This is a genomic window from Flavobacterium reichenbachii (assembly GCF_002217435.1).
GTDB lineage: Bacteria > Bacteroidota > Bacteroidia > Flavobacteriales > Flavobacteriaceae > Flavobacterium > Flavobacterium reichenbachii.
The window spans coordinates 57,672-173,014 of record NZ_MUHF01000001.1 but is presented as its reverse complement, the minus strand read 5'-3'; the positions used below and the strand labels follow the sequence as shown (position 1 = coordinate 173,014).

Annotated in this window: 94 protein-coding genes, 2 tRNA genes and 1 riboswitch (2 of these 97 cut by a window edge); of the genes, 41 read left to right on the top strand and 55 right to left on the bottom strand. The window is 33.9% G+C overall.

Features of this window, described 5'->3' with window-relative positions; genetic code table 11:
• The 18 genes from sov to B0A68_RS00620 all read right to left on the bottom strand — a co-directional run.
• Positions 1-1,175: the start of a T9SS outer membrane translocon Sov/SprA gene (sov, locus tag B0A68_RS00705; RefSeq protein ID WP_035685710.1), read on the bottom strand. The gene continues 6,058 nt to the left of window position 1, outside the view; only the first 1,175 of its 7,233 coding nucleotides appear in the window; the start codon lies at positions 1,173-1,175; its stop codon lies beyond the left edge, outside the window.
• 25 nt (positions 1,176-1,200) lie between these two features.
• Positions 1,201-1,782, bottom strand: coding sequence for a Holliday junction branch migration protein RuvA (gene ruvA, locus B0A68_RS00700; RefSeq protein ID WP_035685712.1), 582 nt, complete (start codon positions 1,780-1,782; stop codon positions 1,201-1,203).
• 77 nt (positions 1,783-1,859) lie between these two features.
• Positions 1,860-4,151 carry an NADP-dependent malic enzyme gene (locus B0A68_RS00695; RefSeq protein WP_035685715.1) on the bottom strand — a complete coding sequence of 764 codons (2,292 nt, stop codon included), beginning with the start codon at positions 4,149-4,151 and terminating at the stop codon, positions 1,860-1,862.
• Positions 4,152-4,308: 157 nt separating this feature from the next.
• Positions 4,309-4,734 (bottom strand): CBS domain-containing protein, encoded by a 426-nt coding sequence (locus B0A68_RS00690; RefSeq protein WP_035685717.1) that lies wholly within the window; start codon positions 4,732-4,734, stop codon positions 4,309-4,311.
• A gap of 246 nt (positions 4,735-4,980) precedes the next feature.
• Positions 4,981-6,984: an OmpA family protein gene (locus B0A68_RS00685; RefSeq protein ID WP_035685720.1), complete on the bottom strand. Its 2,004-nt coding sequence runs from the start codon at positions 6,982-6,984 to the stop codon at positions 4,981-4,983.
• 10 nt (positions 6,985-6,994) lie between these two features.
• Positions 6,995-7,906: a PorP/SprF family type IX secretion system membrane protein gene (locus B0A68_RS00680; RefSeq protein ID WP_035685723.1), complete on the bottom strand. Its 912-nt coding sequence runs from the start codon at positions 7,904-7,906 to the stop codon at positions 6,995-6,997.
• 50 nt (positions 7,907-7,956) lie between these two features.
• Complete coding sequence (locus B0A68_RS00675; RefSeq protein WP_123947462.1) at positions 7,957-14,853, bottom strand: T9SS type B sorting domain-containing protein; 6,897 nt, start codon at positions 14,851-14,853, stop codon at positions 7,957-7,959.
• Positions 14,854-15,364: 511 nt separating this feature from the next.
• A complete protein-coding gene (gene queG, locus B0A68_RS00670; protein WP_035685732.1) occupies positions 15,365-16,288 on the bottom strand; it encodes a tRNA epoxyqueuosine(34) reductase QueG in 924 nt (307 codons plus the stop codon).
• Entirely contained in the window at positions 16,288-17,634 is a 1,347-nt protein-coding gene (locus tag B0A68_RS00665; protein ID WP_035685734.1) for a cytochrome P450, read from the bottom strand. Before B0A68_RS00665 ends, queG begins: the two co-directional genes overlap by 1 nt.
• Before the next feature lie 10 nt (positions 17,635-17,644).
• Positions 17,645-18,667 (bottom strand): Holliday junction branch migration DNA helicase RuvB, encoded by a 1,023-nt coding sequence (ruvB, locus tag B0A68_RS00660; RefSeq protein ID WP_035685737.1) that lies wholly within the window; start codon positions 18,665-18,667, stop codon positions 17,645-17,647.
• A gap of 108 nt (positions 18,668-18,775) precedes the next feature.
• Positions 18,776-20,578 (bottom strand): cytochrome c oxidase subunit I, encoded by a 1,803-nt coding sequence (locus B0A68_RS00655; protein WP_035685739.1) that lies wholly within the window; start codon positions 20,576-20,578, stop codon positions 18,776-18,778.
• Between the two features lie 31 nt (positions 20,579-20,609).
• The gene (locus B0A68_RS00650) at positions 20,610-21,794 is read right to left on the bottom strand and encodes a cytochrome c oxidase subunit II (RefSeq protein WP_035685741.1); all 1,185 of its coding nucleotides are present in this window, start codon (positions 21,792-21,794) and stop codon (positions 20,610-20,612) included.
• A 19-nt stretch (positions 21,795-21,813) separates the two neighbouring features.
• Entirely contained in the window at positions 21,814-23,349 is a 1,536-nt protein-coding gene (locus tag B0A68_RS00645) for a cation-translocating P-type ATPase (RefSeq protein WP_035685743.1), read from the bottom strand.
• A 27-nt stretch (positions 23,350-23,376) separates the two neighbouring features.
• On the bottom strand, positions 23,377-23,922 hold the full coding sequence (locus B0A68_RS00640) for a c-type cytochrome (RefSeq protein ID WP_035685745.1): 546 nt from the start codon (positions 23,920-23,922) through the stop codon (positions 23,377-23,379).
• An 8-nt stretch (positions 23,923-23,930) separates the two neighbouring features.
• Positions 23,931-24,455, bottom strand: coding sequence for a DUF3341 domain-containing protein (locus B0A68_RS00635; RefSeq protein WP_035685747.1), 525 nt, complete (start codon positions 24,453-24,455; stop codon positions 23,931-23,933).
• A complete protein-coding gene (gene nrfD / locus B0A68_RS00630) occupies positions 24,448-25,848 on the bottom strand; it encodes an NrfD/PsrC family molybdoenzyme membrane anchor subunit (protein ID WP_035685749.1) in 1,401 nt (466 codons plus the stop codon). The genes B0A68_RS00635 and nrfD overlap by 8 nt, the downstream gene beginning before the upstream one ends.
• A gap of 37 nt (positions 25,849-25,885) precedes the next feature.
• Positions 25,886-28,942, bottom strand: a complete 3,057-nt coding sequence (locus tag B0A68_RS00625; protein WP_035685751.1) for a TAT-variant-translocated molybdopterin oxidoreductase — start codon at positions 28,940-28,942, stop codon at positions 25,886-25,888.
• A gap of 32 nt (positions 28,943-28,974) precedes the next feature.
• Positions 28,975-30,306 carry a c-type cytochrome gene (locus B0A68_RS00620; protein ID WP_035685754.1) on the bottom strand — a complete coding sequence of 444 codons (1,332 nt, stop codon included), beginning with the start codon at positions 30,304-30,306 and terminating at the stop codon, positions 28,975-28,977.
• 219 nt (positions 30,307-30,525) lie between these two features.
• On the opposite strand from B0A68_RS00620, the gene B0A68_RS00615 reads away from it, so the two are divergent.
• Positions 30,526-30,915 (top strand): SPOR domain-containing protein, encoded by a 390-nt coding sequence (locus tag B0A68_RS00615; RefSeq protein ID WP_035685756.1) that lies wholly within the window; start codon positions 30,526-30,528, stop codon positions 30,913-30,915.
• Between the two features lie 257 nt (positions 30,916-31,172).
• Here the strand turns inward: B0A68_RS00615 and B0A68_RS00610 are convergent, their stop codons facing one another.
• The 4 genes from B0A68_RS00610 to rimP all read right to left on the bottom strand — a co-directional run bounded on the left by B0A68_RS00610 (position 31,173) and on the right by rimP (position 36,476).
• Positions 31,173-31,682 carry a DUF4920 domain-containing protein gene (locus B0A68_RS00610; RefSeq protein ID WP_035685758.1) on the bottom strand — a complete coding sequence of 170 codons (510 nt, stop codon included), beginning with the start codon at positions 31,680-31,682 and terminating at the stop codon, positions 31,173-31,175.
• Between the two features lie 123 nt (positions 31,683-31,805).
• A complete protein-coding gene (gene infB / locus B0A68_RS00605) occupies positions 31,806-34,685 on the bottom strand; it encodes a translation initiation factor IF-2 (RefSeq protein ID WP_035685761.1) in 2,880 nt (959 codons plus the stop codon).
• A gap of 59 nt (positions 34,686-34,744) precedes the next feature.
• The gene (gene nusA / locus B0A68_RS00600) at positions 34,745-35,998 is read right to left on the bottom strand and encodes a transcription termination factor NusA (protein ID WP_035685764.1); all 1,254 of its coding nucleotides are present in this window, start codon (positions 35,996-35,998) and stop codon (positions 34,745-34,747) included.
• A 13-nt stretch (positions 35,999-36,011) separates the two neighbouring features.
• Complete coding sequence (gene rimP, locus B0A68_RS00595; RefSeq protein ID WP_035688245.1) at positions 36,012-36,476, bottom strand: ribosome assembly cofactor RimP; 465 nt, start codon at positions 36,474-36,476, stop codon at positions 36,012-36,014.
• Positions 36,477-36,651: 175 nt separating this feature from the next.
• Here rimP and B0A68_RS00590 point away from each other — a divergent pair, with 175 nt between their 5' ends.
• The 3 genes from B0A68_RS00590 (at position 36,652) to B0A68_RS00580 (ending at position 39,951) form a co-directional block, all read left to right on the top strand.
• The gene (locus B0A68_RS00590) at positions 36,652-37,476 is read left to right on the top strand and encodes a universal stress protein (protein WP_035685766.1); all 825 of its coding nucleotides are present in this window, start codon (positions 36,652-36,654) and stop codon (positions 37,474-37,476) included.
• Between the two features lie 179 nt (positions 37,477-37,655).
• The gene (locus tag B0A68_RS00585; RefSeq protein ID WP_035685769.1) at positions 37,656-39,071 is read left to right on the top strand and encodes an aldehyde dehydrogenase family protein; all 1,416 of its coding nucleotides are present in this window, start codon (positions 37,656-37,658) and stop codon (positions 39,069-39,071) included.
• A 67-nt stretch (positions 39,072-39,138) separates the two neighbouring features.
• Entirely contained in the window at positions 39,139-39,951 is an 813-nt protein-coding gene (locus tag B0A68_RS00580) for a helix-turn-helix domain-containing protein (protein WP_035685771.1), read from the top strand.
• A gap of 74 nt (positions 39,952-40,025) precedes the next feature.
• Here B0A68_RS00580 and B0A68_RS00575 read toward each other — a convergent pair.
• Positions 40,026-40,096: transfer RNA gene (locus tag B0A68_RS00575), tRNA-Gln, on the bottom strand.
• A gap of 112 nt (positions 40,097-40,208) precedes the next feature.
• Positions 40,209-40,279, bottom strand: a tRNA-Gln gene (locus B0A68_RS00570).
• 245 nt (positions 40,280-40,524) lie between these two features.
• On the opposite strand from B0A68_RS00570, the gene B0A68_RS00565 reads away from it, so the two are divergent.
• Both B0A68_RS00565 and B0A68_RS00560 read left to right on the top strand, forming a co-directional pair.
• Positions 40,525-43,803, top strand: coding sequence for a glycosyltransferase family 117 protein (locus B0A68_RS00565; RefSeq protein WP_035685774.1), 3,279 nt, complete (start codon positions 40,525-40,527; stop codon positions 43,801-43,803).
• Between the two features lie 91 nt (positions 43,804-43,894).
• Entirely contained in the window at positions 43,895-44,539 is a 645-nt protein-coding gene (locus B0A68_RS00560; RefSeq protein WP_035685776.1) for a polysaccharide deacetylase family protein, read from the top strand.
• A gap of 23 nt (positions 44,540-44,562) precedes the next feature.
• Here B0A68_RS00560 and B0A68_RS00555 read toward each other — a convergent pair whose 3' ends face one another.
• The 6 genes from B0A68_RS00555 to B0A68_RS00530 form a co-directional block, all read right to left on the bottom strand.
• A complete protein-coding gene (locus B0A68_RS00555; protein WP_035685779.1) occupies positions 44,563-44,865 on the bottom strand; it encodes a thioredoxin family protein in 303 nt (100 codons plus the stop codon).
• A gap of 72 nt (positions 44,866-44,937) precedes the next feature.
• Positions 44,938-46,173, bottom strand: coding sequence for a metallophosphoesterase (locus B0A68_RS00550; RefSeq protein ID WP_035685782.1), 1,236 nt, complete (start codon positions 46,171-46,173; stop codon positions 44,938-44,940).
• Positions 46,174-46,364: 191 nt separating this feature from the next.
• A complete protein-coding gene (locus B0A68_RS00545) occupies positions 46,365-46,556 on the bottom strand; it encodes a hypothetical protein (protein WP_035685785.1) in 192 nt (63 codons plus the stop codon).
• Positions 46,557-46,665: 109 nt separating this feature from the next.
• Complete coding sequence (locus B0A68_RS00540; protein ID WP_240475257.1) at positions 46,666-47,997, bottom strand: sensor histidine kinase; 1,332 nt, start codon at positions 47,995-47,997, stop codon at positions 46,666-46,668.
• A 12-nt stretch (positions 47,998-48,009) separates the two neighbouring features.
• Positions 48,010-48,684 (bottom strand): response regulator transcription factor, encoded by a 675-nt coding sequence (locus B0A68_RS00535; RefSeq protein ID WP_035685791.1) that lies wholly within the window; start codon positions 48,682-48,684, stop codon positions 48,010-48,012.
• 189 nt (positions 48,685-48,873) lie between these two features.
• The gene (locus B0A68_RS00530) at positions 48,874-49,077 is read right to left on the bottom strand and encodes a hypothetical protein (RefSeq protein WP_035685794.1); all 204 of its coding nucleotides are present in this window, start codon (positions 49,075-49,077) and stop codon (positions 48,874-48,876) included.
• Between the two features lie 258 nt (positions 49,078-49,335).
• Here B0A68_RS00530 and polA point away from each other — a divergent pair, with 258 nt between their 5' ends.
• Both polA and B0A68_RS00515 read left to right on the top strand, forming a co-directional pair.
• Positions 49,336-52,176, top strand: a complete 2,841-nt coding sequence (gene polA / locus B0A68_RS00525) for a DNA polymerase I (RefSeq protein ID WP_035685797.1) — start codon at positions 49,336-49,338, stop codon at positions 52,174-52,176.
• Between the two features lie 830 nt (positions 52,177-53,006).
• Positions 53,007-54,143, top strand: coding sequence for a hypothetical protein (locus B0A68_RS00515; RefSeq protein WP_035685802.1), 1,137 nt, complete (start codon positions 53,007-53,009; stop codon positions 54,141-54,143).
• A gap of 56 nt (positions 54,144-54,199) precedes the next feature.
• Here the strand turns inward: B0A68_RS00515 and B0A68_RS00510 are convergent, their stop codons facing one another.
• Positions 54,200-55,225 (bottom strand): LacI family DNA-binding transcriptional regulator, encoded by a 1,026-nt coding sequence (locus B0A68_RS00510; protein WP_035685805.1) that lies wholly within the window; start codon positions 55,223-55,225, stop codon positions 54,200-54,202.
• 189 nt (positions 55,226-55,414) lie between these two features.
• Here B0A68_RS00510 and B0A68_RS00505 point away from each other — a divergent pair, with 189 nt between their 5' ends.
• The 6 genes from B0A68_RS00505 to tsf all read left to right on the top strand — a co-directional run bounded on the left by B0A68_RS00505 (position 55,415) and on the right by tsf (position 60,144).
• Positions 55,415-56,161 carry a ferritin-like domain-containing protein gene (locus B0A68_RS00505; protein WP_035685808.1) on the top strand — a complete coding sequence of 249 codons (747 nt, stop codon included), beginning with the start codon at positions 55,415-55,417 and terminating at the stop codon, positions 56,159-56,161.
• A 25-nt stretch (positions 56,162-56,186) separates the two neighbouring features.
• Positions 56,187-56,999, top strand: coding sequence for a ferritin-like domain-containing protein (locus tag B0A68_RS00500; protein WP_035685811.1), 813 nt, complete (start codon positions 56,187-56,189; stop codon positions 56,997-56,999).
• A 192-nt stretch (positions 57,000-57,191) separates the two neighbouring features.
• Positions 57,192-57,647, top strand: a complete 456-nt coding sequence (rplM, locus tag B0A68_RS00495; RefSeq protein WP_035685814.1) for a 50S ribosomal protein L13 — start codon at positions 57,192-57,194, stop codon at positions 57,645-57,647.
• Positions 57,647-58,033, top strand: a complete 387-nt coding sequence (gene rpsI / locus B0A68_RS00490; RefSeq protein ID WP_017497947.1) for a 30S ribosomal protein S9 — start codon at positions 57,647-57,649, stop codon at positions 58,031-58,033. Before rplM ends, rpsI begins: the two co-directional genes overlap by 1 nt.
• 226 nt (positions 58,034-58,259) lie before the next feature.
• A complete protein-coding gene (rpsB, locus tag B0A68_RS00485; RefSeq protein ID WP_035685818.1) occupies positions 58,260-59,042 on the top strand; it encodes a 30S ribosomal protein S2 in 783 nt (260 codons plus the stop codon).
• Positions 59,043-59,181: 139 nt separating this feature from the next.
• On the top strand, positions 59,182-60,144 hold the full coding sequence (tsf, locus tag B0A68_RS00480) for a translation elongation factor Ts (protein ID WP_035685821.1): 963 nt from the start codon (positions 59,182-59,184) through the stop codon (positions 60,142-60,144).
• Between the two features lie 74 nt (positions 60,145-60,218).
• Here the strand turns inward: tsf and B0A68_RS00475 are convergent, their stop codons facing one another.
• The gene (locus B0A68_RS00475; RefSeq protein ID WP_035685824.1) at positions 60,219-62,336 is read right to left on the bottom strand and encodes a M3 family metallopeptidase; all 2,118 of its coding nucleotides are present in this window, start codon (positions 62,334-62,336) and stop codon (positions 60,219-60,221) included.
• A gap of 166 nt (positions 62,337-62,502) precedes the next feature.
• Here B0A68_RS00475 and B0A68_RS00470 point away from each other — a divergent pair, with 166 nt between their 5' ends.
• From B0A68_RS00470 to B0A68_RS00420, 11 genes are all read left to right on the top strand, one after another.
• Complete coding sequence (locus tag B0A68_RS00470) at positions 62,503-63,165, top strand: queuosine precursor transporter (RefSeq protein WP_035685827.1); 663 nt, start codon at positions 62,503-62,505, stop codon at positions 63,163-63,165.
• Positions 63,166-63,180: 15 nt separating this feature from the next.
• A complete protein-coding gene (locus B0A68_RS00465) occupies positions 63,181-63,858 on the top strand; it encodes a hypothetical protein (protein ID WP_035685830.1) in 678 nt (225 codons plus the stop codon).
• Entirely contained in the window at positions 63,858-64,424 is a 567-nt protein-coding gene (locus B0A68_RS00460; RefSeq protein WP_035685834.1) for a DNA-3-methyladenine glycosylase I, read from the top strand. Before B0A68_RS00465 ends, B0A68_RS00460 begins: the two co-directional genes overlap by 1 nt.
• An 89-nt stretch (positions 64,425-64,513) precedes the next feature.
• Positions 64,514-64,611: riboswitch (TPP riboswitch) on the top strand.
• 66 nt (positions 64,612-64,677) lie between these two features.
• On the top strand, positions 64,678-64,884 hold the full coding sequence (thiS, locus tag B0A68_RS00455; RefSeq protein ID WP_035685836.1) for a sulfur carrier protein ThiS: 207 nt from the start codon (positions 64,678-64,680) through the stop codon (positions 64,882-64,884).
• A gap of 146 nt (positions 64,885-65,030) precedes the next feature.
• Entirely contained in the window at positions 65,031-66,854 is a 1,824-nt protein-coding gene (gene thiC / locus B0A68_RS00450; RefSeq protein WP_035685838.1) for a phosphomethylpyrimidine synthase ThiC, read from the top strand.
• A 59-nt stretch (positions 66,855-66,913) separates the two neighbouring features.
• Positions 66,914-67,525 (top strand): thiamine phosphate synthase, encoded by a 612-nt coding sequence (locus tag B0A68_RS00445; RefSeq protein ID WP_035685840.1) that lies wholly within the window; start codon positions 66,914-66,916, stop codon positions 67,523-67,525.
• Positions 67,483-68,235 (top strand): hydroxymethylpyrimidine/phosphomethylpyrimidine kinase, encoded by a 753-nt coding sequence (locus B0A68_RS00440; protein ID WP_035685842.1) that lies wholly within the window; start codon positions 67,483-67,485, stop codon positions 68,233-68,235. The genes B0A68_RS00445 and B0A68_RS00440 overlap by 43 nt, the downstream gene beginning before the upstream one ends.
• On the top strand, positions 68,228-68,866 hold the full coding sequence (locus B0A68_RS00435) for a thiamine phosphate synthase (RefSeq protein WP_035685844.1): 639 nt from the start codon (positions 68,228-68,230) through the stop codon (positions 68,864-68,866). The genes B0A68_RS00440 and B0A68_RS00435 overlap by 8 nt, the downstream gene beginning before the upstream one ends.
• Complete coding sequence (locus tag B0A68_RS00430) at positions 68,847-69,623, top strand: thiazole synthase (RefSeq protein ID WP_035685846.1); 777 nt, start codon at positions 68,847-68,849, stop codon at positions 69,621-69,623. The genes B0A68_RS00435 and B0A68_RS00430 overlap by 20 nt, the downstream gene beginning before the upstream one ends.
• 58 nt (positions 69,624-69,681) lie before the next feature.
• Positions 69,682-70,830, top strand: a complete 1,149-nt coding sequence (gene thiH, locus B0A68_RS00425; protein ID WP_035685847.1) for a 2-iminoacetate synthase ThiH — start codon at positions 69,682-69,684, stop codon at positions 70,828-70,830.
• A gap of 66 nt (positions 70,831-70,896) precedes the next feature.
• Positions 70,897-71,607 carry a HesA/MoeB/ThiF family protein gene (locus tag B0A68_RS00420; protein ID WP_035685849.1) on the top strand — a complete coding sequence of 237 codons (711 nt, stop codon included), beginning with the start codon at positions 70,897-70,899 and terminating at the stop codon, positions 71,605-71,607.
• Here B0A68_RS00420 and B0A68_RS00415 read toward each other — a convergent pair.
• The 4 genes from B0A68_RS00415 to B0A68_RS00400 all read right to left on the bottom strand — a co-directional run bounded on the left by B0A68_RS00415 (position 71,604) and on the right by B0A68_RS00400 (position 74,571).
• Positions 71,604-72,398, bottom strand: coding sequence for an MOSC domain-containing protein (locus B0A68_RS00415; RefSeq protein WP_035685851.1), 795 nt, complete (start codon positions 72,396-72,398; stop codon positions 71,604-71,606). The genes B0A68_RS00420 and B0A68_RS00415 overlap by 4 nt on opposite strands.
• Before the next feature lie 2 nt (positions 72,399-72,400).
• Positions 72,401-73,039 (bottom strand): leucyl/phenylalanyl-tRNA--protein transferase, encoded by a 639-nt coding sequence (gene aat / locus B0A68_RS00410; RefSeq protein ID WP_035685854.1) that lies wholly within the window; start codon positions 73,037-73,039, stop codon positions 72,401-72,403.
• A 254-nt stretch (positions 73,040-73,293) separates the two neighbouring features.
• Positions 73,294-73,665, bottom strand: coding sequence for a DUF3127 domain-containing protein (locus B0A68_RS00405; RefSeq protein ID WP_035685857.1), 372 nt, complete (start codon positions 73,663-73,665; stop codon positions 73,294-73,296).
• 30 nt (positions 73,666-73,695) lie between these two features.
• Complete coding sequence (locus B0A68_RS00400) at positions 73,696-74,571, bottom strand: flavin reductase family protein (protein WP_035685859.1); 876 nt, start codon at positions 74,569-74,571, stop codon at positions 73,696-73,698.
• 159 nt (positions 74,572-74,730) lie between these two features.
• Here B0A68_RS00400 and B0A68_RS00395 point away from each other — a divergent pair, with 159 nt between their 5' ends.
• Positions 74,731-75,882 (top strand): sensor histidine kinase, encoded by a 1,152-nt coding sequence (locus B0A68_RS00395; RefSeq protein WP_035685861.1) that lies wholly within the window; start codon positions 74,731-74,733, stop codon positions 75,880-75,882.
• A 41-nt stretch (positions 75,883-75,923) separates the two neighbouring features.
• Here the strand turns inward: B0A68_RS00395 and B0A68_RS00390 are convergent, their stop codons facing one another.
• Positions 75,924-76,310 carry an HIT family protein gene (locus tag B0A68_RS00390; protein ID WP_035685864.1) on the bottom strand — a complete coding sequence of 129 codons (387 nt, stop codon included), beginning with the start codon at positions 76,308-76,310 and terminating at the stop codon, positions 75,924-75,926.
• Between the two features lie 89 nt (positions 76,311-76,399).
• A complete protein-coding gene (gene greA, locus B0A68_RS00385; RefSeq protein WP_035685867.1) occupies positions 76,400-76,876 on the bottom strand; it encodes a transcription elongation factor GreA in 477 nt (158 codons plus the stop codon).
• Between the two features lie 156 nt (positions 76,877-77,032).
• Here greA and B0A68_RS00380 point away from each other — a divergent pair, with 156 nt between their 5' ends.
• Positions 77,033-77,449: a Rieske (2Fe-2S) protein gene (locus tag B0A68_RS00380; protein ID WP_035685869.1), complete on the top strand. Its 417-nt coding sequence runs from the start codon at positions 77,033-77,035 to the stop codon at positions 77,447-77,449.
• Between the two features lie 62 nt (positions 77,450-77,511).
• Here B0A68_RS00380 and B0A68_RS00375 read toward each other — a convergent pair whose 3' ends face one another.
• The 5 genes from B0A68_RS00375 to B0A68_RS00355 all read right to left on the bottom strand — a co-directional run bounded on the left by B0A68_RS00375 (position 77,512) and on the right by B0A68_RS00355 (position 83,757).
• Positions 77,512-79,662, bottom strand: coding sequence for a TonB-dependent receptor (locus tag B0A68_RS00375; RefSeq protein ID WP_035685872.1), 2,151 nt, complete (start codon positions 79,660-79,662; stop codon positions 77,512-77,514).
• A gap of 253 nt (positions 79,663-79,915) precedes the next feature.
• Positions 79,916-80,320, bottom strand: coding sequence for an alternative ribosome rescue aminoacyl-tRNA hydrolase ArfB (arfB, locus tag B0A68_RS00370; protein WP_035685875.1), 405 nt, complete (start codon positions 80,318-80,320; stop codon positions 79,916-79,918).
• Entirely contained in the window at positions 80,320-82,434 is a 2,115-nt protein-coding gene (locus B0A68_RS00365; RefSeq protein WP_035685877.1) for a DUF4301 family protein, read from the bottom strand. The genes arfB and B0A68_RS00365 overlap by 1 nt, the downstream gene beginning before the upstream one ends.
• The gene (pnuC, locus tag B0A68_RS00360) at positions 82,398-83,018 is read right to left on the bottom strand and encodes a nicotinamide riboside transporter PnuC (protein WP_035685880.1); all 621 of its coding nucleotides are present in this window, start codon (positions 83,016-83,018) and stop codon (positions 82,398-82,400) included. Before pnuC ends, B0A68_RS00365 begins: the two co-directional genes overlap by 37 nt.
• 22 nt (positions 83,019-83,040) lie before the next feature.
• A complete protein-coding gene (locus tag B0A68_RS00355) occupies positions 83,041-83,757 on the bottom strand; it encodes a phosphoglycerol geranylgeranyltransferase (RefSeq protein ID WP_240475258.1) in 717 nt (238 codons plus the stop codon).
• Positions 83,758-83,862: 105 nt separating this feature from the next.
• Between B0A68_RS00355 and B0A68_RS00350 the strand changes: the two genes are divergently transcribed.
• The 3 genes from B0A68_RS00350 (at position 83,863) to B0A68_RS00340 (ending at position 85,226) form a co-directional block, all read left to right on the top strand.
• The gene (locus B0A68_RS00350; RefSeq protein WP_035685885.1) at positions 83,863-84,459 is read left to right on the top strand and encodes a Crp/Fnr family transcriptional regulator; all 597 of its coding nucleotides are present in this window, start codon (positions 83,863-83,865) and stop codon (positions 84,457-84,459) included.
• A gap of 81 nt (positions 84,460-84,540) precedes the next feature.
• A complete protein-coding gene (locus B0A68_RS00345) occupies positions 84,541-84,828 on the top strand; it encodes a hypothetical protein (RefSeq protein ID WP_035685888.1) in 288 nt (95 codons plus the stop codon).
• Positions 84,825-85,226 carry a group III truncated hemoglobin gene (locus tag B0A68_RS00340; RefSeq protein WP_035685891.1) on the top strand — a complete coding sequence of 134 codons (402 nt, stop codon included), beginning with the start codon at positions 84,825-84,827 and terminating at the stop codon, positions 85,224-85,226. Before B0A68_RS00345 ends, B0A68_RS00340 begins: the two co-directional genes overlap by 4 nt.
• Before the next feature lie 135 nt (positions 85,227-85,361).
• On the opposite strand, the gene B0A68_RS00335 is transcribed toward B0A68_RS00340, so the two are convergent.
• Positions 85,362-86,012, bottom strand: a complete 651-nt coding sequence (locus B0A68_RS00335; protein ID WP_035685894.1) for a 4'-phosphopantetheinyl transferase family protein — start codon at positions 86,010-86,012, stop codon at positions 85,362-85,364.
• Positions 86,013-86,316: 304 nt separating this feature from the next.
• On the opposite strand from B0A68_RS00335, the gene ahcY reads away from it, so the two are divergent.
• From ahcY to B0A68_RS00295, 8 genes are all read left to right on the top strand, one after another.
• Positions 86,317-87,633, top strand: a complete 1,317-nt coding sequence (gene ahcY / locus B0A68_RS00330; RefSeq protein ID WP_035685897.1) for an adenosylhomocysteinase — start codon at positions 86,317-86,319, stop codon at positions 87,631-87,633.
• 383 nt (positions 87,634-88,016) lie between these two features.
• Positions 88,017-88,568 (top strand): hypothetical protein, encoded by a 552-nt coding sequence (locus B0A68_RS00325; protein ID WP_123947461.1) that lies wholly within the window; start codon positions 88,017-88,019, stop codon positions 88,566-88,568.
• Positions 88,569-88,627: 59 nt separating this feature from the next.
• The gene (locus B0A68_RS00320) at positions 88,628-88,960 is read left to right on the top strand and encodes a hypothetical protein (RefSeq protein ID WP_035685903.1); all 333 of its coding nucleotides are present in this window, start codon (positions 88,628-88,630) and stop codon (positions 88,958-88,960) included.
• A 115-nt stretch (positions 88,961-89,075) separates the two neighbouring features.
• Positions 89,076-89,408 (top strand): DMT family transporter, encoded by a 333-nt coding sequence (locus B0A68_RS00315; RefSeq protein WP_035685906.1) that lies wholly within the window; start codon positions 89,076-89,078, stop codon positions 89,406-89,408.
• Between the two features lie 144 nt (positions 89,409-89,552).
• Positions 89,553-90,395, top strand: a complete 843-nt coding sequence (locus tag B0A68_RS00310; protein WP_035685908.1) for a bifunctional helix-turn-helix domain-containing protein/methylated-DNA--[protein]-cysteine S-methyltransferase — start codon at positions 89,553-89,555, stop codon at positions 90,393-90,395.
• Between the two features lie 113 nt (positions 90,396-90,508).
• Positions 90,509-91,222: a 2OG-Fe(II) oxygenase gene (locus B0A68_RS00305; RefSeq protein WP_035688246.1), complete on the top strand. Its 714-nt coding sequence runs from the start codon at positions 90,509-90,511 to the stop codon at positions 91,220-91,222.
• Between the two features lie 263 nt (positions 91,223-91,485).
• Positions 91,486-91,731, top strand: coding sequence for an Ada metal-binding domain-containing protein (locus B0A68_RS00300; protein ID WP_035685910.1), 246 nt, complete (start codon positions 91,486-91,488; stop codon positions 91,729-91,731).
• On the top strand, positions 91,718-92,335 hold the full coding sequence (locus tag B0A68_RS00295; protein WP_035685912.1) for an alpha-ketoglutarate-dependent dioxygenase AlkB family protein: 618 nt from the start codon (positions 91,718-91,720) through the stop codon (positions 92,333-92,335). The genes B0A68_RS00300 and B0A68_RS00295 overlap by 14 nt, the downstream gene beginning before the upstream one ends.
• A 33-nt stretch (positions 92,336-92,368) precedes the next feature.
• Here B0A68_RS00295 and B0A68_RS00290 read toward each other — a convergent pair whose 3' ends face one another.
• Together B0A68_RS00290 and B0A68_RS00285 are read right to left on the bottom strand one after the other, a co-directional pair.
• Positions 92,369-92,689: an MmcQ/YjbR family DNA-binding protein gene (locus B0A68_RS00290; RefSeq protein ID WP_035685914.1), complete on the bottom strand. Its 321-nt coding sequence runs from the start codon at positions 92,687-92,689 to the stop codon at positions 92,369-92,371.
• 20 nt (positions 92,690-92,709) lie between these two features.
• Entirely contained in the window at positions 92,710-93,465 is a 756-nt protein-coding gene (locus tag B0A68_RS00285) for an NUDIX hydrolase (protein WP_035685916.1), read from the bottom strand.
• A gap of 286 nt (positions 93,466-93,751) precedes the next feature.
• Between B0A68_RS00285 and B0A68_RS00280 the strand changes: the two genes are divergently transcribed.
• Positions 93,752-94,009, top strand: coding sequence for a hypothetical protein (locus tag B0A68_RS00280; protein WP_035685918.1), 258 nt, complete (start codon positions 93,752-93,754; stop codon positions 94,007-94,009).
• A 265-nt stretch (positions 94,010-94,274) separates the two neighbouring features.
• Complete coding sequence (locus B0A68_RS00275; RefSeq protein ID WP_035685920.1) at positions 94,275-96,296, top strand: DUF3857 domain-containing protein; 2,022 nt, start codon at positions 94,275-94,277, stop codon at positions 96,294-96,296.
• Positions 96,297-96,368: 72 nt separating this feature from the next.
• Here B0A68_RS00275 and B0A68_RS00270 read toward each other — a convergent pair whose 3' ends face one another.
• The 9 genes from B0A68_RS00270 to B0A68_RS00230 all read right to left on the bottom strand — a co-directional run bounded on the left by B0A68_RS00270 (position 96,369) and on the right by B0A68_RS00230 (position 112,202).
• Complete coding sequence (locus B0A68_RS00270) at positions 96,369-98,594, bottom strand: glycoside hydrolase family 3 N-terminal domain-containing protein (protein WP_035685922.1); 2,226 nt, start codon at positions 98,592-98,594, stop codon at positions 96,369-96,371.
• A 14-nt stretch (positions 98,595-98,608) separates the two neighbouring features.
• The gene (locus B0A68_RS00265) at positions 98,609-100,027 is read right to left on the bottom strand and encodes a glycoside hydrolase family 30 protein (RefSeq protein WP_035685926.1); all 1,419 of its coding nucleotides are present in this window, start codon (positions 100,025-100,027) and stop codon (positions 98,609-98,611) included.
• Positions 100,028-100,867: an endonuclease/exonuclease/phosphatase family protein gene (locus tag B0A68_RS00260; protein WP_035685928.1), complete on the bottom strand. Its 840-nt coding sequence runs from the start codon at positions 100,865-100,867 to the stop codon at positions 100,028-100,030. It abuts the gene before it with no gap.
• A 122-nt stretch (positions 100,868-100,989) separates the two neighbouring features.
• Complete coding sequence (locus tag B0A68_RS00255) at positions 100,990-102,747, bottom strand: cellulase family glycosylhydrolase (protein ID WP_035685930.1); 1,758 nt, start codon at positions 102,745-102,747, stop codon at positions 100,990-100,992.
• Positions 102,748-102,774: 27 nt separating this feature from the next.
• Entirely contained in the window at positions 102,775-104,232 is a 1,458-nt protein-coding gene (locus B0A68_RS00250) for a glycoside hydrolase family 30 protein (RefSeq protein WP_035688249.1), read from the bottom strand.
• A gap of 25 nt (positions 104,233-104,257) precedes the next feature.
• Complete coding sequence (locus B0A68_RS00245; protein WP_035685933.1) at positions 104,258-105,727, bottom strand: glycoside hydrolase family 30 protein; 1,470 nt, start codon at positions 105,725-105,727, stop codon at positions 104,258-104,260.
• A gap of 87 nt (positions 105,728-105,814) precedes the next feature.
• Positions 105,815-107,269, bottom strand: a complete 1,455-nt coding sequence (locus B0A68_RS00240) for a glycoside hydrolase family 30 protein (protein WP_035685936.1) — start codon at positions 107,267-107,269, stop codon at positions 105,815-105,817.
• Positions 107,270-107,561: 292 nt separating this feature from the next.
• Positions 107,562-109,070, bottom strand: a complete 1,509-nt coding sequence (locus B0A68_RS00235; protein ID WP_035685938.1) for a RagB/SusD family nutrient uptake outer membrane protein — start codon at positions 109,068-109,070, stop codon at positions 107,562-107,564.
• Between the two features lie 15 nt (positions 109,071-109,085).
• Positions 109,086-112,202 (bottom strand): SusC/RagA family TonB-linked outer membrane protein, encoded by a 3,117-nt coding sequence (locus tag B0A68_RS00230; protein ID WP_035685940.1) that lies wholly within the window; start codon positions 112,200-112,202, stop codon positions 109,086-109,088.
• 345 nt (positions 112,203-112,547) lie between these two features.
• Between B0A68_RS00230 and B0A68_RS00225 the strand changes: the two genes are divergently transcribed.
• Positions 112,548-115,343 carry the 5' portion of a triple tyrosine motif-containing protein gene (locus B0A68_RS00225; protein WP_035685943.1) on the top strand. It continues 75 nt past the right edge of the window, so only the first 2,796 of its 2,871 coding nucleotides appear in the window; the start codon lies at positions 112,548-112,550; its stop codon lies beyond the right edge, outside the window.

The window sequence follows — 115,343 nt, the reverse complement described above, 5'->3', positions numbered from 1 at the left end:
CCTATTGTTGCGGGATTATATTTATTGTTCTCGTTATCTGTTGGCGTATCAATTGGTTTACTAAAAAAACCTGCTGTAGAACTTATTACTACAACCTGATTTTCTGGAACACCGGTAATCTGAGCCTCTCCTAAATCCTGAAGTGCAATAATATTTCTTAAGTTATTATTATTTGATGCTACCCTGTTTTGTTTATTGGTAACCCAGATTTCTAATCTCGTAATCTGAACACGACTTTGAATTAATGGGTAATTTTTTAAAGAAGCGTCGTATTTATTTCTAAAATACTGAGATAAAAAGAAATGTCGGTCATTATCGTAATCTAAGGCGTACAAATCAAAGTTTTGTACAGTGCCGCCACCTTCTGCAACTATACTTTTGGTTTGAGACTTCTGTTCTGAGAAAACTCCAGTAACAGTCGTTCTTCCAAATTGCAGCTGTGTTTTTACTCCAAATAAACTTTGTGCTCCACGAATAAGTGTGCTGTTAAGAGGCATACTAACGTTACCGACCTCAACTTTTTGAATAATATCGTCTTCAGTTGGCGTGTAAGCAAGCTTAAATAAATTTTGAAAAGCAAAAGTAGATTGTGTATCGTAATTGGCATTTACCTCCAATCGGGTTCCAACTTTCCCCATCAGACTCATACTGATTCTTTGATCAAAGTCAAAAGTAAGGCTGGATCTATTTCTGGGAGAAAAGGATGGATTGTCTTGTTTAGTATATCGTAAACCAAGGTCCATCTCAACAGATCCGGTAGGTTTTACGTCTATTGTATTACTTCCGAAAACACTTTCAAAAAGGCTGGAATTGATGTAATAACGAGGAAGCAGATCTTTTTTTGCTGCTTCACTTCCTTTTTTCTTACCATCAATTGCGTCGGCTTTTTTTCTAAAATAATCTCTTCTGGATTCTTTTAGAACTAAGTCTTCGTATTCTTGCGGTGTTAAAATAATAGGATAGTTAATTGAGAAACCATCAACAGTACTAGAGTAGATATAACGGTCTGTAATAGGATCGTATCGATAAGCCGAAAGTACACTCGGCGGATTTTCAACTTCTACTTTACCTACTGTAAAACTTGTTTTTGTGGTATCTTGAGGCGAGGGATTTACTTGCGCACGTAAAACATTACCGCAAAACAAAACCAGCAACAAAATACAAATTTTACGCATACAATTATTCTTATATAAAGTGAATTTATAAACTTTTTAAAGCCTTTTTGATGATTGTTTCAACAGTAGCTTCGGGATCTTCTTTGACAATCTTTTCCACTACTTTTTCTGAAGTTTTGCGAACAAATCCTAAAACTTCCAAAGCAGATAACGCTTCATCTCGATTTGTATTGTTTTGGACTACTGAAACTTCATCTAAATCGTATAACTTTAACACTTTCTCCTTTAAATCAAGTATAACTCTTTGAGCCGTTTTGTTTCCAATTCCTTTGATTGACTGAATTATACCTACATCTCCGGAGGCGATTGCATTAATAATTTGTCTGGGTTCAATAGAAGATAACATTGTTCTTGCAATGTTTGCACCAATGCCTGAAACAGACAGGAGCATTCTAAAAATTTCACGCTCTGATTTTTCTACAAAACCAAATAAAGTATGCGCATCTTCTTTGATTTGAAGATGCGTATACAATTTTATATGTTCTGCATTTGGAATTAGCGAAAAGGTATGTAAAGAAATATTTACATGATATCCAACACCGCCACAATCGATCACAACTTCTGTTGGATTTTTCTCAACTAATTTTCCTTGCAAATGTGCTATCATAATGTAATAAGTAAGTGCCAAATATAGTAAAAATGCAATAAAAATAAGACAATACTGCCGAATTCTTACCTTATATACTATTTAGCAGTTTTATTTTTTTTAAGCTCTTTTTCCTGAGCGTCAATAACTGCAATTGCGGCCATATTTACCATTTCTTCTACACTTGCTCCTAATTGAAAAATGTGAACAGGTTTACCCATTCCCATCATAATTGGGCCGATAGAATTTACTTTATATAATTCTTTTAGCAATTTATACGTAATATTTGCAGATTCTAAATTAGGGAATATCAAGGTGTTTACCTTTTTTCCTGCCAATTTAGAAAAAGGGAATTTTTCTTCCAGCATTTCTTGATTTAAAGCAAAATCTGCCTGAATTTCACCATCTACAACCATCTCAGGGTGATTTTTATGCAAATAAGCTACTGCTTCTCTTACTTTTGCAGCACTTTCGTTGCTCGATGATCCAAAGTTTGAATAGGAAACCATTGCTATTACAGGCTCAACTCCAAACATTTTGGCTGTTTTAGCAGTCATTATTGCAATATTAATTAAATCCTGAGCAGATGGATTAATATTTATAGCTGTATCTGATAAAAACATTGGTCCGCGAGAAGTAAGCATCATGTTTGCAGTGGCTACTAAAGACGCATTAGGTGCTTTTTCAATTAATTGAAGCATTGGTTTTACAACAGAAGGATAACTTCTTGAATATCCGGTAACAAGTGCATCTGCTTCTCCTTCATTTACCATCATTGCTGCGAAATAGTTTCTTTCACGCATGAATTTCTCAGCATCTAGTTTAGAAACACCTCTGCGTCCTCTTGTTTCCCAGAATGATTTTGCAAATCTGTTGCGTCTTTCTTCTTCTTGATCAGTTTTAGGATCAATGATTTCCAAATCAGCATCAAAACCTAGTTCTTGTTTTAATTCTAAAATTGCCTCTTTATTTCCTAATAAAACAGGAAAACCAATCCCATCCTCATAAACAATTTGTGCTGCTTTCAGCACATTTAATTGATCTGCTTCAGCAAAAACAATTTTCTTAGGTTCTAGTTTTGCGCGGTTAGTAATTAAACGAACCATTTTATTATCGTTCCCCATACGTTCGCGAAGCACATCTTCATAAGCTGCCCAGTCTGTAATAGGATTTTTTGCTACTCCAGATTCCATTGCTGCTTTTGCAACTGCGGGCGCTACAATGGTAATCAATCTAGGATCGAATGGTTTAGGAATAATATATTCTTGCCCAAAACCTAATTTTGTTGCACCATATGCTACGTTAACCTGCTCTGGAACTGGTTCTTTTGCCAAAATAGCTAAAGCTTTTACAGCTGCCATTTTCATTTCTTCGTTAATTTTTGTAGCTCTTACATCCAGTGCTCCTCTAAAAATATAAGGAAAACCTAATACATTATTTACCTGATTAGGAAAATCAGAACGTCCTGTAGCCATTATAACATCTTTGCGTGTTTCAACAGCCAGATTATAATCGATTTCCGGATTTGGATTTGCCATTGCAAAAACAATCGGATTAGCATTCATTGTCAATAACATTTCAGGTGACAAAATATTTCCTGATGATAATCCGATAAAAACGTCGGCACCATTTACGGCTTCTGCCAGACTTTGTGAAGGACCGTTTATTGCATATTTTAACTGCAAGTCTGATAATGCAGGATTGTCTTTTGTTAAAAGTCCTTTACTATTAAACATTAAAATATTTTCGACTTTTACGCCCAATAACACATATAAATCAGTACATGCAATTGCAGCAGATCCTGCGCCAGAAACTACCATTTTTATATCTCCGGCTTTTTTTCCAGCTAATTCAAGTGCATTAATTAAGGCTGCAGAAGAGATAATTGCAGTACCGTGCTGGTCATCGTGCATTACCGGAATGTCTAATTCTTCTACTAGTCTTCTTTCGATTTCAAAAGATTCCGGAGCTTTAATATCTTCTAAGTTTATTCCTCCAAAGGTTGGTGCAATATTTTTTACAGTCTGGATAAATTCTTCTACGTCTTTAGTTCCAATTTCAATATCAAAAACATCAATATCAGAGAAAATTTTAAACAATAAGCCTTTACCTTCCATAACTGGTTTAGAAGCTTCCGGACCAATGTCTCCAAGCCCTAAAACAGCAGTACCGTTTGATATTACGGCAACTAAATTTCCTTTTGCTGTATATTTGTATACGTCTTCAATGTTTTTTTCAATTTCTAAACACGGTTCGGCAACACCTGGTGAATATGCCAGAGATAAATCTCTTTGAGTTGCATATTTCTTTGTTGGAACTACTTGAATTTTTCCTGGAGTAGGCTTTGAATGATATAATAATGCCTCTTCTCTTTTACTGTCTTTATTCATTGTTATTAGCTTTTATTCTAGCTTACAAAGATATAAGTCTTGGTTTAAAAAGGTATGCTTTTACCGCTTTCTTTTCTTAAAATAACAATAAACAGCCTTCAGGAACAACTCAACTTACACTGAACCGCTTCTGAATAGTGATTTTTATGAATTTATATTACTGAGAAATATAAGAATTCAAATATTGGATAGTATCTTTTTGAATTTCAATTATAGCTTTAACGACATCACTGATAGAAATAATTCCTACTACAATTCCATCTTCTAAAACCGGAAGATGTCTAATTCTTTTAGTACTCATGAGCTCCATGCAGGCGTCTAAATTATCTGCCAAGGATACAGTAAAGACTGTACTTTCCATAATTTCATGTACTAAAGTTTCCTTTGATGATTTATCTTTCAGAACAATTTTTCGAGCATAATCTCTTTCAGATAAAATTCCTTTAAGAGCATGATCTTCTATAACCAGAATTGCACCTATATTCTTCTCTCCCATTTCTTTTAGCGCTTCATATACGGTATTGGAAGGAAGTACAGAATAAACATTTTTTCCTTTTGAATTTAAAATTTGATTTACTGTCATAGCTGAAAAATTTAGAACTATAAAGTTAAAAAAATAATGAATAAAACTTGCGGTGAATCTTACTTTTTAAAACATAACAAACTCATTTTAAACATAATATACCAAATTTCGCGTTTTAAGATTTTTCTGCTAAAGAAGTATACTTATTTTGATTCTTTTTTGTAGAAAAGACAGCGTTTTTAAAATACATCCTTTTATAAAATAAAAAATCCCTTNNAAGGGATTTTTTATTTTATATTATCTTCATTATAAACCGACAATAATAAATTCGCTTCGTCTGTTTTGCTGGTGTTGTTTTTCTGTACATTTTACACCGTCAGCGCATTTGTTTACTAATTGCGTTTCTCCATATCCTTTTGCTGTCAATCTGCTGCTGTTAATTCCTTTTTTTACCAGCCATTCTTTAGTAGAGATTGCTCTTTTATCAGACAAAATCATATTGTTTTCTGCTGATTGTCTGCTGTCTGTATGGGAGCGAATATCCAGCTGTACTGTTGGATATTGTTTTAATATTGCCACCGCTTTCATTAATTGTGGTTCTGATGTTTTTTTGATCGTTGCTTTTCCTAAATCAAAAAAGTTCATCGGAATGTTTAGTAATTTTGCTAAATCAGTACCAATGGCTATTGGTTTGATTGTTACTGCATTTATTTTTATTGACTTTATTACTGCGTTTTTTACCACAATGGGTTTCGCTTTCTTTTCTATCGAAACCATCAATGTTGTTTTTGCAGCTCCTCTTTTTATGATTACTGGAATTTCTTTTATTTCGTAATCGGTTTTTGATGTCTTTAAAGTATATTTTTTACCACATTTTACATTTGGGAAAATGTAGTTTCCATTTTGATCTGAAACGGCTTCAAAAACATTTTGTCGTGTTTCATCAAACAAAATCAAGCTTACTCCTGCAAGTGTTTCTTTTGTTTCTATATCTGTTATTGTTCCTGATAATTCTTGTTCGCAAATCAATTTTCGAATTTCAGTAAACCTGTAAACATCATCAAGTCCTTGTCCGTTTTCTCTGTTTGAAGAAAAGAAACCGTTTCTGTTTTTATTATTAATTATAAAAGCAAAATCATCCTGACGGCTGTTTATTGGCTCTCCAACGTTTTGTACTTCTTCAAAAGAACCGTCTTTGGCAATTTTTGAAACGTACACATCAAGACCACCTAAACCCGGGCGTCCGTCGCTGGAAAAATAAATTTCATTATCTTCTGATATAAAAGGAAATGTTTCTCTTCCTTCAGTATTTATTTCAGTGCCTAAATTTTCTGGTTTTCCATATGTTCCATCTGCATTTATACTTACTTTAAACAAATCAGACTGTCCTAAAGTTCCCGGCATATCTGATGCAAAATATAATGTTCTTTCGTCGGCACTTAATGCTGGATGCGCCACACTATATTCATCGCTGTTAAAAGGAAGTTCTTTTACTTCTTTCCATTCCTCATCAATCAATACCGCTTTATAAAGTTTTAAAAATGTAATTTTATTTTCATTCTGTTTTCTTTTACCATCTACAGAATTGTTTCTGGTAAAATACATAGTTTTTCCATCTTTGGTAAAAACAGGAGTTGACTGATTTAGGTTTACGGCCAAATTCTTTTTATGAAAAAACATTGGTTTTCCGATGCTTCCGTCTGGCATCATTTCAACAGCATACAGCGTCGAAATTGCCTTGTTTGTCCATCTAAAATTCTTCTTGATGATTGATCCGGTATCTCTTGCAGAAGTAAAAACTAATTTAGTACCTAAAATAGTACTTCCATAATCCGAATCTTTAGAATTAATTCCAGCATCTGCAATCTCAAATCTACCAGAATTTGATTTTATTTCTTCTAGATAATTTCTGTTTTTCTTAAATAAAACGGTTCTGTTATCTAAAACGGTTTTCTCGCTTAATTTTTCCAGAATTTCATCTGCTTTTTTATAGTTTCCGCTTGCTTTTAAGCATTCACAATATCTATAAAAATAATCTGCCTGTTGGTTATCATTCAACAAAAACAATTCTTCGTAATATTTTAAAGCTTGTTTTAACTCACCGATGAAGTAATATGAATTACCAAGCTTTTGGAATATTTTTTCTTCTTTGTATCCTTTTTCTACTAATTTTTCATACGATTTTACAGCATCCGCGTAAGCGTAACTATCATATTGTTTGTCAGCCTTTTTGACACTAGCGGTCTGGGCATTTACATTGAAAAAAAAGCAAATAAACAAAAAGGAATAAGCTAAATTTTTAATCTTCATATTTAATAAATTAAAAGAATCTTGGTGATGTAAGTTTATTGTAATTATTAAAAAAGTCGAAACGAAGGAAAATTTCGTGTGATCCTGAGTTGTATCTTCTTAAATTACTAGTTTCATGATCGTAACCGTATCCAACATACATTCCTTTTGTTACCTGAAAACCTGCCATTGCGCTTAAAGATGCACTCCATCGATACGCAACACCGACTACAAATTTGTCATTAAACATAAAATTTCCAGAAACATCAATTTGTAAAGGAGCTCCTTCGACCATTTTTGTTAATACTGCTGGTTTGAATTTTATGTATTCTAAATGATCCAGATTAAATACATAACCTGCAATAAAATAGTAGTTTATTTTTTCTTTGAAAATTGCAGTATCATTGTCGTCGTAGCGATTGGTTTCTACAAAATTCGGAACCGATAATCCTACGTATGCACGATCTGAATGCCAGTAAATACCTGCTCCAACATTTGGCGTGAATTTGTTGCTTAAATCTTGAAACTGCGGATCACCCTGATTTTCAAAACTCAACTTGTTTATATCTAAATTAAAAAGGTTAGCTGTTGCTTTTATTCCAAAAGACAGTTTAAACGATTCAGAAGTAGGAATACTATAAGACAAATCAGCCGAAAGTGTGTTCTCGTTTGTTGGCCCAATTTTATCGTTGACCAAAGAAACTCCTAAACCTAAATTACTGTTATTTAAAGGAGTATTTACTGAAAATGTACTTGTCTCAGGCGCTCCGTCAAGACCAACCCACTGCGTACGGTACAATCCTAAAACACTTAATACACCACGCGAACCTGCGTAAGCTGGATTAATCTCGATTGTATTGTACATATACTGCGTGTACTGAGAGTCTTGCTGCGCAGCACATACAAGTGGAAAGAAAACAAAAAATAAAATTATCTTTTTCATTTAATAAGTTTTAAAAAGAGCTTAGCAATTCTCTAAACTCTTTATTTTTTTTATTTATTGATGTATAAGTAACCCGTTAATTCGTGAGAATTTGAGTCGCTGTCTCTATATTTTAGAATGTAATAGTAAGTTCCTACTGGTAATCCGTCTGATTGTTTTACTGTTGTACGCCCTTCAGAAAAGCCTTTAAAAACTCTGTCTTCATTATTATAACGATCTATATTGAACACCAGAACACCCCAGCGATTGTAGATTTCTACAGTATTATCAGGATAACACTCTAATCCCTGAATATAAAATCTTGTGTTTTTATTGTCTCCATTTGGAGAGAATGCGTTGAAAACTTTAATTTGACAACCTTTTAGCGGCAATACTGTAGGTTTATCATCTGTGTTACTTAAATCGTCTGACTTATCTTCAACCAGAACTCCTCTTACACTATTTCCTTTTACAGTTGCCTGATTGCTTATACTTCCAGAATTAATATCTGCCTGTTTGATTACATATTGACCAACAAAATTGTTTTCATCAACTTCATTTACATCTAAATCAATTTGCTGTCCAGACATTACGATACCTGGTAAAAGATCTGTAACCATAATGTTTTTCAGCGATACATTTCCTGTATTTGTAATTTTGAACTTGTAGGTAATGGTTTCTCCGGCATTTGCAAATCCGCTTGCATTTTCATCATTAAAAATTGCTGTTTTGATGATTGCAATAGAAGGAACTTCTACAAAAACATTTAGTACAGCCGTTGCACAATTTGATGAATTTGCTTTTTCGCAAATCTGATAACTTAGTGCATAGCTTCCGCCCGGTGTATTTGGTTTCACATTAACAGTTCCGTCAATGTTAAATTCAAAATTAGAGTTGGCAGATGTATTAGAAATCACTACATCTGCAGCGTTAATTGGCGAACCGTTTAGCAAATCATTATCCAAAATGTTGACAAACTCAAGTGAACCATTTATTCCGTCAACACTTATAATTCCGTCATTTACTGCAGTAATTTGATTTGGAGTTATTACAACGCTGTTTGCAACAGTAACCTTCACTATCGCTTGGCTGCAATTTGCAGTATTTGCTGCATCACAAATTTGATATGTTAACTGATAAACTCCAGATGGTGTCTGTGATTTTACACTAACTGATCCGTCTGCATTTAATGTAAGATTTGCATTTGGAACTGTAACCGTTAAAATTAAATCAGCCGGATTTGGTTTAACTCCATTTAATAAGTCATTATCAAATATATTTAGATTTGCACTTGTATCTTTTTTAGTATCAACCGGACCTGCTTGATCGTCATTTGCTATGATGGTAAATATTGGTGATGTAACAGTTACCGTAACAGTATTTGAACTGCCGTTTGAAGGGTTTAACTTCTCACAGATGGTGTATGTTAATTCATAATCTCCAGCTGGTGCATTAGCGCCTAAAGTTATTGTCCCGTCTGGATTCAATACCAAATATCCTTTTGGATCTGGCGTTGAAGTCGTAAGCGTAACCTCTGAAGGAACTAATTTTACTCCGTTTTTAGTATCATTGTCAAAAACATTTACTCCTAAAGTCTGCGGAAGAGTGCTTGCTTTTACTGAAGCAACTGCATCTGCGTTGGCTGTAAGATTTCCTGCTGTAACTGGTACAATTATAGTAACTGAATCGCAGTTTGTCGGATTAGTATTTTCACAAATACGATATTCTACATTATAATTAGCTGCCGGAGTATTTTGTGCAACCGTAATTGTTCCGTCTGCATTTAGAGTTAATCCTGTCGGAAGAGTTCCAACAATACTCAGCGTAACTTCTCCAAGAGCTGTTCCAACAACTACAGGATTTCCGTTTAATTTATCATTTGCTGTTATCGATACTGTTTTGCCTCCATTATTTCCGTTGATTGAAGTTATAATGTCTTCAATTGCATCTATAACTTGAGCAGTCACCGTAACTTTTACAGTATTCGAACTGCAGTTTGAAGGGTTTAATTTCTCGCAGATGGTGTATATTAATTCATAATCTCCAGCTGGTGTATTAGCGCCTAAAGTTATTGTCCCGTCTGGATTCAATACCAAATATCCTTTTGGATCTGGTGTAGAAGTCGTAAGCGTAACATCTGAAGGAACTAATTTTACTCCGTTTTTAGTATCGTTATCAAAAACATTTACGCTCAAAGTCTGCGCAAGACTGCTTGCTTTTACTGAAGCAATTACGTCAGCATTGGCTGTAAGATTTCCTGCTGTAACTGGTACAATTATAGTAACTGAATCGCAGTTTGTCGGATTAGTATTTTCACAAATACGATATTCTACATTATAATTAGCTGCCGGAGTATTTGATGCAACCGTAATTGTTCCGTCTGCATTTAGGGTTAATCCTGTCGGAAGTGTTCCAACAATACTCAGCGTAACTTCTCCAAGAGCTGTTCCAACAACTACAGGATTTCCGTTTAATTTATCATTTGCAGTTATCGATACTGTTTTGCCTCCATTATTTCCGTTGATTGAAGTTATAACGTCTTCAACTGCATCGATAACTGGAGCGGTTACTGTAACTTTTACGGTATTTGAACTGCAGTTTGAAGGGTTTAATTTCTCACAGATGGTGTATGTTAATTCATAATCTCCCGCTGGTGCATTAGCGCCTAAAGTTATTGTACCGTCTGAATTCAATACCAAATATCCTTTTGGATCTGGCGTAGAAGTCGTAAGCGTAATATCTGAAGGAACTAATTTTACTCCGTTTTTAGTATCGTTATCAAAAACATTTACGCTCAAAGTCTGCGCAAGACTGCTTGATTTTACTGAAGCAACTGCATCTGCATTGGCAGTAAGATTTCCTGCTGTAACTGGTACAATTATAGTAACTGAATCGCAGTTTGTCGGATTAGTATTTTCACAAATACGATATTCTACATTATAATTAGCTGCCGGAGTATTTGGTGCAACCGTAATTGTTCCGTTTGCATTTAGAGTTAATCCTGTCGGAAGAGTTCCAACAATACTCAGCGTAACTTCTCCAAGGGCTGTTCCAACAACTACAGTATTTCCGTTTAATTTATCATTTGCTGTTATCGATACTGTTTTGCCTCCATTATTTCCGTTGATTGAAGTTATAACGTCTTCAATTGCATCTATAACTTGAGCAGTCACCGTAACTTTGACAGTATTCGAACTGCAGTTTGATGGGTTTAGCTTCTCGCAGATGGTGTATGTCAATTCGTAATCTCCCGCTGGTGCATTGGCGCCTAAAACAGCATTCCCGTTTGAATCTAAAGTCAAATATCCTTTTGGATCTGGCGTAGAAGTCGTAAGCGTAACCTCTGAAGGAACTAATTTTACTCCGTTTTTAGTATCATTGTCAAAAGCATTAATAAGTGTCTGAGCTGTGTTTGAGCCGACTACAGATCCTGCATCATCAAGATTTGCTACTAAAATTCCTGCCGTTACTGTAACTGTTGATGTAACCGTTGAGCAGTTTCCTGTATTATCGTTATCGCAAATTGTATAAGTTACGTCATAATCTCCTGCTTTTGTCCCTGCATTTACGGTGATTGTTCCGTTTGCATTTATGGTAAGTCCTGTTGGAGCTGTTCCGGTTAAAGTTACCTCTCCTGTCGCTGAACCAATTACAGCCTGAGCACCATTGAATGTATCACCCGCAATCAGCGAAGAAGTTGTTCCTCCAATACTGCCGTTTACAGGACCTAGATTTTCTTTGACAGCACAAATAACACTCCACAAAATAATATTTGAAGAATCTACAGAAGTACAGCTTCCTAAAGCAGCACTTACTTTATAACTTCCTGTTGAAGCTGTTATTTCGTCTCCGTTTTGAACTGCAGCTGGTGTTATAGTATAAGTATAAGATGGATTATAATTTGTAATAATAAATTTTCCGTTGGGATTCGCACATGTCGGCTGACTCATAACATTTAAAACAGGTTGCGACGGTGTTGAAGGCTGTGTATTAATAACTACAGTTTTTACCGGTGAATCACAACCGCCAGCTGACTTAATTATAACATTATAACTGCCTGCAATTAATCCGGATTTTGAGTTTCCTGTTTGAAAATCAACCCCATTAAAACTATATGTTTCTCCTGCATTCTGACTTGTAACTGTAATTGTACCTGTGCTAAGAGTACAAGTTGGCTGTATTACATTTACAACTGGTGTTACTGGTGTTGGTTTTGTTGACACATCAACTTTATTACTTTCTGCTGTACATACAGTTCCAGTAGTACTAGTTGAAATAACATAATATCCTGTTCCCGAGCTAAGACTGCTCCAAGTAATTGCTGCTCCTGTTCCTGATTTAGCTGCTTGTACAGCTGCATTACTTGAATTATATAATTGATAGTTAATTCCACTTACCGAAGTGCTGGAAACAATTGTTCCATTTGTTCCTGGAGAACTACAAATTGTACTCCCTATTAAAGAAAGGGCAGCAGGATTTGGTGTTGTAGAAACATTTACTTTACTACTAGTAGCGGTGCATGATGTTGTAGAATTAATCGAAATAACATAATATCCCGTTCCAGCACTAAGTCCTGTCCAATTTAATGCTGCTCCCGTACCTGATTTTGCAGATTGAACAGCAGTATTACTTGAATTATACAATTGGTAATTTATTCCGTTTACAGAAGTACTAGAACTTATTTGCCCATCTGTACCAGGAGAAACACAAATAGTGCTTCCGGTTAGAGAAAGCGCAATAGGATTTGGAGTTGTTGCAACATCTACTTTATTACTAGTTGCTGTACAAGATGTTGTCGGGTTAGCAGCAATTACATAATATCCTGTTCCCGCACTAAGACCAGACCAGATAAGCGCGGCTCCTGTTCCTGGTTTTGAAGCTAAAACGGCTGTATTACTTGAATTATACAATTGGTAATTTATACCACTTGCCGAAGCAGTAGACGAAATCGTTCCATTTGCTCCTGGCGAAACACAAATTACACTTCCTGTCAGAGATAAAGCAACTGGTGTATCTTTAGGCGTAATTGATAAGGCAACAGAATTATTAGCTGTATTATTATCAGCCATTGAAGCGGCTAGAGAAGCCGTATTTGTGTAAGATCCACTTGATTTTACTGTTGCTGTAATTTTTAAGGTAATAACAGCAGAAGCATCCAAATCTCCAATACTCCAAACTCCTGAAGCTGCATTATAAGTTCCCGTAGATGGTACCGAACTTAAATATGTAAAACCCGAAGGCAATAGATCATCTACAGATAAACCCGTGGCATTATTAACACCCAAATTACTTACTTTAATCGTAAACTCTACATTAGAATTTACACATGGCGAAGCAATATCAACAGTTTGTTTAATTTCTAAATCTGTGCATAATGTAACGGCAACTGGTTTTGACTGTGTTATAGAACCACAAACTAAAGTAGATCCTACAGAATAGGAACCTGATTTTGCTGCTACATAAGTATCCGAAGTTGCTCCCGTAATTGCAGTTCCGTTATAGTACCATTGGTAAGGCGCAAATCCAGAAGGTGTTGTCAGGGTAGCAGAACTATTAGTACATCCACCGCCTGAAACATAAGTTAAGGTTGGATCTGTTGGCTGAGCGGCAAAGTTAGAAAAGAAACCTGCCATAGAAAATCCACCGCCCTGCTGTACAATCGAAACTGTTAACTTCGCATCACTTGATATAGAAAGAATATCTGGACTTCCGATCTGAGTGTCTTCAAAATTAATTAGATACCAACCTGTTGTTCCCAATTGATGACGAGCTGCAACACCAGATTTTGTTTCAATATTTACTCCATTTACATAAACTTTTGCTGTTGCATCTTTTAGAAGCACATATCCAAAATAGGGCAGCGAACCTACACCATAATTTCTAAATTTGGCCGTTTCAATAAATTTAGAGCCACCGCATTCTGAAACTGGTGCAATGGTAGAAATATCAACTTCACAATCCTTTGCTGTACCTGAATATACTGCAACATTATTAGTTGCAAAAACCCTTGACGCTGAAAAATTAGTATTAGAAACACCATTTTTGAACGTGAAAAAATCACCTGCATTTACTAAAGTTTTATTTACAGTAGCTGTAAGTGCGCCTGTTGCCGAAAAGGTATCAACCGTAACTGTTGTATTTGCTTTTGTCGCTACTACAGTTGTCTGTTCTGCAGTATCGTTTCCTTTTCCTCTTTCTATAAAATATTCTGAACCCAATACAGCCTCTGGCGGAATTTGATTATAAGCTCCATCTCCACATCCATCAGGAGTATCAATCGCCGCTGAAGTATTCATCACAGTTATATTTGAAGACTCTACCAAAGAACCAATCGGAGCTTTAAACAAATAACTCTGACCAGCATTTAAAGTCGCTATAACAGTATTATTTAATTTAACAGACGTCCCATTAGAAATAGCCATAATGGTGTAAATAGGTCTTTGATCTCCATAATTATTAAAATTACCAAGTGATCCATCTCTGTAATATCCAATTCTGTAACGTATTCCCAATCCTGCATCACCAAAACTTGTTAATGCTGCATTTCCTTTAATATCCTTGTCACTTCCGTCTCCGCCTAAAGCATCAGATGCTACATTTCGTAAGTTTATGGATATAGCTTCGCTTCCTGTCACGATTAATCCTGCAGCATTCAAAACTTTATTTAATTCTAATGCAGGCGCGTCTTTAGGTAATCCGGCAAATCTATAAACTGCCGGCGCTCCTTTTGTCGCTGTTAAATTAGCAACCAAAGTACCGTCACTTTTAGAAACGACAACATTTACTGTAGCAGCAGAATTTGTAGCAATCACAATTTCATTTGCTTTACTAAAATACTGCCAAGGTGCAGGCGCGATGTAATGTTTAGTATAAAACTGCGCTGATGCACTAAAATTAGCTGCAAGAAAAAATAATAATAAAAAATTAAGTTTAAATAAATTAAACTTTAGAAAAGTAGAGTTACGCATAAACAACTTGAATTTGTGGAACAGAAATATCAGACGCAGCAAAACCAAATTTGATTTTATGCATTTGAGTGAAATACGAAAAAATAGAATGAGTGGATTTAAACTCTGTAAAAATCTTTTTAAGATTCTTATAAGGATTAAGCAGCGTGTGGACCATAGTCATGATAGGTTCTTACACTATTGTGTTTATAGATTAATAGTAGTTTGGAGCAACGAAAGTATGTAACACTCTAATTACTAGCTACTTTATCCGATAAACTACGCAGAAACTCGTTAAACAACATATTTTAACGACTGTTTAGCAATTTTTTAAAGACTTAAATATGAATATTTGATAATTAAATAGTTAAAATTACATCAATAATTATCAATATCTCAAATTCTTACAAATTAAACTAATAAAAATTCAATAAAAGGTAAGAAAAATACGTACGAAAAAACTCAGAAAAACAAACCTAAATAACTAAATAGCAACATGTTAATAAAAAGTAAATTTTTTGTAATTTAATATCTATTTCAAAAAATTAATATTACGTTTTAGCCCTTCAAATTTTGTTCTTTTAATTGGAGAATTTTTAAAGACAATTCGAAAAGTTTCTTCAGTTACTTCGACCCAGTCTTTTTTGGTAAAAGAAAGAATTTCTGGGTTTGCATTAAATAAAGGTTCTGAATGAGGCTTGGAAAAGCGATTCCAAGGACAAACATCTTGGCAGGTATCACATCCAAACATCCATTCATCAAATTTCCCTTTCATTTCATAGGGAATATTTTCCTTTAATTCTATAGTGTAATAAGAGATACACTTGCTGCCATCTACGACATAAGGAGCAACAATCGCCTGTGTTGGACAGGCATCAATACACGCGGTACAAGAACCGCAATGGTCTGTGGTCGCATGATCATATTCTAATTCTAAATCTAGAATAAGTTCGGCAATAAAATAAAATGAGCCCACTTTTTGCGTAAGCAGATTACTGTTTTTACCAATCCATCCTAAACCACTTTTGGCGGCCCATGCCTTGTCTAAAACCGGAGCAGAATCTACAAAAGCGCGGCCAGAAACTTCACCTATATTCTCTTGAATGGAATGGAGAAATTCCTTAAGTTTTTCTTTGATCACATAATGATAATCCTGCCCATAAGCATATTTTGAAATCTTAAAACTTTCATCATTTTGCGCTATATCAGGGTAATAATTTAGTAAAATTGACACTACACTTTTAGCATCATCTACTAACAAAGTCGGATCTAAACGTTTATCAAAATGGTTTTCCATGTACGCCATTTGACCATTTCTATTATTTTTGAGCCAATTTTCTAATCGTGGCGCTTCCTGTTCTAAAAATCCAGCTTTTGAGATCCCACAGGAAAGAAAGCCAAGTCTTTTGGCTTCTTCTTTTATAAATTTTGAGTATGTTTCTTTAGCATTAATCATCACCTCTTAGAAAAAACAACTTCAACATCAACGGGTTTTAATGTTATTAATGGATTAAACTGAATTTCTTTCCTAACAGAAGTAATCTTATATTTTTTTACAATATGAGAAACCGCCAGACACATTTCATAAATAGCAAATCCAGCTCCAATACACATTCTTGGGCCAGCTCCAAAAGGGTAAAAATACTGCATCGACTGTTTTTTTTGTTCACCAAGAAATCTCTCTGGATTAAATTCGTCAGGATTGTCCCAATATTTAGTATTACGATGAAGCTCATAAAAAGAAACTCCAATTAAAGTTCCTTTTTTTATATGGAATTCACCTAGAGTATCATCTGCAATATTTTGTCTGTCAGTTATCCATGCTGGAGGAAATAGTCGCATAGATTCGTTTAAAACAGCATTAGTATATGTCATTTTTTGAAGCTGCTCTACTACATCATTAGTTTCTGATTCAATTTTTATAATTTCATCAATAATCTTCTGCTGAACATCTGGATTGTTTCCTAATAGATGTAATGTAAAAGTTAAAGCATTTGCAGTAGTTTCATGTCCAGCAATAAATAGAATTTTTATCTCATCTATTAATTGATCAATAGACATTCCTTCACCTGTGTCTTCATAACGTGTTTCGAGAAGCATATTAAGCAAATCATTTACTTCATTATTTGAAGCATTTCTTTCTTCAATAATTTCCTTAATAATTAAATTATTCTCTTCAGCCAGTTTAAGATGTTTTTTTACCTGGCCCGTTATTGCAAACCACCAAGCTTTATGAGGAAGTCTAATTTCTTTGATTAAAAAATTTTGAACTTCTTCAATAATAAATTTTATTCGATTTAATTTTTCTTCAGCTATAGTAAATTGAAATAATGATTTAGCCACAACATTAAAAGCTAATTCACTCATTACAGGAAACAAATCAACGGTTTTATCTTCGGTTAATCCATCAAGTTCAGTCAAAATAGTTTGCTGCATGTTACCAACCAGCTGATTCATTTTTTGTTTATGAAAAGCAGGTTGAATAAGTCTTCTCTGCTTCATCCAGAACTCTCCATCAACAGTTAGAAGTCCTTTTCCTAAATATTTTGAAAGATAAACAGATTGAAATTTGGACTTGTGATAATTCTTTTGGTTTTTCTGTAAAATATATTGCGCAACTTCATTGTCCCTTGACAAAATAATGTGTCGAGAGCGCCCGATTTTAATAGAAAAAGAATCTCCGAAATTATTAAAATAAGTGGTATGATAAGGAATGGGATTTTTTCGCACTCCTTCGGCATCCAAAAAAAATCTAGTTAATGAAAGCTTTTTAGGATAATTATATTTACTGCTGTCAGACATTATTAAAGGGTTAAAACAATCCGCCTTGAATGTTTGTGTTTATCTTACCTAAATGTTTATATGCTTTATCTGTAACTTCACGACCACGAGGAGTTCGCATAATAAAACCTTCCTGAATCAAGAATGGTTCATAAACCTCTTCGATAGTTTCACTGCTTTCGCTTACTGCGGTTGCTAATGTCGAAAGTCCAACAGGTCCTCCTTTAAACTTGCTGATAATAGTAAGCAGAATTTTGTTATCCATTTCATCAAGTCCATGTGCATCAACATTAAGCGCTTTTAAAGCATAACGTGCAATTTCTAAATCAATAGTCCCATTTCCTTTTATTTGCGCAAAATCGCGAACTCTACGGAGTAAGGCATTTGCAATACGAGGTGTTCCTCGACTGCGACCTGCAATTTCAATAGCAGCATCAAGGGATATTGGCATTTTTAAAATGCTGGCACTTCTTTCCACAATTGTGGTCAAAAGTTCTGTAGTGTAATATTGTAAACGTGAAGAAATTCCAAAACGAGCACGCATAGGTGCTGTCAATAGACCTGATCTGGTGGTAGCTCCAATTAGTGTAAAAGGATTCAAATTGATTTGAACTGTCCTTGCATTTGGTCCGGACTCGATCATAATATCAATTTTAAAATCTTCCATAGCAGAATATAAATACTCTTCTACAATTGGACTCAACCGATGAATTTCATCAATGAATAAAACATCCCTTTCATCAAGATTCGTTAACAAACCAGCTAAATCTCCAGGCTTGTCAAGAACAGGACCTGAGGTAATTTTAATTCCTACTTGAAGTTCATTGGCTAAAATATTTGCCAATGTAGTTTTACCTAATCCTGGAGGACCGTGAAACAATGCATGGTCTAACGCTTCTCCTCGCTGATTTGCTGCGGCAACAAAAACTTTTAAGTTTTCTAAAACTTGATCTTGTCCGGCAAAATCATCAAATGACAGCGGACGAAGTCTTTTTTCCAGATCTAATTCTTCTGAGTTATATCCGTTTGTAGTGGGATCTAAGTTTTCATTCATTTTACAAAGATAGACAAACTAATCAGTTTGTAAAACAGTAAAGTTAGGCCTTAAGGATTTTTATAAATAAAAAAAGGCTGCTCAAAATGAACAGCCTTTAAAATATTTTTAGTGGTGTAAAACTTCTTCACCTTCTTTCATTGGTACATTTTGAGGAACAAAATCTACATCGTGATTCGGGTTACTATAGTCATACGGCCAACGGTATACATGAGGAATTTCGCCTGGCCAGTTACCGTGAATATGTTCTACTGGAGTAGTCCACTCTAAAGTTGTAGATTTCCATGGATTCTGAACTGCTTTCTTACCATAGAAAATACTACTAAAGAAATTGTATAAGAATACTAATTGGAACGCACCTCCTACAAGAGCAAATGTTGTAATTAAAACATTCACATTTTGTAAATCATCAAATAATGGGAAGTTTGTATTTGTATAATAACGTCTTGGTAAACCAGCTAATCCGATAAAGTGCATTGGAAAGAACACACCATAAGCACAAACTGCAGTAATCCAAAAGTGAATATAACCTAAGTTTTTATTTAACATTCTTCCGTACATCTTAGGAAACCAGTGGTAGATACCAGCAAACATTCCATAAAGTGCAGAGATACCCATTACTAAGTGAAAGTGAGCAATTACAAAGTAAGTATCGTGAACGTTAATATCTAAAGTACTATCTCCTAAAATGATTCCAGTTAAACCTCCAGTAATGAAAGTAGAAACCATTCCGATAGAAAATAACATAGCAGGATTGAATTGCAGATTACCTTTCCATAAAGTTGTAATCCAGTTAAAAGCTTTTACAGCAGATGGAATTGCAATCAATAAAGTAGTAAAAGTAAATACAGATCCTAAGAAAGGATTCATACCCGAAATAAACATGTGGTGTCCCCAAACAATTGTAGACAAAAATGCAATTGCAAGTATTGACATAATCATTGCTCTGTATCCGAAGATTGGTTTACGAGAATTCGTAGCCATAATTTCAGAAACAAGTCCCATTGCTGGTAAAATTACAATATAAACTTCAGGGTGTCCTAAAAACCAGAATAAGTGCTCAAACAATACAGGTGATCCACCTTGGTAATGTAAAACTTCTCCAGCGATATAAATATCAGATAAGAAGAATGAAGTACCAAAACTTCTGTCAAAAATCAATAATAAAGCTGCAGATAATAATACTGGAAATGAAATAACACCAATAATAGCTGTTACAAAAAATGTCCAGATTGTAAGAGGAAGTCTTGTCATAGACATTCCTTTAGTTCTTAAATTAATAACAGTTACAATGTAGTTTAAAGATCCCATTAAAGAAGATGCGATAAAGATAGCCATCGAAACTAACCATAAAGTCATACCAGTTCCAGATCCAGGGATCGCTTGTGGTAAAGCACTTAGTGGAGGATAGATCGTCCAACCTGCAGAAGCTGGTCCAGCTTCAACAAATAATGAACACAACATAATTACAGCAGATAAGAAAAACAACCAGTATGAAATCATATTCATAAACCCGGAAGCCATATCACGTGCTCCAATTTGAAGCGGAATAAGAAGGTTACTAAAAGTTCCACTTAAACCAGCCGTTAATACAAAGAATACCATTATAGTACCATGTATTGTAACTAAAGCTAAATAAATATCGTTGGCCATCACACCATTTGGTGCAAATTTATCTCCTAATAAAACATTAAATATTTTGAAAGATTCTTCTGGCCATGCTAACTGCATTCTAAAAAGTAATGACATAGCAATACCAATAATTCCCATAACAATACCAGTAATCAAGTATTGTTTAGCAATCATCTTGTGATCAATACTAAATATATATTTGGTAATGAAAGTGTCTTTATGATGATGTTCGTGCTCGTGATCGTGTTCGTGTCCGTGATCGTGTGCTTCTGCTGACATATATGTGTACTTTAAATTTTCTTAATAAATATTATTTCATTGCAACCTTAGCCACAACAGCTTTAACAGTATCTATAACTGTTTTAACAGTATCTTTAACAGTGCTGTCATTTGAAGCTTTAACTTCTTCAGTAGGTTTTTCAGCAGCAGCTGCTGCTTTAATATCTTGAGCTAAAGTAGTTTTTTCACTTAGCCATTTTTTATAATCCTCTGGAGAATCAACAACAACTTTCATTTGCATGTTATAATGAGAAGCTCCACATATTTTATTACATAACAATAAGTAATCAAATGTATAAGGATCTAAAGCAGTTCCACCGTTAGCAACTAATTCAATACTTTTTTCTGCTCTAAGTTTATTAATATTAGAAACTTTTTCTACCATAAAAGGCAATTCTCTATATTCTGCCGTTGTATAAGTTGGAACAAAAGCAAATTCTGTAACCATACCCGGAACACAGTTCATCTGCGCTCTAAAGTGAGGCATGTAAGCTGAGTGCAAAACATCTTGAGATCGCATTTTGAAATGTACTTTTTTACCTTTAGGAATATGTAATTCACTAACGACAATATCATCTTGAGCATTAGGATCTGACATATCAACACCTAAAGTGTTAATACCTTCAATTAAACGAACATTCGCTTTTCCTAAAACATTATCTTGTCCTGCGTATCTGGCTGTCCATTTAAATTGTTGAGCATATAATTCAATTTCAATTACATCTTCATCTTTATCAACAAACATAATGTTATTCCATGCATATAATCCATAAAGAATCAAACAAGCTAAAACAACAGATGGAATGATACTCCACATTGCCTCTAATTTATTACTATCAGCAAAGAATAATGCTTTTTTATCTTTATGACCTCTGTTTTTGAAAGAGAACCAATATAATAAACCTTGCGTAATAACCTGAACTGTAAAAATTAAAACCCAAGTAATATTCATTAAACTATCTACTAAGATACCATGCTCAGAAGCTGGAGTATGAAGTGCTAAATTACCCCATTTTAGTAAACCGTAAATTGTAAATATATAAATGAAAGCTAAGAAAGCAAACATAATATATCCTTGAATATTATTATCATTATCTGATGCAACCTGAGAATCGTCCGAAACAGATCCTACCTGAGTAAGATCAAATATCTTGGTCAATTGCCATAATGCAACTGCTAATAAAACTACAACTATAATTACCAACAAACTTGTCATCTGTTTATTTCTTTAAATATTAATAATGAAAATGTTTACTTTCTTCTATGAAAGGATTTCTTTTAGCCAACAGAGGAGCTTTAGTTAATGCAGTAAATACAACAAAAATAAATAATCCTAGGAAGAAAAGAATAGATGCAATTTCAGAAACACCAATAAACCATTTATCTCCTACTGTACCAGGCATAATCATATTAAAGAAATCAAGATAATGACCTAATAAGATTACAACACCAGCCATAACAATTATCCAGTTAAGACGTTTGAAATCTGTATTAATTAGTATTAATAAAGGGAAAACAAAATTCATAACAACAGCTCCAAAGAAAGGAAGATTGTATAATTGAATTCTTGTTATAAAATAAGTCACCTCTTCTGGAATATTTGCATACCAAATCAACATAAATTGAGAAAACCATAAGTAAGTCCAGAAAATACTAATTCCAAACATAAATTTAGCTAAATCGTGAATATGACTTGTATTTACAAATTCTAAATATCCTTTAGATTTTAAATATACAGTAACCAATGCAATTGTTGTAATACCACTTACGAAGAAAGAAGCAAATACATACCATCCGAATAATGTACTAAACCAGTGTGGGTCAAAAGACATAATCCAATCCCAAGACATAATAGACTCAGAAACTATGAAAAACACTAAAAATCCAGCAGTTTGTTTAAAATTCTTTTTATAATTCAAATCATCATTAGCCTCATCTTGAGCTAAACAATTTTTTCTAGTAGCATAACGGTATAAATTCCATCCTAACAAGAACACTGCTGCTCTAGCTATCCAAAAAGGAAAATTTAAATAACCAGATTTACCAGCAATAATAGCATCATAATTTGGATCTCCAGGAACAGTAACTCCTTTTCCTAACCATACGAAAATATGGTTAAAATGTAATCCGCATAATATTAATATGATAAAAAAGATTACAGAACCTACAGGAAGATAAGCTGTGATTCCCTGCATTACTCTAAATAAAACTGGAGACCAGCCTGCTTGAGCAACATGTTGAATCGCATAAAATGCTAAAACTCCCATTGAAAGCAGTAAAAAGAAAATACAAGCTACATATAATGCAGACCAAGGCTTGTTTTGCAATTGGTGCAATACGTGCTCAGCATGTGCTTTAGGATCATGTCCTTTAGAAACATCTCCATGACCTCCGCCTTTTACTTCATGATTAACAGCTGGAGTATGTGCTTCTTCAGACTTTACTTCATGTGCAACTTCTTCTTTTACAATAAGTGAATCTTTACCCCCAATAACTGAGTCATTATTTACAGAAATTTCGGAATGTGAATCTTTTACTTCTTTAGCAGGAGCCTCAGAAGTTTCTTCATGGTGCTCTTCTTTAGCAGATTCTTCATGTGCTACTACAGCATCACCATGTCCTCCACCGTGCTCTGATGCTTCTTTTGCAAGAAGAGTTTCCACCTCTTCAATATTTTTAGGAGCAGTTAAAAAACCATATCCAATTCCTAATATACCAACGGCCATTAGAATGATAGAAAAAGTTTTTAATTTACTTGAAAATGTATACATATCTATTACGATCAGTTTGTTCAACAATTATAATTGGCTTTTTAGTTTTAGAACATAGTCAGCAACTAACCAACGTTCGTGGGCACTTAATTGATTTGCATGTGAACCCATTGCATTTAAACCATAAGTTTCTACGTGAAAGATACTTCCTTCTGTGATAACTCTGTCTTTATAACTAGGCACTCCAAGAAATTTTTCTCTTTCAACCAACTTACCTTTACCGTTTCCAGTTGCACCATGACAACTGATACAGTAAATTTCGAAAAGCTCTTTACCTTTTCCTGAATTTCTTTCATTAGAATCCAAAGGAGATTTTAAATTAGCTTTTGCCAATTCATAACCTGCTGTTGAATTTTCATATTCATAAGGTTCAAAACCTCTATTAATAGTTCCTTCTACAGGAAGCTGCCCTTCTTTTCCTCCTTTAAATATTTTAGCCTCAGAGTAAGGTTCATAACTTACAGACTCATACATATTAGGGAAATACTGATAGTTTGGTGCCGAATTATTGTGGCAAGAAGAAACTAAAATCGTTATACCAACTAAAAGTGTTATTTTATATATCCTTTTCATAGCTACAATTAATTCTTTTCAATTACTTTAACTTCAACTGCTCCAGTACCCTCGAAGAAAGAAACTAGTTCTGCTTCGTTATTGTTAACAGCAACCTCCATTAAAAAATGGTCATCTGTTGTTCTTACATCAGGATTTTCGGCTTCTTTAAACGGCCATAATCTACTTCTCATATAAAAAGTAATTACCATTAAGTGAGCTGCAAAAAACACAGTCATCTCAAACATAATCGGCACAAATGAAGGCATATTCTGAATGAAACTAAAACTTGGTTTTCCACCAATATCCTGTGGCCAGTCATGAATCATAATATAACTCATCATTGTTGTTGCAACAGAGATACCAATACATCCATAGATAAAAGCACAAATTGCTAATCTCGTTGGTGCTAATCCCATAGCTTTATCCAATCCGTGAACTGGGAATGGAGTAAAAACCTCTTCAATATGATGATGTGCAGCTCTGGTTTTCTTTACTGCATCCATCAAAATATCATCGTCATTATAAATGGCGTATATTACTTTATTACTCATGATGTGAATCTTTATTTGCTCTTTCTCTAATGTAATTATCTCCTGTTCCTTTCAAAATTGTTTTAACCTCTGCCTGAGCAATTACAGGGAATGTTCTTGAGTATAATAAAAACAATACGAAGAAGAAACCAATTGTTCCAATGAAAATTCCAATATCAACAAATGTTGGTGAGAACATTGTCCAAGAAGATGGAAGGTAATCTCTATGTAAAGAAGTAACAATAATTACGAATCTTTCAAACCACATTCCGATGTTAACTACAATCGAAATAATAAATGAGAACATAATACTTGTTCTAAGTTTTTTAAACCACATGAACTGTGGAGAAAAAACGTTACAAGTCATCATTGACCAATATGCCCACCAGTAAGGACCAGTAGCTCTGTTTAAAAATGCATATTGCTCATATTCTACACCTGAATACCAAGCTACAAATAACTCAGTGATGTAAGCAACACCAACAATCGAACCTGTAATCATGATTACGATATTCATCAATTCAATATGTTGAAGAGTAATATATGCCTCCAAGTTTGAAACTTTTCTCATGATGATCAACAATGTATTTACCATTGCAAATCCTGAGAATACCGCTCCAGCAACAAAGTATGGAGGGAAAATTGTTGTATGCCATCCTGGAATTACAGATGTAGCAAAGTCCATAGATACAATCGTATGTACAGAAAGTACAAGAGGAGTAGCCAAACCAGCTAATACTAAAGATACTTCTTCAAAACGCTGCCAATCTTTTGCTCTACCACTCCATCCAAAACTTAGAATAGAATAAACTCTTTTATTAAAAGGTGTTATAGCTCTATCACGAAGCATAGCAAAATCAGGTAATAAACCAGTCCACCAGAAAACTAATGATACTGAAAGATACGTTGAAATTGCGAATACATCCCAAAGTAACGGCGAATTAAAGTTTACCCATAAAGATCCAAATTGATTTGGAATAGGTAAAACCCAATATGCTAACCATGGACGTCCCATGTGAATAATTGGAAATAAACCTGCCTGAACTACAGAGAAGATAGTCATCGCTTCCGCAGAACGGTTAATAGCCATTCTCCAACGCTGACGGAAAAGTAAAAGTACTGCAGAAATTAATGTTCCTGCGTGACCGATACCAACCCACCAAACGAAGTTGGTAATATCCCAAGCCCAGCCAACTGTTTTATTTAATCCCCAAGTTCCGATACCGGTAGATACGGTGTAAATAATACAACCTAGTCCCCAAAGGAAGGCTATTAATGCGATAGAAAATACAATCCACCATTGCTTGTTTGCAGGTCCTTCAACAGGAGCAGCTACATCTACTGTTACGTCGTGATAAGATTTATCACCTATAACTAAAGGTTTTCTAATGGGTGCTTCGTAATGAGACGACATAATCCTTTATATTGTTTCTAATTAATAATTATTTTTACTAAACGTTTCTAACTTTAACATGATAGAAAACGTTTGGTTTTGTACCAACATGCTCTAATAAGTGATACATTCTTTCACTTTCAGCAAGTTTAGCAACTTCACTTTCTTTATCATTAACATCTCCAAATACCATTGCTCCTGAAGAACAAGCAGCCGAACATGCACAAGCATTATTGAATTCATCTTTTGCTACAACTCTACCTTCACGTTTTGCCTGAAGGATAACAGCTTGTGTACTTTGGATACAGAAAGAGCATTTTTCCATAACTCCACGAGAACGAACATTTACGTCTGGGTTTAATACCATACGTCCTAAATCATCATTCATGTGATAATCAAACTCGCTGTTTTTGTTGTATAAGAACCAGTTAAAACGACGCACTTTATAAGGACAGTTATTCGCACAGTAACGTGTTCCAACACATCTATTATAAGCCATATGGTTTTGACCTTGACGACCGTGAGAAGTTGCCGCAACAGGACAAACCGTTTCACAAGGCGCATGATTACAGTGTTGGCACATAACTGGTTGGAAAGCAACCTGAGGATTCTCTCCTGCTTTTTCCATTTCATTAAATGTAGACAACGAACTAGATAAACCAGCAATATTTTCTTTTCTCTTATTATCACCTTCAAAAGTACTTTCTGAAGAATAATATCTATCAATACGCAACCAGTGCATATCACGACTTCTTCTAACCTCTGCTTTACCAACAACAGGAACGTTATTTTCTGCATGACAAGCAATAACACACGCTCCACATCCAGTACAAGCATTTAAGTCGATAGAAAGATTAAAATGATGTCCTGTAGAGCGATCAAATGATTCCCATAAATCTACAGTGGTAGCTTCAACTTCTTGGTGGTCTAATGACACCATCGGCTGTTCATTCCAGTGCTCTGCACTTTCTGAATTAAATACTGTTAGAGTAGTTTCTTTAATAATATCTCCTCTACCCATTAATGTTTTCTGTCCTTGCACACAAGCAAACTCGTGCTCTCCACTAGCTTTTGCTATAGAAACTGACTGAACACTATTGAAATTTTTATATAAAGCGTAAGCATTTAAACCTACTTGCATTTCTTCTTTTAAAGCCGCTTTACGACCATAACCAACTGCTAAACCAACTGTTCCAACTGCTTGTCCTGGCTGAACAATTACAGGAACATTCTCTAATTTAACTCCGTCAACAGTAACTGTAGCATAATTTCCGTTTAAACCACCATTTGCAACAATAGGATTTGAAAATTCAAATTTTACAGCATCCGCATTAGAAATTGTTAAATAGTTATCCCAAGAAACTCTTGTTATTGGATCTGGAAACTCTTGCAACCAAGGGTTGTTTGCATGTTGTCCATCTCCCATACCTGTTTTAGTATACAATACTAATTCAAGACCACTCGCAGGTTTTGATTTTGAAAGTACATTTGCAGCTCCAGCGTAATCGTAAGAACCTCCAGCCAAAGCAGTAGAACCAATTACAAAAACACCATCATGCAAAACTTTATTCCAAGATGAACCCGTAGTGATTGCACCAGAATTAGCTTTTAAATAATCATAAAAACTTCCTGCAACACCATTTAAAGATAATAAAACGTCTTGAAATTGTTTTGTATTAAAAATCGGACGAATAGTAGGCTGTGTTAAACTATAAGTTCCTGAAGTAATTACAACATCTCCCCAAGATTCTAAATAATGAGGTGCCGGAGCAGCGATTGTTGCGATAGACGCAGTTTCATCTTCTTTTAAAGAAAACGCTACTGATGTTTTAACTTTTTTCAATCCAGAAACAAAAGAAGCTGAATCAGCTAAAGTGTAAACTGGGTTAATTCCACTCATTATTAAAGTATGAACACTACCTGCATTCATATCTTTTAGCAACTGAGAAACAGCAGCATTAGATCCTTTTCTAATTTGTCTTGCTCCAGCAGTATTAAAAGCCTCACTAGCCAACGCTTGGTTGATAGCAAAAACTAATAATTGAGCATTTTTATCTTCAATTCCTGACACCAAAACACCTTTTGTACCAGAAGCTTTTAATTGCTGCGCTGCTTTTACTACCTCTGCTTTAAATTTACCATCTAAAGTAACTGGAACAGAAGCACCAACAACAATATTATATATTTGAACTAAAGCTTGTTTTTGATCAGCTGTAGTCATTGGAACACGCTTATCAGCAGCAGCTCCAGATAATGTCATATTAGATTCGAACTGGAAGTGACGAGACATTTTTCCATTTTGAGGAATACGTCCTTTTGCATATCCAGAATCATATCCACCACCTTGCCAATCTCCTAAGAAATCAGCACCAACAGATACAATTAAAGAAGCTTTTGAAAAATCATAATCAACTAAAGCTCTTTCGCCGTAAACTGTTTCAAATGCATCTAATGCTTCTGATGACGAAACCGCATCATAAACAACATGTTTTGCATTTGGATTTTTAGCAATGAATTCAGAAATCAATCTTTCTGTAGATGGACTTGCTAAAGTATTTGTTAATAATACTACTTGTCCGCCTTTCGCTTTTGCATCAGCTATACTTGATTTAATTTTTAAATCAACAGCAGACCAGCTGCTATTTTTTCCATCCAATTTAGGTTCTTTCAAACGCATACTGTCGTATAAAGACAGAATAGACGCGTGAATCCTAGCATTGGCTGAAAACTTAGCTCCAGAGATAGTATTGTTTTCAATTTTAATTGGACGACCTTCACGAGTTTTTACTAAAAGATTAGCAAAATCAAAACCATCAAAAACAGTTGTTGCATAGTAATCAGCAACACCAGGAATGATTTGTTCCGGTTGTAACACGTAAGGGATAGACTTGTGAACTGGACCTTCGCAAGCAGCAAGTGTAACCGCTGCAGTACTAAACCCTACGTACTTTAAAAAGTCACGACGTGAAGTTCCAGATGAAGCTAAAGCATCTGCATTTCCTAAAAATTCTTCAGTAGGAATTTCTTCAACAAATTCGTTATTTCTAAGCGCCTCAACAATAGAACTATTTTCTAGCTCTTCAACACTTTTCCAGTATTTTTTGTTTGATGACATTGTATATAAATATTAAAATCTTAATAATTCGATTAATAGTGGCATTTACCGCATTCTAAACCTCCCATTTGCGCTGCAGTTAATTTCTCTACACCGTATTTTTTAGAAAGTTCAGCATGAATTTTATCATAGTAAGCATTTCCTTCCATCTTAACATCAGTTTTTCTATGGCAGTCAATACACCATCCCATTGTTAATTTAGAATATTGCTTCATGATTTCAAATTCCTGCACTGGACCGTGACAAGTTTGACATTCAATTCCAGCAACAGAAACGTGTTGTGAGTGATTGAAGTAAACAAAATCAGGCAGATTATGAATACGAACCCATTTTACAGGCTGTGTTTTTCCAGTATAAGCTTGTTTAGTTTTATCCCAACCAACAGCATCATATAGTTTCTGTATTTGAGCATCGTAAAATGCTTTGCTGTATTCAGCAGTAGCTGTAGTCTCAGCAACTTCAGAAATATTTTTATGACAGTTCATACAAACATTTAACGAAGGAATACCAGCAGTCTTACTTACACGTGAAGCAGAGTGACAATATTTACAATTGATTTCGTTATCACCAGCGTGAATTTTATGAGAATAATGAATAGGCTGAATTGGCTCATAATTTTGATCAACACCAACCTGCATTAAATATCCGTAAACAAAATATCCACTAGCTAAAAGCAAAAATATAGCAGTAACTAATACTAGAAATTGATTTCTTGCAAAAGCTTTCCAAATTGGAATTCTAGCTTCTTTTGGAGCAACTACAATACCATTTTTATTTGCAACTTTAGTTAATACTTTATTCACCATGAATAACATCACAACCAAAATAGCCATAACAAGCGCAAGAGCTCCTAAAATAATATTATTAGAAATCCCGCTACCTCCTTCTTGAGGACCTGTTGGCAACACAGTTTTACCAGCTGGTGGCGCAGCTTTTTCTTCTGAAGTATAAGCTATAATATTGTCAATATCCCCTTCTGATAACTGAGGAAAAGAAGTCATTACCGCTTTATTGTTTTCTTCAAAAAGCTTAACGGCCACAGCATCTCCTGACTTAATCATGTCAGAACTGTTGTGCACCCACTTGTAAATCCAAGCCATGTCATGCTTTCCTGCAACCCCTCTTAAAGCAGGACCAGTTGATTTAGCATCTAATTTGTGACATGCAGCGCAATTTGCATTAAAAAGTTCCTTCCCTTTTACCGGATCACCTCCTGCAGTTGCAGCCGGAGCAGCAACAGCTTCTGCGGCAGCTGGAGCAGCTGCAGCTTCTTGAGCAAATGAAGTTAGGGAGAAAATCAGCGTTAGCGATAAGCTAAGCATCAATTTTCTTGAGATCGAATTATGGTTACCCACCTTTTTCATATAGTATAATAATTATCTACTAATTTTTGGTATGATTTTTTCTGTATTAAATCCAGTCAAAACACACACCTTCTTTTAAAACTTGCACAAAAATACGACTTATGAACTATTCTCAAAACCTTAAAATACCCTTAAATATCAATTTATATCAATTCTAAATAATATTAAAATTTCACACTCAAACTTTAAACACTATTTTTGCACAAAAACCATCACATTATGAGAATTTTAACTCCTTCAAAAAAACTTTTATTAACAATTGCAACGATTGCTTTTGCACACAATATTAATGCACAAGACCAAAATTTAACATTGAATCAAGACCCTAAATTTGAGCAATTGTTAAATGAGAAGCGAAAAATTAACACATCAATAAATACAAACGACACGTATAGAATTCAAATCTTTAGCGGTAAAAGCGATGAAGCAAAAAAAACACTTTCTGATTTTAAAAGAGAAAACGCAACAATTGATGGAACAATTATTTTCAGTACTCCAAATTACAAAGTAATTGTTGGCAATTTCAAAACAAGAATAGAAGCCGAAAGAAATTTAACAGAAATCAAAAAAAGATACAAGAGTATTTTTTTACTAAAACCAGGAAAATAATCCTTTTAAAAAAGGATTAAAAACAAAAAAGCGAGATGATATCTCGCTTTTTTGTTAGAAAAAATTCAACCTTAAGAAGTTAAATAAGCATAAAGTTATCTATGTTTAAACTCAAATTTAAAATTTATTTAATTAGCACAATCTATTTAATTTTCAATCAAATTAATACAAAATACTCGAGAAAGAAATCTAAAATTAATTGCAACTTTATAACACAAACACCTTCCTTAAAAATTAAAGTATAAAAATTTCCTCAATCAATCAACAACTTTAATTCCATTTGCCATAAATCGAATTTCATGTTTTGGGGCATTAATAGCATCAATTTCTGCTTTCGTCTTTTTAGAATCCTTAGCATAGTGCTTCAACTCGTCCACAGATGTAATTTTCTTTTCCGCAACTCCTTCTAAAACTACATTCTTTCCTTTTAAAGCAGTGGGCACAAAAAAAGCATAATCTTTCATCTTTACAAAGAAAGAAGCCCCGTCTTGTGTTTTTACACTTATCCAACAACCTCTTTTTGGACAAACATCTGTCACTTCCCCTTTTACAACAACGCCCTCTATTTTCTCTTTACTTTTTAATTTTTCATTTAATTTTTCAACTGATATGGCACTATTTGCAGAAGTTTTTGAAACATCTGCACCATAATAATCCCCTACTAATGCATTACCTGCAGGTGGCGATGGCTTTTCTACATCTTCCTGTGCAAAACATAAAGAAGAAAAACTTAAAAACAAAACAAGTGTATATACTCCTAATTTCATATTATAATAATTTAGTTTATCAAAAATAGGATTAAAAATTTAAAATAAATTATTCCACAAGAATCATTTATTCAAAAAAAAGTCCCAATTTTCATTGGGACTTTTTAATATAATTATTGAAATTTATTTTAGTTTCTTTTTGATTGCTACTTCATGGTAAGCCTCAATAACATCTCTTTCTTCGATATCATTAAATCCTTTAATTTGTATACCACAATCGTATCCTTTTGAAACTTCCCTAACATCGTCTTTAAAACGTTTCAAGGCAACAAGTTCACCAGTATGAACCACTACTCCTTCTCTAATAACTCTAATCTTAGAAGTTCTTAAAATTTTACCATCAGTAACCATACATCCTGCAATAGAACCAACTTTAGAAATTTTGAAAATCTCACGTATTTCTGCAGTTCCAAGAATTTCTTCTTTCATTTCAGGAGCTAACATTCCTTCCATCGCATCTTTTAAGTCATCGATAGCGGCATAGATAATAGAATAGTAACGGATATCGATTTCTTCTTTATCAGCCAATTGTCTTGCATTTCCTGCAGGACGAACGTTAAATCCGATAATAATTGCATCAGAAGCAGAAGCCAGCATAACATCAGTTTCTGTAATTGCTCCAACACCTTTATGGATAATATTAATTTGAATTTCTTCAGTAGAAAGTTTAGAGAACGAATCTGATAATGCTTCAACAGATCCATCAACGTCTCCTTTAAGGATTACGTTTAATTCTTTAAATTGACCAAGAGCAATTCGACGTCCAATTTCGTCCAGTGTAATGTGACGTTGTGTACGTACTGATTGTTCACGCATTAATTGAGAACGTTTAGATGCAATTTGTTTTGCTTCTTTTTCATCTTCAAATACATTAAACTTATCACCTGCTGTTGCAGCTCCATCTAAACCTAAAACAGATACCGGAGTCGAAGGACCAGCTTCTAAAACAATATGCCCTCTTTCATCATGCATTGCTTTAACCTTTCCATGATGCTTTCCAGCCAACATATAATCTCCAACTTTAAGAGTTCCATGCTGTACTAAAATTGTTGATACATATCCTTTTCCTTTATCTAAGAACGCTTCAACAACAGTTCCTTGTGCAGCTTTATTTGGATTTGATTTTAAATCTAAAATTTCAGCTTCTAATAAAACTTTCTCTAACAATTCTTTTACACCTGTTCCAACTTTTGCAGAAATATCATGTGACTGAATTTTTCCACCCCAATCTTCAACAAGTAAATTCATGCTTGCCAAACGCTCTTTGATTTTCTCAACATTAGCATTTGGTTTATCAATTTTATTGATTGCAAATATAATTGGCACTCCCGCAGCTTGTGCGTGAGAAATAGCTTCTTTTGTTTGTGGCATGATATCATCATCTGCCGCTACAACGATAATAGCAATATCGGTAACTTGAGCTCCACGTGCACGCATCGCGGTAAACGCCTCGTGACCCGGTGTATCTAAAAATGCGATTTTTTGACCGTTATCTAAAGTTACTCCGTATGCTCCAATATGTTGTGTAATACCTCCAGATTCTCCAGCAATAACATTTTCTTTACGAATATAATCTAATAAAGATGTTTTACCGTGATCGACGTGACCCATTACAGTAACAATTGGCGCTCTAAATACTAAATCTTCTTCTCTATCTTCAACAACCTCAATTGCTTCTTCGATATCAACAGTAATAAACTCAACTTCGTAACCAAATTCATCAGCAACAATTGTTAATGTTTCAGCATCTAAACGCTGATTCATTGTTACCATGATACCAAGAGACATACAAGTTCCAATTACTTTAGTAATCGGCACATCCATCATAATTGCAATTTCACCTACAGTAACGAATTCTGTAACCTTAATGGTTTTACTTCCTTCGTCAAGTGCTCTTTGCTCATCATCAGATTTCTGACGGTGCGTTTCTCTTTTATCTCTTCTATATTTAGCCGCTTTTGATTTACCACCTTTACCTTGAAGTTTTTCAAGAGTTTCTCTAATTTGGTTTTTTACTTCCTCTTCAGTAGGCTCAACTTTAGCTACAATTGCAGGACGGTTTCCTTTTACAAAACCAGGTCTAGCACTTCTGTTAGCATTAAAACCTCCGCCGCCTGTATTTGGAGTAATTTTATTAGGATTTGGAGTTCCCGGCGCATTACCTGTAGCAGGTTTTGGTGCACCCGGCGCTCCTGGCTTAGGAGCAATTCTTTTACGCTTATTTTTATTAGCGTTATTATTTGCACCTGGAGCTCCTGGTTTATTAGGAGTTATTTTTGGATCTTCTTTCTTTTTCTTAGGCTTGTTAAATTGAGATAAATCAATTGTTTGACCTGTAAGAGTAGTTCCAGATAATTTTTGATATTGTGTTGTTATAGTCTCCTCAGCAGTTGCAGGATCTGTTGAAACAACAGGCTCTTGAGCTACTTTAGTATTTTCTGCTTTTACTTCTTTCTTCTCTGCAACAACAGGTTTTTCTACCTTTTTCTCTTCAGAAACTACAGGTGTAACAACTGGCTCAGACTGCACAATTTCTTTTTGAACAGGTTTTTCTGTTTGAACAGGAGGAGTAACTATTTCTTTAGGTTCTTCAATTTTAGCAGGCTCTTCAGGCGTAGAAACAACAGCAGGCTTTTTTGGATTTAAATCAATCTTACCAACTTGAACAGGTCCGGTTACTACAGCTCTCGCTTTTATAATTTCCTGTTGTTTTTGTCGCTCTTCGTCTTGTCTGCGTTTGTCCTCAATCTCTTTCTCACGCTCAACACGCAATGCTTCTTTTTCTTTTCTTTTCTCTTCTCCTACCTCTTTAGAGGCTTCCTTATTCCCCTTATCGCCCGCAAATTGGCTTTGTAGGATATTAAATTCGCTATCAGAAATTTTAGCGTTTGGATTTGCATCAATAGCAATTCCCTTATCTTTTAGATAATCAACAGCTCTTTCTAACGAAATATTTAATTCCCTTAAAACCTTGTTTATTCTTATTACTCTCTCTTCAGACATATAACCTTTTTATTATTACCTTTTTCGTTGTGTTGTTAGAGCAGATATTCAGCTGTTTTCTAGCTGTCAAACTCTTCTTTTAGTATTTTCATAACATCCAGAATTGTTTCCTCTTCTAAGTCTGTTCTTCTTACTAAATCTTCTACTTCTTGTTTTAAAATACTTTTTGCAGTATCTAAACCTATTTTAGCGAATTCTTCAATTACCCAATCTTCAATTTCATCTGAAAACTCTGTTAATTCAACATCGTCTTCATCTGCAACTGTTCCGGCAACATCTCCTTCGCGAATTACATCTAACTCATAACCTGTAAGCTGGCCCGCTAATTTAATGTTATGACCACCTCTACCAATTGCCTTAGAAACCTCTTCTAATTTCAAGAATACTTCTGCTCTTTTAGTTTCTTCATCAATTTTAATAGAAGAAACTTTTGCAGGGCTTAATGCTCTTGTTATAAACAACTGAATGTTATTTGTATAGTTAATAACGTCAATATTCTCGTTTCCTAACTCACGAACAATTCCGTGAATACGAGAACCTTTCATACCTACACAAGCTCCAACCGGATCAATTCTATCGTCATAAGAATCTACCGCTACTTTTGCTTTTTCTCCAGGAATACGGACTACATTTTTAACTGTAATCAAACCATCAAATACTTCTGGTATTTCTTGTTCAAATAATTTTTCTAAAAACTTCTCAGAAGTTCTAGACATGATAATTTGCGGTTTATTTCCTTTTAATTCAACACTTTCAATAATTCCGCGAACATTATCTCCTTTACGGAAAAAGTCAGATGGAATTTGTTTTTCTTTTGGAAGCACAATTTCATTTCCTTCATCATCAACCAAAATAACTACTCTAGGACGCACGTGGTGCACCTCTGCTGTATAAATATCACCAATAATATCTTTAAATTGCTTGTAAAGATTAGTATTATCGTGTTCGTGAATTTTAGATATTAAGTTTTGACGCAAAGCCAAAATAGCTCTTCTTCCTAAATCGATCAATTTAACCTCTTCAGAAACTTCTTCGCCGATTTCAAAATCTGCTTCAATCATTCTTGCTTCTGTCAAAGTAATTTCCTCATTTTCAAAATCAAGATCTTCGTCGGCAACAATTACTCTTCTTCTCCAGATCTCCATATCTCCTTTATCAGGATTTATAATGATATCGAAGTTATCATCAGAACCGTATTTTTTCTTCAATGCATTTCTAAACACGTCCTCCAAAATTGCCATAAGCGTTACACGATCAATAAGTTTATTATCTTTAAACTCTGAGAATGAATCGATTAATGCTAAATTTTCCATGCGAATTCTTTAATTAAAATGTTACTGTAACAATTGCCTCTTTAATTTCTGTATAAGGTATTTGTTGCTCTTTTTGAACTGTTTCTTTTCCTTTTCCTACTTTTTTCGGTTCTCTTGCTTCCCAAGACAAAATTATAAAAACATCATTAGCTTCCACCAATTCTGCTTCAATTTTTTCAGTATTTGTAGTAACAATCAATGTTCTACCAATATTTTTCTTGTATTGTCTTATTAATTTTAACGGAGAACCTACTCCAACCGATGCTACTTCTAATGAAAAATCCTGCTCTTCACGATCAAGATTATTCTCGATTGCACGACTTATATCAATACAATCCTGAAGCGCTACTCCATTATCTCCGTCTAAACCAACACTAATTTTGAAAGCATCTGAAATCGCCAAATCAATCAAAAAGATTGATGGCTTTTCTAAAAGAGCCTCCGTAATTAATCCGTTTACCTTTTCTTTAAATGTCATAATTTTATAAAAAGAGGGGACATCTAGTCCCCTCATTATTTAGATTTTAATAAATAACAGTGCAAATATAGTGTTTTTTTTATAAATCAAAATAAATAGATTGCTCTAAAAATATTTCTTATCTTTATAGAAGCATTAATTCTAACAGATTACTCAATAATTTAACCCAAAAATTATGAAAAGAATTTTAGTTCCTACTGACTTCTCACAACATGCTCAAGACGCTCTAAAAGTTGCTGCACAAATTGCCCGAAAAAACAATTCTGAAATCATCGTTTTACACATGCTCGAATTACCGCACCAGATGAATGATGCAATTACAGACGGCGTGAGTATTCCAGAGACATTGATCTTCATGAAAAAGGCAAATGAAACACTGGATGAAGTTTCTTCAAAACCGTATTTAGACGGAATCTCTGTAACTGAAGTGGTAAAAATAGACAAACCTATTCATGGGATTACGCAAGTAAGCAAGGATTATGATGTTGATTTAATCGTAATGGGCTCTCACGGCAATTCTGGTATCGACGAATTACTAATTGGCTCTAATACCGAAAAAGTAGTTCGAAATTCTGAAATCCCTGTTTTGGTAATTAAAAATGATATTTCAGATTTTACAGGTGCAAACATTGTATTTGCTTCTGATTTTTCTGAAGAAACCAAGAAACCGTTTGAAAAACTTTTGAATTTTGCTAAAACATTTGAATCAAAAATACATTTGGTAACAATCTGCACTCCAAACAGTTTCAAATCAACTCATACTATTGAAAAATCAATGAATGAGTACATTTCAGAATTCAACCTTATCAATTACACCACAAATATTTATAACGACACGAACATCGAAAAAGGAATTATTAATTTCTCAAACAGCATTAATGCAGACATCATTGGAATGTGCACACACGGAAGAACTGGTTTTGCACATTTTTTTAACGGAAGCATCAGCGAAGGATTAGTTAATCATACCGTAAAACCTGTAATTACTTTTAAAATCTAATAGATTTATGTAAAAAAAATACTTTTTTTAAGATTATCAAATACTAAAGCTTCCTAAATGGAAGCTTTTTTTATATCCTTTCCTGAACTTTTAAACAAAGTCAAACTGAGCTTTTCAACAAAGCTACCAAAGGCATTAGCCGCGAAATTTGCCTTATATAAATTCATAAACAATATATCATGAAAACTATTGACAAAATCTACATTGACGGAGAGTTTGTAGCCCCAAAAGGAACTGACTATTTTAACTTAATAAGCCCAACAACAAATTTACAACTAGGAAAAGTGCTTTTAGGAAACGAAGAAGACACCATAAATGCGATAAATGGCGCAAAAAAAGCTTTTAAAACGTTTTCTAAAACCACAAAAGAAGAAAGAATTGAATATTTAAACAAAATGAAATCTTCTATTGAAAAAAGAAAACAAGAATTGATTGACATTGTCACAGAAGAATATGGAGGAACTTTTCAATTTGCAAGCGTCAGCTATGATTATATGCTAAAAAGCTTTGATTCGGCAATACAATTATTAAAAACTTATCCTTTTATTAAAACAATGGGAGAATCCGAAGTTCAAATGACACCTATAGGAGTTGTCGGAATTATTATTCCGTGGAACTCAAGTAATGGCTTTATTTGTGGAAAATTAGCCACTGCAATTGCCGCAGGATGCACAGCCGTAATAAAACCAAGCGAAATGAGCGCTCAACAAACTCAATTACTAGCAGAATGCTTTCATGAAGCAGGATTACCAAAAGGAGTATTCAATATTGTTAATGGCCTTGGCGATGTGGTCGGAGCAGAAATAAGCAGAAATTCAGACATTGCAAAAATTTCTTTTACAGGATCAACTAATGTAGGTAAATTAATAGCAAAAGAAGCGGTAAACACAATGAAACGCATAACACTGGAACTAGGAGGAAAATCACCAAATATTATTTTAGATGATGCCGACTTATCAAAGTCTATTCCTATGGCAGTCGCCGCAGCATTTATGAACAGCGGTCAAGCATGCATTGCCGGAACACGTCTATTGGTTCCTGAAAATAAACTGGAAGAAGTAAAATCTTTAATCACAAAAACAGTAAGTGCGGTAATTGTTGGAAATCCAAAAAATCCGGAAACAACAGTTGGACCAATGGTAAGCCAAAAACAATATGACCGCGTACAAAGCTATATTGAGACAGGATTAAATGAAGGCGCCGAGATATTAATTGGCGGTTTAGGAAAACCTGACGGATTAGAAAACGGAAATTTTGTAAAACCTACCGTTTTTGTAAACGTAAAAAACCAGATGCGAATTGCAAGAGAAGAAATTTTCGGGCCAGTTCTATCGATTATCACTTATGAATCTGAAGAAGAAGCAATTGAAATCGCAAACGACACCACTTACGGACCGCAAGCTTATGTAAGCTCCTCCAACGAAGACAGAGCCTACAATGTTGCTTCGCAGTTAAACGCAGGCCGTGTTCAGATAAACAAACTAGGACATGATCCGATGGCACCATTTGGAGGCTTTAAACAATCAGGAATCGGAAGAGAATTCGGTATATTAGGACTAGAAGCTTATCTTGAACCAAGAGCATTAATCAGATAAAGACAACTTCTGGATGCAGAAAGTTTGAACAAGCACAACTTTCTGCATCTTTTTGTATTTTTACATTATGTCATCAAGCAAAACACACACGAGACCAAAAATATTATATTCCTGCTATTTTGCACGCAGCCGTGAAGGAGAGCATTTTATACCAGAACATGTTTTCAGCTATCAGATATCTGGAGAAATGATTAGTTCTGACAGCAGAAAAACTTACGTTTTTAAAGCTGGGGATTTTCGCATCAGCAAGAGAAATCATTTAGCTAAGTTTTTAAAAATTCCGCCCGAAGGAGGCGAATTTAAAGCCATATCATTGTTTTTGGATCAGGAAATACTGCGGGAAGTTAGTCAGGAATACAAAATCAAAATTGACAGAAAACCTCAGGAAGATGCCATAATTCCATTAAACACACATCCTCTATACAAGTCTTTCATGGACTCCCTTCTATCTTACTTAGAAGTCGAGCAGGAAAACAATGAAGTTTTATTCAATTTAAAAATTAAAGAAGCCATTCATCTTTTACTCAAAGTAAATCCAGAGCTTAAAGATATTTTATTTGACTTTAACGAACCTGGAAAAATAGATTTGGAAGCTTTTATGAATAAGAACTTTCATTTCAATGTTCACTTAAATCGCTTTGCTTATCTTACCGGAAGAAGTCTGGCAACATTCAAAAGAGATTTCCAGAAAGTCTTTCAAGAAACACCTGGACACTGGCTTCTAAATAAAAGACTTCAGGAAGCTTATTACCTTATTAAAGAAAAAGGAAAAGCGCCTTCTGAAGTTTATCTAAATGTAGGGTTTGAGGATTTGTCGCACTTTTCATTTTCATTTAAAAAGAAATTCGGAATTGTTCCTTCTTCCCTGTTTTCCAAATAACACTTAAAATCTATTCAAAATTAAACCCCGAAATTTATTGCATAAAAAAAGCCTCTCGATTGAGAGGCTTTATGTTGGTCTACAAGGACTCGAACCTTGAAAGACTGCACCAAAAACAGTTGTGTTACCATTACACCATAGACCAATAAAGTAGTGCGGTTAAGCGAGTGCAAATTTAAAGCTTTATTTAGTTTGTGCAAATTTTAGAGGTATTTTTTTTGCATAAAAAAAAGCCTCTCGATTGAGAGGCTTTTATGTTGGTCTACAAGGACTCGAACCTTGAAAGACTGCACCAAAAACAGTTGTGTTACCATTACACCATAGACCAGCAGTGCTATTAAGCGAGTGCAAATTTAAGGTTTTATTTAATTTGTACAAGCTTTTTTGTCAAAAAAAATGATTTTTTTTGGATTTTTTTTCTTTAAAACCGTACAAAACATTAGAAACAACTCATACACAACAAATTACTGCTCATAGATGCTTTTGTAGAATTTTTTGTTAATGACCTTTTCTTTACGTAAAAAAACATTTTCTTTGTAGGATAGAAAAACATAGAAATCATAACACCTAAATATGGCACAATTCAATTTCAATAAATGGAATACAATTATTGGTTGGTTTGCATTTGCAATCGCTTTAATTACTTATACACTAACTGTTGAACCTACCATGAGCTTCTGGGATTGCGGCGAATACATCGCTACAGCAGCCAAACTAGAAGTCGGCCACCCTCCGGGAGCGCCTTTATTCCAAATGATGGGAGCCTTTTTTGCCATGTTTGCTATAGACAATCAGCATGTAGCACTAATGGTAAACATGATGTCTGTTTTTTCTAGTGCTTTTACTATTTTATTTATGTTCTGGTCTTCTTCTATGATTTTAAAGAAAATCGTAGCGCGTTTTGCAGAAATAGATCAAAATAATTCGATTGTTATTTTAGGAAGTTCTTTTGTTGGAGCTCTTGCTTATACATTCTCAGACAGTTTTTGGTTTAATGCTGTTGAAGCCGAGGTTTACGCGATGGCTTCATTATTAATTGCATTGCTTTTCTGGCTTGGATTGCGCTGGGAACAAGACATGGACAAACCTAAAGGAAATAAATGGCTGCTAATCATTTCGCTTGTTGTAGGACTTTCTTTTGGAGTTCACTTTATGGCTTTGTTGACAATTCCTTCAATTGGTTTTTTATATTACTTTAAACATTATAAAAAGGTAACCCTTAAAAACTTCATTATAGCCAATGCTGTAGTTATTGGTATATTACTTTTCATTTTTAAATTACTTTTACCTTTAACTATGGCTTTCTTCGGAAAAACAGAAGTTTTTATGGTAAACAGCATGGGACTGCCTTTTGACTCAGGAACTATTTTTGTGTTATTATTACTTATTGCTTTCTTTTACTTTGGATTAAAATTTACCAAACAAAAGGGATTAATTTTCTACAATACTATTATTCTTTGCATCTTATTTATTTTCATTGGTTTTTCGACCTGGATGATGCTTCCTGTACGTGCAAATGCAAATACAGTTATCAACGAAAATAAACCTTCTGATGCTGCCGAAGTTTTAGCTTACTATAATCGTGAACAATATGGTGTAAATCCTTTGTTTTACGGACCACAGTATACAGAAGTTTTTGCCGGTCTTGATGCAACAACTCCTTACTTAGACAAAAAGCCAAATTACGAGAGAGATTATAAAACAGGCAAATATATCGTTACCAATAATTTCAAAAACGCTGATCAGAACAGCGACGATAATCAAAAAACAATTTTGCCAAGAATGTGGAGTACCGAAACAGGACACATTCAAAACTATATCAACTTTACAAATCCACCGAAGTTTAGAATAGATCCTAATTATAATTATGAAGATGATTTATCTAAATACGGAATTGACCCTGCTCAATTAAGCGAGGAAGAATACAATAAAGCTATTGCACAATTACGTAATGAAGTCGAGAAAACAGTTTCTGAATTCAGACAAGCGTACGCACAAAAACAAATCGACAACGAAGGTTACGTTAAATTCTTAAAAAGCTATGGCGATTATTTAATAATCGAAAAACCAAGTATGACAGATAATTTCAGTTTTATGTTCGAATATCAATTTGGATACATGTACTGGAGATATTTGATGTGGAATTTTGTTGGTCGTCAAAGTGACAATCAAGGAAAATATGACAATCTTGACGGAAACTGGATCAGTGGTATTAAACTGCTTGATTCTATACATTTAGGTTCTCAGGACAATCTCCCAACTGACGTTTTGAACAATAAGGGACGTAATGTTTATTTCTTCCTGCCTTTTATTTTAGGTATTATCGGAATTATGTATCATGCGAATAAAGATCTTAAAAGTTTTTATGTATTGCTGGCCTTATTCCTTTTTACTGGAATTGCACTTAAAATCTACTTAAACGAAAGACCTTTTGAACCTCGCGAAAGAGATTATGCTCTGGTGGGTTCATTTTATGTCTTTGCCATATGGATTGGGTTTGGAGTTTATTCTCTTTATGAAAGTTTTCAAAAATACGTTACTCCTAAAATCGCCGGACCAATTGTTATTGCCGGAAGTTTATTGGTGGCTCCAGTATTAATGGCGTCTCAAAACTGGGACGATCATGACAGATCTGGAAAATATACTGCTGTTGCAATGGCAAAAGCTTACTTAAGCTCTTGCGATAAAGACGCTATTTTATTTACTATTGGAGATAATGACACGTTCCCGCTGTGGTATGCACAAGAAATTGAACATTTTAGAACTGATGTAAAAATCGTAAATACCAGTTTATTTATGACCGATTGGTACATAGACCAGATGAAAGCCAAAGCTTACGAATCTGATCCGTTGCCGATTTCTTTTAAACATGATGAATATGTTGGAGATAAACGCGATTATGTGGCTTATATACCAAAAATAGAAACACGCTGGAACATTACTGATTTCATCGATTTTATTAAAAATCCGAAATCTACTGTTGGTTTACAAAACGGACAAACAATTCATTTTTATCCGACAAATAAAATTAGAGTCAACGTTGATAAAAATACTATAATCAAAAACAAAGTTGTTGACCCTAAATACAACGATTCTATTGTGCCATTTATTGATATTACAATCAAAGGAAGTGCTCTTTACAAAAACCGTTTAATGATGCTGGATATTCTTGCCAACAACAATTGGAAGAGACCAATTTATTTTAGCGGTGGTGCTTTTGATGATGAAGATTACCTATGGATGAAAGATTACCTTCAGTTAGACGGCATGGTTTATAAATTGGTTCCGGTTAAAAACACTCCATCTAAAGATGGCGGACCAATGGACATGGGACAAATTGATGCTGATAAAATGTATAATATTGTAATGAAATGGGATTGGGGTAATAGCAACGGTAACATTTACCATGACCCTGAAACTAGAAGAAATAGTATTACATACCGTACTAATTTATCTCGTTTAACAGAACAGCTTATTGCAGAAGGTAAAATTGACAAAGCAAAAAAAGTAATTGATCTGGCAATGACAAAAATGCCTTTGGACAAATATGGTTATTATTCTCTTGTAGAACCATTTACAAATGGGTATTACAAAGTTGGAGAAACTGCAAAAGCTCAGGATTTATTAAACAAGCTTGTTCAGAAATACAAGGAAGATCTTGATTACTACAGAACCTTACCACCTTCTGACCAAACTGATTTAGCGATTGATATCATTACAGATATAGAACGCTACAGAAGTTTACTACAGGTTATGAAGAACAACAATGACAAAGTCTTTTATGACCAGCATAAAAAAACATTTAATACGTATGTAAACATCTTCGAACGATTTGGAAGAGAAAAAGAATAATATACGAATAATTTAATGATTAAAAAAATGCGGCGCTGTTTGATAAATAGCGCCGCATTTTTTAAATTTACTATATCTAAAACATTTCAAAATGGGCTTTTATTGGGTAAAAACAAATTCATTTATAAAAACGGTGTTTTCTAAATATTGCTGGGATATTCCTAACAACGAAAAGAAAATATACCTGACTTTTGATGATGGCCCAACTCCAGAGATAACAGACTGGGTTTTATCTGAATTGAAAAAATTTGATGCAAAAGCGACTTTTTTCTGTATTGGAAAAAACATTAAAGCCAACCTTGCATTATTCGAAAAATTGATAACTGATGGACATTCTATCGGAAATCATACAATGAATCATGTAAACGGATGGAAAATTGACACTAATGATTATATCGAAAATGTCAAAAATTGCGAGCATGTGCTAGAAGAAGAGCAAAGAAAAGCCTGCAATCATTTATTGTTTCGTCCTCCGTACGGAAAAATTAAAAAGGCCCAATCTAAAATTTTACGCAGTTTAGGCTATAAAATTATAATGTGGGATGTTTTAAGTGCAGACTTTGATCAATCTATTACTCCTGAAAAATGTCTTGAAAACGTTACTAAAAACGTAAAATCAGGAAGTGTAATTGTATTTCATGACAGTGTAAAAGCATCGCCAAATTTAAAATTTGCATTGCCTAAAACGTTACATTTTTTAAAAGAAAATGGATATACATTCGATATCATTCATTAAATAACATCAACTTAGAAGTAGTTTTACACCTTGAATTGTTCTTGAACAATTCCTATAATTGTATTAGCATCAAGTTCTCCTGACTGTCTCCAAATCATCTGACCTTCTTTATAAATCATTAAAGTAGGAAGTCCTTTAATGCGCAGTGCTTCTGCCAGCTCCTGGTTTTTATCTACATCAATTTTGATTACTTTGGCTTTATCACCAAGTGCAGCCGCAACATCCTTAATCACGGGATGCATAGAAACTGACGATTCATTCCAATCTGTGTAAAAATCAATTAGCACAGGGACTTGAGCATTTATTAGTTCTCCAAATTTTGACATAAAAGCAAAAATTTAATTTTTAAATCTACTAAAAAGAGATATACATTCTACAAATGTAGCATTTTTAACGAATTAAGCCACATTCTTGCCTTTTTTTAGTTCAATGACTGTAATTTCCGGCATGATGCCAACTCGGCCAGGATAGGCATGAAAACCAAATCCGCGGTTGACATATACGTAACGCCCGACATGTTCATACAATCCAGCCCATTGTTTGTAAATATATTGTGCCAGACTCCATTTAAAATATCCCGGAATTTCAATTCCAAACTGCATTCCGTGCGTATGTCCGGCCAATGTAAGATGAAAGTTTTTAGGATGATTTTTAATTTCAGATTCCCAGTGACTTGGATCATGACTCATCAAAACTTTAAAATCTTTCTGATCCACACCTTGAGAAGCTTTATTTAAATCACCAGCTTTCTTAAAATTCTCTCCCCAGTTTTCTACTCCTACTAAAGCAATTTTATCTTCACCTTTATGAATATAGGTATGCTCGTTCAGCATAAGTTTAAATCCTATTTGCCCATATAGCTTTTTGATTTCCTGAAAATTCTCTTCTTTTGCTTTTTCAGATGGCCAAGTAACATATTCACCGTAATCATGATTTCCTAAGACCGAAAATTTTCCGTACTTATAATTTTTTATTCTGCTAAAAGTTTCTAACCATGGATGCATTTCTTTTGCATGGGTATTTACAATATCCCCAGTAAATAAAATCATGTCAGATTCCTGCTGATTAATTAGATCAATGGCATAGCTTATCTTATCAGGATTATCAAAACTGCCGCTGTGAACGTCAGAAATCTGAGTAATTCTAAAACCATCAAAAGCATCTGGCAGGTCAGGATAAAATATCGTTTGCTTAAAAACTTTAAAATTGTACTTTCCTTCAAAAATTCCATAAATCAAAGACAGAAACGGGATTGCAGCCAATCCTAAAGCGATCTGACTGACAAATTTTCGCCTGTCGGGCATCATTTCCTTTCGTGGCGCATTATACATACAATAGTTTAAAATGCTAGCGCCAATTCTAACAATATCTTCTCCAAATAAAATAATTGTAAGTACAATTTTGGGCACATAAATCAAGAGCATCAGCCCCATGGTAAACATCGTTTGCCTGGTTTGACCAACAGATCTGTCAAATTGCGTAAAAGAATAGATTATAAAAATTAAAAGCAGTAAGCTGATAATTTGATAACTAATCAGGACCCATCTAATTTTTATTAAAGTACGGAAAGCCTGATACGAATAAAACTCTATAAATAAAAAAAGAGCACAAAGAATTATAAAACGAAGGATCATTAAATATAGTTTTACACAAAGTAACAAAGAATGAAAATTGTATCGCTTTTTATTATCAAAAATTTAACTCAAAAAACAACAAAAAGGCTGATAAATTTCTCCACCAGCCTTTTTTCTTGTAAAACTATTAATAACCTTTTTTCATAAACAAAACCACTATTTTATGAAAACCAAAAATCTAAATTAGATTTTTATTTTTTTGCTTCAGGCTTTGCATTTTCTGTTTTTGCACCTTCTCCTTTTTTGTGTTCTTTTTTATGTTTTTTTTCTTTGTTTGGAGCTTTAGCTTCTTTTGCCGGAGCTGTTTGTGCTGGAGTTGTTTGTGCGCTTACCATTGCAGTTGTTCCTAAAACTGCTACTGCTAACATTACTAATTTTTTCATGATTTGAATTTTATAAATTATTATTATTTGATTATTTATAAGCCAAAGATAGAATCAGCAAATGAAGTTTAAATGAAGATTTATAGTGTTAAAAAAAATTAACCTTTAATTAAGTTTTTAATCTTTCTGGAAATAAAAGTGTAAAGGTTGTTCCTTGATTTATTATAGAATCAACCGTGATTTTAATATGATGAAATGATGCAATGCTCTTAGCTATAGCCAGACCCAGCCCTTGCCCATCCTGATCTGAGCTGATTCTGGTAAATCGATTAAATATTTTTTCGATCTGCGAAGCATCCATGCCAATACCTGAATCTGAAATAGAAATACAATACTGCTGGTTTACAAATTCATCAGAAACAATTATTTCACCTTTCTTCTTATTATATTTAATGGCATTTGTTATCAAATTATAAATCAAAATATGAATTAAAGTTTTATTTCCTCTAAAGCTAAAATCATGTTTCATATTGTTTACAAAAGTAATGTCTCTATCTTCAATCCTATCCTGAAGATCTTCCTTCATATCTTTAATCATTTCATAAAAATGAATTTCTTCATCTGTTGCATACTGATGATTTTCTATTCTGGAGATCAACAATAGATTATTGATGATTTTTTTCAGCATGTCAAGAGTCCGGAGCGAACCAGCTATTTTATCGACAGCATTGTCATCAAGAGAATCATTTTGTAATAAGTTTTCAAATTTATTTTTAAGCAGCGCAATTGGCGTAAGAAGTTCGTGCGAAACATTAGAAATAAACTGTTTTTCTTTTTTAAAAAGTTCTGCTATCCGATCCATCATTTGGTTTAAAACAAAATCCAGTTCTCTAAAATCGCGGGAAGCTGCTTTTATTGGTGTATGATCAAAAGCTTCTGGTTCGTTAACACGTCTGATTTTCGTATCTATTATTTTATAAAAAGGCTTGAGGAGATATTCTACATAAAAAGTATCTGCCAAAAAAGTAATTAAAAGAAGCACTACAAAAACAATGATGATAAAAAACCTAATAATAAAGGTAAGATCTTTTATTTCGGCCAGACTGCTTCCTATTTCAAGCTGATAATTTTGGTTTTCGTATGCAAAATGATGCTGTAAAATTCGATATTCATTTTCTTCTCCTTCTATAACCCGGTAATCATTAGCAAAAGTTGTTTTCTTTTGTGCAGGTTTTACTGTGGTTTTTGAAAGTACCAAAAACTCACTGTGCAAAGTTGAAAATTGTGAGTATATATCTGTAGAATCAGAATTTTCTATAAAATCATTGATTTCATTTTGATTTAAATGATCAATAAACTTTTTCTGCTTTTCTATTAAACTATTGTTGATATGTCTGTAAACCACTTTTTCTACCAAAATTGGAAGCATCAGCCACAAAATCAAGATCAGCAGTAATCTTGTTAATGCATTAAAAATAGCCAGTTGGTGTTTTATCTTCAAAGTAGTTTCTTTTTAAACATTAATTCGATATCCAACATTTCTAACGGTTTCAAACCAGCTGATGTCAGTATGTTTATCTAATTTTTTTCGGAGATTTCTAACATGAACATCAATAAAATTCGAATCTGAATTTACCTCCAGAATATCACCCCAAATATGTTCTGTAAGCTGTAATCTTGTAATAACACGATTTTTATTTAAAACCAAATATTGAAAAATATCAAATTCTTTTTTAGTCAAACTTATCGCAATATCATTATAACTTATTTTATAGTCCTGCAGCTGCAGGCAGAATCCATGTACCATTAAATCATTTAAAGTATAGCCGTGCATTCTTCTGATTACTGCAAATAAGCGCGCACTCAACTCTGTCAAGGCAAAAGGTTTCGTTAAATAATCGTCTGCCCCAAGATGGAGCCCATTAATTCTATCATCTAATTCGCCGCGGGCTGTTATAACAATAACCGCAATTTTAGACTTAGTTTTTCTAACTGCTTTCAAAATTTCAAAACCATCGCCATCCGGCAGTCCAAGATCCAAAAGCATTGCATCGTAATCATTGCTGTTGATTTCTTCGAGAGCATCACTGCAATTGTGAACTACTTTGCAGATATAACCTCCATTAATTAAAAAATCATATACCTCGACAGCAAGTTCTTTATTGTCCTCAACAATTAAAATATTCATAACTTATAAAGATTGAAAGTACAGTTACAAAGTAACAAATTATAAAAAGCATAACTGGACCTTATTAAAATATTAACGAATTAAAAAAGCTGATAAATTTCTTTACCAGCTTTTCTTCCTCTGCATTATCCATAATTATCTTTCTGTTTTGCATCCTTACAATTCTTCGAAAGCAAAACAAAAAAATATTTATTTTTTAACCTTTGCGGTTTCATTTTGTGCAGTTCCTTTTTTCTCTGATTTAGCTTTTTTCTCTGCTTTTTTTTCAGCTTTTACTTTTGGATCTTTAGTTGCTTTAACTTCTTTTGCCGGGTTAGTTTTTGCCGGTGGAAAGGCGTGAACCATTGCACTTGTTCCTAAAACTGCTGTGAGTACCATCAAAAAATTTCTCATGATTTCTATAGATTTAAATTAATAACTCTTTAATTATAACCCAAATTTACATCTGTAAAATGAAGAGAAAATGAAGAAAATTGAAGCAGTTAAAACTTTAACTTCGCATTAACAGACGCTTTTAAACACTACAAATTCTTTAAATACTCTAAACTCGGGCAACTTCTTGATTCAACTTAAAAAACTTAATGATTTTAATTCTTAAACAGAATCGTTTTTAAACCCAATTGATTATTTTTACACACTAAATTTTTTTATATGTCAACTCAAAAACGTCTTTTTCTTCTCGATGCATATGCATTAATTTTTCGCGGGTATTACGCTTTCATAAAAAACCCAAGAATAAACTCAAAAGGAATGGATACATCTGCAATTATGGGTTTTATGAACTCTCTTTTGGATGTTATTAAAAGAGAAAAACCAGATCATTTGGCAGTTGCTTTTGATAAAGGCGGAAGTCATGTGCGTACAGAAATGTACACTGAGTACAAGGCAAATCGTGATGAGACTCCAGAGGCAATAAGACTTGCAATTCCATATATTCAGGATTTATTAAATGCAATGCACATTCCGATTATTGAAGCTAATGGCTGCGAAGCCGATGATTTAATTGGAACTATTGCAAAACAGGCAGAAAAACAAAATTACAAAGTCTATATGGTTACTCCAGATAAGGATTTTGCACAATTGGTTTCTGAAAATATTTTTATGTACAAACCAGCCCGAATGGGTAACGGAATCGAAATATGGGGAGTTCCCGAAGTTTTGGCAAAATTTGAAATCGAAAAACCAGAGCAGGTAATTGATTTTCTCGGAATGATGGGTGATGCTGTCGATAATATTCCCGGATTACCAGGTGTTGGCGAAGTTACGGCTAAGAAATTCCTAAAAGAATTTGGGTCGATGGAAAATCTTTTAGCAAATACACATTTGTTAAAAGGAAAGATGAAAGAAAACATTGAAGCCAATAAAGAGAAAGGATTACTTTCTAAAAAACTGGCCACAATTATTATAGACTGCGATGTTACTTTTAATGAAACAGATTATGAGTTAACTCGTCCTGATATTGAAAAAACAGATGCTATTTTTCAGGAATTGGAATTTAGAAGGATGGCAGAACAATTTGATAATTTATTTAAGTTTGGAGGAACTGAAACTGCATCTACAGCTTCTGACGCCAAACTATACAAAAAACCACAGCCGAAAAACGAAGATCAATTTGATCTTTTTGGAGGAGGAACAATCGATACTGAAAACACAGAACAGGCAAGAACTTCGTTTTACGAAACTCTGGAAACTACAACCCACTCCTATCAGGCAATTGAAGGCGATTTGGGAATAAAATTGCTTTTGCAGAATTTACAAAAACAAACTGCCGTATGTTTTGATACTGAAACGACAGGTCTCGATGCATTGCACGCAGAATTGGTCGGAATTTCATTTTCTTATGAAAAAGGAAAAGGATATTATGTACCGTTTCCGGAAAGTCAGGAAGAAGCTCAGGTTTTAATTGAAAAATTCAGACCTTTCTTTGAAAACGAAAACATCGAAAAAATTGGCCAGAATCTAAAATACGATTTAAAAATTCTTTCTAATTATAATATAACCGTAAAAGGAAAACTTTTTGACACTATGATTGCGCATTATCTAATTAATCCGGATATGCGTCATAATATGGATATTTTGGCCGAAACTTATTTGAAATATTCTCCTAAATCTATTGAAACTTTAATTGGTAAAAAAGGGAAAAACCAGATTTCGATGCGCGATGTTGCTCTTGAAGAAATTAAGGAATATGCTGCCGAAGATGCTGATATTACGCTACAATTAAAAGAAGTATTTACAACAGAACTAGACAAAACAGAAACTAAAAAACTGTTTGATGAAATCGAGATTCCGCTGGTAAGTGTTTTAGCCGATATGGAAACCGAAGGAATTCGTCTTGATGTTGAATTTTTAAGCGCAATGTCTAAAGAAATGGATGTTGAAATTAAATCTTTAGAAGAAAAAATATACGAAACTGCCGGCGAGAAATTCAATCTTGCTTCTCCAAAACAATTGGGAGATATTTTATTTGATAAACTTAAAATTGGCGGTGCTAAACAGAAAAAGACTAAAACTGGTCAATACGCAACCGGAGAAGAAGTTTTGACTTATTTAGCCAATGACAATCCAATTGTAAAACAAATTCTGGATTGGCGCCAGATGGTAAAATTACAAAGCACTTATATTTTGGCTCTGCCGGAACAAGTAGACAAAAAAACGTTACGTGTTCATACCGATTATATGCAGACAGTTGCCGCAACGGGACGTTTGAGTTCTAACAATCCGAACTTGCAGAATATTCCGATTCGTACAGAAAGAGGACGTCAGATTCGTAAAGCTTTTGTCGCTCGCGATGAAAACCATACTTTAATTTCTGCCGATTACTCGCAGATTGAATTGAGAATTATTGCTGCCTTAAGCGGAGAAGAAAATATGATTGCTGCTTTCCAGAACGGAGAAGACATTCACAGAGCAACTGCAGCAAAAGTTTTTGATGTGGCACTGGAGGAAGTAAGCCGTGAACAAAGAAGCAACGCCAAAACCGTAAACTTCGGAATTATATACGGCGTTTCTGCTTTTGGATTGAGTAACCAAACTTCGCTCTCAAGAAGCGAAAGTGCTGCTTTGATCGAAGCTTACTACAAAACATATCCAAGATTAAGATCTTACATTAATGAACAAATAGAATTTGCACGCGAAAAAGGATATGTGCAGACTATTTTAGGACGTCGCCGCTATTTAAAAGACATTAACTCGGCAAACGCAGTAGTAAGAGGTGCTGCAGAGCGAAATGCTGTAAATGCTCCAATTCAGGGAAGCGCTGCCGATGTGATTAAAATCGCGATGATTAACATTCATAAAAAATTAAAAGAAGAAAACTGGAAATCAAGAATGTTGTTACAAGTTCATGATGAGCTTGTGTTTGATGTGCACAATGATGAATTAGAAAAAATTCAGCCTATGATTAAACACGAAATGGAAAATGCATTTAAAATGGCAGTTCCTTTGGAAGTTGAACTTGGCTTGGGTAAAGATTGGTTAGAGGCACATTAAAAACAAAAAAAAAGTTTATTACATTTATTTCTCAATTGAGTCTCTTCATTAAAAAAATCAAAATCAAGAATAAGAAAATTCACATATTACAAAAAATATAAAATAATAAGACTAATCTTCTCTAAAAATAAAAATGAAAAAAAACACCTTATTAGCAATAATATCAATTTGCATACTTGTAACAGTAAATTTATTTTGGTTTATACAATCTACTGCCTCAATATCAATAGATCAGGCAACGTACTATAGGTTATCTCAAATCATAGAATTTTTAAAATTTCTAGCGTATGCGGGATTATTGCCTTTTTTTGTAGCATTATACAAAAAACAATGAATAAAGTTATCATGAATGAAGAATTAAATAAACTTTTTGAGATTAAAAATGCTCAGCCAGAAGAAAGTACGGACTCAGATGTATTCAACATAATTATTCACCTCGTGATCAGAATAATCATTCCACTTTTTATTTTTTTTCTATTATACTCGATTGTAGATTATTCAGGCAATATAGGAATAGCATATATAGTTTTTTTTATTTCCCTTTTTATCCTTTTTTTCATAATTGTTACACTTTTAATTGAGGCTTCTAACCTTAATAAGAAGAATAAAATATATTTAAGAAATACCAATTATGTCATATTAGCTTTTTATGCTCTCCCTTTTATATTGGGACTAATTATAGTTGCAAAAAATTCTTAAATAAAATTCACAATATAATTATGAAAAGACAATAGATTTGAACCAATTTTCGCCAATTATAATGAGCGTTCCTTTAGATATTGAACTTGGTTTAGGTAAAGATTGGTTAGGAGCGCATTAAGAAAACAGAAATGAAACAGAAAACAATAATGTACTCTATCGTAACAATAGTTGTCTTATTTTTAGTTTATAAAATTAATGTTGTTCTGGCTTTAGGAATCGATACTTTTTTTATAAATCTTTTTCCTCGCACAAAATTACCAAGTGAATTTGTAGATTATAAAAACTTATCCGAAGTAAAAAAATTCGGCAGTCATGATATAACACTACTTCATAAAGGAGGAGCATATAATTTTAACTTTCAGGTTCTTTCTATTTCTAATGATGAAATTATGGTTAAAGCGATCACCAAAACAGAACCTTATGATCACGGAGGAGGAAATACCGGTAATAATTTTTCTAATACATTATTTAAATTGGATTCCTCTGGGAAGGTTTTAGATACAATTAATTTTAAGACCTCAACTTCAAATCAATCTGAGTTTGGCGAAATTGTTTTGCTTAATAAACAAATAGTAAACAAAGCACTTTTATACTATCAAACCTGGCCAACTGATGGCAACAAAGAAAAAAAATCATTTATTGCGATAAACAAAGATTTAACGTGGTCTGCTGAAAAATTATCGCAATATTACTATGACACTGTTGTGCCAAATTGTATTTATCTGGAAACTTTTCTTGCTTGGAGAGATACATCAATACCAGTAAATAAAAGAGAATCTATAATGTATTTTGCAAATAATCAATGGTATGTGCTTTATGGTGTTGGATCAAATATAGATAATGATGCTCGAAATATAAGCCTGAATAATAATAAAAAAATCATTAATGAAAATCTATTAGAGGATATACCTGACGATAAAATAAAGGTCAAATATTATCAAAAAACAAAGTACAACTCAAACATGGCTGGACAAACTCAGTCCAACAGTCCTTATACTTATTATTACTGGGAAGGAATTGCCTATATCGATATACCTTTTGCAAACGACACACTACATTTTAAAAAAGAAGATATTTATTTGGATGATTATAGCAACAAGGAAAAATCCATATATGACACCAAGAGTGACAATAAACAAGAAATGGAAAACTCAGTGAAAGAAAAATACAGCTATTATTCTAATCCTAATTTGAAGTTTACCTTAATTTCTGACAATGACAGCAAAAGCTTATACATTATCAAAAAAAATAAAGTAATAGATTAAAAATATAGTTCTTGAAAATAAAAAACCATTCGTCGCGGCGAATGGTTTTTTATGTTTTATACTTTTCTTGTTGATTCTCGTTCTTTCAATTTTGTTTTAATCACGATCGTTTCATAATCTGAGGTTTCCCCTTCTGGTTCTTCCAGCCTTTGGATAAGCCTTTTGGCTGCTACTTCTCCAATTTCAATTCCGTGCTGGCTTACGGTTGTTAAACTTGGTGACAAACGTCTAGAAGCCAATATACCATCTGCAAAACCTATTATCGAAATATCTTCGGGAACTTTGTACCCTTTTTTCAAACTTACTCTTAAAGCTGCAACTGAATCATTTTCGTCCAACGCAAAAATTCCGTCGATCTTGTTATCAAGCAAAGCATCAATTTTACTTTTCATATCTTCCTCAGAATCGGTACGAAGAATAATTTTTTCATTTACCGGAATATTGTTATCGCTTAACGCTTTCAAATATCCATCTGCTCTTAACTTTCCAACACTTAAATTATCTACAGAAGAAATCAGTGCAATATTTTTACACCCTAAATTAATTAAATGCTGTGTAGAATTTAATGCCGAATCAAAATCGTCTACTACAACTTTATCACATTCTACTTCATCTGCAATTCTATCAAACATTACAATTGGAGTTCCATCATTTATAATAGCAGAAAAATGATTGTAATCCTGAAGTTTTTGTGCTTCTTGAGAAACAGACAAAATGAAACCATCAATTGTCCCGTTGCTCAGCATTTCGAGCGTATGAACCTCTTTCTCCAAAGACTCATTAGAAATACAGGTAATTACATTATATCCTTTTTTATCGGCTACTTTCTCTATTCCACTAAAAACCTTCGCAAAAAAGGAGTTTAATATATTAGGTATAATTACTCCGATCGTTTTGGTTTTACGATTTTTTAAATTCAGACCAATAACATTCGGCTTGTAATTTTTGAGTTTGGCATACTCCTTTATCTTCACCTTTGTTTGTTCGCTGATTTCCGGACTGTCATTTAATGCCTTAGAAACTGTCGACACAGAAACGCCAAGTTCTTTCGCTATTTGTTTTAGAGTTGCTTTAGCTTTCATCCAATTGAATTTTATGTAATTAATACAAATATAGTAGAATTAGCGAAAAAAAAACAAAAATCACACAAGTCCTGCTCAAAACAGTACAACTTTTTTAAAAAGAAAGAATTTAACGCTATTTCTAAAACCTCATATCTAAAAATTTCGTTAATACCTTAATATATGTTATTAACCTAATAAAACTTGATTATGAAAAACGAAGTTAAAATTCATGAAGTTGACCCTTCACTGAATAGCAGAAGAAGCTTTCTTAAGCTCAGTGGATTAACATTAGCAACCACAGGTTTGATTTTAGCAGGCTGCAGCGATAATGACAATGATAATGATATGGAGGACACAACTCTTCCAGGAATCAGAAATGGTATTTTTGATTTAGGCTCAGGAGATTTTGGAGTATTGACTTATGCTTATGCCTTGGAGCAATTGGAAGCAGATTTTTATACTAAAGTAGTAAATGCAACAAGTTTTAATGCAACTTTTAATGTTACCGAACGACAGGTTTTAACCGACTTGTACCACCACGAAGTCGTTCACAGAGATTTTTTTAAAGCTGCTTTAACCGGAGCACTTCCAGATCCCAGCTCACAGTTACTGCCAACGCTGGCTTTTAATTATGGTTCTCTAAACTTTAATAACCGTGCCGAAGTACTGGCAACTGCAAAAGCACTTGAAGACACAGGAGTTGCTGCTTATAACGGAGCCGGAAGATTAATTAAAAGCGCTGACTACTTATTATTAGCCGGAAAAATTGTTTCGGTAGAAGCCAGACACGCTTCTGCAATACGAAGTCTTATCAATCCTAATTCTAAAGACTTTGCAGGCGATGATATTGTAAACACGTCAACTGGGTTAGACGCTGCTCAGAATCCTTCTAAAATATTACCAATTGCTGGAGGATTTATTACCACAAAATTTTCTGCCAAATATTTACCTTAATCCTAACTATCTAAAACTAGAAATTATGAATATTTTAAAATTTATAGAATCCTTCACTGATGATAATTTAATGAAAAGCACTGGCTCTCGAAGAGATAGTTTTAATCAGTTTGGAAATATCGGAAAAAATCTGGCATATGCCTCAATCCCATTCGGATTATCGGCACTTGTAAATAAAGCATCTGCAAAAGATATTACAGCAACACCGGCAACTCCTATTGGAGCTTTGCAGTTTGCATTGACTTTAGAATATCTTGAAAATGAATTTTATGCGATGGCATTGGATTCTGGAGTAATTCCGGCATCAGAAAATGGCGGACGTGATTTAAAAGTTTTTCAACAGATTGCAGACCATGAAGCAGATCACGTAAAATTTTTAATTGCAGGATTAGGCGGCACCGCAAGTGCAAACTTTGTCCCTAAACCTACTTTTGACTTTACTGTTGGAGGAGCATTTAATCCTTTTGGAGATTATCCAACTTTTTTAGCGCTCGCACAAGCCTTTGAAGACACCGGAGTTAGAGCTTACAAAGGTCAGGCGGCTAATTTAATTACCACACCAGATTTATTAACTGCAGCATTGCAGATTCATTCTGTGGAAGCACGTCATGCTTCTGAAGTACGACGCTTACGCGGATTAAAAGGATGGATTTCTAACGATGAAAGAGGTGCCGGAATGCCGGCAGCGACACAAGCCGTTTACGCAGGCGAAGGAGTAACCATGCAGGCAGGCTTTAATACTGCAGCTGCATTTGGAGCTGCAGCGGGGTCTGAAGCTTACGATGAGCCTCTAACTACGCAGCAAGTAGTTGACATTGCAAATATATTTATTGTTTAACAAAACAATTCCAAATACCGAACCACCTTCGCTTTATTGAGAAGGTGGTTTTTTTTTATTGTTTTAAATAAAAAACTGACCCCTTGATTTTCAGCATATAAAATATTCTTTTCAGGTATTTGGTTTTAAAATAATTAATTGTACTTTTGCATCCCCTTTATTGGGGATGGAATGTTTAATTAAAATAATATTATGGACGCATTAAGCTACAAAACAGTTTCAGCTAACAAAGCCACTATCACTAAAGAGTGGATTGTTGTTGATGCTGAAGGTCATAACTTAGGACGTCTTGCTTCAAAGGTTGCAATGATCTTAAGAGGTAAGTACAAGCCAAGTTACACACCGCACGTTGACTGTGGAGATAACGTAATTGTTATCAACTCAGAAAAAATTAACCTTACAGGTACAAAAATGAATGACAAAATTTACATGCGTCATACAGGTTACCCAGGAGGACAAAGAACTTTAACTGCTAAAGTATTGCAATCTAAAAACCCTGCATTATTAGTAGAGAAAGCTGTAAAAGGAATGTTACCTAAAAACAAATTAGGAGCAGAACTTTTTAGAAATCTAAATGTTGTTGTAGGATCTGAGCACAAACAAGGAGCTCAAAAACCTAGAACTGTTAACCTAAACGATCTTAAGTAATGGGAGTTATTCACAAAATCGGTAGAAGAAAAACCGCTGTTGCACGTGTATATGTTTCTGAAGGAACAGGAAAAATCACTGTAAACAAAAAAGAATTCGCAACTTACTTTCCAACTGCAACTTTACAATACAAAGTTTTACAACCATTATCTATGACAGAAAATGCTAGTAACTTTGATGTAAAAGTAAACGTTTACGGAGGTGGTTCAACTGGTCAGGCAGAAGCAGTAAGAATGGCATTAGCACGTGTTATGTGTGAAGTGAACATCGAAAACAGAGCTATCTTAAAACCAGAAGGTTTATTAACAAGAGATCCAAGAATGGTTGAACGTAAGAAATTCGGTCAGAAGAAAGCTCGTAAGAGATTCCAATTCTCTAAACGTTAATATTACCTGTCTTGTACAAATGGTACAAGACATCATCAATTTATTGAAATTAAAAAACACAGTTGTTGTTGCTCTCCTATCGAGGTAGGAAATAGTTTAGCATCTAAATGGGTTGAGTCTGAAAGTCGAAAGTCTGAAAGTCATAAAGCTTAAAGCCTAAAGCATATTGCCTAAAGCTAAAGTTCAAAACACATTGCTAATCAACAGAACGTAAACTAGTACAAAAATGGCAAACAAAATAGAAGTAAAAGACTTACTAGAAGCAGGTGTTCACTTCGGACACATGACTAGAAAATGGGATCCAAATATGGCCCCTTACATTTATATGGAGCGTAATGGTATTCACATTATCAATCTATATAAAACTGCAGCTAAAATTGAAGAAGCTAACGAAGCTTTGAAAAAAATTGCTGCATCAGGTAGAAAAATCTTATTCGTAGCTACCAAAAAACAAGCAAAAGACATCGTTGCTGATAAAGCAAAAGCTGCAAACATGCCTTACATCACTGAAAGATGGCCTGGCGGAATGCTTACTAACTTCGTAACTATCAGAAAGGCAGTTAAAAAAATGTCTTCTATTGATAAAATGAAGAAAGATGGTACTTTCATGACGTTATCTAAAAAAGAGCGTTTGCAAGTTGATCGTCTACGTGCTAAATTAGAGAAAAACTTAGGTTCAATCGCTGATATGTCTAGACTACCTGCAGCATTGTTCGTAGTAGATATCAAAGCTGAACACATCGCAATAAAAGAAGCACAAAAATTAAACATTCCAGTTTTCGCAATGGTTGATACGAATTCTGACCCAAGAGAGGTTGATTACGTTATTCCTGCAAATGATGATGCTTCTAAATCAATTGACAAAATTTTATCTTTAGTAACTGCTGCTGTAATTGAAGGTCTTTCTGACAGAGGTTCTGACAAAGAAACTGAAGTTTTTACAGAAGAAGCTCCAGCTGTTGAAGCTGCACCGGCTGTTGAAGCTACTGCTCCTGCAACTGAAGAATAAATCAAATTTTAAATTCCAAATTTTAAATTCCAAATTCCAAATACAAAAATTAAAAACTTTATGTTGATAATTTAATAAAATTGGAGTCTGGGATTTAAAAGATGGAATTTTTACTTTTAACATTAAAATTCAAAATATTATGGCAACAATTACTGCTGCAGACGTAAATAAATTAAGACAAACTACAGGTGCCGGAATGATGGACTGTAAAAAAGCTTTAGTTGAAGCTGATGGAGATTTCGATAAAGCTATACAAAACCTTAGAGAAAAAGGACAAAAAGTTGCTGCTAATCGTTCTGACCGTGAGTCTTCTGAAGGAGCTGCTGTTTCTTTTGTTAATGCTGACAAAACTAAAGGAGCTATCATCACTTTAAACTGCGAAACAGATTTCGTAGGTAAAAATGAGGCTTTCGTAACTTTGGCTAAAGAATTAGTAGAAAGAGCTATTAACTTCTCTTCTAAAGAAGAATTCTTAGCTTCTGATTTCAACGGAATTACTGTTGCTGAAAAATTAATCGAGCAAACTGGTGTTATCGGTGAAAAAATCGAAATCGGTGGTTTTGAAATCTTAGAAGGTGCTTTCATTGGATCTTATGTTCACGTTAATAAAATTGCTGCATTAACTGCAATTTCTGCACCAATTGCTAATGGTGACGTTTTAACTAAAGACATCTCTATGCAAGTTGCTTCTATGGGAGCTGATACATTATCTTACAAAGATTTTGATCCTGCTTTCGTTGAATCTGAACTTGCTGCTCGTATTGCTGTAATCGAAAAAGATAATGAAGAAGCAAAACGTTTAGGAAAAACTTTAAAAAATGTTCCTAAATATATTTCTTACTCTCAATTAACTGAAGAAGTGATCAAACAAGCGGAAGAAGATGCTAAAGCTGAATTAAAAGCTGAAGGTAAACCAGAACAAATCTGGGATAAAATTATTCCAGGAAAAGTACAGCGTTTCATCTCTGACAATACTACTTTAGATCAAGAGAAAGCTTTATTAGATCAAAACTTCATCAAAGATGATAGTAAAAAAGTAAGTGATTACGTTAAAGGATTCAACGTTGAAATTACAGGTTTCAAAAGAGTTACTTTAGGTTAATATATTATTATTTCAATAGAAAAAGCCCGAATATTTATTTATTCGGGCTTTTTTATTTTCAGTTTTATCTGCTATTATTTCTTAGCGGTAATAGGAAAATTTCTAGCTCTCATTAAAGCATCAGACTTTGGAGCTCTTCCTCTAAAGTTTTCATACGCTTTTTCCTGATCTATTGTATTCCCAACACTAAATACATTGTCATAAAGACGTTTTGCCACTGCTTTATCATAAGGACCTTTTCCTTCTGTAAAAGCTTCCCATGCATCTGCATTGATAACATCAGCCCACAAATAGCTGTAATACCCTGCAGCATATCCATCACTTGAAAAAATATGTCCAAATTGCGGAATACGGTGACGCATTACAATTTCTGACGGCATATGGAGCGCATCTAAAGTCTCTTTTTCAAATTTATGAGGATCAATCGGTTCTGTAGTTAAATGAAGCTTCATATCTACCAAAGAACTCGAAATAGTTTCAACAGTAGCAAAACCTTCTCCAAAGTTGGCAGCTTTTTCTATTCTGTCTACCAATGTCTGTGGTAATGGCTGATTTGTTTTGTAATGCAGAGCAAATTTATTCAACACTTCTGGAGTAGCAAGCCAATGTTCTAACAATTGCGAAGGAAACTCAACATAATCTCTCGCAACAGCTGTTCCTGCTAAACTTGGATAGTTTACATTTGAACATAAACCGTGTAATGCATGGCCAAATTCATGAAATAATGTAGAAGCATCTTCCCAGGAAATTAAAATTGGCTCATTTGAAGCTCCTTTAATAAAATTACAGTTATTAGACACAATTGTAAGTACATCTCCATCTAATTTTTGCTGGTCACGATATGCATTCATCCATGCTCCAGAACGTTTTCCTGCACGAGCATAAGGATCAAAGTACCATAAACCAACAACTTTTCCTGTTAGTTTATTACTTACTTCCCACACACGAACATCTTCATGATAAACAGGAACATTCGTTACTTGTTTAAAGCTTAAATTAAACAATTCGCCCGCAACCCAAAACATTCCTTCACGTAAGTTCTCTAACTGAAGATAAGGCTTAACTTCATTTTGATCTAAGTCATATTTTGCTTTTCTAACTTTTTCAGCATAAAAACGATAATCCCAAGGCTGAATTTTAAATTTTCCTCCTTCAGCATCAACAATTTTCTGCATTTCAGCCACATCTTTGTGTACTTGCTCAACAGCCGGCTTCCAAACTGACTCCATTAAAGCTAAAGTCTTTTTAGGATCCTTTGCCATTTTATTAGACAAACTCCAGTCTGCAAAAGTTGGATAGCCAAGTAGTTTGGCTTTTTTTGTACGCAAATCTAAAATAGAAACCAATGTCGTATTATTGTCATTTGCATTTCCGTTATCACCACGTTTTACAAAAATGTCAAAAGCTTTTTCTCTCAAATCTCTACGTGTAGAAAAAGTCAAAAACGGCTCAATCGAAGAACGTGTATTTGCAATACAGCCCATAACGTCTAATTTTCTTTCTTTAGCTTCAGCTATAGCTGCATTTTTAACTTCTGCCGGCAGACCATCAAAATCGCTTTCTGTTTTTAAGGCAACATATTGATTGTGCTCTTCTGCTAATAAATTTTGGCTGAAACGTGTAAAAAGAGAAGCCAATTCTTTGTTTATGCCTGCTACTTTTGTTTTGTCCACCTCATTTAACTTAGCTCCCTGACGAACAAAATTGGTATAGTACAACCAGATTAATCGTTGCTGCTCCCCTGTCAGTTTGTTTTTTTCTTTTGAATTATAAACCGTTTCAATTCTTGTAAATAATTTTTTGTTCTGATTAATTTTATCTGAAAACTCAGAAAATTTAGGTGATAATTCGCGGTCAATTGCACTAAATTCGGCACTGCTTAAATTTGATCTGTAGATCCCATAAACCGTTAAAATTCTATCGATTGTTTGTCCAGAACGCTCTAAGGCAACTATAGTATTTTCAAAAGTAGCTGCTTTTGGATTATTAGCGATAGCATCAACTTCGTTTAGCTTTTCCTGAATTGCAAACTGAATTGCTGGTTTAAATTCTGAAACCTTATACTCATTAAAAGCCGGAACACCGCCATAAGGGCCTGCCCAGTTTTTTAATAAAGGATTATCAGCATTAGTTTGTGCGTTTGACGCAAAAAAGGTTGTTCCCATGAGAAAAATTGTGAGTAATTTTTTCATTATAATTAATTTGATAACTTGTTATGTTTCAAAAATAACTAAAATTCACCATTCAAACAGAAAATTTAACTTACACAACGCTCTAAAACTAACTTTAAATCAAAATCAAATCATTTTTAGTTAAAAAGAAATAGTTTAAATTTGAAAATTCATTTACCGAATCATTATGTTTAAAACCAAAAGAGAAATTGTTTTTATAATTCTAGCAGGCATTTTTATAACTAATGCCGTTGTCGCTGAACTTATTGGAGGAAAATTAATTCAGATTGGACCGTTTGTTATGAGTATCGGAATTCTTCCCTGGCCGATAGTTTTTCTTACTACAGATTTGATAAATGAATATTTTGGAGAGAAAGGTGTAAAAAAACTTTCTTTTATTACTGCCTGTTTGATCGCTTACGCATTTCTTATTTTATTTATGGCAATTGTAATTCCGGCCGCTAAAGGCATCAGTCCGGTTAATGATGAACAATTTCAGGCTGTTTTTGGACAGAGTATGTGGATTATTGTCGGCAGTATCATAGCATTTATGGTTTCGCAATTAATAGACGTCAGTGTTTTTTGGTTTTTTAAAAATAAAACCGGTGACAAAAAAATATGGCTTAGAACAACAGGATCTACTGTAATTTCTCAATTATTTGACTCTTTTATAGTACTTGGAATTGCTTTTTGGTTACCTGGAAAAATTGATTTCGATACTTTCCTGTCGTCTGCACTGGTTGGTTACACTTTTAAACTTTCAATCGCAATTGTATTAACTCCTTTAATTTATTTAGGTCATTATTTGATAAAAAAATATTTAAATGAGCACACTTCTCTCAAGGAATAGGGTTACCTTAACATAATGAAAAAAATTTGCGCAATCATATTACTTTCAATAACTTACTTCCTAATAAGCTGTAGCAATGATGCTAAAAAACAGCCAAAAAAGGAACTAATTTCTTCTGTCAATAAATTAAAACCTGCTTCTGAAAAAAAATTTAAAAGAAGCTATTTAGAAAAGTCAGGAGTAAAAAATCTGGAAAAAGGTTCAAAATCTTATAAAAAAAACAATTTTACGTTGAACCCAAAAACAGAAAATAAACCTCAAATACAAAATTTAGAAACGACTGCTGAAAGCAATTTAATAGATCCAAAACAATCGAATAAGAGCTTAATGACATTTGATAATTTTAAAAAAATACTTTCCAGCAGTGAAATTGGGGAAACGTTTACTCAAAAAGAACTAACGCAAAATTTTGAAATTCCAAAAGAAGCTGTTAAGATAGTTAAAAGTATCACCAAAACTGCAGAAGATGAAATAGAGGTAAAATGGAAATCGACTTGGTTTTTAGAAAAAGTTTCTGATGCAAAATTCAAAGACGGGTTAATGAAAATTACCTTCAAAGCCAATAAATTGTACACTTCAGGAACAGCAATTGGCATTAAATACGATAAAAAAATTTATACTGATTTAGTAATAATTGGCAGTTCAGCGTATATTCCCACCGTAAAAGGATACAGTTGGCAAATCGGAAAATAATGGAAAAAGATCTTATTCGATGTGGCTGGTGCACTTCCAGCGATTTATACAAAAAATACCACGACGAAGAATGGGGAGTTCCCGTTTACGACGACCCTACTTTATTCGAGTTTTTAATTCTAGAAACTTTTCAAGCCGGTTTAAGCTGGATTACAATTCTTAACAAAAGAGAAAATTTCAGAAATGCATTCGACCATTTCGATTATAAAAAAATTGCCAATTATTCTGAAGATAAAATACACGAACTACTTCAAAATAGCGGAATAATTCGTAATAAACTTAAAATAAAAGCAGCCGTTTCAAACGCCCAGGCTTTTATAAAAATTCAGGAAGAATATGGAAGTTTTTCAGATTATATCTGGAAATTCACCAACGGAAAACCAATAATAAACAGTCCGAAAACCTCAAAAGATGTTCCTGCCACAACCCCTCTTTCAGACGAAATCAGTAAAGATTTAAAAAAAAGAGGATTTAAATTTGTCGGCTCCACTGTTGTTTACGCACACATGCAAGCCACAGGAATGATCAATGATCACGCGGAAAACTGCTGGAAAAATATCCAATAAACAACCTCGGTTTTAAGTGAAAGTTTTAAATTTTGCACAACTTGAAACTTGAAACCTGAAACTTTTAAACAAAAATTATCTATATTTGCTTCACACTTTAGGGGTGTCTACAAACTTGTAGGCTGAGATTTTACCCTCTGAACCTGATCTAGTTCATACTAGCGTAGGGAAAAGTAAGATGACTTCTGCGCGCATTTTTATGCGCTTCTGTAGCCATTCCTAAAGTATAACTGTATACTAAATTCAAAAAGGAATGGAGCTAAAAATCAACCAACAAATTAAAAAATTCAATGCTGAATCGCTAAGCGTTCAATCATTGCTCGATCTCGAAATTCCCAACAAACAAAACGGAATCGCCGTTGCCATCAACAATACCGTTGTTCCAAAAATAAAATGGAACGAATTCCTCGTACAAGAAACTGACGAAATTCTGATTATTTCAGCCACTCAAGGTGGATAGAGTTAAATTCAAAAATTTTTAAATTCAAAATTCCAATTGCATACTAGGCTTAGACGCACTGCTGTGCGCCTCTACGGAAAAATACTGTAAATAAACGCAATCCGAACAACTTGAAACTTTAAACTTCAAACCTGAAACAAAAAACTATGACTACAGAAGAACAAATTTCCAGAACTCCCTTTCCTAATTCTCATAAAGTCTATATAGACGGCGAAATTCATCCCATAAAAGTAGCGATGCGCGAGATTCATCTAAGCGACACCAAACTTTCGAACGGCGGAATCGAAAAAAATCCCCCCGTAACAGTTTACGATACTTCTGGTCCTTACACAGATCCAAACATTGAAATTGATATTAGAAAAGGATTACCACGCTTACGCGAAAGCTGGATTCTAAACCGAAATGATGTTGAAATTCTAAGCGAAATATCTTCAGATTACGGTCAAAGTCGATTGAAAGATGAAAGTCTGAATCATCTTCGTTTTGAATATCTGCATCAGCCAAAAAGGGCTAAAAAAGGTGCAAACGTTACCCAATTGTATTATGCCAAACAAGGAATTATTACCCCGGAAATGGAATACATTGCGATTCGTGAAAACCAAAGAATCGAACTTTTAAACGAACAAACCAAAGCCATGCAATGTCAGCATAGTGGACATAGTTTTGGTGCGAACACTCCAAAAAGCAAAATCACTCCAGAATTTGTTCGTTCTGAAGTTGCCTGCGGAAGAGCGATAATTCCAAACAATATTAATCATCCAGAAAGCGAACCGATGATTGTTGGTCGCAACTTTTTGGTAAAAATTAATGCCAATATCGGGAACAGCGCCGTGACTTCGAGTATTGAAGAAGAAGTCGAAAAAGCCGTTTGGGCTTGTCGCTGGGGCGCCGATACGATTATGGATTTGTCTACAGGAAAAAACATTCACGAAACCAGAGAATGGATTATTCGCAATTCTCCAGTTCCAATTGGAACTGTGCCTATTTACCAAGCATTAGAAAAAGTAAAAGGAGTTGCTGAAGATTTAACTTGGGAAGTTTTCCGTGATACGTTAATCGAACAGGCAGAACAAGGCGTTTCATATTTTACGATTCATGCCGGAGTTTTACTTCGTTACATTCATTTAACCGCTGATCGTGTAACTGGAATCGTTTCGCGTGGCGGATCGATTATGGCAAAATGGTGTTTATTTCATCATAAAGAAAACTTTTTGTACACACATTTTGAAGAAATCTGCGAAATCATGAAACAATATGATGTGGCATTTTCTTTAGGTGATGGTTTACGTCCGGGTTCAATTGCAGATGCCAACGATGCTGCTCAGTTTGCCGAATTAGAAACGTTAGGCGAACTGACCAAAATTGCCTGGAAACATGATGTTCAGGTTTTTATTGAAGGCCCGGGACACGTACCAATGCACATGATTAAAGAAAATATGGACAAACAATTAGAGCATTGCCATGAAGCTCCGTTTTATACTTTGGGTCCGTTAACTACAGATATTGCACCTGGTTACGATCACATTACATCTGCAATTGGTGCCGCTATGATTGGCTGGTACGGTTGTGCGATGTTGTGTTATGTAACGCCTAAAGAACATCTTGGTTTACCGAATAAAAAAGATGTGAAAGACGGTGTGATTACCTATAAAATTTCGGCACACGCTGCAGACTTGGCCAAAGGGCATCCGGGTGCGCAATATCGCGACAATGCTTTGAGTAAAGCCCGTTTTGAATTCCGATGGGAAGATCAATTTAACTTGTCTTTAGATCCAGATACTGCGAGGGAATTTCATGACGAAACGCTTCCGGCTGATGGTGCCAAAGTCGCGCATTTCTGCTCCATGTGCGGCCCGAAATTCTGTTCTATGAAAATATCTCAGGAAATCAGGGATGTCGCTGCCGCGGAAAAAGGAATGCAGGAGAAGTCAGAAGAGTTTATTGAACAGGGGAAAGAGATTTATATCTAAAAGAAAATAGAGCCAAGAATCAAAGAGTATAGAAAAAATTAAGAGTCAAGAGGAAAGATATGATTGTGATTACAAATCCTTCTGCAATTGAAAACGAAATAGACATTCTTCATTCTTTATTTGAAGAAGGTTTGCCTTTGCTCCATATTCGGAAACCTGATTTTTCTGAGTTGGAAATGGCGCAGTTTGTTCATCAGATAAAATTAGAATTTAGACCTAATTTGGTTTTGCATAATCATCATAATCTGGCAGAAGATTTTGGTCTTAACCGAATTCATTTTTCTGAAAAAGAAAGAAAACATATTGATGACTTTCCTGCAAGGTTTCCAAAACCTTGTAGGTATAATTCAACATCAACACATTCAATTGAAGATTTTAATGCTCTAGAAAATGATTGTGATTATGCGTTTCTAAGTCCAGTTTTTAAGAGTATTTCCAAAGAAAATTATCTGCCAAAAACTGATTTATTCGAGGCATTAAAATCCAGAACAAATTACAAGACAAAAGTTATCGCATTAGGAGGAATTAATTCTGAAAACATTCGGGAAGTTTTTGAGAGAGGTTTTGATAATGCAGCTCTTTTAGGAAGTATTTGGAAGAATGAAAATCCATTAAAACAATTTAAATTATGTCAGCAGATCGCCCTTTCGTACTCACAATCGCCGGTTTAGATCCTTCGGGCGGAGCTGGAATTTTGGCTGACATCAAAACATTTGAGCAGCATAAAGTAAATGGTTTTGCTATTTCAACAGCAAATACAATTCAGACGGAAAGTAAGTTTCATGAGATTCAATGGACAGATTTGAGCTTTGTTATTCGTTCTATTGAAACGTTGTTTTTAAGTTATAAAATCAGTGCCGTTAAAATCGGGATTACATCTTCTTTATATGATTTAGATCGAATTATTTCGACTATAAAATTGCTTTCTCCTTCGACAAAAATCGTTTGGGATCCTGTTTTAAAATCAACAACAAAATTTGAATTTATGAATATTGGAAATCATTTAGATTTAAAGAAGGTTTTATCTAAACTGGATTTAATTACACCCAATTATCATGAAATCGAAATTTTATTTCCCGGATTTATTTCGCAGAATCTTTTTAAAGAAACTAATATTTCAACTCCTATTCTGCTGAAAGGCGGACACAATGAAAAATCAATTGGAACCGATCGTTTATTTCTAAAAGATGAAATTTTAGAAATATTTCCAACTGAAAAAAAATGTTTTGAGAAACATGGATCCGGCTGTGTGCTTTCGTCTGCGATTGCTTCCAATTTAGCTTTTAACCAAACTATCGAAGAAGCGTGCAAAAATGCTAAAATATATATCGAAAATTACCTGAGTTCAACACCAACTTTAATAGGATATCATTATGTATAAAAAACTGCAATACATCTCGCAAGGTCAAACCAATAAGAAGCAATTGTATAATATTCATGAGGCTCTTGATGCCGGGTGCAATTGGGTGCAAATGCGATTCAAAAACCAAACTGCAAAAGAGACTTATACTTTAGCAGAAGCGGTAAAACCTTTATGCGAAAAATATCTGGCGAATTTTATTGTAAACGACGATTTAAATCTCGCCCTTCAAATTGATGCTGATGGTGTTCATTTGGGATTAACCGATATTAAAATAGACGAAGCAAGAAAGGTTTTAGGCACAACGAAAATTATTGGAGGAACTGCCAATACTTTTGAAGACATTCAGAACCATGTTAAAAATGGCTGTGATTATATCGGTTTAGGTCCTTTTCGATTTACAAATACAAAGGAAAAACTAAGTCCAATTTTAGGTTTGTCTGGCTATTTCGATATTCTTCAAAAATTAAAAAAAAATAAAATCAACATTCCTGTATATGCTATCGGCGGTATCACTTTGCGCGATGTAAATCCGCTAATGGAAACTGGAATTTATGGAATCGCCGTTTCTGGAATCATCACGGAAAGCGATGAAAAACAAAAATTAATTCAACAATTAAACGAAAAATTAAATGCAAAAGTTATTGTTTAATATAGGAGATAAAACTTTTAAATCCCGTTTGTTTTTGGGAACAGGAAAATTTGGCTCGAATCAGGAAATGGAAGAATCGATTTTAGCTTCGGAAAGCGAATTGGTTACGGTTGCATTAAAACGCATTGATTTCGAAACCGATACAGATGTTATTTTATCGCACTTAAAACATCCGAATATCAACTTATTACCAAACACTTCGGGAGCAAGAAATGCAAAAGAAGCCATTTTTGCAGCACAATTGGCGCGCGAAGCACTCGAAACCAATTGGGTAAAATTAGAGATTCATCCCGATCCAAAATATTTAATGCCAGATCCTATCGAAACTTTAAAAGCGACAGAGGAATTAGCAAAACTTGGTTTTATTGTTTTACCCTACATTCATGCAGATCCTGTTTTATGCAAGCATTTAGAAAGTGCCGGAACAGCTGCCGTGATGCCTTTAGGTTCGCCAATTGGAAGCAACAAAGGTTTAAAAACCATAGATTTTCTTGAAATTATAATTGAACAAAGTACTGTTCCTGTTATTGTAGATGCCGGAATTGGAGCTCCTTCTGATGCTGCAAAAGCAATGGAAATTGGTGCCGATGCCGTTTTGGTCAATACTGCAATTGCTGTTGCAGGAAATCCTAAATTAATGGCAGAGGCTTTTAGAGAAGCGGTTATCGCTGGCAGAAAAGCTTTTGAAGCTAAAGTTGCTAATCAACAAAATTATGCAGTGGCTTCTAGTCCTTTGACATCTTTTCTTTACGAATAAATTTTACCGCAGAGTACGCTANNTAGCGTACTCTGCGGTAAAAATAAAATACAAACCAATGAAAACATTCAAATCTATTTTTGAGCAATACAATTGGGATTCCATTCAATCCAAAATATACCAAACCACATCAAAAGATGTCGAGCAAGTTTTATCTAAAACCAAACGAAATCTTGATGATTTTTTAGTTTTGATTTCTCCTGTCGCTCAAAATTATTTAGAAGAAATGGCACAAAAATGCCATGAGATCACCAAAAAGCGCTTTGGAAAAACAATCCAAATGTATGCACCGCTTTATTTGAGTAATGAATGCCAGAACATTTGTACGTATTGTGGTTTTAGTTTAGACAATAAAATTAAACGAAAAACACTTTCTGATGCAGAAATAAAACTCGAAGCTGAAGCTTTAAAAAAAACAGGTTTTGATCATGTTTTATTAGTTACCGGAGAAGCAAATTATACCGTAAACATCAATTATTTCCTGAATGCAATTGAATTAATCAAAAAAGATTTTTCTATTATTTCTGTAGAAGTCCAGCCGCTTTCTATAGAAGATTATCAGCGTTTGCATGATGCTGGAGTATATTCGGTTTTGGTTTATCAGGAAACGTATCATCAGGAAGTTTACAAAAAATACCACACCAAAGGCAAGAAATCAAACTTTGATTATAGACTCGAAACGCCTGATCGAATAGGAACTGCGGGTATTCATAAAATAGGTTTGGGCGTTTTATTAGGTTTGGAAGATTGGCGAACCGACAGTTTCTTCAACGCTTTGCATTTAGATTATCTTCAAAAGAAATATTGGCAGACAAAATATTCTGTTTCGTTTCCGAGATTACGTCCCGCAGAAGGAATTATCGAACCCAATTTTATTATGGATGATAAGGATCTGACACAGCTTATTTGCGCTTATCGTTTGTGGAATGAAGATTTGGAAATATCCATTTCAACCCGTGAAAACGAAAAATTCAGAAACAACATTATTCCAATTGGGGTTACGAGTATGAGTGCCGGGTCTAAAACAAATCCGGGCGGCTATGTTGTGGATCCGCAATCTTTGGAACAATTTGAAATCAGCGATGAACGCTCGGCAGAAGAAATTTCAAAAATCATAAAAAATGCCGGTTACGAACCTGTTTGGAAAGACTGGGATAAAGCATATAGTCGAAAGTTTGAAAGCCACAATCATAAAGTCCATACTTGACTTTAATCTTTCATTTATAACTTTTGACTTTCAGACCTTCGACTTTCAAACTTTAAGACTTAAATCATGGGTATTATTCAAGAATTTTTACGTTATAATAGACAAACCATCCTTCCGGAAATTGGTGACGAAGGTCAGGAAAAATTAAAAAAAGCAAGAGTTTTAGTAATTGGCGCGGGCGGTCTGGGCTGTCCAATTTTACAATATATTGCAACTGCTGGTGTTGGTTTTATTGGAATTATGGACTTTGATACAATTGAAATTCACAATCTTCACAGACAGATTTTATATACCGAAAATGAAATCGGACAATACAAAGCTGTTGTTGCTAAAGAAGTGGTTTCTAAACTAAATCCGCTGATTAAAGCTGAAGCGATTCAGGAAAAATTAACAACAGAAAATGCATCTCAAATTATTCAGCAATACGATATTGTTGTGGATGGTTCAGATAATTTTTCGACTCGATATTTAATCAATGATACTTGCGTTAAACTAAAAAAGACTTTAGTTTATGGAAGCATTTTAAAGTTTGAAGGACAAGCAGCTGTTTTTAACCATAAAGGAAGTAAAAATCTGCGTGATTTATTTCCAGAGATGCCAGACCCGAAAGAGGTCCCAAATTGTAATTTGAATGGTGTTTTAGGAACGCTTCCCGGAATTATAGGCAATATGATGGCGCACGAAACTCTTAAATTAATCTTAGAATTGCCAACGCTCAAAAATGAACTTATAATTATTAATACTTTAAATTGGAATTTTACAAAGTTGAACTTTTAAAAAACTACCTCATCGTCTACATGAATAGTTCCCGAATTTAAACTCACAATATTGGTCCCAAACAAGACTGAGTTATTTACATTTCTGTATTTACTTAATGTCTTTAAAGGTTCCTTTTTTACAATCGCTTTCTGCGGATCATTGTTAACCATAATACATCTTCCGCATGGTTTTATATTTCTAAATTCAACTTCTCCAATTCTAAAATCCTTAAAATCATCTTCTTCGTGAGCAATTTTAGTGCTTATAACGATGTTTGGACGAAATCTTTTAACGGTGATTTTCTCATCTAGTTTCTCATTCAAAAAATCGAGACTTTCTGTTCCAACTAATAAATATGGATATCCGTCGGCGAGACTTACATTGAAAATTTCTTTTGACTTTGAACTTTCATGTTTTCTGTCGCCATTTTTTAAAATTTTAACCAGTTTACATTCAAAACCCAATCGATCGCTAAACCATTTTGATGTTGTTTCATTTACTTCAAAAACGTCACTTTTGTCGTCCCAAACATTGGTTTCAATTTTATTTGGTAAATGTTCGTCAATAGAAAATTCATGTTTATGATCTTCAAAAGAAATACTAATCTTTCCATCAGAAATTTGTGGATAAAACTGACTCATTACAGGATATTCTCTTTGCGTAACATGCAGATTTTCTGTATTAATAAGCATCCAGCGTCTATCATTTTCGAATCCCATTTCTTCTGCCAAAGCTGACTTACAGCTTATTCCGGCAAGACTTTTTATCGGATAGATATAAATTTCTTTAACAACATAAAGTGCACTCATTTTTATTTGCTTTTTAAAATGGACATAAATTCAACACGATCAATTTCGCGACAGCCTAAACTTTCTAAATGCGGATTATAAACCTGGCAGTCCAAAAGTTTGTAATTGTCTTTTTTAAGATGATTTACCAAACTGATAAAAGCTGTTTTTGAAGCGTTTGAAACTTTAGAAAACATACTTTCTCCGCAAAAAACGTGGCCTAAATCAATTCCGTACAAACCGCCAACCAAAACATCATCCTGCCAAACCTCAACTGATTTTGCAATTCCTTCTTCATGCAGTTTACAGTAAGCGTCAATCATTTGGTTAGAAATCCACGTTCCGTTTTGACCGTCACGTTTTATCTTTTGACAGTTGGACATTACTGCTGCAAAATCTTGATTGAAAGTAACTTTAAACTGATTCCTATTCAAAATGTTCCGCATGCTTTTGGAAACAACTAATTCATCCAGAAATAAAACCATTCTAGGATCTGGCGCCCACCACAAGATTGGTTCTCCTTCATTAAACCACGGAAAAACACCACTATTGTAAGCTAATTTTAGTCGTTCTGAACTTAAATCGCCTCCAATAGCAAGAATTCCTTCTTCATCGGATTCTGAAACCGGAGGAAAAAACACGTCTTTTGATAGATAATGCATTCTTAAAAATAATCATTTTTTTTAAATTTCAAATTTCAATTTAAACTGAAATTAAAAATTCTAAGTTATTCTCAATCTTGTTATTTCAATGGAGAAAAATCTTCACAAGAGGACCTATATAGATTTTTTTATTCTATTGGTTTTCCAGCGTAATTTTAGTCTTAGGATCAAGATTGCGATTATACAAAAAATTCCAAATTCCAATACATATGATGATTTGGAATTTGGAATTTATCTTTTTAGGATTTAAACTCTTAGAACGGTAAATCGTCTGGTTCGTCTTCGTTTAAATTTGTTGCTGGAGCAAAAGCTTCTGCTGCAGGCATTGGAGCTCCTTGTGCTGGTGCTTCGTTACCTACTCTCTCGATTCTCCAACCTTGAATACTATTGAAATATCTAGTTTCTCCTTGTGGATTAACCCATTCTCTTCCTCTTAAATTGATAGAAACTTTTACCGGTTCTCCTTGCTTATAGCTGCTTAATAAATCGCATTTATCTTGTGTAAATTCGATTAAAATGTGCTGTGGATACTGCTCATCTGTAGTAACAACCAATTCTCTTTTTTTGAATGATGCACTAACCTGCTGCTCTGGGTTAACCACTTTTACTTTTCCTATAACTTCCATCTTCGTCTATAATTTAATTATTATTCTTTCTTATTTCTTTGCCAAAAGCACTTTCCAGGCAGACACAATATCATCTTTATTTAGATACTTTTTGGCTTCTAAATGTATTTTTTCCTGATCATCGGAGCTTAATACTCCTTTTACAGAAAAATTTTCTTTCACAAATATACTAACTTCTTCCTTTGTAGGCAAGACTTCTATATTACCCAATTTTCCTAAATCATTTCCATTAAAGATAGTACTTTCTTTAATAAAATTCGGAATAACATCTACACCAACACCTAAAGTGGTAAGGGGTTTTGGTACTTCAAAAAGGCCTTCGTTTGATCTTGAATACCAATCTTTTCCTAATCTGGAAACCAAATCAATTTTATGCTGATCTATACTTCCGTTTTCGTCTAATATATCTTCACTAATGTGCATTTTTACTACTTCACAAAGAATCAGATTTCCTGCTCCGCCTTCTGTTCCTAAAGAAATAATCTGCGTAATTTTGCACTCAAACTGCACCGGAGATTCTTTTACCCGGTATGGTTTTACTAAATCTGAAGGAATTTGTGTAAATCCGGCTTTCAGAAATTCGTTTACACCTTCTCCATATTCTGTACTTGCCAAAGAAGTCTGCTGCACCATATCGTAATTGACAACATTTATTACGACTTCGCGGGTTGCTTCTGCATTAATCAAAGTGTGTTTGATCGTATTATCACGTACGCGCCTTGCAGGCGAAAAAACCAAAATTGGCGGATTGGCACTGAAAACATTAAAGAAGCTGAAAGGCGACAAATTAGGAATCCCTTTTGCACTTATTGTACTTGCAAACGCGATAGGTCTCGGACCTACAGCACTTTGCAGATATCCGTGCAGTTTTGCCGTTGGTATCTCTTTTGGATCGATGCTAATCATATTTTTCTTTTTTTACTGAATCTCATTTCAGCAGCTACAAAAGTAGAAAAATCGTTTAATCCGAGGAAATAGTTTTGGACTTAAAAACAAAAATCTTTATCAAATTACAAAATATTAAATGTGTATATTTCGTTATATTTATACCTCAAAATACTAATTATGTCTTTTTCTGAAAGAACAAATACAACACGCTGGATCATTATTTCAGTTTGCTTTATTATCATTTCTCTAATTCTTTGGAATACTTATACCTTCTTCCAAATCTTTAAAAATGAGGAACGCCTGAAAATGAAGCTTTTTGTAAATGCACAAATTACACTAGTTAATGCAAACGAAAATACCGATGTAGAACTTCCTCTGCAGATTTTCAGCAATAACACTTCGATACCTGTTATACTAATATTGTATGACAAAGTGGTAAGCGCCAGAAATGTTCCGGACGAAATTCTTAATAACAAGAAAAAAAGGGCTGCTTATTTAAATAGATTGAAAGGCGAAAATGAGCCGATAACTTTTGAATACTCTCCAGGAAAATATCAGACATTATATTATGGAAATTCGGCATTACTTAATAAACTTAAATATTACCCGATTGCGTTACTTCTCATTATCTTTTTATGTATTGCTTTAATTTACAATTTTTATAAGAGCACCAAAATGGCAACCCAAAACAAACTTTGGGCTGGAATGGCAAAAGAAACGGCACATCAGATTGGTACGCCTTTGTCTTCGTTGATTGGCTGGGTCGAAATTTTGAAAACAGAGAATATCGACCAATCGATTACTATAGAAATAGAAAAAGATATTGAGCGCCTGCAGACTATTACAGATCGTTTTTCTAAAATTGGTTCTGTTCCGGTTTTAGGTGAGCATGATATTGTAGCCGAAACATTAAATTCTTATGAATATCTACAGCTGCGTTTCTCAAAACAAGTGGCGTTTTCTTATAAGGGGCCAGAAGAGCCAATCATGACCCTGATAAACCCTACGCTTCACAGCTGGACTATAGAAAATCTGGTTAAAAATGCAATTGATGCTATGAAAGGAAAAGGAACTTTAGAGCTGCAGATAGAACAAGATTCTCATCATGTAAAAATAAATGTAAAGGATTCTGGAACAGGAATTTCTAAAAAACAATTTAAAACAATATTCGAACCTGGATTTACGACTAAAAAACGCGGTTGGGGATTGGGACTTTCTCTAACAAAACGTATTGTTGAAGAATATCATAATGGTAAGATAAAAGTTTTGAATTCTGAGCTGGGAAAAGGAACTACTTTTCAGATTTCACTAAATAAAAAAGTGCAGTAAAAATAATTACTGCACTTTCTATTTTGTTCTTTATGATCTTTTTATAAGTTTGCCTGTATGCTTTTGGCCAAAGCTTCAAATTCTTCTTTAGAAAGTTTTACTTTGTTATGAAAACGCATTTCGTCCATCTCGTTTAACGGAATTAAATGCACGTGTGCGTGAGGAACTTCAAGTCCAACAACTGCCATTCCGACTCTTTTGCATGGAACAGTTTTTTCTAAAGCAGCGGCAATTTTCTTTGAGAATTTCATCAATCCTAAATACAATTCGTCATCCATTTCAAAAATCTTATCGATTTCTTGTTTTGGTATACAAAGCGTATGTCCTTTGGCATTTGGATTTACATCTAAAAAAGCAAGATAATTATCGTCTTCAGCAATTTTATATGATGGAATTTCTCCGTTTACTATTTTGGTAAATATTGACATTGTTTAGATTTTTAGAATTCTTAGATTCTTGAATTTAACTATTTTACTTTTAAAAGATTAAACAAATAATCGATTAAACAGTTAAATTTTTAGTCTCTTGAAATTTCAAGAATTTCAAATTTCAAAATACCGTTTGGCACTGTAATTTCTGCAACTTCTCCAACTGATTTTCCAAGTAAACCTTTTCCAATAGGAGAAGTAACTGAAATTTTACCTGTTTTCAAATCGGCTTCACTTTCTGCAACAAGAGTATATTTCATTTCCATCCCGTTACTTTGATTCTTTATTTTAACATTAGAAAGCACCAATGCTTTAGACACATCCAATTGAGATTCGTCAATTAATCTGGCATTAGAATATACTTCTTCCAGTTTAGCAATTCTCATTTCTAATAAACCTTGTGCTTCTTTTGCAGCATCATATTCAGCATTTTCAGATAAATCACCTTTATCTCTTGCTTCTGCTATATCTTGAGATGCTTTTGGACGCATTACACTTTTTAAATGCTCCAATTCATCTTTTAATTTTTTTAATCCTTCTGCTGTATAATAAGATACTTTACTCATAACTTCATCGTTTATATAAATACAAAAAATCCCATCGCGACGGGATTTTCTTACCACAAATATACTATATTTTTTTATAGTACATAATTATATGTTAATCATATAGAATTCAAATCTAAATAATTTAATTTTGTTTTACTAATTCTTATTAAAATAATGAAAAAAATCTGCCTCTTTATCGTATTCATTTCTGTGCTTTTTTCATGTAGTGACAGCAGCAATAGTAACAAGAACCCTAACATTCCGAATTATTCTATTAATGCGTATCTTGATTATAATCTGCCTTTATATAACAACCTGAAATTCATCAGTAATCCTGTTTTTGTTTCCAATTATGGAGCTAAAGGATTAATTGTGATGAAAACCGGAGAAGGAACATACAATGCTTTTGACGCTGCATGTCCAAATCAGGCTTTAGCTTCATGTACGGCGATGACAATTGACGGTATAAATGCGGTTTGCTCCTGCGATAAAACTTCTTACAATTTATTTACAGGACAAGGAGGTCAAGAATACCCAATGAAACAATATCGTGTAGAGCTTACAGGAACTGTAATACATGTCTATAATTAAAAATAAAAAAGCCTGAAAGTTTAAAATTTTCAGGCTTTTTTATTTTAATGAAATTAGTTTTTTTAGAATTTCAAAGTCAGTCCGACAAGGAAATTAATTCCTGCCTGAGGATAATAGTACGGATAAATATCGTACATCGCTCCATTTGACACATAACGTTTGTCTAGAAAATTATTTAACAAACCCGTTATCATAATTGATTTAAAAACGGAGTTTGGTTTTATTTCATAAGAAACATTAAAATCATTTACAAAATAATCTGCCAGTTTTGCTTCTGGCAATTCTATATTATTCATATACTGCTCGCCAACAAATTTTTGCAGCAATGAAAGATGTAAACTCTTAATTGGACTGTATACCACAATATTTCCTGCAATAACCGATGGAGAAAAAGCGATATCTTTTGTTCCGTAATTTTGACCTTCTACAGCCAGATCAACATTTTTATTACTGCTTAATGTAAAGTTTGGTCTCAATATGAATTTTTCTGAAAGTGCAATCGATGCATCAACTTCAAGACCTAAACGGTAGCTTTTTTCGCTGTTAGAACGAATTGGAGCGCCAACATCATCTAATCTTCCAGTTAAAATCAATTGATCTTTATACCCCATATAATAAATATTAGAATTCAATTGAAATTTCTCAGAGTTGAATCTCCAGCCTAATTCAAAATCATTTAATTTTTCAGGCTTTACATTGCCGCCTTCATAATCGGTTCTGTTAGGTTCGCGGTTCGCTCTTGCATAAGAAAAGTACAAAGTGTTCTTCTGATTGATTTCGAAGTTTAAACCTGCTTTTGGATTAAAGAAATTAAAATCATCGTCTACTAAACCAGTTTCAATACTATTGGCTTTATAAGTAACTTTTCTATATTGCAAATCTCCGTAGAAACTCAATTTTTCTGTTATTTGATAATTTGCTTTCGCGAAAATATTTCCGTCTGTTTTGGCTGAATAATCATCATAGTAGTGATCTCCAAGCTCTGACTGACTTGCATATCGCGCCCAGATTACTTTTCCGAAATGATCACCTTCGTATTTGTTCCAGCCTCCACCAAAAATAACATCCAGTTTTTCGTCTTTATATTTTAAAGAAAAAGTTGTTCCGTAAAAATCATTGTCTAACCATTTTTGTCGTACCAAATCAGTTGTTACTATGGCTCCAACAGGACTTAAATTATAATCGGCCATATCGGCATCTTCTTTATAATTTTCGTAATAACCTTTTCCTTTCGTATAATGAAATGCTAGATTTGAACTCCATTTATCAGAAAACGATTCGCTCCAATGCAATTGATAATGGTCTTGTTTGTAATTATCGGTTTCATTATCATAATAGCGTGTGTTTCCAAATTCATCGGTAAATTTTCCAGCAGAGTTGTATCTGCGGTTTTCATTCAATGTTTCTGTATCAATTCCGTTCCAGGATTGATATGTTTTTTCAGTTCCACCAAAAACCAGCGCTTTTATCAAAGTAGTTTTACCAATATAAGTTCCCTGAAGAAAATACGATTTAAGATCAGAGCTTGCCCTGTCAATATATCCATCTGATTTAATTGTAGACAAACGTCCGGCGATTTCAAAATGATCATTTAGTAAACCTGTACTAAATTTCACAGTGTGTTTATGAGAATTAAAACTTCCAAATGAATTCGAAACCTCTCCGTTAGCCTTAGATGCATAATTATCGGTAAGCATGTTTAAACTTGCTCCAAAAGCTCCAGAACCATTGGTTGAAGTTCCTACACCGCGTTGTAACTGCAGACTTTCTACAGACGAAGCAAAATCGGGCATATTTACCCAAAAAGTTCCCTGACTTTCGGCATCGTTGTACGGAATTCCGTTTATGGTAACATTGACCCTTGTAGCATCACTCCCGCGAACTCTTATTCCGGTGTAACCAATTCCTCCTCCAGCATCTGATGTTGTAACAACCGATGGCAGATAATTCATTAAAACTGGAATATCCTGTCCGAGATTTCGAAATTTAATCTCCTTTTTATCCATATTACTAAATGTAACCGGAGTTTTTGAAGTAACACGAACTGCAGAAACCAAAACATCATCAAGCTGATTGACTTTGGTTGAATCTTGCTCCTGAGAAAAAGAAAATAGAGTAAAGAAAATAGAAAATAGAGTAAAGAAAATGGATTTTTGGTTCGCCTTTGAACCTTTGAACCTTAGTACCTCAGTACCTTTAATAAATGTTTTCATTCGTAAAAGATTACGAATAAAAGGGGGAATTATTCTTTTTGTTAAATTAATAAAATGTGTTTCACGACAAAAATGCATTGTATACACTACAATTTGTCGTTTTTTCCCTTAGCAACATTACTTGCTCAGGTTCTTTGGGTATGATCTCAGCTCGTTATTTAGAGCACCCCTTTGAGACAGTGCAAATGTAATGTTAAAAATTTCAAAAATCAAAACAATATCAAAAATCAAAAATAAATTCTAAACAATGAATTTAATCTAAATTTGGTTTCTTTCGTGACTGCTTTATTTCTGAAACATTCTTTTTATCCTTGATTCGTTTTTTTATTACTGATTTCGGAATCTTGGTTGCTTTACGAACTTTAGGAACAAATAATCCTTTTTTAATAATTTCTAAAAAACGTTTTATAACAATATCTTTATTTTTAAGCTGGCTTCTGTCTTCGTCACAATTTAAAATAAGAATATTTTCAGTGGTCAAACGAGCACCAATGTTTGTTTGCAAAAGCAGTTTTTCTTCTTCAGACAAAGCCTGAGAAGCATTCAAATCAAAAGTCAAAACTACTTTTGATGACACTTTGTTTACATTTTGTCCGCCCGCACCACTGCTTCTAACTGCTTTAAAACCTAATTCTGATATGATTTTATCTTTATCCATTATTGTGGCTGATGTGCAGGTTTTAATAAATCGTTTACTGTTTTTACCGGATTAAAAGTAATCAAAGGTACAGCTACAAAAACAGTCAGCCAGTTTGTCATTGATCCATTCCACAATCCCGGCAATTCGTAACTTCTAACTGATTTTCCTTCAATGCTTTTTTCTACAATAAAACCCGACTTTTGATCTACAAATTGTTTCAAATCAAATTTCTCATTTTTGTAGTTTTTAATTCCGCACACTAAATCAACAGGATTAAAATGTGTTGCTTCTTCTAAAATTGCAACCTGATTTTTATTCCCTAAATCTACCTGAGATGTTTCTACAATCTGAAGAGAAATTTCTCCCTTATTATTCATTACCCAAAATGGTCCTCCGCCTGGTTCCCCTTCATTTTTAACCATTCCGCAAACTCTAATAGGTCTGTCTAACAAATCTTTAATTTTAGCTATTTTATTCTCAAATGTAAATTTATTAAAATCTTTAGTCATTTTAATATTCAATTTTTGAGTCAAAAAGTCTACAATTTCAGCAAGACTGTTTTCATTTATTTCTTGTTTTTCGATAGTTCTTAAACAGTCGAATACTTTTTGCTGAATTGCAATTAAAATTCCGCCTAAAGCTTTTTTATACAAGGTAATTTTATCAATATGGTTTTGAATTACATTATCTATGTTTTTAATAAAAATGATATCTGAATCCAGATTATTCAAATTTTCAATTAAAGCACCGTGTCCTCCCGGCCTGAAAATCAAACATCCATTTTTGTCTCTTACAAGTTTATTTTTTAGATCAACATTTATAGAATCTGTACTTTTGCTCTGATAGGAATATTTTATATTAATTTTTGTTCCAGATGGTTTTTCTATCTTTTCTTTAACCTCATCAACTGCTTTTTCAAATAAGTCCTGATGAATTTCTGACACTGTAAAATGCAAATTCGAACTTCCTTCTGCTGTAGCATAATGCACACATTCGTTTAAGTGTTCTTCAATTGGGTTAGCAATATGGGTTTTATATTGATGAAAAGGCAGAACTGCTTTTGGTTTGTTAGCCGAATTAAAATAATCAGAAGACAGCAGAACTTTTATGAAATAGTAGTTTTTATAATCTCTTTCTAAAATTTCAAAATCAGGATAAATCTCTTTTAACTTTTTATCAACCGTATTAAAAAACGGGAACTTATCCATTCCAATAATAAAGATTGCAAGTTCTTTATCCTTTTTTCTATTAATGTAGGCATTTATAGTTTCTTTCTGAATGTCAAAATCATTTATAAAAGCGCTCAAAAACTTAAACATTCTAGTTGCTGCACCAGAAGCAGGAACGAATTTTTTAATTTTTAATTTTTCCTTTTGACTGTCAAAAAACAATGCTTTTTCTTCAAAATCTGCTTCTGATAAACTTAGAATTCCGTTATCAATTGTAGCAGGACTTATCAAATTACTTTTGGCTATGCCGCTTTTGAATATTTTTAATTGCTTTAAAATATTTTCAAAAGGAATACCGTGATTATAGATTTCAACAAAATCTTCAGACGAAAAGCCTTTGTCTTTTGCCTTGCTCAAAGCATCAATAATTTTTGTGGCTTTTGCCAAACGACTTTCTTTGTCACCAGAAAGCGTTATAAAAGGTTTTCTAGTATCAATTAAAGTTTGTTTGAAAACAGAAAACACCGTTTCTCTTCCTTCCGCAGTATCTCTAATGTCATCTTTTTCCCAAGGCACATCAATATCCGTCAGGAAGAATAAATCATAATCATGTTCCAGCGCCGCTTCATTTAAAAGTGGATCACAAAAACCATAATATACTTCAGAAAAAACTTTGGTTACCATCAAATTAGTATCGCAGAACAAGTATTTTTTTGCCGAAGAAAGTTTTTCATTTTCCAATGCAGCCTGTCCGTAAGCAATAGGCATCATGTCATTGGCCACACATACGTGCTGGTTTTCCTCCCATTTTTTCTGCAGATAATCGCGTGCAAATTCTGGAACCCATTCGGTTTCATAATATGCCGCGAGTTGTTTTGCTAAAGTTGTTTTTCCTGTGCTTTCAGGCCCAAATAAAGCAATTTTTATTATTGTTGTTTTTTGCTGTCTAAGATTTTTCTCCATTCTAAATAAGCTGCAATAGCCAAAATTGTAAAAATTAAATACTGAAGTGACATCATCCCTAAACCGCGGTAAGCGTAAAGGGGTACCACAATAATATCACCGATAATCCAAAGCGTCCAGTTTTCGATTTTTTTTCTGGCCATGTACCACATTCCTGCAAAAAATATTCCTGATGAAATCATATCGACATAATTATCTTCTTTGATTTCTTTTCCAAAATATTTATAAATGCCGAAAACTACAAAAATGGTTATAAAAAAGAGCAGAACTCCGATTATTTTTTCATTAAAACTTGTTCTCGTAATAGGCAGATTATCTTCTTCAGTTCCACCTTTTGACCATACATACCAGCCATAAATACTCATAATAGAGAAATAAGCATTGATAATCATATCGCCGATGTAACCCGCAATAAATAAAAGATATACCGAAATTACTGTTGCAATTAAACCCGTTGGATATACCCAGATATTTTCTTTTTTAGCAAACCAAACACTTAAAATCCCGCACACAAAAGCCAAAAATTCTAAAAGAATATGCCATAATGGAGCATCTTTATAATTATGTAAAAAAAAATCGATCATTGGGGATATTTTTGGTTATTAGTTATAATTCAAAAAAATGGCTGTTATTTTCAAAAGCTGTTCCAATTACCACTAAGTCTGCACCTGCTTTATAAGCATCTTGAATACCATGCAAATCTACAATTCCTCCTCCAACAATTATTGGAATTTGAACATTTTGAGCTATTAACTCTATCATATCTAAAGGAACAGCCTGTTTTGCACCGCTTCCCGCTTCTAAATACACAAGCTTATTTCCGAGCATTTCTCCTGCCTGCGCAGTGGCCAAAACCAAATCCAGATCCTCACGATCCAGAGGCTGGGTTTTACTGACTCTTGCAACGGCTGTTTCGTTACCGCTTTCTATTAAAATATATCCTGTCGAAATAATTTCCAGATTGGTTTTCTTTAAAATCGGAGCTGCTTGTACCTGATATTCTATCAAATAGTCTGGATTACGCCCAGACAGCAGCGATAAAAACAAAATAGCATCGGCTTGAGGAGAAATCTGCGAGGGATCTCCTGGAAATATCATAACCGGAAGATTTGTTTTCTGTTTTAATGCTGCAATTAATTCTTCTAAAATAGTAGCCTGAACAATACTGCCGCCAACAAAAATATGAGTTGCAGGCGATTCGTTTATTTTTAGTAAAAGGTGTTCCAGATTCTCCCAGACAATTTTATCAGGATCTAAAAGAATAGCCAGAAGCTTTCGTTTTTCTTGCTTAGCTTCTATAATCTGCTGGTATATATGTGGCATTTTTAATCTCATAATTGGGCGTAAAAGTAAAAGTTTTTTAATGTAGAAGAACTATTTTGAATCAATTATATTTGTGTCAGGCTTTGAATAAAAAAAGATAAACCTATGATCGCTATTGAACTGCTGGAAAAATACGGTGCTGTAAAGAAATTTTACGACAAGGCTTCTGTAATTTTTGAAGAAGGAAATCTGCCCACACATTATTATCAAATTATTACTGGAGAAGTAAAAATGAACAATTATAATGATGACGGACGTGAATTTATTCAAGGCATTTTTTATAAAAACCAATCTTTTGGTGAGCCCCCTTTATTTTTAAATCAAAAATATCCTGCGAGTGCAGTTTCAGTTGAGGACTCTCAAATTCTTTTTCTTCCTAAAACAAATTTCATGAAAATGCTGGAAGAAAATGCATCAATTAGTATTAAAATAATCGAAAATCTAGCCCAGCGTTTATACTATAAATCGGTTATGGCAGCCGAAATGTCTACGCATGAACCTGAACACCGTGTTTTAAAATTAATCGATCACGGAATTGAATATTTTAATTTTAAAAAAGACGCCAACGGTTATCTCATTAATTTTACCAGACAGCAAATTGGAGATTTAACGGGTTTACGGGTAGAAACTGTTATTAGAACGATTAAGGCTTTGGAAAAAAAAGGTGTTTTGAAGATTATAAACAGAAAAGTATACCGATAAAATAGTTCTTGTTTTATGATTTAAGTCATAAAACGCAGCAGTATAGTGAGCGTATCTTTGTGGTATAAAAATCTCAATATCATGACACTATATCAAACAACATTCGAAAATTTCAATAAAAATTATATTGGTTCTGCAACAATGGCTGTAATTGGCCAAAGCTGTTTAGGTGCAGCCGCTGCAATGTATATTCTTTCTCACGGAACCTCAATTGGTCAAATGATACAATTGGCTATTATAGTATTGGCGTGTATATTAGCAAATACTTCTATTTTAGCGCAAATGAAACATAAAGTAGTATTTAACTTTATTCTCTCAAGTGTTGTATTAAGTATTATATTTATAATTGTGAACAATTTCATATTATGAAAAAACAAATAGAAACCAGAGCTGACATTTCTTTTTTAGTCCATCAGTTCTATGCTAAAATAAGAGCCGATGAAGAAATCGGCTTTTATTTTAATACGATGATAAAAGACTGGGAAGCACATCTCGAAAAGCTGACAGATTTCTGGGAAACCAATTTATTTGCCATAAAAAAATACAAAGGTAATCCGCATGAAGTGCACAACAAAGTAGACGAGCATTTTGACGGACAGATTACTTCGAACGAATTTGGAATCTGGCTTAACTATTGGTTTCAAACTTTGGACGAACATTTTGAAGGAGAAAATGTAGAAACACTAAAAAGACGCGCCAGAAAAATGGGCACTTTTTTGTTTGTGAGCATGTTTGAACATCGTAAGAAATTGGCTGAAAATTCTTGAGAATCTTAGAGAGTAACGCATTCTATGTCCTTGCGAGGAACTAAGCAATCACAGTAACATTAATTGATTTAGCAAATGAGATTGCTTCATTACTCGCAAAGACCAACTTCACCTTTATTGGAATTTTACCCAATTTTATTTTTCAAAAGCATAAACTAAAGTAAACTTCCCTTCAAAATTATCCGATTTGATTTCTTTATAATGAACATCAAAGTCTTTTACTAAATCATCAAAATGAAGACTGGCTTCTGTTTGATTTTCGTTTAGCGAAAAATCACAAATTCTGATATGATCTTTAAAACTGATTCCTTTTTCGTTTCTGATTTTAAAAATCGCTTCTTTCGCACCCCAGATCACGGTAAGTTTTTTAACGTATTCCTGCAAAACATTCGGATTCAGATATTCAAATTCCGTATCCACAAATTTATCAGCAATGCGAAGGATTTTTTCACGCTGCAATTCCATATCGATTCCCACAGTTTCATGACTAATAATGATTGCCGCAAAATGATAAGAGTGCGTAATCGAAATATAATTATGACAATCGAAATAGGGCTTTCCGAATTCGTCATAATGCAGATCGTGATCTGTAAAACCCATTTCCTGAATCAGCATTCGAACGCTTAAAAAGGCACGCTGATGCAGCTGTGATTTCATTCCGTCCAATCGCAGTTTTGTTTTCTCTTTTAAAACTACTTTACTTAATAACTCGTCAAAAGATTCGGTTATTTCCCAAATTAAAATCTTAGTATTTACACTGCATTGTATAGTCTGAAATAAAGGCATTTTTTTAAATTATGAATTGTAAATTGTGAATTGTGCATTTTTAAACTATATAAGTAATATAAGCAAATATAATTTTAGAATCTAAAAAATGCGTTTAGTAAATTTAAGCAATTAGTAAAGAAAGTACATTCCAAAGAATCTTTTTTAAATGTACTTACATAATTTATATGGTGAAAATTAATTTTGAAACTAATGATCTATATATTAAGAAAGTAAACATTTCACAAATCTTACAAAAGATAGTAAAAATTCTAAAGTTATTCCGTAAATTTGCAAAAATTTTACAATAACAAATATACTATAAATGAGTACTACAACTACGCCTTTTGTGGCTTTCAAAGTAAAAGACATTTCTCTTGCGGCTTGGGGAAGAAAAGAAATTGAATTAGCTGAAGCTGAAATGCCAGGTTTAATGGCGCTTCGTGCTGAATATAAAGACGAACAACCTCTTGCAGGTGCTCGTATCGCTGGATGTTTACACATGACGATTCAGACTGCAGTTTTAATCGAAACTTTAATCTCTCTTGGTGCAGAAGTTACTTGGTCTTCTTGTAACATTTTCTCTACACAAGATCAGGCTGCTGCTGCTATTGCTGCTGCAGGAATTCAGGTTTACGCTTGGAAAGGTCTTGATGAGCAGTCATTTGACTGGTGTATTGAGCAAACTCTTTTCTTTGGTGAAGATAGAAAACCATTAAACATGATCCTTGATGATGGTGGAGATTTAACTAATATGGTTATTGATCGTTTCCCAGAATTGGTTCCTGGAATAAAAGGTCTTTCTGAAGAAACTACAACTGGAGTTCACAGACTTTACGAAAGAGTAAAAGCTGGAACTTTACCAATGCCTGCAATCAACATTAACGACTCTGTTACTAAATCTAAATTTGATAACAAATATGGTTGTAAAGAATCTGCTGTAGATGCTGTACGTCGTGCAACTGACTTAATGTTAGCTGGAAAAAGAGTTATCGTTTGCGGATATGGTGATGTTGGAAAAGGAACTGCTGCTTCTTTTAGAGGTGCAGGATCTATCGTAACAGTTACTGAAATCGATCCAATTTGTGCTTTACAAGCTGCAATGGACGGTTATGAAGTTAAAAAATTAAACACTGTAATTGCTACTGCAGATATCATCATTACCACTACAGGAAACAAAGATATCGTTCTTGGAGAGCACTTCGAGCAAATGAAAGATAAAACTGTCGTTTGTAACATCGGTCACTTTGATAACGAAATTGATATGGCTTGGTTGAACAAAAACCACGGTGCATCTAAAATCGAAATCAAACCACAAGTTGACAAATATACAATCGCTGGAAAAGACATCATCATTCTTGCTGAAGGTCGTTTGGTAAACCTTGGTTGTGCTACAGGTCACCCAAGTTTTGTAATGAGTAACTCATTCACTAACCAAACTTTGGCTCAAATCGAATTATGGAAAAACAGCGCTGCTTACAACAATGACGTTTACATGTTACCAAAACATTTAGATGAAAAAGTTGCTGCTTTGCACTTAGCGAAATTAGGAGTTGAATTGGAAACTTTACGTGACGATCAAGCTGCTTATATCGGTGTTCCGGTTGAAGGTCCTTTCAAACCAGAATACTACAGATACTAAATAAATTTAAGATTGAAGATTTCTGTCCCGAAACTTTGGGATTAGATTTCTTTGATTATCCATATCAAACCCGACACGTTTTAAAAACCTGTCGGGTTTTTTGTTTCCAGTTCTGACATAACTCGAAACCTGAAACTGAAACTTTTTTAATCTAAAACAATCTGGGCATGCCACCATTTTAAAAAAGGCCCAAATCACTTTTGCTTACATTGGGCCTTTTTCAAAATGCTGTCGCGCTATCCGCACTGCTTCGGCAGTTAGCTCCTATCCCTCATGCATACGTAAAACAGACCAATCAAATTAATCAGATATTTTAGACGATTTTTAAAAATTAAACATAAATTTGAATTATAATAAATCCCCCAATATCTATACACCAAATTATGAAAACACGTCATATTTTAATCCTATTAATGCTTTTGCCAATTCTTACCAACGCACAGTTTTCGAGCGCGCAAAGACAAATGCAGTCTTCTAATGCTATGTTTGCACAGCAAAACAGAATGTTCATGCAGCAACAGCAGCAGCAACGAGATATGAACCGCATGCTTCATAACGTTCAGACAACAGAAAGCAAACTAGCAAAAGAAGAGCGAAGACAAAAAAAACTCGAAGAAAAATCAATAGAAAAACAAGCCGATCTCAAAACAAAACAAGCACAATTAGCTGCTCTAGAAAGCAGCAATACTGATAATAAAAAAGAGATTGAAAAAGCTAAAAAACAAGTGAGCAAATCTGAAACTAAACTAAATAAATCAAAAACAGATTTGGAATCCAGTTCAGAAAAAATTGAAGCTTTAAAAAAAGATATTGAATCTGCTAAATTGAAAAAAGAAGAATTAGCCAAAAAACAAGAAGAAGAAAAGAGAATCCACGAACAGGAAAAAGCTGAAAAGGAAGAAAAGAAAAGATTGGAGAAAGAAGTTAAAAATTAAAAATATGCAAACCCGGCAGATTTAGACCTGTCGGGTTTTTTGTAACTGAATTTATGATAATGGAAGATAGTATTAAAAGGACTTTTAAATTGAACTGCGAATTAGTTGAATATATAAATGAAATGGATTTAGAAAATTTGAAAACCCATTTTGAGATTAATGCGGCTGTATTTGAAGAAATCCAGGAAGAATTATTCGAGTATTTTGAAACCAAAGATTTACCAAAACTAAAAATACTGGAAACTCATTTCAGCATCTTTAAATACGATTCGATTGAAGGATTTGGAATCGAAGCAAAATTATTTACCGCTAACGACAAAGAAACCGAATTAACTTTACATACCGAATTTGACAATAATCAATTAAGATTTAAGTTAATTGAAGTAATGTAGAATCTTAAATAAACGATAAATTGGAAAGCTATTATCTAACCAAATCAGGAAAAGATAATCTTAAATAATTTCTTCTCATTTCATACAAAGCTTAACTTTGCATAAACCCGAAACCATGAAGAATTTTTTATTTCTATTCATTGCCATAATCTTCGAAATTATCGCCACATCAGCATTAAAAAAGTCTGAAGAATTTACCAAACTAATTCCCAGTATCATTACCGTAATTGGTTATTGTGGTGCTTTTTACTTTTTGAGTTTTGCCATCAGAACCATTCCTGTTGGCTTTGCCTATGCCATTTGGTCTGGGGTCGGAATTGTTTTGATAACGATTATTGGCGCTGTTTTTTTCAAAGAAATCCCTGATTTGCCAGCAATTATTGGGTTGAGTTTAATTGTAATTGGAGTTATTGTAATTAATGTTTTTTCTAAAACTACGGCACATTAGAATTTTTGTTTCAGGCTCAAGTTTCACATCCCAACCAACTTGAAAACTGAAACTTAAAACAAACAAAACAAAAACTTTTCAGCAAGTTTCGGATTTTATTTCCGCAGAAACCAATCGATCTTTGTCTTATAAAATGGAAAGAAGATGAACACACAGGAAACTATCAATTATAATCGTATCGCAGAAGCCATCGATTATATTAAAGCTAATTTTAAAGAACAACCCAATCTCGATGAGGTTGCAGAAAAAGTGCATTTGAGTCCGTTTCACTTTCAGCGGCTTTTTAGCGATTGGGCAGGAACAAGTCCGAAGAAATTTTTACAGTATACCAGTCTCGAACACGCTAAAAAATTGCTCAAAGAAAATCAGGCAACCATTTCTGAAACAGCTTACGAAACAGGACTTTCGGGTACAAGCCGTCTTCACGATTTATTTGTAAATATTGAAGGAATGACACCCGCAGAATATAAAAATGGCGGTAAAAATCTGCAGATAAACTACAGTTTTGCCGAAAGCCCATTTGGAAATATTATTGTGGCTTCGACTGAAAAAGGTGTTTGTTTTATGGCTTTCGCCGAAGATGAAGCAGTCGGATTTGAAGCTTTAAAACACAAGTTCCCAAATTCCCAATTTCTGAAAAAACTAGATCTATTACAGCAAAACGCACTTTTTATTTTTCAAAATGACTGGAGTAAATTATCGGAAATTAAACTTCATTTAAAAGGCACCGATTTTCAGCTGAAAGTATGGGAAACTTTATTAAAAATTCCGATGGGACAGCTTTCTACTTACGGAACAATCGCCCAGCAAATCGAAAAACCAAATGCATCAAGAGCTGTAGGAACAGCCATTGGCAGTAATCCTGTCGCTTTTTTAATTCCGTGTCACCGTGTGATTCAATCTTCTGGAATTTTTGGCGGTTACATGTGGGGAAATACTCGAAAAACAGCGATAATTGGCTGGGAAGGTTCTCAGATAAATCTATAACCTTTTTTTGCCACGAATTACACCAATTGCACAAATTTTTCATTTCGTTAATAAAAATTAATTCGTGTTCATTCGTGTAATTCGTGGCAAAAAAAAAAAACAAAAAAACCTTTATGCAAAATATACAACAAAAAATTGCTTCTCAAAACTGGGAAAGCATCACCGAATCTATGCACGAAAATGGCTTTGCCATTCTTTCAAATATTCTCACTAATGCAGCATGCGAAACTCTAAAAGCAGATTATTTAAGTCCTAATTTATATCGAAAAACTGTTGTTATGGAACGATATCGTTTTGGTTTGGGCGAATATAAATATTTCAATTATCCTCTTCCTGAGTTAATTCAAAACATACGGACGTCAATTTATCCTAAATTAGCACCCATTGCCAATGCATGGATGAAAGCTTTAAATATCAATACTGTATTTCCTAATTTTCATGAAGAATTACTCAAACAATGTCACGAAAATAATCAGCTTAAAGCAACCGTTTTAATTTTAAAATATGGTAAAAGTGGTTTTAATACTCTGCATCAGGATTTATACGGAGATATTTATTTTCCTATTCAAATAGTACTTTTTCTAAATGAACCCGACGAAGATTTTACGGGCGGAGAATTTGTTTTAACGCAGCAAACTCCGAGAGCACAATCAAAAGCTATTGTTTTAAAGCCCAAAAAGGGAGATGTTTTAGTTTTTACGACCAATTTTAGACCTGTAAAAGGCACAAAAGGTTATTATCGCGTAAATATGAAACATGGCGTCAGCGAAATTCATTCTGGTGAAAGATATACACTTGGAATTATTTTTCATGATGCGTTAAATTAAGGTGCAAAGGTTCAGAGGCGCAAAGGCGCAAAGTTTTTTCTCATTTTATGTCATTTCGACGAAGGAGAAATCTTCGCGAGAATCTCGACAAAGATGAGATTCTCGTTGCGGAGTTACTTGCGAAGATTTCTCCTTCGTCGAAATGACAAACAGTATGGAACTTTGTCAAAAAAACTTAGCGTCTTCGCGACTTTGCGAGAGAGTTACTCACTTGAAAGACGCACTGCTGTGCGTCTCTACGACAAACACACACACACAAACAAATGAAAAACCATTGTGAAATATCCGATTCAGATCTTCGAAATAAAATTAAAAATGCGGAAATTTGTTTCGGTGGCAACAGAAAACTAAAAATTTACGGAACACTAAAATGCAGTTCCGGAAAAAGGATGAAACGAGAAAATCGGGTTTTCTTTTCTTCTGAAAATGGAGCTAAAGAAAAAGGTTTCAGACCTTGCGGACATTGTATGAAAACCGAATATCAAAACTGGAAAAATGGACTTATTTAATCCGCATACAGACGAAACTACAAATTTGCTTCCGAAAGATGGAACGGTGAATTATTATGGAAAATTATTCTCCAGAGAAAAAGCCCATTTTTATCGTGACATTTTATTGAATACTATTGAATGGAAAAATGACGAAGCAATTATCTTTGGCAAATTAATTTTAACCAAAAGAAAAGTAGCGTGGTATGGCGACCAGGAATTTGAATATACATACTCGAATACTACAAAAAAAGCATTACCGTGGACAAAAGAACTTTTAGAATTAAAAAAAATAATTGAAGAAAAAACAGGTGAAACTTTCAATTCTTGTCTCCTCAATTTATATCATTCCGGTGAAGAAGGCATGGCCTGGCACAGCGATGCCGAAAAAGATTTGAAAAAAAATGGCGCTATTGGTTCTGTAAGTTTTGGCGCCGAACGCAAATTTGCTTTCAAACATAAAGAATCTAAAGAAACTGTTTCATTGATTTTAGAACACGGCAGTCTGTTGGTAATGAAAGATGAAACGCAGACACATTGGCTGCATCGGCTGCCGCCAACCAAAACTACTCAAAAACCTAGAGTTAATTTGACTTTTAGGACTATTGATTTAAAAATACTTTAACCGTAAGATATTAGTGAAGATTTAAAAATTTAATTATTTCTTTTTCGAAATAACATTTTGATACGAAAGCTGCAACGCGTCTTCAAACATTTCTGGTCTTACTTTTGCAATTTCTACTATGGTCCAGCCTTGCTTTCCCCATTTATTCGGAATAGGGTAAAAAATCATTTCGCTTGACGAACAAAAAACAGATTGTTCAATTTCGCTTAATTTTAAAACTGCCTGATTATTCTTTTCGTCAAAAGAGGCAAAGATTTTTTTCTTTATTCGAAAAGACGTCTTTTCAAAATGAGGCTCTTCTACTGCGTCTGGAAATGCTAAAGCTAAGGTTCTAAATGTTTCAATCGTAACCATATTTTATTTAATTAATCATTTTACCAGCCTTGAGTTAATCCGTTTTTCAAGACCTCATCATATTTTTCCTTATCAAAAGAATATAAATTTGGAGCTTTGTGCGCCACATTACTCTTCTTTTCGTCCAGCTTAGTCAAAATTCCGATGTTGGTTATTTTACGGAGAAAGTTTCTTCTGTCTAACTTTTTATCCAAAATAGTTTCATACAATTTCTGAAGTTCCGGAATAGTAAATTTCTCCGGCAGTAAGTTATAGCCAACAGGCATTAAATTCAATTCTGTTCGAAGTGTATCCAAAGCTTTATCTAAAATTTCTTTATGATCTAAAATTAATTCCGGCACTTCTTTATGGTCAATCCATTCTACAATTTCGTCATGATTTACAGGATTAGGAATTATTTTCAGAAAATCAACCAAAGCATAATATCCGATAGTTACAAAACGCTGTGTCAGCCATTTTCCTTTTTCTTCCTCAATTTTAAGATACTCTAAAACATTTTTTCCAAAATGCTGATCGTTTCTGCTTATTTTTCCAAAAGTTGCAAATTGTCTTAAAAAAACTCCTTCAACTCCAGTCCGGCTGTTTAGAACTGTGACCGCTGCTGTATCAATATCCTGATCAATAGGAATAAAACCACCTGGAAGCGACGATTTTGTGCTTCGTGGCACTTTAATTAATAACACTTTTAGATGATTGTCATGAAAACCAAAAATCACACAATCTATAGAAAGTCCAGGTTGGTAATTTTGATTGTTTTCTATAATGTCTTTAAGCATTTTATTAAGTTAAGTTACTAGTATGTTTTATATTAAAGATGCAATTTAATAATTTTTATTTTTAAAACTTCTTTCTGCTTTTACAGAAAATTTTAAAAGTGTATAAATCACAATTTTTACTTAAAATGAAAAATAACAATAAAAATTAAGTACATTGCGTCATAATAACACATTTATGTTAAAAATTGTTGTTTTTTAAAATATTAAAAGAATAATACTACAAAATTATTGATGTTTGAATGTCAAAAGATAAGAAAGAACAGAATCAGTAAATCAACGCGAAGTTATGATTACCAATCCGTTAAAAAATTTAAACAAAAAAATAACAACCAAAATATGGACATCTTTTGGTTTTGTTTCTAAAACTTATCTTTTAGAAGCTTCTATAAAATATAGTGAAGAGCAGGAAAGAATTTTCAACCAGATGATTGTTGAAACGGAATCGAAAGATAAAAAGGCAAAACGTGAAGCTTTCGATAAAGCTTTATATGCTTCTTACAAAGGAATTGGTGCTATGGATTTTATAAATACTGTCTTAAAATAATTCAATTTCTTTTTGTAATTCTGCATTTTAATTTAAAAACTTGCCTGATTCTCATCATCTTATAATTCTTTACTCTTTAGCTCATTTTGTGGTCTTTTTCACCCACTTTTCAACACTAGAATGCTTGTACTCTAAATCTTCAAAAAAAATATATTTTCAAATACGTATTTCAAAAATTAATCAGTAATTTGATACTTTAAATATTCAAAAATTTGGTATTTTTGAAAGATAAAAAAGAAAGATTATACTTACGTAAAATATATTTATGGAAAACATTATTCAAGCAGAAAATTATAAGATTCAAAAACCCGAAGCCTGGGCGTCTAACATCTCTGACGATCAACTTATTGAAAACATAAAAGAATCTGATTTTTCTATCAAACAAACAGATGAAGGACGCGACTATTGTTATTTTTTGGATAAAATTTATTATACAAATGATAACGAAAACAGTGAATATGCCTGCCTCGCTTATACACTGAACGACCCTTCTAACTTAGAAAGAGCTTCTGTTGTAGATGTAGTTGTGGAGGAAAGTGAAACTTATATTATACACAGAATAAGTGTTTTGAGAGACGGCGTTTTGGTAGATAAAATTCCAGATACAAAAATCAAAGTTTTAGACAGCGAAAACCAAAGCAGCGGCGGTGTTTTGAGCAGTAATAAAAAAATCAATATTACGATCAAGGATTTACGTTTGTATGATATCTTGATTATGGAAGATTCTAAAGTAAAAGTATTTTCTGAACGTGATTTTTTACGCAGAGAGTTTTCTAAATATGTTTGGGTAGGACCAGACAGTTATTGGGCTTATGGTAAATATAAATTTACCTTTATCAATGACCGCGAAAAAACAGTAGCATACAAAAAGACTTTTTTTAGAGATGAAAACGGAAATGTTTTAGAACCTGAAATTAATTACTTGAAACAAGGTGAAAAATTTATAATCGAAAAAGAAGATTACATCAACTTTGTTGATTCAAATCGAGAAGTTTCTGCTTTTATAGATTTTGCAACAGAGAGTAATTGGACCGATTTATCAAATTATATTTCGCCAATTTATGAGGATATTTTTGCTAAAGCTTCTCTTCCTGTTTTTGCACCAGATTTGGTTGAAAAACTTAATAAAATTACAGATAAAGATGATCAGCTGCAGTTTGCGATAGAATATGTCCAAAATCACATTAATTACATTTTTAATGCTGACGAAATGAACGGTCATAAACCACAGGAACCGGCCGTAACATATGAAAACAAACAAGGAGACTGCAAGGCAAAATCGGTTTTGCTGAAAGTAATTCTGGACTACATTGGTATTGATTCGTCTGTTATATTGGTCAATTTCAATACAGATTTCTATATTAAATATTATCTGCCTTCGTTATTAACTTTTAACCATGTTATTGTAAAAGTAAATTATAAAAATGAAAATCATTTTGTTGATGCTACACTTCGTGACGAATTTGGATTAATAGAAAACCGCGGATTTACCTATTTTATGCATTATTTGGAAGTTAAACCAAATCAACAATTGCATATTAAGGAACCTTCTCGTTTCTCTTATTATGCGGTTGATGAAAAATCGGAATTGGTCGCGCAAAATAATATCGGAAAACTAAAACTAACAACAAAATACAAAGGAAACCGCGCAAATAATATGCGCAAATACTTTAAAAACACAAACAAAAGAGAAATCATCGACAGCTGGAATAATTTCTTTTTTTATACTCTTAATTATAGTAACGACAGAAACGGAACTGACCTTAGAATTATATTTAAAGATGCTGTAATTGAAATTGTAAGCGACGACAAAAAACTTAACGAATTTACCGTTGAATATAAAACAACTATAGAAAATCCATATTTTACAGATGGAAAAAACAATCGTTTCTTAATGTATTTTGATCGTAATATTATCAAAAACAGTGCAAGAGATTTTATGCATAAAGACGTTACTTTCTGGCATAATTTTGATAACGAAAGATATGAAATCAGTCTTCTGACGGATCAGACAATAGATGTAAGCGAGAAATTTACGATTCAGGAAAGCACAATCAATAATCCTTATTTTGATTATACCAGCCGTAAAAAAATCACCAAAAATGGCGGGACGGTCTATATTGATTACAAACCATTGGTTAACTTAGAAATTCCAGAAAAAGACTTTGAAGAATTTAGAACGGCTCATCATAAAGTTGCAGACAGCAATTTTGGAATTGGAGTCGATATTATAGAAGAAGGCTTTTTGAATAAACTAAAATTCAGTTTCAAAAAGCATTTTAATTAAATTTATACAAAAAAGCGGAGTCATCAAAACTCCGCTTTTTTTTCAATTACATGATTTTTAGAGATTGTAATTTTAATTGAACTTAAAATCAGATTTAAGCTTAATATCTGCAGACGAAGCTCCAATCATCACTTCAAAATCTCCAGGCTCAGCTGTCCATTCTAATTTATTATTGTAGAAAGAAAGTTTTTCTTTATCAATCGTAAACTCGATTGTTTTAGATTCTCCTGCATTTAGTTTTATTTTTTGAAAATCTCTTAATTCTAAAACTGGTCTTACTACAGAACCAAATTTATCTTTAAGATATAACTGCACTACTTCTTCTCCAGCTGCTTTTCCAACGTTTGACAATTGAAAAGAAACTTTAATTGTTTCGTTATTTTTCATCGAAGCAGAAGATAATTTCAGATTGGAATAATCAAATTTTGTATAACTCAACCCGTATCCAAAAGGAAATTTTGGTGAGTTTTTTAAATCGATATAAGCTGAAACATAATTTTTTGAATCTTCATCTTTTGCAGGTCTGCCGGTGCTGTAATGATTATAATAAATTGGAATCTGCCCTACTTCTCTAGGAAAAGTCATTGGCAGTTTTCCAGACGGATTATAATCGCCAAACAGCACATTTGCAATAGCATTTCCTGCTTCTGTACCCAGCCACCAAGTATAAAGGATTGCAGGAACATTATCTGCTGTCCAATTAAAAATAAGCGGTCTTCCGGCATTTACCAAAACTATAACTGGTTTTCCTGTTGCCTGTATTGCTTTTACCAAATCTTCCTGAACTCCTGGCAAATGCAGATCGCTTCTGCTTTTTGCCTCTCCGCTCATATCGCGTCTTTCTCCGATACTTAAAATTACAACATCTGCTTGTTTTGCAGCAGCAACTGCTTCGGCAAAACCATCTTTATTATCGCCATCTACCTCGCATCCTTTTGCATAAAGCAGTTTTGTATTTTTACCCACTTTATTCTGTAAACCATCCCATTGAGAAACAACCCATTTATCGTAGTTCACTTCTGGAAGTTCTACAGACCAAAATCCCATGTTTGCTTTGTATTCTTTTACCATTGGTCCGATAAAAGCAATCGTTTTTAGGTTTTTAGAAAGTGGCAATGTCTGGTTTTCGTTTTTTAATAAAACAATACTTTTTTCTGCTGCTTCAAGTGCTGCTTTTCTATTTTCCGGATTATTAAGTTCTTTTTCTGCTCTTTTTTCGTCTGAATAACGGTACGGATCGTCAAACAGACCTAGTTCATATTTCTTACGGAGAATTCTTTTTACAGCATCATCAATTAAATCAATAGAAACTCTTCCTTCTTTTACTAATTCTGCCAGATTATATCGGTAAGCATTACTTTCCATATCCATATCACTGCCCGCAGTAATAGCAGCATAAGCCGCTTCTTTCAGATCTTTTGAGTAACCGTGTGCTACCATTTCCCCAATAGATCCCCAGTCTGAAACTACAAATCCCTGAAAGTTCCATTTACCTTTTAAAATATCGCGCTGCAAATGTGCATTGCCTGTTGCCGGAATTCCGTTTAAATCATTAAATGAATTCATAAATGTGGCTGCTCCTGCATCAAGAGCCGCTTTGAACGGAGGCAGATAGGTTTCTAGAAGCATTCTTTCGCTCATATCTACTGAGTTATAATCTCTTCCTCCAACTGCTGCTCCATATGCTGCAAAATGTTTTACGCAGGCCATGACAGAGTTTAAATCGCCTAATTTATTTCCTTGAAATCCTTTTACTCTTGCGTAAGCAATTTTAGAACCCAAATAGGTATCTTCTCCTGCACCTTCCATTACACGTCCCCAGCGCGGATCACGCCCAATATCTACCATTGGCGCAAAGGTCCAGTGAATACCGCTTGCAGATGCTTCTGTTGCTGCAACTCTTGCTGCTAATTCTATTGTTTTTAAATCCCAGCTTGCTGCTTCTGCCAACGGAATTGGAAATGTTGTTTTGTATCCGTGAATAACATCCTGGCCAAATAACAACGGAATTTTAAGTCTTGACTGCATTGCCAGTTCCTGATATTGTCTGGTATATTTTGTTCCGATAATATTGAGCATCGAGCCTATTAAACCCGCTTTAATTTCGGCTTGCTTGTTTGGGTTTATCGTAATTGGACCCGTTGCCGAATTGTCTCCCGTATATTGATTAAGCTGACCAATTTTTTCTTCAATGGTCATTTTTTTCAATAGAGCATTTACTTTCTGATCTATTGTTTCTTGTTGTGCCATCGCAAAAAACGAGACGAACAGGAATGTAAAAGTGGTTATTTTTTTCATGAAATTGGTTTTGTTTACCAAACGTAAGTTGCAACTGAACCTGCATTTAATGTGGTTGAAATTTGTTTTTGGTTGTATTTTATATTGAATGTTTCTGCTGCGGTTCCATCATTTTCTACTATTAAAACAATTTGTCCAGATGGTGTTTTAAAAGCTGCATTGTATAAATTTCCGCTTATGTTACTTCCAATTCTAACTGATCCTTCGGGAACAAATTTTGAAGCGTGGCCAATAATATAATACCCCACTTCTCTTTTTATGTTCTGATTTTGATCTATCATCAAAGCGCCTTTGCAAGTCGAACAGCCGCCTGGTGTAAATGGTTTGTAAAATTCGTCATTGGCCAATCCCCACGAAAGTGCATTTTTACTCCAATTACGCATAGAACCAATTACAACATTTTTTACACTCCACTTCAAATCATTTTCAAAACTGCTTCCTGAACCTGTATATTGTTCTGTAAAATATAAGTCTTTATTGGGATAAGCATTATGTACCGTCGTCAATGCGCTAATATCTCCTTCGTACAAGTGAAAGGCAGATCCTGCAACAAACGGCAGTGCTTTTGGATCATTTAAAATCGTTAAAGGATATTCTGGTTTATTGCAGTTGTGGTCGTAAACTATAATTTTGGTTTTGATTTTTGCTTTCGCGAAAGCGGGACCTAAATTATTTTTAATAAATTCTGCCTGCTGTTCGGCCAGCATTAACAAGCTCGGATTATTTCCAGGATGCAATGGTTCGTTTTGAGGTGTAATCGCATCGATTGTAATACCTTGAGATTTCATTGCCTGAATATATTTTACAAAATACTCGGCATAAACCTGATAGTATTTGGGCTGTAAACTTCCTCCTTTTGAGCTCCCGTTATCTTTCATCCAAACTGGCGGCGACCACGGTGAACCCATAATTTTGATGTTCGGATTTATGGCTAAAATTTCTTTTAAAATCGGCACAACATCGTTTAAATCGGGACCAAGATTAAAATGCTCGAGCTTTAGATCTGTCTGGCCTTCGGGCATATCATCATAAGAAAAAACTTTTTCATTCAAATCTGAAGCTCCAATACTAATTCGCAGATAACTCAACCCGATTGCATCACTTTTTCTAGAAAATAATTCCTGAAGCAAGGCTTCTCTTTTTGTTTTGTCTAATTTCAAAATGGTTTGCGCGCTCCCGCCTGTAAGAGAAAATCCGAAACCCTCTACAGTCTGGAATTTTTGAGAAGCATCTACCAAAATCGTCTGATTGGAATTGGTCTCTGTACTAAAAACCAAATCATTCTGCTTTTTAAGTTTTGAAGATTCATCTGATGCCGTAATCCAAGCTTCTGCTTTAGAATTGCTTACTGCATTTTTTGAAGAACCGCATTTTATTTGTACTGCAATAAGAGGCAGCAAAAGTAAAATTTGAAGTTTTTTGCTATTTTTCATTTAATCTATTTCTATTAATACAGGCAAATGATCAGACGGATATTTTAAATCTTTAGAATCACTTAAAACTGCGTGTTTTTGAATATTAAGACCGCTATTTTTCGAAATAAAAATATAGTCTATTAATAAAGTAACAGGCTCGTTATGTTTAAAACCATTAAATGTACCCGATGGTCCAAATGGTTTTTCTTTGGAAACATTTTGAGTGTCATCCATCACTTTTTTGATTTCGACAATTTGTTTTGTTTCGGGTTCTGAATTGAAATCTCCCATTAAAAATGCCGGGTAATTTTTGGTGTTCAGCGCTTTTATTTTTGCAAGAATCAGCTCTACTCCTTTTATTCTTGCTTCGTTACCCATATGATCCAAATGCATATTAAAAACCCAGAATATTTTCTTTGTTTTCAAATCTTTAAAAAGTCCATACGTGCAAACTCTATTGCAGGCTGCGTCCCAGCCGCGAGAAACCACATTTGGTGTTTCTGACAACCAGAATGTATTGGTCTGCTCTACTTTAAAACGATCTTTTTTATAGTAAATCGTACACGCTTCGCCTGTACCTTTTTCTTCTCTTCCTATTCCAAATCTGTTATAATTTGTCAAGGCAGCTGCAATATCAAGTACCTGATTTGGGGTTGCTTCCTGAACTCCAAAAATATCCGGACTGTAAAATTGAATTTGAGAAGCAAAATAATCTTTTCGGTTTGGCCACGCATTTTCTCCGTCAGAAGCAACATCTAAACGAATATTGTAGGTCATAATTTTTAAATTTTGACCAAAAAACGAATGGCTTATCAAAAGCATTATCAATACTATAATAAAAGTGTTTGTCTTTTTCATGTTAAAAAATTTAATTTCGTAAAGCTAGTTATTCATTGACTTTGACGATAAAAAAGAGCGGTAAGATATTGTTAATTCTGAATCTTAAGTTCCTTAAAAAATTGATTTTATAACATTAAAAGTTATTTCTTTACTTTATCTTTTTTCACTTCTGAGAAATCTAAATAATTAAGGTTAAAACCACCTTTTTCAAAAACTGTTTTAATTTTATTTGTTCCGGCATTCAATTCTATTCCAGATAAAATAATGGTTTTCCATTTTTCATTTCCTCCTGTTGGCGGTAAAATGATGGTCTCAGATTTTTTTCCGTTTTGGGTTTCGAAGTATATTTTTCCTTCTAAATTTTCACTCGAATATCGAATTGCTGCTTTGTATGTATTTTGTTTTTTAGCCTCAACCGTAAATTGCAGCCATTCTCCATCTTCAATAAAAGAGACCTGATATCCGTTTGATCCGGGATCTTTGCACGGCAGAATATCAACACCATCATTTCTCATTGTATTTCCTTTATTCCACTCGTCAAATTTTCCTGTCGCAACTTTGTAGTTGACAAAATCTTTATCTGAATAAGCATAACCATTTGTTCCTAAATCATATTGTGTTGCTGGGATTTTACCCGGAACTGCATGTTTTTTGTACGGTTTAGTATCATTGGTTTGTACTTGTCTAAACATGGCATCAATTACATCTGGCTTAACGGTTACGTTTTGCATTTTGTAATTATCTGCCATTTTCATTAATGCTTTTTTTGCAAAGTCTGCTGTTGGTTTTTGTCCGCCGTCTTTCCAATATTTTAATAGAACATCGTATTCCGTAATTTTGGTTACCGAGGTTACTCCTGCAATATTTTCGATTTTTTTCATTGGCCAGAACGCCCAGCCAATATTGTTGGTTTCTACAAGAGTCAAGGCATCTTTAAACCAAACATTGGAGTTCTCTCCGCTTTCTCCTAACCAAATTGGCACATTATATTGAGTTCTGTAATCCAGTATTTTCTGTATGGATTCTTTATCGTTATAATTCCAATATTTATGAAAACTCAACGCCATATTATCATCCCACAAAGGAAAAATTCCGTTATAATTATTTCCCCAGCAGTTTCCTTCAATAATTACCATATGGTTTGTATCGACTTCGCGAATTGCTTTTGTAACGGCAACCATCAAATCTCTCAAAGGTCCGTTTGAATTTTCATCACAGCCATTTTTATTACTTCCGGTAAAATTCCAGTTTGGTTCATTAATAATATCATAAGCTCCAATCCACTGATTGTCTCTGTAACGAGAAGCAAGTTTTTTCCATAACGCTATCATTTTTTTCTGATTGGCTTCACTCTGCCAAAGAGCTGGTTTTGTAGTATCATAGTCAGAAATCGCTGCATCATTTCCCTGCCCTCCAGGCGCTGCATGTAAGTCTAATATAAGATAGATTTTGTTTGCTTCGCACCATTTTAATACATTATCAGTCATGGTAAAACCTTCTTCAATCCAAGTGATTTCACCATTTTTTTCCTGTTCGATTGGCGGTGTATACAGATTATAATGCATCGGAAGACGAATAGAATTGAACCCCCACGCTGCAAGCGAATCGATATCACGTTTTGTGATTCCGTTTGCTTTGTAAGCTGCATAAAATTCTTTTGTGCCCTGTTTTCCAATTACATCCTCAATTTTTTGCTTTATCTGATATTGCGGACTTGCAAAAGCTTGTGTCTGCAGCATATATCCTTCTTGTACCATCCATCCGCCGAGTCCTAATCCTCTTAAAATAATATTATTCCCGTTTCCATCAACGATTTTTTGTCCATCTCTATGCAAAAATCCCTGCCCGAAGGAAGCAATCGATACTAAAAGTTGTACTGCTATAAGTATTTTTTTCATGTGAAAATTAATTTTACAACTTGCTGTTTATTTCCAAATATAAGTTCCAACATCTCCTGCATCGAGAGAGACTGCTGCCCATTTTCCATTAAATTTAATATTGAAAGTTTGGCTGGCAGATCCATCATTTTCTACAATCAATACTTTTGATCCTGAAGGAGTTAAGAAAGCAACATTCTGTAAATTTCCACTAATATTACTTCCGATTCTAACAGATCCGGCCGGTACAAATTTTGAAGCATGCGCAATAATATAATAGGCTACGTTACGCTGAAAATTATCGTTTGACGTTATCGTTATTGCCCCTTTGCAAGTTGTACAACCGCCTTGTGTATGAGGCTGAAAAGAAGCATTATTAGCCAAATTCCATTCTAATGCGTTTCTACTGTAATTTCTCATCGAACCAATAATAACATTTTTAAGATGCCATTTTAAATCTCCTCCAAAATCTCCGGTTGATGCTGTATATTGTTCTGTGAAATAAATGTTTTTGGTTGGATAAGCATTATAAACGTCTGATAATGCACTGATATCTCCCGCATACAAATGAAAAGCTGATCCGTCTACGAAAGGGAATGCACCGGCATCTGCTAAAATTACTTTAGGATAATTTGGATTATCGCAGTTATGATCGTAAGCAATGATTTTTGTTGTGATATTTGCAGTTTTAAATGCTGGTCCTAAATTATTTTTAATAAAGTCTGCCTGCTCTGTGGCCGCCATATACATACTCGGATTATTGCCGTCATGAAGTGGTTCGTTTTGTGGAGTTACGGCATCAATGGTGATTCCTTCAGCTTTCATCTGCTGAATGTATTTTACAAAATATTTTGCATAGACATCATAATATTCTGCTTTCAGTTTTCCGCCAATAAAACTGTTTTTATCTTTCATCCAAAGCGGTGCTGACCAAGGTGTTGCCAAAATCAAAATCTTAGGGTTTATTGTTAAGATTTCTTTTAAAACTGCAATTACATTTTTGTCTTTTTCTAAACTAAATTTAATCAGATTCAAATCTGTTTCTCCTGCTGCGAGGTCGTTGTAGGTATACGTTTCTGCACTTAAATCTGAAGCTCCAATGCTGATTCTTATATAACTTATTCCTATTGAATTTTCGGAAGCCCCAAATAATTCCTGCAAAAGAGCACTCCTTTTTGATGTATTTAACTGATTGATAACATCAACGCTGCCACTGGTTAACGTATATCCAAAACCATCAATAGTCTGATATTTTTGAGAAGCCTCAACCTCAATATTTGCATACGTATTACTTGTGGTGCCAAATCCCAAAATTCCGCCTTGTTTTGCCAGTAAAACACTTTGATTTCCTTTTGTAAGCCAAAAATCAATATCGTTGGTAACTGTAACCGGAGGATCAACAGGAATTGGATCGACAGCATCATTAGAAGACGAGCATTTTGCCTGAGCAAAGACTGCTATTGCAAAGAATAATGCCTTTATGGTATTTTTAAAATTTAATTTCATTTTTATAGTTTTTTTGGTTCCGAAACTAATACACAATAGTTTGTATAGCATGCGCCGGAATAGTTATAGTATTTTGCAAATCGTGGTTGATAAGGGTATAAACAATCTCTTCTGCTGATTGGTTCATAACAACTGTAATCAGCTTGTTATCAGAGTTTTTAAATGAGGTGCTTATTAATTTTTTATCGCTTATAGTTTGTATTATGCGTTTTGCATCCGGACGGATAAATTTTGACAGATGACCAATATAATAATACATTGGTGTGTAGATTAGTTCATCTTTTGCAAGATCTGCATGAATTGGCGCAAAGCAGAAATTACCAACATGATTTGGTCCTCCGTTCTGGTCCAAAAGAATATTCCAATCTGTCCAGCCGACTGTACCATTATTAAAATCGTTAATCATATTGATTCCGTATCTTTCTGCATTTCCCCAGAATTGAAATTTTTGTGCGTCAAATTTTTCAATGCATCCCTCGGTAAAAAGTAAATTTTTATTCGGAAAATCTTCGTGAACTTTTGCAACAGATTCGAATTTTGGAGGTCCGCCATTCCAAGTTTCATACCAATGAAATCCAATTCCCCAGGCATATTTTGAAACTTCCGGATCAGAGAAAACCAAGCTGGCTCTTTGCTCTAACATTTCGCCTCGGTTGTGGTCCCAAATAATAATCTTTTTAGAACCTAGACCTTCTTTTTTTAAAGTTGGTCCAAGAAAATTTTTGAGGAAATCTCTTTCGGCTTCAGGAGTATAGATACAAGATTCCCAGCGTTGTTTGGCCATTGGTTCATTTTGTATGGTTAATCCCCAAATCGGAATTCCTTCTTTTTCGTATGCTTTTATGAATTTTGAATAATAATCTGCCCAGGATTGAGCAAACTCAGGCAATAAAACGCCGCCGTGCAAAATATCATTATTATCTTTCATGAAAGCTGGGGGACTCCATGGACTAACAAATAAAGTTAGTTGTCCGCCGGCTGTTTTAATTGCTTTCTTGAGTAATGGAATTCTATATTTTTGATCGTGGTCTATGCTGAATGATTTTAAATCTTTATCTCCTTCTTTTATATAAGTGTAACTTTCGCTGCTAAAATCGCAGCTGTGTATATTTGTTCTGGCTAATGAATAACCAATTCCTTTGTTTGTGTCGTAATAAGCAGTTAAAAATTCCTGTTGTTTTTTTGGAGATAATTTAGCAAAAACTTCTGCACTCGCATCTGTTATTGCGCCGCCAATTCCTAAGAAAGTCTGATCTGTTTTTTCGGTATTTACTATAATAGAAACTGTTGATTTTGATTTTTGTAATGTTGTATTTGAAATTAAATTATTCGACAAAGACAACTTTAAGTTTGTATTTTCTGCAGTTGTATAGAGTTCTATTTTTTTGTTTGAATTGGATGAAACAGCCATATCACCCGCCGAAGTTTTTACTGAGGAACAACTCATTTGGAGTACTAAAATCGGAGCTAATAAAATTATTGGTATGACTTTCATTTAACTTTTAAAATAGATTTAATTGAAATTCAAGCAAAGCGAGGGTAAATCTTAATGATTCACCCTCGTTTTACTTACTACAAAATATTAATAAACAAGCGTTTGTATTGCGTGTGCAGGAATTCTAACTACAGTTTTTTCTGCACCAATAATTAAGTTATAGATCAATTCTTTCTCCGATTGATTCATTACGATTGTCGCCATTGTACCGTCTGCATTTAAAAATGAAGTACTTAACAGTGCGCTTCTGCTAACTGCAGTATTTACTCGTACGGCATTTAATCGAATGAATTTTGAAAAATGTCCTATATAATAATAAGACGGTGTGTAGATTAAATTTCCGGTTGTTGTATCAGCATGAATTGGTGCAAAACAAAAGTTCCCCACATGATTTGGACCTCCGTTCTGGTCTAAAAGAATATTCCAATCTGTCCAGCCGGCTGTTCCGTTATTGAAATCATTAATCATAGAGATTCCGTAACGTTCTCCGTTTGCCCAAAACTGATATTTTTTGGCATCAAATTTCTCCACACATCCTTCTGTAAATAATAGTTTTTTGTTTGGATATGCTTCATTAACCTTTGCTACATTATCAAACATTGATGCACCGCCAGACCAGTTTTCGTACCAGTGAAAACCCATTCCCCAAACATATTTTGAAGCTTCTGGATCTGAGTAAATTACGTTGGCTCTATAATTCATTAAATCACGATTATGATCCCATGCAATTATTTTTACATTTCCTAGTTTTTCTCTTTTTAACGTTGGACCCAGAAAATTTTTGATAAAATCTCTTTCATCTTCTGCACTGTAAATACATGATTCCCAAGTTTGAACTGCCATTGGCTCATTTTGAGTTGAAGTTCCCCAAATCGGAATTCCTTCTTTCTCATAAGCTTTTATAAATTTTGCATAAAAGTCTGCCCATGTCTGATAATATTCAGGTAATAGTTTCCCGCCTTTTAATACATTTTTATTGCTTTTCATAAATGCATTTGGCGACCACGGAGCAACATAGGTTGTTAATTTACCTCCTGCTGTTTTTATGGCTTGTTTTATTAAAGGAATACGAAATTGTCTATCATGATCAATAGAAAAAGTTTTTAAATCTTTATCACCTTCTTCGATATAGGAGTAGCTTCCACTGCTAAAATCAGAACTTTGTATCGTTGTTCTTAGCAAAGAATAGCCAATTCCTTTTTGTTTATCGTAATAGGCATTTAAAAATTCTGTTTGTTTTTCTTTAGAAAGTTTAGCAAAAATTTCGGCACTCGCATCGGTAATTGCACCGCCAATTCCCATAAAAGTCTGAAACTTTTTAGATGGTTCTACAAAAACAGATGTTTCGGTTTCCAGAGGCTGTTTTGATTCTGAAAAAGTCAGATTATCTGTTGTTGATAGTCGTAAATTCAAATCTTCAGCTGTTGTATAAACTGTTACTTTTTTTCCTTTGGTTGTAAATTCTTTTTTTGTTTTCTGTTGTTGTGCTAATGCCGTTAATGAAAACAAAAGGCATAGAATTTTTAAAGTATTTTTTCTCATTCTCCCTTAGTTTATTAGATTCTGAATTAAAGTATTACAGAAACGATTAAATAGTTTCTGGCTGTTTAAGGATTTAAAAAATAGCCCATACTCATAATGATTATGGGCTATTTACAACCAAACTTAAACTTAACTTAACTCTTTATTTTTCTCTCATTTAGATTTTTAGATTGTAAACTTATTGACCATTCTAATGCGGTCTAATCTTCCTGAGAATTATTTTTACAGCCATCCCAAATGTTCAGCTTATTATGTTCTAAGCTATATTTTTGCTATGATTGCTTACTATTTATTATTGATAATTAGGATTCTGTTTCAATTTAGTACCATTAAGTTCCGTGTAAGGAATTGGAAAAATCTCATCTGTTCCTGCATTAAAACCTCTGTCTGCTAATGCAGTTGCTGCATCTCCCCATCTTACTAAATCAAAGAATCTGTGTCCTTCACCAGCTAATTCCATTCTTCTTTCTAATTTAATGGCTGCTAATGTTACTGGAACAGGAGTTAATCCAACTCTAGCTCTAACGGCGTCTAGTAAAGCTTGCGCTCTTGCACCAGATCCTAAAGCTTCTGCTTCCATTAAGTAAGTATCTGCAAGTCTGATAACATACGAATTTTGTTTGTAATTTAACTCTTGGTTACCACCACCTGTACGAACATCTGATTGTCTTGGAAGATATTTATTCAAGAAATAACCTGTATCCTGATAAGCTGGAATGTAGTCTGCTTTACCAGCTGCTTTTAAAGCTTTTAAATCATAAATAGTAGCTCCAAATCTTGGATCATTTTTCATTACATCGTATAAATTTTGTGTTACAGGATTGAAAGCCCATCCTGAAGGAAGATCAGCAGCATCAGATCCTGTTGGTCTTGAATATCCTCTTGGTCCAATCATTTGGTTTAAAGAGTTACCTTCGTCTTTACCTTGCCCCCAAAAGGTCCAGTCAGTATTACCTGCACTACTATGAGATACTTCGATAAGTGATTCTGCATTAAATTTGTTAGAAGTAACCCATAAATCACTAAAATTTGTAAGCAATTTATTTCCGTATTGATTAGTCGCTCCAGGTGTACCATTTACTTCTGCTAAAACTGTCACTGCCTGAGTTTTTTTACCTTCAAACAAATACACTTTTCCAAGTAAGGCCTGAGCGGCACCTTTATTGAATCTTCCTGCTTCAGTTGCTGCTACAACAGTATTTGGAAGAGCAGGAATAGCTTCTAACAAGTCTTTTTCGATTTGTGCATAAATCACCTCTGGGGTTACCTGCTCAGGATTATAAATAGTCTGAGTGGTTAAAGGTTCTAGTACCAAAGGAATATTTTTAAACAATCTTACTAAATTGAAATAGTAAAATGCACGAAGTGTTTTAGCTTCTGCTGCGAATCTTGTTCTTACTGCATCAGTCATTGAAGCGGCAGGAAGTTTTGAGATCAGCATGTTTGCTCTCGCAACACCTTGATAATGATCGTTCCAGAAACTTCCTGGAATACTAATTGAACTAAGTGAATGCGTTGAAAAATTTTGAATTCCGTTTCCATCTGTTGAACTACCTCCGCCAGCATAAAAATCATCAGAACCTGCATTTAGCATTGCTACTAAATTTTCAAAACCTCCAGTATTTTTTCTTAATGGATCATAAGTTCCCATTAAAGCAGCATAACATTGTTGTTCGTTAGAAAAGTAGATGCTTGAGTCAAATTTCCCCTCTGGATTAATGGTTACGAAATCTTCAGAACAAGATCCCATAAAAGCCAGTGCAACAGCTGCGTATATATATTTAAATTTTTTAGTTTTCATAATTCTTTAATTTTTTTAAAATTGAACGTTAGCTCCTAACAGAAAAGATCTAGCTTGCGGATAAACTCCTTTATCTACTCCAAAAACCTGACCTCCAATTTCAGGATCGTATCCTGTATATTTGGTAAAAGTGATTAAGTTTTCTCCAGTTAAATAAAGACGAATTTTATCTGAACCAATTTTAGATGATAAGCTAGCTGGGAATGTATATCCAATCTGAACAATTTTTAAACGTGCGTAATTGCCGTTTTCAAGATAAAAATCAGACATATTAGTGTAGTTTTTGTTCGGATCATTGTTTGTTAATCTAGGATAATCATTAGAAGTTCCCTCTCCATGCCAACGATCTAAAGCATTTGTCTGGTAATTGGCATTTAATACATCTAATCTTCTTAAACCTTGGAAAATTTTACTTCCAGCAGCTCCTTGAGCAAATGCCATGAAATCAAAGTTTTTATAATCTAAGTTGATCGTAAGACCAAAAGTATATTTAGGGATATTTGTTCCTAAGTATCTTTTATCGTCATCTGTAATAGTACCGTCACCATTTGTATCTACCCAACGGAAATCTCCAGGTTTAGCATTTGGCTGAATCAAATTTCCTGCTGCATTTTTGTAGGCAGCAACTTCTGCAGCATTTTGGAAAATCCCAGCAGTTTTAAAACCATAAAACTCATTAAATGAATGGCCTACTTCTGTTCTTGTAACTGGTCCCATAGATTGAAAAGTAGCATCTCCTACAATGTAGTTAGTAGATGAACCTACATAAGTGATTTCATTTTTTAAGTAAGCAACATTAGCATTAACACCTAAATTAAAATCTCCAAGTCTTTTCTTGTATCCTAATTCAACTTCAAAACCACTGTTATTCATATCTGCAACGTTTGCAGAAGGCGCATCAACAACTCCTACATATCCAGGAATAACAACATTTCTTAAAATTCCAGTAGTTCTTTTCTTGTAGTAATCAAGAGTAAGTGTAAAATTATTAAAAACTCTTGCATCAAGACCAACTGTAGTTTGAGATGTTTCTTCCCATCCTAAGTCTGCGTTTGGTAAAGTAGAGTTACCATAACCTGTTGTAATATCTCCATTATTTCCAACAGAATAGTTGTATCCTCCAACAACTAAACCTCTGTACTTAAATTCTTCGATATTGTCATTTCCAACAACTCCATAACCTCCACGTAGTTTTAAACTATTAACTGTTTCGTTTTCTTTCCAGAATCCTTCTTTTGAAATTACCCATCCTAAAGAGAATGACGGGAAAACTCCCCATTTTTTATTTTCACCAAAACGAGTTGATCCATCACGACGAATAATTCCGGTAAAAAGATATTTCTCCATGTAATCATAATTCGCACGTAAGAATAATGACGCCAATTTGTGCTCAACTTTATCCTCTGTATTGGTAGATCTATCTGTTTGAGGAACATTAAAATTCCAAGAAGCATCTTTATAATTTGTTATTGGAAGTCCAAACATTGTTGTATTAACAACAGTTCCTATGTTTTCTACATAAGCACCTTGACCTGCTAAAACATTTACACTATGATTTCCAAATTTATTACTGTACGTCAAGATATTTTCAACAGTCCATGCAAATGATTTTTCATTGTTCTGGTTAAAGTTATTTTTGTCTGCTTTCATATTTGGATTTAAGAAGAAGACAGGTGTAAAAGCTTCGCTTCCCCAATAAGCTAACTTACCGCCAAGTGTAGTTCTAAATTTTAAATGACTCGTAATATTAGCCTCCAAATAGGCATTACCAACAAAATCATCCGACCAATTGTATCCTCCTAATCTTGTTTGGGTATAAGCTAGAGGATTTGTCATTTCTTGTTGTACTAAAGAAGAAATTCCGTAAGGATTTCCATTTCCGTCTCTAACAATATTTGGATTTGTATAAAAACCGGTATTAGCTACTGCTGGATCTGTAACCACTAAGGGAGTAAGTGGATCTAAGTTAATTGCAGAACTTAAAGGACCTCCAAACTCACTGTTTACGTTTCCTAAGCTTTTAGATTTTTGGCGTGTATATCCAAAAGTCTGTCCAAACGTAAAATAATCAGAGATTTTGTGTGTAGAGTTTAAACGGAAATTTTTCTTTGTATAATTTGAAATATCTGTTGTAACAATACCTTCCTGATCTTGTATACCAAAAGAAGCATAAAAAGTAGATTTTTCTCCACCTCCGCTAATGCTTAATTCATGAGTGTATCTCAGAGCTGAATCATTAAAAATTGCATCCTGCCAATCAGTACCTTTACCTAATCCTGCAATCTGTGTAGGAGTATATTTTATTGCTCCTCCATCATTCACCGATTTTTCATTCATTACTGTTGCATACTCTTGAGCATTCAATAAGTTTAATCTTTTAGCTGGTCCAGAAACACCTGCAAAACCACTATAGTTTACTGAAATCTTTCCTGATTTACCTTTTTTAGTTGTCACCAAGATTACCCCAGTAGCCGCACGAGTACCATAGATTGCGGCAGAAGCAGCATCTTTAAGAACCTCTACAGACTCGATGTCGCTTTGGTTAATAAAACCAATTGCACCAGCATCTACAGCAATACCGTCAACAACCCATAAAGGATCATTTCCACCTTCTCTAAAAGTAGTTATACCTCTAATACGAACTTTTGAGGCAGAACCTGGCTGCCCAGAAGTAGCCGCAACAGAAACTCCGGCAACTCTACCTTGCAAAGATTGTTCAACACGTCCGTTGGGAACTTTTTCAAGATCAGCTGCTTTTACACTAGAAATTGCTCCAGTAACAACCGATTTCTTTTGAGTACCATATCCAACAACCACTACCTCATTTAAAGACTGTGATTCTGGTTTTAATTGAATTGAAATTTTTGTTCTTCCATTTACAGCTTCATTTACTGTTGTATAACCTATGAATGTAATTGTTAAAGTTCCGTTTGAAGGAACCTGCAGTTGAAACTTTCCGTCAAAATCTGACGCAGTTGATTTTGTAGTGCCTTTTAATAAAACAGTTGCGCCTGGAACAGGCATTCCACTTTCATCATTTACAATTCCGCTGACTGTGACATCCTGCGCCACCGCCATAACCGAGAATAACAAAGACGAAACACAAAAAACAAGTAATTTTGTTAATTTCATTTTTCTAAAAATTTTGGTTAATTAATTAGTAATTTGATGCAATAATAATCTTAATTTTTTACTATCATCAATTAAATTTCACTACAAAAACACATCAAAGTAAAATTTTATACATTACAAAAACACATCATTTTTTTTATAACTGTATGATATATAATTAATTAAAATACAAATAAAGGATGTTATGAAAATGTTAATTGTAAAAATAAACACTACACTAGGATAAGAATGCTTATTTTTATAAAAAAAACAATAATCTACAACGAAATAGTAGGACAAATACCAAGTTAAAACCCTATTATAAAAGTACTTAACCATTAAATTTCCAAACAACCAGAAAAAATTATGAAATTGACAAAATCATATTTTTATATTACTTTTTTTACACTATTCACAATTACAATTTATGCACAAGTTAAAGATATCGGGCTTCCAGATGTAAGAAATTACAAACGAAATGAATACAAAGCAGGAACTCAAAATTGGAATATTGGCCAGGATAAAAATGGGAACATGTATTTTGCAAACAATAATGGTCTTCTCCAATTTGACGGATCTTCCTGGAGAAAATATCCGTTACCCAATCTAACTTCAGTCAGATGTTTAAAGATTGATGATTCAGGAAAAATATTCGTTGGAGGATATAATGAGTTTGGATACTTTAATTCTGATAATAAGGGAAAACTCAAATACACTTCATTATCACAATATGTAGATAAAAATAAAATTAAGATAATTGATTTCATCTGGAAAATCCACTCTTTTAAAAACCAGATCATTTTTCAATCTTTTGCGAGGGCATATATTTTTAAGAATGGAAAATTATCAATTCTAAAGGCGCCAAAACGTTTTCAGTTTTCATTTGTAGTAAATAATAAACTCTACTTTCAAGATGTCGAAAAAGGCATTTTAGAATATAAAGAAGGCAAACTATACCCATTACCCAACACAACATCTCTAAACAATACAGAGATATGGGGAATGTACGCAATAGGAAAAAACAAAACTCTAATAATAACCCTGGAAAAAGGCTTATTTATTTATGAAAACAACATTATTACTCCTTGGAATACTGATGCAAATAATTTTGTAAAGAAAAATAATTCACTTGGTGGCGCAATTATCAATAATAAGTTCATTGTTTTAAACTCTGTATTAGATGGTATTATCATATGCGATTTTGGAGGGAAGATAATTCAGCATATCAACCAAAACAAAGGATTGCAGAACAATACAGTTTTAACCTCTTTTAGAGATAATAAAAATAATCTTTGGCTTGGACTAGACAACGGTATCGCCTTTGTCAACGAAAGTTCTCCATTCACATATTTCGGCTTCAGCTATGACATCAGTACCGTTTATGCTTCAGTAATTCATCAGGGCAATTTGTATGTAGCAACAAATCAGGGAGTTTTTTATCACGATTGGAACAGCAATTTTAAGCAAGATGTTTTTAAATTAGTCGAAGGAACTACGGCACAATCCTGGAATGTTCAGGTAATTGATGGTGAACTTATTTGTGCTAATAATAGAGGCGCACTAGCCATAAATGGAGGAAAAGTAACTAAAATAATTGATTCTAAAGGTTACTTTGGCTTTAAGCAGATACCAAATCATTCTGGTTTTTATATCGGCTCAAATTATGATGGTTTTGCTGTTTTTGAGAAAACATCAAATGGATTGGTTTTTAGAAATCAAATCTTGGGATTTGACAAGTCATCAAATAGTTTTGAACTTGACGAAAATTATTTATGGCTCAAAAAAGATGAATCACTTTATAGAATGCTTCTCAGCGATAATTTATCCAGATTTTCTTCGATCAAAAAAATAGACAGACTTACTTCTAAATTTAAAAATATTGGAAGTCTGCAAAAAATTGACGGGAAAGTTTATTTTCAGGTCAGCAATCATTTTTACAAGTATTCAAATGAACAAGATTTGTTTTATGAAGATGCAAACCTAACCAGATTATTTAAAAACATTCCAATGATCAGTGCTTTGAGCGAAGATTCTCAATCTAATCTATGGTATGCGTTTGATGAATCTTTAGGCGTTTTGATGAAAAAAAACAACAAATACACAAATGTTGTTGCACCATTTTCGAATCTGACTGGAAATTTAGTCAGCAATTATTTATCAGTAAACACTATTGATCCAAACAACATTTTTATCGGATTAACAGATGGATTAGCGCATTATAATTCTAATTTATTAAACAACGTTTCCAATAAACCGAAGGCTTTTATTAGAAGTTTTTCATTTCCCGGCGATACCATTGTTCTTGGCAACAACCAAAACAAAATCGAAAACATCAGAATTCCGTACGCATCAAACCATGTTCGCTTTACGTTTTCATCTCCAACTTACGAAAACCTCGAAAATGTACAGTTTTCATATCAATTAGAGCCTTTCGATGATCGATGGAGCAATTGGTCTAACATTTCTATTAAAGAGTACACCAATTTAAGAGAAGGAGATTATACAATGAATGTAAAAGTTAGAAACAGTAACGGAATTCAATCAGAGGCTTCAACGATTACGTTTACCATTTCTCCACCATGGTACAGACACTTTTTAGCATATATGTTCTATTTTATCTTCTGTCTTATAGCAATATATACGATTTCTAATCGAATAAAAATTAAGATTAGAAAGAACAAATATTACGAAACCATAGAACAAAGAAGGTTATATCTTGAAAAAGAGTCCCGAATAAGACAGGAACAATATGATCTTGAAAAAGAAATTGAAAAGCTGAAAAACGATAAGCTGCAAATCAAAATTTTAGCAAAAGACAAAGAGCTGGTGAGTAACTCGCTTCAGGTTGTAAAGAAAAACAAGATATTAAACGGAATCATTCATAAACTTAAGGAAATTGATGTTGAAGCGCTCGATGATTCTACCAAATTTCAAGTTAGCAAACTAAATAAAAGTATTGTAAAAGAAGTTAACACAGACAAGAGCTGGAAAGATTTAGAAAAGCACATTAAAAACGTACATTTTGAATTCTTAAAACGTTTAAAAGAAAAGTATCCTACAATTTCTCCTCGTGAGCTCGATTTATCGACTTATTTATTAATGAATATGTCAACTAAGGAAATAGCAGAAATCATGAACATTTCTACTGGAGGCGTCGAACTT

Coding starts and splice junctions, on each gene's coding strand:
- ruvA (WP_035685712.1), bottom strand. CDS start 1,782: ATGATAGCACATTTGCAAGGAAAATTAGTTGAGAAAAATCCAACAGAA.
- B0A68_RS00695 (WP_035685715.1), bottom strand. CDS start 4,151: ATGAATAAAGACAGTAAAAGAGAAGAGGCATTATTATATCATTCAAAG.
- B0A68_RS00690 (WP_035685717.1), bottom strand. CDS start 4,734: ATGACAGTAAATCAAATTTTAAATTCAAAAGGAAAAAATGTTTATTCT.
- B0A68_RS00685 (WP_035685720.1), bottom strand. CDS start 6,984: ATGAAGATTAAAAATTTAGCTTATTCCTTTTTGTTTATTTGCTTTTTT.
- B0A68_RS00680 (WP_035685723.1), bottom strand. CDS start 7,906: ATGAAAAAGATAATTTTATTTTTTGTTTTCTTTCCACTTGTATGTGCT.
- B0A68_RS00675 (WP_123947462.1), bottom strand. CDS start 14,853: ATGCGTAACTCTACTTTTCTAAAGTTTAATTTATTTAAACTTAATTTT.
- queG (WP_035685732.1), bottom strand. CDS start 16,288: ATGATTAATGCTAAAGAAACATACTCAAAATTTATAAAAGAAGAAGCC.
- B0A68_RS00665 (WP_035685734.1), bottom strand. CDS start 17,634: ATGTCTGACAGCAGTAAATATAATTATCCTAAAAAGCTTTCATTAACT.
- ruvB (WP_035685737.1), bottom strand. CDS start 18,667: ATGAATGAAAACTTAGATCCCACTACAAACGGATATAACTCAGAAGAA.
- B0A68_RS00655 (WP_035685739.1), bottom strand. CDS start 20,578: ATGTCAGCAGAAGCACACGATCACGGACACGAACACGATCACGAGCAC.
- B0A68_RS00650 (WP_035685741.1), bottom strand. CDS start 21,794: ATGACAAGTTTGTTGGTAATTATAGTTGTAGTTTTATTAGCAGTTGCA.
- B0A68_RS00645 (WP_035685743.1), bottom strand. CDS start 23,349: ATGTATACATTTTCAAGTAAATTAAAAACTTTTTCTATCATTCTAATG.
- B0A68_RS00640 (WP_035685745.1), bottom strand. CDS start 23,922: ATGAAAAGGATATATAAAATAACACTTTTAGTTGGTATAACGATTTTA.
- B0A68_RS00635 (WP_035685747.1), bottom strand. CDS start 24,455: ATGAGTAATAAAGTAATATACGCCATTTATAATGACGATGATATTTTG.
- nrfD (WP_035685749.1), bottom strand. CDS start 25,848: ATGTCGTCTCATTACGAAGCACCCATTAGAAAACCTTTAGTTATAGGT.
- B0A68_RS00625 (WP_035685751.1), bottom strand. CDS start 28,942: ATGTCATCAAACAAAAAATACTGGAAAAGTGTTGAAGAGCTAGAAAAT.
- B0A68_RS00620 (WP_035685754.1), bottom strand. CDS start 30,306: ATGAAAAAGGTGGGTAACCATAATTCGATCTCAAGAAAATTGATGCTT.
- B0A68_RS00615 (WP_035685756.1), top strand. CDS start 30,526: ATGAGAATTTTAACTCCTTCAAAAAAACTTTTATTAACAATTGCAACG.
- B0A68_RS00610 (WP_035685758.1), bottom strand. CDS start 31,682: ATGAAATTAGGAGTATATACACTTGTTTTGTTTTTAAGTTTTTCTTCT.
- infB (WP_035685761.1), bottom strand. CDS start 34,685: ATGTCTGAAGAGAGAGTAATAAGAATAAACAAGGTTTTAAGGGAATTA.
- nusA (WP_035685764.1), bottom strand. CDS start 35,998: ATGGAAAATTTAGCATTAATCGATTCATTCTCAGAGTTTAAAGATAAT.
- rimP (WP_035688245.1), bottom strand. CDS start 36,476: ATGACATTTAAAGAAAAGGTAAACGGATTAATTACGGAGGCTCTTTTA.
- B0A68_RS00590 (WP_035685766.1), top strand. CDS start 36,652: ATGAAAAGAATTTTAGTTCCTACTGACTTCTCACAACATGCTCAAGAC.
- B0A68_RS00585 (WP_035685769.1), top strand. CDS start 37,656: ATGAAAACTATTGACAAAATCTACATTGACGGAGAGTTTGTAGCCCCA.
- B0A68_RS00580 (WP_035685771.1), top strand. CDS start 39,139: ATGTCATCAAGCAAAACACACACGAGACCAAAAATATTATATTCCTGC.
- B0A68_RS00565 (WP_035685774.1), top strand. CDS start 40,525: ATGGCACAATTCAATTTCAATAAATGGAATACAATTATTGGTTGGTTT.
- B0A68_RS00560 (WP_035685776.1), top strand. CDS start 43,895: ATGGGCTTTTATTGGGTAAAAACAAATTCATTTATAAAAACGGTGTTT.
- B0A68_RS00555 (WP_035685779.1), bottom strand. CDS start 44,865: ATGTCAAAATTTGGAGAACTAATAAATGCTCAAGTCCCTGTGCTAATT.
- B0A68_RS00550 (WP_035685782.1), bottom strand. CDS start 46,173: ATGATCCTTCGTTTTATAATTCTTTGTGCTCTTTTTTTATTTATAGAG.
- B0A68_RS00545 (WP_035685785.1), bottom strand. CDS start 46,556: ATGAAAAAATTAGTAATGTTAGCAGTAGCAGTTTTAGGAACAACTGCA.
- B0A68_RS00535 (WP_035685791.1), bottom strand. CDS start 48,684: ATGAATATTTTAATTGTTGAGGACAATAAAGAACTTGCTGTCGAGGTA.
- B0A68_RS00530 (WP_035685794.1), bottom strand. CDS start 49,077: ATGAGAAATTTTTTGATGGTACTCACAGCAGTTTTAGGAACAAGTGCA.
- polA (WP_035685797.1), top strand. CDS start 49,336: ATGTCAACTCAAAAACGTCTTTTTCTTCTCGATGCATATGCATTAATT.
- B0A68_RS00515 (WP_035685802.1), top strand. CDS start 53,007: ATGAAACAGAAAACAATAATGTACTCTATCGTAACAATAGTTGTCTTA.
- B0A68_RS00510 (WP_035685805.1), bottom strand. CDS start 55,225: ATGAAAGCTAAAGCAACTCTAAAACAAATAGCGAAAGAACTTGGCGTT.
- B0A68_RS00505 (WP_035685808.1), top strand. CDS start 55,415: ATGAAAAACGAAGTTAAAATTCATGAAGTTGACCCTTCACTGAATAGC.
- B0A68_RS00500 (WP_035685811.1), top strand. CDS start 56,187: ATGAATATTTTAAAATTTATAGAATCCTTCACTGATGATAATTTAATG.
- rplM (WP_035685814.1), top strand. CDS start 57,192: ATGGACGCATTAAGCTACAAAACAGTTTCAGCTAACAAAGCCACTATC.
- rpsI (WP_017497947.1), top strand. CDS start 57,647: ATGGGAGTTATTCACAAAATCGGTAGAAGAAAAACCGCTGTTGCACGT.
- rpsB (WP_035685818.1), top strand. CDS start 58,260: ATGGCAAACAAAATAGAAGTAAAAGACTTACTAGAAGCAGGTGTTCAC.
- tsf (WP_035685821.1), top strand. CDS start 59,182: ATGGCAACAATTACTGCTGCAGACGTAAATAAATTAAGACAAACTACA.
- B0A68_RS00475 (WP_035685824.1), bottom strand. CDS start 62,336: ATGAAAAAATTACTCACAATTTTTCTCATGGGAACAACCTTTTTTGCG.
- B0A68_RS00470 (WP_035685827.1), top strand. CDS start 62,503: ATGTTTAAAACCAAAAGAGAAATTGTTTTTATAATTCTAGCAGGCATT.
- B0A68_RS00465 (WP_035685830.1), top strand. CDS start 63,181: ATGAAAAAAATTTGCGCAATCATATTACTTTCAATAACTTACTTCCTA.
- B0A68_RS00460 (WP_035685834.1), top strand. CDS start 63,858: ATGGAAAAAGATCTTATTCGATGTGGCTGGTGCACTTCCAGCGATTTA.
- thiS (WP_035685836.1), top strand. CDS start 64,678: ATGGAGCTAAAAATCAACCAACAAATTAAAAAATTCAATGCTGAATCG.
- thiC (WP_035685838.1), top strand. CDS start 65,031: ATGACTACAGAAGAACAAATTTCCAGAACTCCCTTTCCTAATTCTCAT.
- B0A68_RS00445 (WP_035685840.1), top strand. CDS start 66,914: ATGATTGTGATTACAAATCCTTCTGCAATTGAAAACGAAATAGACATT.
- B0A68_RS00440 (WP_035685842.1), top strand. CDS start 67,483: ATGTCAGCAGATCGCCCTTTCGTACTCACAATCGCCGGTTTAGATCCT.
- B0A68_RS00435 (WP_035685844.1), top strand. CDS start 68,228: ATGTATAAAAAACTGCAATACATCTCGCAAGGTCAAACCAATAAGAAG.
- B0A68_RS00430 (WP_035685846.1), top strand. CDS start 68,847: ATGCAAAAGTTATTGTTTAATATAGGAGATAAAACTTTTAAATCCCGT.
- thiH (WP_035685847.1), top strand. CDS start 69,682: ATGAAAACATTCAAATCTATTTTTGAGCAATACAATTGGGATTCCATT.
- B0A68_RS00420 (WP_035685849.1), top strand. CDS start 70,897: ATGGGTATTATTCAAGAATTTTTACGTTATAATAGACAAACCATCCTT.
- B0A68_RS00415 (WP_035685851.1), bottom strand. CDS start 72,398: ATGAGTGCACTTTATGTTGTTAAAGAAATTTATATCTATCCGATAAAA.
- aat (WP_035685854.1), bottom strand. CDS start 73,039: ATGCATTATCTATCAAAAGACGTGTTTTTTCCTCCGGTTTCAGAATCC.
- B0A68_RS00405 (WP_035685857.1), bottom strand. CDS start 73,665: ATGGAAGTTATAGGAAAAGTAAAAGTGGTTAACCCAGAGCAGCAGGTT.
- B0A68_RS00400 (WP_035685859.1), bottom strand. CDS start 74,571: ATGATTAGCATCGATCCAAAAGAGATACCAACGGCAAAACTGCACGGA.
- B0A68_RS00395 (WP_035685861.1), top strand. CDS start 74,731: ATGTCTTTTTCTGAAAGAACAAATACAACACGCTGGATCATTATTTCA.
- B0A68_RS00390 (WP_035685864.1), bottom strand. CDS start 76,310: ATGTCAATATTTACCAAAATAGTAAACGGAGAAATTCCATCATATAAA.
- greA (WP_035685867.1), bottom strand. CDS start 76,876: ATGAGTAAAGTATCTTATTATACAGCAGAAGGATTAAAAAAATTAAAA.
- B0A68_RS00380 (WP_035685869.1), top strand. CDS start 77,033: ATGAAAAAAATCTGCCTCTTTATCGTATTCATTTCTGTGCTTTTTTCA.
- B0A68_RS00375 (WP_035685872.1), bottom strand. CDS start 79,662: ATGAAAACATTTATTAAAGGTACTGAGGTACTAAGGTTCAAAGGTTCA.
- arfB (WP_035685875.1), bottom strand. CDS start 80,320: ATGGATAAAGATAAAATCATATCAGAATTAGGTTTTAAAGCAGTTAGA.
- B0A68_RS00365 (WP_035685877.1), bottom strand. CDS start 82,434: ATGGAGAAAAATCTTAGACAGCAAAAAACAACAATAATAAAAATTGCT.
- pnuC (WP_035685880.1), bottom strand. CDS start 83,018: ATGATCGATTTTTTTTTACATAATTATAAAGATGCTCCATTATGGCAT.
- B0A68_RS00355 (WP_240475258.1), bottom strand. CDS start 83,757: ATGCCACATATATACCAGCAGATTATAGAAGCTAAGCAAGAAAAACGA.
- B0A68_RS00350 (WP_035685885.1), top strand. CDS start 83,863: ATGATCGCTATTGAACTGCTGGAAAAATACGGTGCTGTAAAGAAATTT.
- B0A68_RS00345 (WP_035685888.1), top strand. CDS start 84,541: ATGACACTATATCAAACAACATTCGAAAATTTCAATAAAAATTATATT.
- B0A68_RS00340 (WP_035685891.1), top strand. CDS start 84,825: ATGAAAAAACAAATAGAAACCAGAGCTGACATTTCTTTTTTAGTCCAT.
- B0A68_RS00335 (WP_035685894.1), bottom strand. CDS start 86,012: ATGCCTTTATTTCAGACTATACAATGCAGTGTAAATACTAAGATTTTA.
- ahcY (WP_035685897.1), top strand. CDS start 86,317: ATGAGTACTACAACTACGCCTTTTGTGGCTTTCAAAGTAAAAGACATT.
- B0A68_RS00325 (WP_123947461.1), top strand. CDS start 88,017: ATGAAAACACGTCATATTTTAATCCTATTAATGCTTTTGCCAATTCTT.
- B0A68_RS00320 (WP_035685903.1), top strand. CDS start 88,628: ATGGAAGATAGTATTAAAAGGACTTTTAAATTGAACTGCGAATTAGTT.
- B0A68_RS00315 (WP_035685906.1), top strand. CDS start 89,076: ATGAAGAATTTTTTATTTCTATTCATTGCCATAATCTTCGAAATTATC.
- B0A68_RS00310 (WP_035685908.1), top strand. CDS start 89,553: ATGAACACACAGGAAACTATCAATTATAATCGTATCGCAGAAGCCATC.
- B0A68_RS00305 (WP_035688246.1), top strand. CDS start 90,509: ATGCAAAATATACAACAAAAAATTGCTTCTCAAAACTGGGAAAGCATC.
- B0A68_RS00300 (WP_035685910.1), top strand. CDS start 91,486: ATGAAAAACCATTGTGAAATATCCGATTCAGATCTTCGAAATAAAATT.
- B0A68_RS00295 (WP_035685912.1), top strand. CDS start 91,718: ATGGACTTATTTAATCCGCATACAGACGAAACTACAAATTTGCTTCCG.
- B0A68_RS00290 (WP_035685914.1), bottom strand. CDS start 92,689: ATGGTTACGATTGAAACATTTAGAACCTTAGCTTTAGCATTTCCAGAC.
- B0A68_RS00285 (WP_035685916.1), bottom strand. CDS start 93,465: ATGCTTAAAGACATTATAGAAAACAATCAAAATTACCAACCTGGACTT.
- B0A68_RS00280 (WP_035685918.1), top strand. CDS start 93,752: ATGATTACCAATCCGTTAAAAAATTTAAACAAAAAAATAACAACCAAA.
- B0A68_RS00275 (WP_035685920.1), top strand. CDS start 94,275: ATGGAAAACATTATTCAAGCAGAAAATTATAAGATTCAAAAACCCGAA.
- B0A68_RS00270 (WP_035685922.1), bottom strand. CDS start 98,594: ATGAAAAAAATAACCACTTTTACATTCCTGTTCGTCTCGTTTTTTGCG.
- B0A68_RS00265 (WP_035685926.1), bottom strand. CDS start 100,027: ATGAAAAATAGCAAAAAACTTCAAATTTTACTTTTGCTGCCTCTTATT.
- B0A68_RS00260 (WP_035685928.1), bottom strand. CDS start 100,867: ATGAAAAAGACAAACACTTTTATTATAGTATTGATAATGCTTTTGATA.
- B0A68_RS00255 (WP_035685930.1), bottom strand. CDS start 102,747: ATGAAAAAAATACTTATAGCAGTACAACTTTTAGTATCGATTGCTTCC.
- B0A68_RS00250 (WP_035688249.1), bottom strand. CDS start 104,232: ATGAAATTAAATTTTAAAAATACCATAAAGGCATTATTCTTTGCAATA.
- B0A68_RS00245 (WP_035685933.1), bottom strand. CDS start 105,727: ATGAAAGTCATACCAATAATTTTATTAGCTCCGATTTTAGTACTCCAA.
- B0A68_RS00240 (WP_035685936.1), bottom strand. CDS start 107,269: ATGAGAAAAAATACTTTAAAAATTCTATGCCTTTTGTTTTCATTAACG.
- B0A68_RS00235 (WP_035685938.1), bottom strand. CDS start 109,070: ATGAAAACTAAAAAATTTAAATATATATACGCAGCTGTTGCACTGGCT.
- B0A68_RS00230 (WP_035685940.1), bottom strand. CDS start 112,202: ATGAAATTAACAAAATTACTTGTTTTTTGTGTTTCGTCTTTGTTATTC.